This window comes from Paenibacillus campinasensis (genome assembly GCF_002272015.1).
GTDB lineage: Bacteria > Bacillota > Bacilli > Paenibacillales > Paenibacillaceae > Paenibacillus_AQ > Paenibacillus_AQ campinasensis.
Genome location: NZ_NPBY01000030.1, coordinates 115,344 through 230,686 on the forward strand (window position 1 = coordinate 115,344; position 115,343 = coordinate 230,686).

Genomic DNA, 115,343 nt, shown 5'->3' on the forward strand with positions numbered 1-115,343 from the left:
GAAACAGCTTCAGCATATTCTCATCTCCCTCGCTCCATATCCTGCGCTTCGGTTGGCCGCAACGTTCTGCTTCGGTATGTGGAAGCCTTGTTCAGCAGTTCTGTCAGCTTCCTGCTGTCCTCTTCCCCCAGATAATCAACCAAACCGTTCATATAGCGGGTAACATTGTCCTGAACTTCCTCAACGACCCGCTTGCCTTCCGCAGTCAGACAGACGCGAACCGCCCGGCGGTCCTTCTCGTCAATGACCCGCTCTACGAGTCCCTTCTTCTCCAGCCCCTTCACGAATTGCGTGATGGTCGGCGATGTCACTCTCATCCGGTTGCTGATCTCGGACACCTTCAACCCGGGAAGCTCCGGACTCTCACTCCGGTCCAGGAGGCTCATCAGCACCCGGACTTCCCCAGGGGTATGCTCCATATTCATATGGATTTCCCATTCCTGCCTGTGAAACCGATATATGCTTCTCACCAGGTTCCGGGCAACACTGTTCTCAAAGCCCGCCTTTCCATCCCAGCCCCGGCTCGAGGATGCTTCATCTTCCGATGGTTGATGGTCGTTTTCCAATATTACCAATCCCTCTCTTTTCTGTTTTGCATAGGCATCTAAATTATTAGGTAACCTAAATATAATGCGCCCCCCATCATATGTCAACTTTGTTCTATGAATGCTTGGAACTAGACGGAATCCCCCCGTCCTTCCGTTCGCCTTATAACGTTGCGAGCGTTATTATGAAGACGCGCCAAAAGGCTGCCATCACTGGCAGCCTTGCATGTATACGAAACCTGCGCATATCGGGGAAGGAGCCGGTTCACGCTCGGGAGCCGTACTGCTGATCAGCGGCGGTTCGCTGCTGCGGAAACCGGGTATATCAAGGGGCCTACCGTCTTGTGTAGTGTCTCCATTCCTCCGGCAGAAGCTGGCTGTAAGGACGGCTCAGAAAGCGGTCATCCACCAGCACCAGCGTCCCGCTGTCCTCCTCGGAGCGGATCAGTCTGCCCCCGGCCTGCATCACTTTGTTCATACCTGGAAAAACATACGCATAATCATAGCCGGGCTTGCCGGTCTGTTCGAAGTAATCCTTAATGATCTCGTTCTCAAACGACAGCTGGGGCAGCCCCACACCCACAACGACTACACTCGACAGCCGCTCGCCGCGAAGATCAATTCCTTCAGAGAAGATGCCGCCCATCACCGCGAATCCAACCAAAGCTTCCTCTGATTCAGCCTGAAAGGCGCTAAGAAACTGCTCGCGTTCTTCCTCGCGCATGCCCTGCCCCTGAAGCTGTGTCCGAACTTCGGGTATCGCCCGGATGAAGTCTGCATGGATCTCCTGCATATACGGATAGGAAGGGAGGAATACCAGCGTATTGACCGGCTTCTCCTTCACCAATTGGCACAGCATCTGAACAATCGCTTCCTTATTCTTCTCCCGGTCCTTGAAGCGTGTCGAGACAGGCAGCAAACGCACATCCAGCTGCTCCCGGGAGAAGGGGGATGGAATGGACAAGCTGTAGTCCTCCTCGTCCGCGCCCAGCATGTCGCGGTAATAGGATAACGGGAGCAGCGTCGCCGAGAAAAGCACCGCCGAGCGGTAATTTTTGCCGGCCTGCTGCAGCAGATACGAAGGGTCCAGACAGAACAGCTTCAACAGCACCTCGCTGGCCCCGATATCGGCATAGGTGACAAACCGTTCATCATACAGCCTCGAGATGCGCAGATACGCTTGTGCCGCGAAGTAGGTCTCCAGCAGAGCCTCCGTTTCTTCCCCGTTTCTGCCGGACATTAGCTCCGCCTCGGCCTGCATCACAAACTCCTCCAGCAGTTCGGACATCAACTCGGGCTGCTGTGAGCCGACGAAACGCTCTTGTCCGCCGCTGACCTTGCGAAGCAAAATAAAGCGGCTGTTCACCTTCTGCGCAGCCAAGTACAAGGCGGGATTAATCTCCTTGTACATCCGCTGCAGCGACAGAAATGCCGACTTATGCAGCTCTGCCGAGAACATGCTCCGAGCCCGGTCCACCAGATTATGCGCCTCGTCCACCAACAGCACGCTGCGCTTCTTAACCTCCTCCGGAAGCCGCTTGAATGACACGCGTGGATCAAATACATAGTTATAATCACATATGACAGCGTCGGCCGCATACGCGGCGTCCAGGGAAAACTCAAACGGGCATACCTGGTGCTTGCGGGCATACGTTTCAATTACCGGCCGGGTTATGAGCGTTTCATGGGTGAGCAGATCCAGAATCGCCTTATTGATCCGATCATAATAGCCTTCGGAAAAAACACAGGCCTCCTGGCCGCAGCCCTCTTCCTCGCGAAAGCAAATTTTGTCCTTGGCCGTCAGGGTCACGGTATGCATATGCAGCCCGCCCCGTTCCATCCGGGCCATCGCTTCCTCAGCCGCCGTGCGGGTGATGGTCTTGGCTGTAAGATAGAAGATCCGATCCAGCAGCCCTTCCCCAATCGCTTTCACCGACGGGAAGATGGTGGAGATCGTTTTCCCGATGCCTGTCGGGGCTTTCGCAAACAGCTTTTTGCCCTCGGCAATGCTTTTATAGACTGCCCCGGCCAGCTTCCGCTGCCCCTCCCGGTAAGAAGGGAACGGAAAGGCGAGCTCCCGGATGCTATGATCCCTGCGCGTTCTATGCTCGTGGAGCAGCTTGGCATAGGGCGCAAAGGCCGCCACGACATCCAGCGCAAATGTCTCAAGCTCCGCATCGCTCCATTCCTGCTCATATTGCTTGCGCTCTCCGCTCGGTATGTGCACATAGGTCAAACGGACGGTGATGGTGCGCGTATCATGCTGCTTGGCATACATGTAGGCATACATCTTGGCCTGTGCCCAGTGGACCGGATAGCTGTCCTCCTCAATATCCTCCAGTCGGCCGGAGGTGGACTTGATCTCGTCGATCCATATTCGCTCTCCCTGAAAGAGCAGGCCATCACAGCGGCCTTCAATCTGAAATACCATATCCTCATATGGAATGGCTGTTTCGAGCTGCACTTCTTTCCGGTCATGTTCACCGTATTCTTTCTGCACCGTCTGGTGTGCTCTCGTGCCCTCGACCAGCGTCGAAGCAGACCGGAATCCGGATGAAATGCTGCCGCTTCGAAACACATATTCGACAAGCGGCCTTACGGATATTGGAACGATCACAGGCATTGGCGGGTCTCCTTTGACATCAGCTTCACGATACACCTTGTTCGATATGCGAATACGCCGATTTCATCTTGTTATAGAGCGTATTATACCAAACATCCGTTCCTGAATGCACCGTCTGGCTGACGAAGCGCCCGGCCGTTTCCGACCTGAGCACACAGCAAAAAAGCGCACAGGCACCGCCCGCTAATAGCGATACGGTCCTATGCGCCTGGTCTTGAGTTCCCGACTGGTTCCAGAAGGGACGCACGCTCTTTCATCCTCAGACTCAGCATGCGTTGTTTTACCGCAGGATGGCGGCCCACCGTTCCCAGGACAGGACCACCACCTGCGCGGCCTGTCCGGCAATTAAGGCGCCTTCTTCTGCATATCGTCCAGGGACTTGAATTCGTAGCCCCGGCGGCGAGCCTCGTCAATGATACGGCCTAGCGCCTCGGCATTATCCTTGGAAATGGAATGCAGGAGCATCACCGCTCCCGGATGCAATTGCGCCGTGACTTTATCGTATGCGTACCCTGCCCCGCGCTGAGCTTTCACATCCCAATCCATATAAGCCAGTGACCAGAACACGTTCGTGTAGCCCAGCTCCTTGCTGACCGCCAGCGATCGCTCATCGAAGATCCCCCGGGGGGTTCGCAAATACTTCATCTCCTGCTGGCCGGTGATGCGGGCCACCTCCGCCTTGACCCGCTCCAGCTCCTGCTGGAGCTGCTGCGGGGAAATGGTGGTCACATCCGGATGGTTCCAGGAATGGTTCCCGATAATATGGCCTTCGGCTGCCATCCGTTTCAGCAGCTCCTCCTGGGTCTTCACATAATGGCCCGTCACAAAAAACGTAGCCGGCACCTTCTTCTCCTTCAGGGTATCCAGGATCCGCGCCGTATACCCGTTCTCGTAACCGTTGTCAAAGGTGAGGTACAGCTCTTTCTTCTCGGGGTCGCCCATGAATATGGCGCCGTATTTCTGAAGCAGCTCCTTGAAGCCCTCCTGATCAATGGAAGGAAGCTTACCGTCAACGCTTTTCTTAAAGCCGAAATGAAATGGTCCGCTGCCCGCTGCAAGCGCAGTGCCAGGGGCAGCAGAGACAAGCACCAGCACCAGGAGCAGCAGGAACGCAGGTTGCAGGCCCCAGCCTTTCTTCATCATATCCGTTCTCTCCTATCATTCGTGTCGATTCGATGGGAACAGAAAGCGCTCCCCCATGCTGTGAAAGCATACCATCCTAATATTCCTCATCCGGAGAAAACTATGTGTCTGACCGCAGCCTCGGCTCTACAACATCTGCTACCGATCGTCGTCAGGTAATCGTGACCGTTCTTCCTTCCTTCGCGCTCTCGTAAGCCGCTTCAATGATCCGGATGACGTCCCGTGCATCCTCGGCACTGACCGGCAGCGGGCCCCCTTCCAGGATCGCTTCGGCCAGTCCCTGGTAGAAAGCCTGATATCTTCCCGGCAGCGTTTCAATCTCGCCTTGCACAGCCAGACCGCTAAACTCTGTCGCGAGCTGGCCGTATTGCTCCGGCTGATCCTCTCCCCAGCCGGTATCGCCTGGGCGCATGCCCTCCTTGAGCTGATCCTCCTGGGGATCGCCCCCGTATTTCAGGAAGCTCCCGAGGTCGCCATGCAGCTCGAATTTCGGCCCTGTCTGGCGCACCAGCGAGCCGGCATGGAGAATGACCCGAAACGATTCGTAGATCAGTACAAGGTGGAAATAATCCGTCACCTGCGACCCGCGTCGTTCCGCCTGCAGATCAGCCCACAAGCGAGCCGGCATTCCGAACAGGAACAGCGCCTGGTCGATCAGATGAGAGCCCAGATCGTACAGTGTCCCCGAACCGGGAAGCCCCTGCTCCCGCCATTTATCCTCCTTGACCTCCGGCCGATAGCGATTGAAGTGTGCCTGGTATAGCGACAGCTTCCCGAGCGCTCTCATATCCAGCAGATTGCGGACCGTCAGAAAATCATTGTCCCAGCGGCGATTATGATATACCGTCAGCAGCACGCCATGCTGCCTGGCCAATTCAATCAGCTCGTCCGCTTCAGCTGAGGTGACGGTGAACGGCTTTTCCACAACGACATGCTTGCCGGCCGCAATCGCTTGTTTGGCATACGGATAGTGCGTCGTATTCGGACTCGTGATGATGACGACCCGAAGCTCGGGGTCAGCCAGCAATTCATCGACCGTGCTCACCACCTTCGCTCCGGGGAGATCGCGGTGCACCTTGTCCGGTTTCGAAGATACGACGGTCGTAATGACAAAATCAGGAACACTCGTGATTACCGGTACGTGAAACACGGACCCGGACAGTCCGTAACCGATGATTCCTGCCTGGATGGTCATAGCTCGGGACCTCCTTTTCAAGCATTTTGGAATTCGCGTGCTGAGCCTTGCCCATCATTACCCTGTTTCCTTTGTTCATTTATCGTAACATGCCCCAAATTTCCCGGCAAAAAACAAAGCGGAAGCCCGCGCGGCCCGTACGCCAACAAGCCGCATCGTCCCCCTGCCCTCCATGTGCCGGGCGAGCCATTCCTGATTATGATCGGGACGTTCCCGTTTGGAAATGTATAATATCACATATTGGGCCATTCCCTTCCAGCCAGATCAGGTTCTTGTACGATCCCCCTGTTCGTCAACCCGGATTTCGCCCGGCTCGTCTGTCTCCCCAAGCAATTTGCGCGTAAAGGCAATCCACTCCCTCGCCGCAAAGGACATATAGCGATCCTTCCGCCAGATCATCCCGAGCTGCCACGGAATCGTCGGATTGTCGAGCGGCAGAATCGCCACCCTGGAAGAATCAATCTCCTTGCAGATCGTCTCCGGCAGCAGGGCAATCCCCAAATTCGCCGCCACCATGCCGCTGATCAAATCCCATTGCGAGCTTTCATAGACGACCCTGGGCTCGAACCCTGCTTGTATGCACTCCCGGATGATCCGGTCATGAAGGGTGAAATCCTCGCGAAAGAGCACAAAGGGTTCATCCGCCAATTCCGCCAGATCCACCCACTCCCGCCCTGCAAGCCGGTGTGAAGGATGTACCAGCAGGTTCAGCTTCTCCCTGACAAAAGAGTAGGAGTGAAACACCTGCTCATCCACAGGCAGCACTGCTACGCCGATATCGAGCTGTCCGCTTTCCACATCGGCCTCCACTTTTTTCGCCCCGTCTTCAAACAGTTGGATCGTAATCTTAGGATATTCGCGATGGAACAAGCCGATGACCTCCGGAAAAAAACTGGAGCCGACCATCGGCGGCAGACCGATGCGCAAATGCCCGCGTCTTAGGTTCATCAGGTCCTCCAGCTCGTCGGACACCTGCTGAAAGGACTCAACCATCTGCTGTGCCTGCTGATACATGATCCGCCCGGCATCAGTCAGCTCGATCTTCTTTCCCTGGCGATAAAACAGCGTTACGCCCCATTCATCCTCCATGTTGCGGATCGTCTTGCTGATGGTGGGCTGGGTGATGTACAGCCGCTCCGCCGCTTTGGTAAAGCTCCCCGCGCGGGCAACCTCCAAAAAATACTGCAAATGACGTATGTCCATCTGATCGCATCCCTTCTGACTGTTTTACTAGTATAGATAAATGGAATGGATATCATTCGATATATGCATTTTACCTATGAAAGCAGTCGTTGTAAAATTTCATTAAAGAATGAAAAGGAGGGACAGATCATGAAAAACGTCATAATAGGAAGTTTGCAGGTGGCTGGCTTTATGCTCTTGTCCCTGCTGCTGGATCGACTGGTGGAGTGGCTGAATATTGGCATTCCCGGCAGCATTCTGGGAATTGTCATTGTGTTTATTTTGCTCGAAACAGGCATTTTACAACTTGAATGGATTGAGCTTGGCGCAAACTGGCTGCTGGCGGAGCTGCTGTTGTTCTTCATCCCTGCGGCAGTTGGCATTATGAAATTTTTTCCGATGCTGGAGAGCGACGGACTTCAAATATTGGCGGTTGTCTTGATCGGCACCATTACCGTGATGGTCACATCCGGCCTTACGGCCACCCTGATCTCATCCAGAAAGGAGCGAAAGCGCATATGAGTTTGTTACTGCTCGGATTATACGGCTTGCCGCTGACGATCGGCATCTACTGGGGCGCCAAGATGCTGTACCAGCGTCTGCCGAAGGTCTATCTGTCCCCGCTTCTGATCACGCCGCTCCTCATCGTGGTCCTGCTGACCCAAGCGGGCGGCTCCTATGAGGCATACCATGAAGGAGCGCAGTGGATCAGCAAGCTGCTGCAACCCGCGACGATCGCCTTTGCGGTACCGTTATATAAGAACTTTCAAACTTTGAAAAAGCATGCCGCCGAAATTATCGTCAGCGTGCTGACCGGCTCCATGTTTGCCATCATCTCGTCTGCGCTGCTCGCCAAATGGCTTCACCTGAGCAGTGATCTGGCCACCAGTCTGATCCCGCGCTCGATTACGACCCCCATTGCGATGGATGTGTCGGCAGTGATCGGCGGCGTGCCTAACATGACGGCGGTGTTTGTTATCCTCACCGGCATTCTCGGCGCCATGATCGGGCCTCCCATCATGCGCATATTCCATATCAAAGGCGACATCGCCCGGGGTGTGCTGTTCGGGACGAGCGCCCACGGAACGGGCACTTCCAAAGCATTTGAGTTCAACTCCCTGTCGGGAACGATATCCAGCATTTCGATGATCGTGGCCGCCTTGTTTACGCTTGGGGTTGCCCCACTGATGGTCTCCTTCCTGCAATAACCCAAATAAAGGCAAAAACGAAGGGTATCGCCGTTTTTCTTGTGCGGACCCCGGTTTTGCCTTATTTTCCATTTCCTCGGCTGTGACTTCCCGCTTTGACAACCCGATGTGAAGAGGGCATAATAAATTCTGTTCATCAGTTTTGTAAAATCAGGATAAGAATATCGAAACATTTAAATCCAAAATTACGTTTTATTCCTAAGAGTGACGAAATGAGGACCGAAGACGGAATGGAAAGGAAGGCGATCGCAGTGTTCTCCACTTCACGGTTTCGGTTAACACTCACGAAACCTTTTATGTTTTTTTCGATCATCTTGCTGCTCAAGAGCTATCTCGCCTGGATGGTCATCTTTGACGATGTCCTACCCTGGAGACCGCTTATTACAGAGATTCCATTCATCTGGCTCTTGTTCAGTCTGATTGAATGGTTCGCTTCCAAACGGAAGATGGCGATCTACATGGCCGTCAACCTGCTGCTGACGGGCATTTTCTTCGCAGCTATCATGTATTATAAATATTACGGTGTCATCGTAACCTATCATGCGCTGGAGCAGGTGAATCAGGTTACGGCTGTCAGCAATAGCGTATTCTCTCTCATGGATCCTTACTACTTGCTGATCTTTACCGATATTATCGTCTTGTTCATTCTGCTTCGGCGCAGCGACCGGGTTAAGAAATGGAAAGCCCGGCACGCCCATAGGGAAAAGCGGATGCTCACCTCCGTTGTATTCGTTCTTTCCCTTATGATCTGTCTGTTTCAGATCATGCCGAATCGCGCCAGCATGAATGAGATCATCAAGGCTCAGGAGATGGGCATTCTCAACTATGAGGCTTATACGATTTTCCAGCAGGAAAATACGGAGCTGGTGGATGCTAAGACTATCAATCAGGAAGCCATCCATGCGTTAAAGGGCATTTCCGATCCCGAAGAGCCTCAGCTTGCAGGCGTCGCGAAGGGCAAGAATCTGATCATTATCCAGATGGAGTCGTTCCAGGAATTCCTGATCGGCCTTGAGCTTGACGGACAGGAAATCACGCCGAACATGAACAAGCTGGCCCGGGAGAGTCTGTACTTCCCGAACTTCTATCAGAATGTCGGCCAGGGCAACACCTCGGATGCTGAATTCGTAGTCAACACATCGTTTTATATCCCGCCTCGGGGGGCTGCCACGCAGCATTACGCGGACAAGGCGCTGCCAAGTCTGCCGAAGCTGCTCAAGGCGGAAGGCTATGATACGGCGACTTTCCATACGAATGTCGTAGAGTTCTGGAACCGGGGCGAGCTGTACAAGGCGCTTGGTTTTGACCGCTATTATGACAAGTCCTTCTTCGGAGAAGAGGACAAACTCTTCTTCGGGGCCTCCGATGATGTGCTGTATGAGAAAACAGCGCCGGAGCTGAAAAGCATGGCTCATTCCGGAAATCCGTTCTACGCCCAGGTCATTTCGATGTCTGCTCATCATCCGTATACGATTCCTGAATACAAGCACCGGATGCTGCTGCCGGAGCGCTATGAGGGCACCTTCGTCGGCGAGTATATTCGGGCACAGAACTATGCCGATGACGCGCTGGGACAATTCATAGAGCAGCTCAAGGCAGACGGCATCTGGGACAATAGCCTGATCGTCGTTTATGGCGATCATCTCGGGCTGCCGATTTACTCGCTGAACAACAAGGATAAAGAGCTGATGCACGAAATTTTCGGCCGCGACTATGATTCGGCCGATATGATTAACATCCCGCTCATGATTCACAGCAGCGGCATTGAGCCGGATGTACTGGAGCAGGTTGGCGGACAGATCGATTTGCTCCCGACGATCGCGAATCTGATGGGCGTCTCGATGGAGGGCCATCTGTACTTTGGTCAAGATCTGCTGAACCATGGCGAAGAGAACCTGCTGCCGGAGCGCTATTATCTTCCTTCCGGCACCTTCATCAACAGCTCGACGCTGTACATTCCGGGCATCGGCTTTGAGGACGGGGAAGCGAAGCCTCTCCCACATTCCGATGCATCCGCCGTCAAGGCAACAGAGAATGAGTTCGAGCGTGCGCTGGAGCTGCTTCATCTGTCCGACAGCTATGTCAAACAGCTGCCCAGCCACAATCAATAATAATCCATGAATCAGAGCCTCCCTTGCATCAGGCAAGGGAGGCTCTTTTGGCGTAAGGGCGTTGGGCAACACCCTTCCTGGCTCAGGCCCGCTTGCTTGGCGATTGACTTCGGCATAGCCGCTTGCTGAAGAGCGATACATCCGCGTCGTACCAGGGTTTCTGGATTGGTATTTGACAGGGTGGCTTGCTATTTCTTATGATTAGTAACATATACGTTTTGTTTTATTTTTATCGATAGTGGTGAAGATTACCTTACAACGACCATATAATGAATACCACTGGTCAGGTACGCTCGGTTACCTGCTGCGGCAAAGAACCGATGATATGAACTTAGGAGTGACGATTTCACTTGGACCCCATACGAAGGATAAACGGTATCTTAAGTATAATACTCGGCATGACGCTAATCATGATTACATTGGTTTCCGTCGCTGCCGCGGAGCCTTCCGAATCGAAAGAGAATCCGCCTGAAGCTGTGGAGAGCGTGCGCCCTGCGCCGCCTATGCTCCCTAAGAGCCCCGAGCCTGGACGGATGATGCCGGAAGTGTTCTCCCGGGTGTTCATAACGCTCTTGCCCAAGAGCATTGATGAGCCTGTACAATCGGATACGTTCCTAATCCTAAAGCACATGCTGCTCGAGCCTTTGAAGTTCCGATCGAATTATGTAGATATCCATGCATAGTACGCCATGGTTATCAAAAAACTAATTCAGATCAGAAGAGAAAAGGATGTGTTTTTGCGTGGATGGCAATATAGGCCTTAATCTATTCCTAGTGTTTGTATTAATCGCGGCAACCGCGTTTTTCGTAGCAACAGAGTTCGCTATCATCCGGCTTCGGCCTAGTCGTGTGGATCAATTGGTGATGGAAGGACGCAAGGGCGCCCTCGCCGTTAAGAAGGTCACCTCCAACCTGGACGGATATTTATCCGCCTGTCAGCTAGGTATTACCATTACCGCACTCGGGCTTGGATGGCTCGGGGAGCCGACGGTCGAGAAGATACTGCATCCGGTCTTTGAAAGTCTGGAGCTGCCAAGTGCGGTAGCTTCCATGATATCGTTCTTACTGGCATTTATTATTATGACTTATATCCACGTCGTGATCGGGGAACTTGCCCCGAAGACACTTGCTATAAATAAAGCGGAGACGATTTCGTTCCTCTGCGCCCAGCCCATTATCTGGTTTAACCGCATCATGTATCCGTTCATCTGGCTCCTGAACGGGTCTGCCAACAAGCTCGTTCGCCTGTTCGGCATGAAGCCTGCCAGCGAGCACGAGGAGGCTCACTCCGAGGAAGAGCTTCGCATGATTCTGAGCGACAGTTATGAGAGCGGAAAGATCAACCAGAGCGAGTATGGCTACGTCAGCCGTATCTTTGCTTTTGACGATATGCTGGCCAAGGAAATTATGGTCCCTCGTACCGATATGATCTGTCTGTATGCAGACAAACCGCTGGCCACAAACTTACAAATTATCAAGCGGGAGCAGTACACCCGTTTCCCCGTTGTCAGAGGTGACAAGGACCAGATTGTCGGCATGATCAATACGAAACAGTTCTTCCTGGAATTCGATGATAATTCCAACATGGATCTGTCGAAGCTGATTCATCCTGCGATGACCGTATCCGAAGCGATTCCGATCAAGAAACTGCTTCGCAAAATGCAGCAGGAAGGTACCCATATGGCCATTCTGATTGACGAATATGGCGGCACATCGGGTATGATCACAATTGAGGACATCCTGGAAGAGATCGTCGGTGAAATCCGCGATGAGTTCGATGATGATGAAGAACACGAACTGACCCAACCGGAGCCCAACCGCATCATTGCGGACGGCAAGGTGTCGATCAGCCGGATTAACGATCTGCTCCCGGCCAATCTGGATACGGATGACCTGGATACGATCGGGGGCTGGCTGTACGGCCACAACTCCGAGCTTGGGAAAGGCGATTCCTGGACCTATGAAGATCTGGTGTTCACGGTATTGGAGAAGAAAACCCACCGTTACACCAAGCTTCAGATCGTGAAGCAATTGCCGGAAGAAGCGCAGGAGGACGAACCCGTCCCGGTCGCTGAAGATTCTCACTCTCATTCATAACCATGATTACCGTCTGCGGCGCTCCTCCTTCGGGAAGGGGGCCGCAGATTTTTTTCTGGATAATTTAACACTTTAACAAGTTATAACTCTGCTGTAATATAGTCTTTAGTTTATTTCTACATACAGGAGGCTTCAGCCTATGAATCGTCAAATCGCCATTCTCGGAAGCAGCGGCGGAAATCTGTACAACCTCGGGGGCAGAGACCCGCTCAAGCTTCTCGATGAAATTTTAGTGCAGCTAAAAAGCGCCGGCCTGTCCTGTGGGGCTCTGCAGTTCATTGCTGCCGAAGGCTCTATGGATACGGCAACAGACCGTACTCCTGCCAAATTGTACGGCTGGAGTGTGACGCAGCAACAGCCGATTGTTGTGGCTGAAGGAACGTTGCAGGAGGTCAATCAAGCCGCCGAGCGGCTCGATCTTGAAATCGCCGAGCAGATTGAGCTTGCCGAAATTGATGGCCTGATTGTGATGAGCGCCGATCCGGAAGGATGCAATCGAAATGCCATTGCCGCGGCCGTGAAGGAGAAAATTCCGTTAACCGGCACAGGCGGTTCTTCAATGGCGGTCATCCAGTCCAAAGGGGCCAACGTGATTGCCGCCTCCGGCACGACAGGCACGACGAACCGGACCCGTGCCGTTGCGTTTGCAACCTCCCTCAGCAAGCACTGGAAGCTGAGCTATCGCCCGGTGATCGGACAGGCTGCCGCTTCGACAGGTGCTGGCGATCAAGCCGTCTCCGCCTCCCCGTGGCGCCGCATCAGCATTCGGGGCATTATGATGGCGTCGCTGCCCGGATTCATCGGCATGGCCCTTATTCTGGCAGCCAGTAAAATTCCGGGGTTGTCGGCCTTGTCCGAAGTGTTCGACCTGATGATCAAGGCGCTGCCGGTCATTCTATCCGTCATCGCAGCCAAGCAAATTTCCGAGCTGGACGAGGTATCGATTGTCGCCGGCATTGTCGCTGGTGTGCTGTCCGTTGAGGGAGGCATTATCGGCGGGATGATCGGCGGGATTGGCGCAGGTCTGATCGTCCATTATGTATTCCGCAAATGTGTGGAATGGCGCTTCCCCGCGACAACCGTCAATATCGTGGCAGGCGGGATCTCGGGCCTTATATCCGGACTTATCGTTTATTTCCTTATCGCGCCGGTGGCGCTGGCAGCCGGGGAAGGAATCCGGGCTCTGATCGAGACCTTGGTGTCCTGGAACCCTGCCATCGCTGGATTAGTAGCGGGTCTGCTCATATGGCCGGCCATTATCGGCGGCGTATATCATGCCGCCATTCTGCCCATCGTCCTGCTGGAGATGGAGACGACCAGCAACAGCTTCTTGGGGGCCGTGGATATGGTTGGCCTGGTTATGGTGTCGGCTGGCATTACGCTCGCCAATATCATCTCCCCGCGCAATAAAGGAGAAGCCGCGGTAGCCGCACCGGGTTTTGCGATCAATATGGGGTTTGGCACCTTCGTGGAGGCTGCATATCCGTTCATGTTCTCGAACAAGCTTGTCTTCGCCGGAGCTATCGCTTCAGCCGGGCTTGGCGGTATGCTTGTCGGTTTATTCGGCGTAAGGGGCACCGCCTATGTGCCATCCTTTGTCGGCCCGATTACGTCCAACAACACCACCGGCTTCTTAATCTCGATGGCTGCCAGCCTGTTATGCTCCTTCCTGATCACCGTACTGGCCAACAGAGTGGCGCGGTATAAAAGCAGCAGCAACACGTTGGGTATGTAGCAAAGGGTGTTCGGTAGGCGAATCGGAGCTAGAGTATTCCAATTCCAGTGAAGTCCCCATAATAAAAAGTTGGGCGGAGAAACGTTATGTTTCCCGTCCAACTTTTTTTATATCAAGCCTAATTCCCAACGTGATCGGCTCCTCGATTCTGAGCCCTTGCCCCTTGCATGATTATCCCTTTCGTTCAGGGAGCAAAAAAACGGGAGTTCAGGCTGGGAGCTAGCATAGGCTATAGGCTCATTAAAAGATCGAATAAAAGGGCGTGGAGAAATAATCGCCAGCCTTACCCACCTACACCTTCCTCCTGCAGCGCGACTTGGAGCAGCGCTTGTTTATGCCGATGTACCTATCCCCTTCTCGGCAGTTCTCCGTTTCTTTCGCTACCTGATTAAAAGGGATTATCGTGAAAGCATCCGTGAAAGGGGAAGTGACGCTAATGGTTATGCTTGCTGACCTACTGAACGGTCTCCGCCAACCCTACGCCTTCGGGTGAATCATCTCTTCCGGACGAACGATGCGGTCAAACTCCTCGCCGCTTAGCAGGCCGCTTTTGATCGCTGCCTCGCGCAGGGTCGTTCCTTCTTGATGTGCCAGCTTCGCAATGGTCGCCGCGTTCTCGTAGCCGATATGCGGATTCAGGGCGGTGACCAGCATGAGCGAGCGCTCCATATTGGCCCGAATCACCTCGATATTCGCCTGGATGCCCACCGCACAGTTGCGGTTGAAGGAATCCATCGCATCCGCAAGGAGACGAGCCGACTGCAGATAATTGTAGATGATGACAGGCTTGAACACGTTTAGCTCAAAATTGCCCTGGCTTGCCGCAAAGCCGATGGCAGCGTCATTGCCCATCACCTGGCATACGACCATCGTAAGCGCCTCGCTCTGGGTCGGGTTCACCTTGCCCGGCATAATCGAGCTGCCCGGCTCGTTAGCCGGAATCGTCAGCTCGCCGATGCCGGAGCGCGGACCGCTGGCCAGCCAGCGCACATCGTTGGCGATCTTCATCAGATCAGCCGCCAGCGCCTTCAGCGCACCATGAGCAAATACAAGCTCATCATGGCTCGTCAGCGCATGGAACTTGTTGCTTGCCGAGGTAAAGCTGTAGCCGGTCTGGGTGCTGATCTCGGCAGCGGTCATATCGCCGAAATCCGGATGAGCGTTGATGCCTGTACCAACCGCCGTACCGCCAATGGCAAGCTCGCGCAGCGGCTCGACAGCAGCCACAATCATCTGCTCGGACTTCTCCAGCATCCGGTGCCAGCCGCTGATCTCCTGTCCGAGGGTGAGCGGCGTTGCATCCTGCAGGTGGGTGCGTCCGATTTTTATAAGATCCTTATATTCATCACGCTTGTCCGCAAGCGTCTGCTTCAGCCGCCGCAGTGCCGGCAGCACCTGATCCTCCACCGCCACGACAGCCGCCATATGCATCGCGGTAGGGAACGTATCATTTGAGCTTTGGGACTTGTTAACATCGTCATTCGGGTGGATCGCAGTGTCCGCCCCTTTATCCTTCAACAGCTGGTTCCCGCGGCGGGCAATCACTTCATTCACGTTCATGTTGGACTGCGTGCCGCTTCCGGTCTGCCATACCACCAGCGGGAAATGCTCATCCCACTGCCCCGCGATGATCTCGTCAGCCGCTGTCACAATCGCTTCTACCTTGCCCGGCTCCAGCTTGCCCAGCTTGCCATTCACAATGGCGGCGCTTTTCTTCAACACGGCAAAGGACCGGATGATATCCATCGGCATCGTTTCCGTGCCTATGCGGAAATTTTCCAAGCTTCGCTGGGTCTGGGCAGCCCACAGCTTATCCGCAGGCACCTTGATTTCACCAAGCGTATCCTTCTCAATACGGTAGTCCATCTCTTCTTCCTCCTCGTGTCTATTTTGCTAGCCGTTACCCATCATGTAAAAACGCTTTAAATTCCAATCCTATTATGACACAGATGGCAGCGGAATGAAAAATGCTTCCCCTTCATGCTTACAACGATCCATGGCTCCCTATGCAGGCTGTGCCGGTTGATCATCTTCCTCACGTTTACGACGCACAAAAGCCCGGGCCCTCGAAGAACACATCCTTCGAAGACTCGGGCTGTATGTTGTTGTGTCACCCCGAGGGAGTTCACATGACGCCTGGCCGGTCGAGCTGATACAAGCGTCTGTAACGAGAGGAGCGCTGGAGCAGCTCGGCATGCGTCCCTCTCATCGTAATCTCCCCTTCATCCATAAACACAATTTCATCCATCTGTTCGATCCCTACGAGATGATGCGTAACCCAGATTAACGTGCGGCCATGCAGACTGCTGAAAATGGTGGACAACAGATCCCGCTCAGTCTTCGGATCAAGGCCGACCGTCGGCTCATCCAGAATGACAACCGGCGTATTCTGCAGCAGAATGCGGGCGAGGGCCACGCGCTGCCGCTCTCCGCCGGAGAAACGCTGGCCCGCCTCCTGCATCCGTGTCTTGAGGCCTGCCGGAAGCGACTGCACCAGCGGCCCCAGCCGGGCAAGCCTTACCGCCTCGTCCACTTCCTCTGCTGTAGCGTCATGACGCCCGAGCCGGATATTGTTTTCCAGTGTCGTGTCAAACAGGTGCGGGCTCTGATTCAGTACCGATATAAACGAAGCCATGCCATCTCCATAATGGTCCGCCGGACTCCCGTCCAACGTGACACTGCCCGCCGATGGAGAGATAACGCCTTGAAGCAGCTTGAGCAGCGTCGACTTGCCTGCACCGGATCGGCCAATGACCGCTACTTTCGAGCCAGGAGGGATGTCCATCGACAGACCACGAACCGCATACCGGGTCTCTCGCTCAAGGCCCTCCTCTTCTGCTGTCGCAAGAGCTGAGAGGGATTCCTTCTCATAACGGTATGAGACATCCCTCACAAGAATATGAACCCCCGCGCCCGCGTCGGACAAGAACCGGGCATTCTTCGCCAGGTCCAGCTTGGCGGCATGCTGCATTCCGGACCGGTTTCGATTCTCCACACTCTCTCTATCATATGCAGCACCGGCCAGCCCTCCCCTTGCGTTTCCTGCCTCAATCGCCCGCAGACGGGCCAGTGATTCCTCATAATGCGGTATCTTCTCCACTGCATCAGACAGGGGAAGAAAAGCATCCATCAACGGGAAAACGGCGAGGACAAAAGCGGCAATCAGCGTCACATCCAGCATGCCTTCCCCGTGCCGCTGCCCTGTCCAGTACAATACCGAGATGACCGTCAGCGCCACCACCCCTTGCGCGATCAGGCCGCGCCACCGTGCCCAGCGCTTCAGCTGTCGATCCGTCCGGTCTACCTCCGCTTCATCCTCTTCATATCCGCGCAGGAACTGTTCTTGACGACCGCTCACGAACCACTCGTTCAGACCGAGCACAGCATCGGTAAGCTTGCGGTATAATGCACTGCGCTGCTGCTTAATCGCTCTGTTCTTCCGCTTGGTCAGCAGCAGCGAAATGAGCGGCAGAACAAACACAAGCAGACAGACATACAACCCGATCAAGACGGCAAATCCGGGATCAAAAGCCCCGAGCGCCGCCACGATCCCCCCGTACATCACAAGTGCGGTCACAGCCGGAAAGACGGTTCGGATATAAACGTCCTGAAGACGTTCAATATCTTCTGCGAGGACGCCCAGCAGATCGCCTGTGCGGTACCGGGAAGACAGCCGGAGCGCCTGCGGCTCCAGCAGGTTGTACAGGCGCAGGCGCATTTGTGACAGGATGCGCAAGATGGTGTCGTGCCCGACCAGCCTCTCCACATAATGGATGACCGCACGGCCGATGCCGAATGTGCGCACGCCAACTACCGGAACATACACCATCAGAATATTTTCGGGTCGCAGTGCCGATTTGGAGATCAGATACCCGGAGGTGAACATCAACGCCCCCGCAAACAGAACAGTCAGAATGCCGAGCACCGCGATCAGCACAAACCGCCAAATATGCGCGGTAGCATACGGCATAAGCCACGATTCCTGCTTCAAAGCACTCCCTCCATTTGCGATGTGATCAGTTGATAGTAAACCCCGCGCCTGGCCATCAGCTCTCCGTGTGTCCCGGTTTCGGCCACTCGTCCGGCGTCCAGGACAATAATGTAATCCATGTGCGGCATCCAGTGGAGGCGGTGGGTTGCCAGGAACACCCATTTATCCCGAAACAGGGGAAGCATCGTCTCCTTCAGCTCATACTCGGTCTCGATATCCAAATGCGCCGTAGGCTCATCCAGCAGCAGCACCGGCCGATTGCCGAGCAGCGCCCTCGCCAGCGCCACGCGCTGTGCCTGTCCGCCGCTAAGCGCCCGTCCGCCTCCGCCAATGTGCTCATCCAGCCCTTGCGGCAATGACGCCACCAGCTTCGACAGTCCGGCCGTCTCTACCGCCTGAACAACCTCTGCCCTTGAGGCATCCGGTGCATAGAACTTCACATTATCCTCAAGAGAGCAGCTGAACAGATACGGATGCTGGGGCATGTAAGTGATCTGTTCACGCCATGCGCGCCTATCTGCATCAGACATCGGCACGCCATCCAGCGAGATCGTTCCCTCCGATGCCTGGACGAAGCCGCCAAGCAGATCAATCAGTGTTGACTTGCCTGCACCGCTCTCGCCCACGATGCCAACCTTTCGCCGCCCCCGGATCTGAAGGTCAATTCCCTCCAAAGACGCGCGCCCGCCATCTTCATACCGCTTGCCGATCCCGGTCAGCCGCAGCAGGCTGTCCGTCTCCCAGGCAAAGGACTTCCCGATCGGGGGTGCGGCCGGGCCCTTCCCGGCTTTACGCGGAAGGCCTGATGAACCGCCATTCGCATTCCCTATCGCGTATCGCTGCGGACCTTGAGCTTGAGGCGGCCTCTTCTGCTCGCCTGCTGCTGGCTGCTTCGTGTCCGGGAGCGGCGTAGCGCCAGACTCGGCTTCAGCCTCCCGGATCATCGATTGCATGGCCAGCCCCGCCTGCCTGCCGTCCAGCGTCGCGTGGAAGTCAGCCCCGAGCATGCGCACAGGCAGGAAATATTCTGGTGCAAGCACCAGCACCGTCAGTGCAGGCAGCAGCTCCAGACTGCCATTGATCAGGCGCAGGCCCAGGTTAACCGCCACAGTGGCTACGGACAGCATTGTGAAAAAGTCCAGTGAGAAAGAGGACAGAAAGGCTACGCGCAGCGTCCGCATCGTTGCCTTCCGATACCCTTCGCTAACCTGCTTGATGCTGCGGCTGTGGCCAGCGCTTTGACCGAGATACTTCAAGGTCTCCAGCCCGCGCAGCGAATCGACAAAGTGATTGGACAGCACCCGGTAGGAACCTAGCTGCTTCTCGGTTTGTTTTCTCGCAGCCAGTCCTACCAGAATGAGAAATGCGATCAGTATCGGCATCGTCACGAGCAGAATCAGGCCCGATATACGGTCGGTCGCAAATACATACAGCCATACCAAAATTGGTGTAATTCCTACCCCGAGCATGCGCGGGATGACCAGCTCGGCGTATTTGCGAAACTTGCCGATCCCGTCCAGCACCAGCGTGACCACATTCCCGGTCCCTTCGGTACGAACAGCCGCCGGGCCGCGCTGGAACAGCGCTGCCAGCAGCCTCTGTCTCAGATCGGAGCCGGTCTCCTCGGCAAACCGCTGGGCCAGGCGCTGCTGCAGCATGGAGATGACGTGCCGGGCCAGAAACGCCAGCAGAAACCAGCCGATCTCTCCGGCCTGCTGGTACGGACTTGAGCCCGAGAACAGCGCCGAGATGACTTCTGCCAGCCATTTCGCTTGCAGAATGATGGCCAGGCTTTGCGCTACCGTACATAATGCCACAAGAAGAAATACCGGCTTCGCCCCTTTATACCCCAGCAGCTCCTTGCCCATCAGTATTCCAGATGCTCCTTCTCATTCACGCGCTTGTGGAACACAAAGTAGCTCCAGATCTGATAGCCCAGCACAAATGGCAGCAGGGTGACAGCGACGATGGTCATAATCTTCAGCGAGTACGGGCCGGAGGCCGCATTGTAAATCGTCAGGTCAAATGCCGAATTGATGGAGCTGATCATGACGCGTGGGAATAACCCGGCGAACACCGACGTCACCAGCAGCACGATGACCGCGCCGGTCATCCCGAACGCCCAGCCGTCGCGCTTGACGCTCATGAAATAGCCGCCGATGAGAAAGGCTACCATCGCGAGGATGAGCAGCAGCGATACGAGCATGCCCTTCTTCTCGATAATGTCCGTCACCATGTAAGTCATCACGCCGAAGACCATGAACAGCCCTGCAACCGGCAGAAGCAAACGCCGGGCCAGGCGGCGCGCCCGCTCCTGGAGCTGACCTGTCGTGCGCAGCGTAGTGAACATCAAGCCGTGCAGCAGACAGAGCATTACCATCGTCAAGCCGCCGACCACTGTATAAAGGTTCACGACATCGAAGAAGCCGGCATGCAGCTGCATCTGCGCATCAATCGGAAGCCCCTGAATAAGACAGGCGAACACAACGCCAAGCAGAAACGGAGGCAGCACGCTGCCGAGAAAAATTGCCGCATCCCATACTTTTTTCCAGCGGGTGTTATCGACCTTTCCCCGGAATTCAAAGGCGACCCCGCGCCCGATGAGCGCCAGCAGCAAAAACACAAGCGGAATATAGAAACCGCTGAACAGCGTGGCGTACCAGTTCGGGAATGCGGCAAACATCGCACCTCCGGCGGTCAGCAGCCACACCTCGTTCGCATCCCAGAACGGACCGATCGAGTTGATAAGAATACGACGCTCTGTGTCGTTCTTCGCGAGAAACCGGGTCGACATGCCCACTCCGAAATCGAAGCCCTCCAGAAAAAAGAAACCGATAAACAACACAGCAACGAGAATAAACCACAGTTCATTAAGAGACAGCATTGTAGTCCTCCTCCTTCGCGAACGGGTCGCTCACATGTTGATCGCCCGTCTCTTCCGCATATGGCCCTTTCTTGATGACCTTCACGAACAGATAGGCCATTACGACAGCCAGAACGGCATAGATCGCAGTAAACGTAATAAGTGAGAACAGAATGGAGCCTGCGCTGACGTTAGGCGATATGCTGTTCTCTGTTGTTATCAGTCCGAATACCGTCCATGGCTGACGCCCGATCTCCGTCATAATCCATCCGGTTGTATTGGCTATGAACGGCAGCGAAATGCTGTACAGCATCAGGCCCATGAACCATTTGCCGGCCTGCTCCAGCTTCCTGCGCAGTGCCAGCCACGTGCCATACAAGCCAAGCAGAATCATGATTGTGCCAGACGCCACCATAATCCGGAAGCTCCAGAAGGTCGTTCTCACCGGCGGAATATAGTCACCAGGCCCATACTCCTGCTCGTATTGGGCTTGAAGCTCCTTCATCCCGACCACTTCCCCGGAAAACTTGCTGTAAGACAAGAAGCTCAGCAAATACGGAACCTTCACTTCCATGGCGTTCTGCTGCTTCTCAGGATCAATAGCCGCAATGACCGTCCATGGCGCCGGATCATCACTTGTCTCCCACAAGCCTTCCGCCGCCGCCATCTTCATCGGCTGGGTTTGCACCAGGTACTGCGCCTGCTGATGACCGAATACGGCTACGAGTATAGAGGATATCAGCCCTACAACAACCGCAATGTGGAAGGACTTTTTGAAGAAGGTCACGTCTTGCTTCCGCATCAGCTTATAGGCACTGACCCCGGTGACCAGAAATGCCCCTGTGGCGAGCGCGCCGAATATCGTATGCGGGAACTCTACCAGCAGCTGTCCATTCGTAATGAGCGCGAAGAAATCGTTCATCTCTGCCCGTCCGTTGTTGATGACATAGCCGACCGGACGCTGCATGAAAGAGTTGGCCGCCAATATCCAGAACGCCGACATGACCGTCCCCAGGGAAACCAGCCAGATCGAGAGCAGGTGGACCTTCTTGGACAGGCGGTCCCAGCCGAAGATCCACAAGCCGATGAAGGTCGACTCCAGGAAGAAGGCCAGCAGCGCTTCAATCGCCAGCGGCGCACCGAATACGTCCCCGACAAAGCGGGAGTAATCCGACCAGTTCATCCCGAACTGGAACTCCTGCAGAATGCCTGTTACGACCCCGACCGCAAAATTGATCAGGAACAGCTTGCCCCAGAACTTGGCCATCTTCTTGTACACTTCCTGGCCTTTCACCACATACATCGTCTCCATGATGGCAATCAGAAACGCCAGACCGATGGATAGCGGCACAAAAATAAAATGAAAAATGGTTGTCGATGCGAATTGAATTCGCGCCAGCATGACCGGATCCATAAAATACCCCTTTCTTTCCTTTCGATTGAGCATGCCTTGTGAAGTTCGGTTCGGCTGCTCACGGTTCTGTTTGTATTTTCGCAGAGGGATAATTTGAATATTGTGATAAAAATCACATAAATCAGCAGCGCATGCGGGAAAAAGTTATAAATTCGTGACAAAAATCACTAATTAATCATAATGAAAAAAGAAAAGCCCGCGCAGATCAGCGCCGGCTTACGTCCTCTCATATTAGCTTTTACATAAGAATTCATCCAGATTATACCGGCTGATGACACTTTCGAGCGTATTGCGATCCGATAAATACTCTACAGTATAAGTGCCGGAAACCGTTACCTTTCGGCCATCCTCCAGGTAGTCCAGATGAAGCACACCATACTCATCAAATTCCCATTCATGAGCCACCCAATATATTGGAGAGGCCAAGCCTATGAACTGAATAACGACGATCGATCCATATACAAACTCTTCAGGCTCCTCGTATTCCTCGTATTCCTCATATTCCTCGTACAAGTCGTCTCCGGCGTCATATGCATTATATTGATGACGATCGATCCGGGATCGAATGATTTTGATTACGATAGCAGCCGCTGCAGCGACCGCCAAAAGGATAATAAAAGCCACACTGTTAGACCACGACACGTCCTATTCCCCTTCCAGCATCACCTGTTATGTACCTTGTTTCCTGATGATACAACGATGCATACTTGTTGCTTTTATCATATATCGGGAATCCAATTTCACAAGACGTCTCCTCAAAAAATGGGCCAAAACTAAAAAAAATAATTTTTTTCTTAAAACAGCATGCCGGAGCGCGATGCCTCACGATCGTTATTGGTAACAGCCCTTCCGGATCAGGCGGAACAAATATGCTGATACACCGGGAATGAAACCGGATTCTAGCTAGCTTGCATTCTCCACAATCACATGAATGAAAAGCTTAAAATGCAAGTGCTTCCATCGATCCGTATGAAACCGCAATCACACTGCGTCAGATTATCTGCCGCGTTGACGACTTGACAAAGCTTATGTTACGGTTTTTTTAACGACAACGGCGAATTCAATTATGGGAACCGCCGGATATCCAACTCGTTTTGTTATATTAACTAACACTTTATTAACATGAGGGAGTGGTTAAATTGATCAAAGGTTTCATTTTTGATTTTGACGGAACGATCATCGATACCGAGACTGCCTGGTACTATGCTTTTCGCGAAGCCTACCAGGAGTATGGAGTAGAGCTGACACTCGCACACTATTCCACTTGTATCGGCACCAGCTTGAATTCTTTTAATCCTTACGAATATCTGATGACCGACCTGAACCTGCCCATTGATAAAGAGGAATTCCGCATCGCGGTTCAGCAGCGGCACAGTGAACTGATGGAGAAAGAGGCAATCCGCCCGGGCATTCTGGAGTTTCTGAACTCGGCGAAAGAGGCAAATCTAAAGCTGGGGCTAGCATCAAGCTCTTCCAAGGCCTGGGTTGAAAAGCATTTGGAGCTGCTTGATATTCAAGATTACTTTGAATGTATCCGCACTTCTGACGATGTGGCCCGGGTTAAACCTGATCCTGAGCTGTATGTGCAAACTCTGGAGTTTCTGGACCTCGCGCCTTCGGATGCCGTGGCCATCGAGGATTCCCCAAACGGCTCGAAAGCAGCCGCAGCTGCAGGCATGCATTGCGTAGTTATCCCCAATGAACTGACCCGTTATCTGGAGTTTGATGTTCCGCATCACAAGACCGATTCGTTAAGTTCCCTCGATTTCGAACATGTAGTCACACGCAAAATTTTTAGCTAACAGCTAAGTAATCCTCTATACTCCATTCACACCGATCATAATCAAAGGCCTGTCCGACAAGGATGTTCAGCAAGTTGTAGGAACAGGACGGAGATAATGATGAAGCGAAATATCAAGTCCCCTACCTGTCCTGTTCCTTCTTCATTTCAGTCTTCAAGACCAAAAAGGAGGAATACACGATGAAAGCTGTCCACTTCGGGGCCGGGAACATCGGCAGAGGTTTTATCGGCCCGATACTGTCCAAATCCGGTTACCATGTATGTTTTGTCGCCCGCAACAAGAAGCAAATCAGCGAACTTCAGACCCGGCGGGAATACCCTCTTGTGCTGGCCAATGAGGATCGCAAATCCGAGATCGTTGGCAACGTAACGGCGCTAAGTCTGGGGGAGTCTGGCAAAGTGACCGCGCAGATTGCCGCAGCGGATATCGTCACTACGGCTGTTGGCATCAGCGCACTGAAGGACATTGCCGAATCGATTGCCCGCGGGATTCGCCAGCGGATAAAGCAGGGCAATGCAACCCCTCTGCATATTATGGCCTGCGAGAACGGGATCGGAGCAAGCCAGTTGTTGAAGAAATGGGTCTCCCCTTACCTGGAAAACTGGGGAATTCAAGATGCCGACCGCTTCGTGTCTTATCCGAATACGGTGGTGGACCGGATCGTCCCCGTGCAAAAGCATAAAGATCCGCTGCAAGTGATGGTCGAACCTTTCTCCGAATGGGTGATTGACCGCAACGAGATCAAGGGCGAGCTTCCCCCTCTGCAGGGCGTCCGTTACTCCGATTCGCTCGACGCTTATTTGGAACGAAAGCTGTTCACCGTGAATACCGGACACTGCTGCGCCGCGTATTTCGGATATTTGGAAGGCTATTCTACAATTCAGGACGCGATGTCCGATCCCGGCATCCGTTCCAAAGTTACCGGGGTGCTAATGGAGACCGGAGCGCTGCTCCGCGAGCGTTACGGTTTCGACGAGAAGAAGCATCGGCTGTATATCGAGAAAATATTGGGACGATTCGCAAACCCGCATTTTCACGATCCGATCACTCGTGTCGCCCGTTCCCCGATCCGCAAGCTCTCATCCAGTGAACGCCTGGTGTATCCCGCCATGCAGGCTGAGCGACTCGGATTGAATACATCCGGTCTGGTTACGGCCATTGCCGCCGCCCTTCTGTTTGATCACGCCGACGATCCCGAAGCGCTGAAGCTGCAAGAACAAATCCGCAAGCAAGGGATTCGTGAAGTGGTCTCGCACGTGCTCGGCATCCCATTCAGCCATCCGCTTCACGGCCGTATTACCGCCGCCTACCGGAAGCTGTGCTTGAACTATCCTCATCTGGCCAGCACGGGCTTTGAGACGATCTTCAGTCCTACCGCCCATCGCCCGGCGTCCACGGAATAAGCAAGCGGGCCGGGATACGCGGGGATGCTTAAGCGCAGAACCCTTCGCTTATGACACCGGTCCAATCTCCGTTTCAATCAGCTTGAACTCGGTCACATCCGCAAGCCCACGATTCGTAATGCGGATTTCCGGAATGACCGGCAGCGCGATCAGGGAGAAGGTCATGAAGGGTGCATGGATCGGGCAGCCCAGTTCACGCCAGGCATCCTCCAGCGCTGCGACTTCCTCCGCAACCGTCTCAACCGGCCGGTCAGCAAGCAGTCCGGCAATCGGCATTGCGACCTTTGCCAGCACCTTGCCGTCCCGCACGGCAATCATGCCGCCGCCGCAAGCAGCAAGCTCGTTGGCTGCCAGCGCCATATCCTCGGTATTCGCGCCCATGACCAGCAAGTTGTGGCTGTCATGCGCTACGGTGGAGGCCACCGCACCGTGTTTCAGTTGGAAGCCGGTTGCGAAGCCAAGCGAGATTTGCCCGGTGCCTTGATGACGCTCAATGCAGGCTAGCTGGATGACGTCCTGGCTGACATCCGGCTGAATCACGCCTTCCTTCACCGGCAAAACAGCCGTATGCTTGGCTGTGCGGGCGCTGTTCTCAATGACCCGGACCACGTTCACCTTCGTTTGATGCGTCTCGTATTGGCTAAGGAGACGGAAGTCCGCTGCCGTTAACGCCCGCTGGAGACGAACGGAGCTGAAGGCCTTCTCTGGGTACTCGTAAACCGGGAACGGCTTGATGAGCTGCCCGGCCTCCGCTACCACCTCGCCATCAGTGATCACGATGGACGGAACCATGCTGTTCAGATCGTCGATCAGAAGCATGTCCGCGATTTTACCTGGTGAAATACTGCCCAGATCTCCATCCAGCCCAAAGTAGCGGGCCACGTTGACCGTCGCCATCTGAATGGCGGTGACAGGCTCTACGCCCTCCTCGATGGCCCGGCGCACCACATGGTTCATGTGACCAAGCCGGAGCAGCGTCTGCGGGTAAACGTCGTCTGTGACAAGGGAGATGTTGTCCGTCCGCACCTTGTCCTCCGTCACCACCTTGATCACTTCCTTCACGTCCTGCCAGGCCGAGCCCTCGCGAATCATCAGATGCAGACCGAGCCGAACCTTCGCGAGCGCCTGTTCTCTCGTAACCGTCTCATGATCCGAGCTCACCCCTGCGGCGAGATAGGCTTGGAGCATCCGGTCATCCTCTGCCGGAAAATGCCCGGTCACGGCCTTGCCTGCACGGATCGTCGCTTCAATCTCACCCTTCATCGTCGGGTCGCCATAGACAACCCCCGGGAAATTCATGACCTCTCCGAGGCCGGCCACACCCGGCCAGGTGAGGCCCTCTTCAATGTCGGACACGCCCAGCTGGGCCCCGGCATCCTCCAGATCGAACGTGGCCGGAACACAAGACGGAATGGTCGTAAACACTTTCAGCGGCAACTCGCGGCCTTCTTCATGCATCCAGCGCACCCCTTCCATGCCGAACACATTCGCGATCTCATGCGGGTCCATGAACACGCCCGTTGTGCCGGTCACGAGGGCAGCCTTCGCGAATTCCGTTACGGTCAGCATCGTGCTTTCGACATGCATATGCCCGTCGAGCAGTCCAGGTGTGATATACCGTCCGCGGGCTTCGATCACCTTCGTACCGTCTCCGATCGTATGATCCGCTTGTCCGATATAAGCAATTCGCCCGGCAGCAATAGCGATGTCTATCCCCTCTTGAAGCTCCCCTGTAAACACATTGACCAGCGTGCCGTTCTTGATCACCAGCTCGGCAGGCTCCTGGCCAAGCGCAATGCGCCCCAGGCGATCGCTAACTTCATATCGAGGCTGTCTTTGAATTGTTGTCATTTCGATCTCCACTCCCTTATATTTCAAGCTTTCCTAACCCGAGCCCAATTCATTCCCTGTCATGCGGCGGCGAGGTAATAAAAAAACAACCCGGGCTACAATTTCGCCCGGGTTGCCCATGATATCACATTTATAGATGACACAAGCCCCTTCTCGTCACTCGATTACCATATGCCGCGATTGTCCCCGCAAGGACTAACCCGGCGGCTCCCGCTTAACGAAAGGGGCCTTCCGCGATAGACAGCAGGCCGGCTGCTTCTTCGATCCGCTGCGTCCCCTGCATATTCGCTGTGTCATCCTCATGTAGTCAAGTCATTTACGGTAACCTGGTAGAAACGCCAGAGCCTTATTCTCCGGCATATACATCAAGAATGTATCTTATAAAGCCCTATCTGTATATTTCATTGTTTGCATTGTTGTTAGAATTATAATCTTCCTGCCTGAGAAGTCAAGACAGCCGCGATTTCCTTTTCTTGTCTCTTTCGCTTTCTTAGCCCTTATCCTCCCTATTCATCCCCTTCGGGAAGGAAGGCCTTGCTCGGCATCCTGCCCCCTAAGGCATACGCAGCGCTTCGATCATCGGATGCTCAGCTCCGCCTCACGCCTGTCGCCGCCGCTTCATCCGCACCATCCCAAGCCCTATCGCCCATCTCCGGCAGCAGGACCGTAATTGCCGTCCCTCTTCCCGGCTCCGACCAAACCTCCACCTGACCCTGATGCGCTTCCACAATCGCCTTGGCGATGCTCATTCCAAGCCCGGAGCCCTCCATGCTCTCCTCCGTATTCGTCCCGCGATAATACCGCTCGAACAGATTGGCCATCGTCTCCTCATCCATGCCAACCCCCTGATCAGCCACGGTGATCGCCACCCATCCCGGGCGTTTCTCCACCCGTACCTCGATCTCGATGCCATCCGGATTATGCTTGACAGCATTCGTAATCAGATTATCCATCAGACGCTGCAGCCAATTGACATTCCCGTTAACCGGAAGCTCTCCCTCTCCGCCGCTGAACGTATAGGACGCCTTGCTCCATGTAGCATCGTTCACATATTTCAGCACGCAGCGCCGCACCAGCTCGTTCACATCGACCGGGGACATTTCCTGCGGCGCGATCCGGCTCTTGAGACGGAATACCAGCGAGAAATCGTTGATCAGATCCAGCATATAGTCGCCTTTTTCCCGGATGACCGTGCCCATCTCCCTCAGCTCTTCCTTGCTCCATTCCTCCGGCGCGTTCTCAAGCATATAGCCATAACCCTGAATCGAGGCCAGCGGGGTTCGCAGATCATGCGATATGCCTGACATCCATTCCTCGCGGTTCCGGTCCAGTCGCTCCCGCTCCTCTTTGGCCTCCGCCAGTCGATTCGCCATCAGATAGAAAGCATGGATCACTTCCTTGTACAGCTTGTATCTCATGCGGAGCTTGCCATTCCTGCGGAATACCCTTTTTCGGTCCTTCGGTGTCAGCACTTCCTCATACTCCCCGCGTCCCATCCGTTCGAACCAGCCTGTGAAAAGCAGCAGCGGCCGGCTATACCGATAGCCGTTCCAGAACGAGATGGCCAGCGATATGATCAGCATGCAGATCATGAGCCATACGGTGGCCCAGATCACCTCCTGCATGACGGAGACTTTATTCGCGACATTCTCCCGCGGCGTATGATATAACCACGTATGTCCCGTGCGCTGATCACGATAGACGGTAATGGATGTAGAATACGTTCCAGGCTGTTCCTGCATCGCAATAATTTCTAGCGGATGATAACTGTCTTTCTCTGCGGATCGATCACCAATCGCCTGGACGATCTCCCCTTCGCCATTGATCACATGTAAAAAACCACCCAGACGAGCCATCTCCTCACCCAGCCTGACACTCCCTTCCGGACCGACAACCCCATTCTCCTGGAATCGGGCGAACCAGGACTGCAGCCAATCCGCCTTCTCATCCACTCGTCCTAACAAATACAGCAAGGGCTCTTCATAGGCCAGATCCATCTCCCAATTGACGGTATAGCCGCCTAATCGCCCGCTCTCCTGGATCTCGAGCAACTGGCTCACTGAATATTGCTCCGGAATATCTGAATTCGTATTGGATGCATGAATGACCTGCCCCCGGGTGTCTACAACCTGTAGCCACATGTCACTCTCTTTCAGCAATACATTCCAATACTCCGCCAACCGAACGACGCCATCCTCCGTTATCGTCTCAGCCACGATGCCTTCCAGCACACCTGCCGGGAAATTGCGCTTCATCTCCTCGTTGTTGATATGCTTGAGCAGGAAGAACAACAGCACCAGCAGCACGCAAAGCATCAGAACCGACAGGGCAATCATCTGATATGTAAAATGAAAAGCGAGCCTTCTCCGCAGTTTCATTAGGCGTTCTCCTTCACCAGCTTGTATCCCAAGCCCCTGACCGTGACCAGCAGCTTCGGATGGCTCGGGTCCTCCTCGATCCGTTCACGAATGCGGCGGATATGCACCATAACCGTATTGTCCTCGCCGATCCCGTCGATCCCCCATACCGCCTCGTACAGCTGAGACTTGGAAAAGACGATGCCAGGATGCTTGCAGAAATAGAGCAGCAGCGAAAACACCAGCGCCGGACACTGTACTGGCCGTCCCAGTACGCGGAGCTCTCCGGCAGTCTCATCGAGCACAAAACGCCCGTAATCCCACACCCGCCCGGCAACGACCGGCTCCGTCTCGACCGGGACTCCTCCCAGCCCCGTCCGGCGCAGTCTCGCCTTGATTCGGGCTGCAATCTCAAGCGGATTGAACGGCTTGGTCACATAATCGTCCCCGCCCATCGCAAAGCCGGTGAGCACGTCCAAATCGGACGCTTTGGCTGTCAGAAACAGAATATGCGGGCTTCCGTAAGCCCGGATTTTCGGGCACAGATCAAAGCCGCTTCCGTCTGGCAGCATAACATCCAGCAGCACGATATCCGCGCCGTGGGCCGAAATCGCCTCCAGCGCCTCCTTGCAATTCCCCGCCGTATATACTTGGTTAAATCCTTCCTTGCGCAGCACCATCTGCAGCATTTTCACAATGGAAGGTTCGTCATCGACAATTAGTATTTTTGCGTTCTCCATATCTCCCCACCCTCTAGCTAAATGCTAGCACAACTACCTTAACAGGAGCTAAACAATTACCGCAAATTTAAGGAAAAGTTAGGCTGGTCTTATCCGGGACGTTAACTCCGCTCGCTATACTGTTCAGCAAGAGGTGATGATCGGTGGTCAAAATACCACAACGCGCAGCGGCCGTTGATGCCATACGCGGATTAAGTCTGCTGGGCATTTTGCTGGCCAATATGCTTATTTTTCAATATGGGATGTATGGCAAGGACGAACTTCATCTGTTCCATCCGACCACAACGGATACTCTCGGTCACAGGCTGGTTCAGGTTCTCGTAGAGGGCAGCTTTATGCCGATCTTTACGTTCCTGTTCGGATACAGCATGATCAAGATGCGGGACGCGTTAACGGCGAGAGGCCGAACGTCGAGATGGAGCTTCATTCGCAGATCGCTGGCGCTAATCGGGCTTGGGATTGGGCACGGCTATTATTTGTGGGAAGGCGATATTCTGATCTTCTACGGGGCAATAACGCTGCTGCTTCTGTTCTTTCTGAAACGAAAGCCTCGAACGCTGATCCTATGGGGCGCTCTGTTTCTGACACTTACCGGTATCGTGAGCCTTGGAGCAGCGGAGAAGAACCTGGAGGAAACACAGCGACTGGAGAGCTACGTGACAGAAACGACCCATGTGTACCAGTCGGGAAGCTACAGTGAGATCATGGACTATCGCCTGAACTCGGAACCGCCGCTGGATCTGCCGGAATGGGTAATGCTCATCGTCATTCTGATTGTGCCGTTTATGAACGCGCCGATGTTTCTGTTCGGCATGGCGGCTGCCAAGAAGGGCCGCTTCCTTCAACCCTCGGCGGAAGCCACAACCTATCTGCGCTGGTCGCTTCTGGTTCCGCTCGGTCTGGTGCTGAAAACCGCCGCTGTCCTTCTCGGAAGCACCCACGCCTTGAGCGGGGTATGCATCGTGCTTGGCGGGCAGCTCCTGGCGCTCGGTTACATTCATCTATTCGCGCTGCTGTATGCGAAAGCTCCGAGCTCTTCCCTCGCATTTCGCGGGTTCGAAGCTGTCGGCAGAATGTCGCTGACGAACTATTTGCTGCAAACGGTCATTTCCACATCGATTTTCTACGGTTATGGACTCGGGCAGTTCGGCCGGCTTGGCGTATGGCCAGGCATCCTGCTGGCGCTTGCCATATATATGGCCCAGGCAGCAGCGAGCTTGCTCTGGCTCGAAAAGTTCCGCTCTGGCCCGGTTGAGCGGCTGATGCGGAGCCTGACCTACTGGACTTGGAGCGGACGAATAAAGCCGAAGCTGGCGAAGTTACGCCGAGCGGCGGAGGAATCCCGGCAAGCCGGTCGTGATGCTCCATCTCCAACGGGCTGAATGCGGGGAAGACAGCTTTTATGCCTACAGATTCATACATTCCCGGGATTACGGTTATATTAATCGGTGAATACACCGCCGTGATCACGGATGGTTACGTTGAAGGAGGTCCGGTATGGACAGCAGCACGCATGAGTTTGTGGAAAAGATGAATGAGAACGCCGAGAAGGCCCGCCGCAACCAAGAGCAGCACGGCCATGGAACGCCGAGCAGCAAGCTGCCGAACAAGCAGCATGGGACTCGCAAATAATTGAATCATTTGTATCTCTCGAAAGCGATCCGTTCATGGGTCGCTTTTTGGTGTGACCTTACGCCCCTATCCCTGAACTGGAGTCCGCCACCGAAGGGTAGGAATGCCCCGACGGAAAAAGCCGGACGCATCAGCTGGCAAATAGGTTAGGCTCCTTCAAGCAAGTCTCCAAGCGCTACCGACATCGAGTGGCTTGACATGGTCCCATCTGTTGTCTACAATTTAAACAAACGTTTATTTTAAACAAACATTTAAATTGGGAGGGAATCAAGTGGGTGGAGTGGTTAAGGATTTTTTCAAACAGAAAACAACGATCATCGGAATCGCTACGGCGGCGTTGTTCCAGCTTATTTTCAGTGTGGTATGGATGACGGGGTACAGCGGGGTTAATGAACGAACGAGCCAACTGCAGATTGCCGTTGTGAATGAGGATGCCGGCTTCGGGGCTGTGCTCGCGGCGTCGCTGCATGAACAGCTGCCATTCACCGTTATCAAGCCGGGGAGTTTGACAGAGGCTCGCGATCAGCTGGAGCAGCGGGAGGTCCAGATGGTGGTTCACATCCCCGCCGATTTCAGCGAAGCGGTATCGTCAACGGAATCCAAGGGGATGATTACGTATGCCATGAACGAATCCAATGTCGTCACGATAAAAAATGCTATGGCCAGTGTCGCCCAGCAAATCACTGCGACGGCCAATCAGCTTGCCGCACAGCACGGGGTCCAGCAGACCCTAGCCTCCATGCAGATCGCTGAGCCGCAAGCGGAAGCGCTCGCTGCAGGATTGACCTCCCGCATTGAGGGAAGCTACGAAATCAGCAATCCGGTGCCCGATATGGCTGACCAAATGGTGCCGATGATGATGGTGCTTGCCTCTTACGTCGGCTCGATGCTGCTCGGCATGAATCTGGAGCAGTCATCCGCAGCCTTGACAAGCCGGCACTCCAAGTGGCAGCGATTCACAGCGCGTCAGCTCATCAATGTCGGAACAGCCGTCATTGTCGGATTGTTCGGCGTGACGCTGGTCACGCTGCTGGGCAGCTCAACCGAACACAGCTTTCTGTCCTTGTGGGGCTTCCAGACACTGTTCCTGTTTGCCTTCATGACATTGGCGCAGGTCTTCCTGCTGCTGTTCGGCACAGGCGGCATGGTGTTCAACATTATGCTGCTGTCGGCACAGCTCGTATCGTCAGGCGCCATGGTGCCGCGCGAAATGCTGTCCGGATTCTATCAGGGACTGGGCGATGCGCTGCCTGCCACCTATGCCGTTGAAGGCCTGATGAACTTGCTGTTCGGCGGGCCGAGCACTACAGCACCAGCGCTCGCGTTAGCGGCAAGCGCTTTGGTATACTTAGGAATAGGTATCGCCGTAACGGCCGTGAGACGCGGCCGTGCACTGCCCGAGAGGAGTGCATTCGCGGCGAATTAAAAGAGGGGGCGCTGCGACATGACGGAACCGGACATCCGAACCAGAATTCTTCTCGCGGCGAAGACGCTGTTCGCGAAGCATGGGTTCGACGGAACGACGGTTCGCCAGGTTTGCGAGGAGGCAGGAGCCAACGTAGCATTGGTTTCGTACCATTTCGGCGGGAAGGAAAATTTGTTCTCCGCGTTGTTTGATGAGTTTTTCCCCAATGTGGACGATGCCTTGGAGCAGTACCGGGACATTCTCGCTCAGCCGGAGACCGGCCTGGCATTATTTATAGAACAGGTCATGCTGTTTAAGTTAAACGACCCGGACATGGGCAATATTCTGGAACAGGAAATTCTAATGCACTCTCCGCGGCTGCAAGCGATCCAAGACCGAACGTTTCCAATCTGGTCGAAGCTGCGCGACTTGATGCTGGACGGGCGCAGTCAAGGCAAGTTCCACTTCCAGTCCATCGATACGACGCTGTTGCTCGTACTGGGCAGCCTGCTGTTCCATAAGCGAAACTATTACTTCCGTCCGCTGCTCCTCGAGGAGCCGCAGCCGCCGGAAGCCGCCATCGCGGCCACGGTAGAATATGTATACGGAGCGCTCGGCGCTGCTCATCTCGTACCTGAGCGGTATCGGCAACGGGACGCGAGGTGACTGTCAACACAACGCTGAATCCATCGAATGATGAACGATGCATCCATAAATCATCGGGCGCTTGTTCGAGCCGCGTGAAGAGGTTTCTTTACGCCAATTCTATATTTATATTACGGCGAATCGGTCTTGAGCACTATGAGGACCGATTCGCTCTTTTTATATAGAAACAGGCGCTGCTCCGGGTGTTTCAGCTTCTGGAACAGACCGGAAAACCAGCAGATCATTGGCCGAATTTTGCAAGGGTAGCTGTTTTATCCTGGTCCCTCTAGAATATGTACATCTTTATGTATTGATCTTTCCTACCCGAGAAGGAAATTTCCTTTTATTAGATGTTCTTACTCAAATTCAAAAGTCTGGCCGTCGATATAAGCCGTGGAGCCAATCCCCATGAATATGTGAAAGGAGCGTTAGAGAAAGACCTCTTGGGGAAGGACGCGGCTTATATCATGATGGATAGGAGAGAACATATGTACAGACAACCAACGAGGAGAAAACATCCCCTCATCATACTCGCGAACGTTGTGATCGCGTTCCTATTATGGATAGGCAGTTTGCCGCTTGCAGCTCCGGCTGTTCATGCAGCGGATCGCGATCCTATACTGTCGCTTCACAGACCTGTTTACGCCTCTTCCAGCCTTGGCGGAAATACGCCGGATCTGGCCGTGGACGGAAACCCGAATACCCGCTGGGAAAGTGTATGGCAGAAGGACCCGCAATGGATTTACGTCGATCTCGGCGCCAGTGCGAACATCTCCAAGGTGACCGTAAACTGGGAGAATGCTTATTCCAGTGCATACACCATTCAAGTGTCGGACGATGAGATCGAATGGACCGATGTGACGGATGTCATTCAAGGAAGAGCCGGTGAGGTCGAGAGCGAAGTATCCGCAGCCGGCCGCTACGTCCGCGTCTATAGCACCGAGCGCGCGCAGCAGGCTTACGGCATTTCGATATGGGAGCTGGCCGTTTACGGTACTGGCGGTGCGAACAAGCCGCCGAAGCCGGAAGCCGTCAATCTGGCGCTGAACAAGCCGGTTACGGTCTCCTCCCTCGAAATTGATGAGCCGACTCGCTCGGCCGAGGACAAAGCCCGGATGGAGGAGCGCAACTACGCCGCCCGCAATGCGACCGATGGCGATCCGGGAACACGATGGTCATCCGTATACACGGATACGGAGTGGATCTATGTCGATCTGGGCGAAGTCAGCGAAATCGGCAGCGTCGCCTTCCATTGGGAAGCTGCTTACGGGCGTGCCTACCACATTCAGGTATCCAACGATGCCCGTGAGTGGACGACCGTGTACCGGGAGCTGAACGGCTCCGGCGGCAAGGATGTCATTCCGCTGTACACCCATGCCCGCTATGTCAAAATGGCCGGCATCGCGCGCGGCAGCGCAAACGGTTATTCACTGTTCGAATTTGAAGTGCGCGCTTACCGCGAAGGGGACCCGCAGCCTGTTTATGATATTCCGGAAGTAAAGGCTCCCTCCGCTGTGCCAGTAGGAGCCGGAAGCTATGAGATCAACGATATCACACAGCTGGAGCCGAAAAATCCGAAATACCGGACGCCGAATATCCAGGCACCGATCCCGTCCAATGGCTGGTGGCAGTCGATCCTGATCGCCAACCTGGGCGATGGCAACGGCCTGATCACTCTGCCGCTCAAGAACTGGTACACGAAGCAAGGACTCGCGGTATTGAACCCGGGTGCCGGTTATGTGTCGGCAAGCGGCGATAACATCGACGCAGACGGCGACCCGGATCTGTACCTGTTCGTCAACAACATCCATCCAGCCGAAATGGAGACGAAAATTTCCGGCTATGGCGATTATTCCGCCAGCGTCATCCTGAGTGATGACGATACGGCTAAGATGAGCACCACCTTTGTGAAGGGTTCGCCTTTCCTGTACAACACGTTTGAGAACCCGGATGCTGTCATTATTCATTCGCCGGTGCTTTCCCGACTGTTCGATGATAACAACAACCCGGTATTGGTGAATGACGGAGACGTGCTCGTAAGCGACCATATCGGCTTCGAAGTGGTGAACCAGGACCGAGCTCCAGCGCCGCAAACGTTCGTCCGCAGCTATGGCATCTATGCGCCGCCGGGAACGACGTTCATGAAGCTTGGGAATACGGTCAAAATCAAGCTTGGACAAGGCGACTACCTGTCCATCGCAGCCCTGCCTTCGGCAACCGAGCTGGAGCGATACTACCAGCACGCCTATGCGTTTGTGACCGATACACGCGTCGATTATCGCTATGACGAGGACACCTCCCTTGTCACAACGAACTTCACCTCGGAGACCGAGCCGAAAAGACCTGGCTTTTCCGAGGAAACGATCATGACACTGCTGCCGCACCAGTGGAAAATCACGACAACTCCGCTGACCGAGCTTAGCTACCCGTCCATCCGCGGTACGCTTAAAGTGCGGGAAGGCAGCACATTTACGACGGAAGACCGTTTTTACGGCATGATTCCGCAATTTGTAGAACCGAGCAACCCGGATTATTCGCGGGCCCAGCTCGTGGCTTACCTCGATCAGCTCGATGCCGATCTTGCGAACGGGCTGATGATCGCGGATCCTTACTGGCAAGGGAAAAAGCTGCATCCGCTCGCGGTAGCGGTGCTGATCAGCGACCAGCTTGGAGACACCGAGCGAAGAGACCGCTATTTGGCGGATCTGCGCACCATTCTGACGGACTGGTATACGTATTCCCCTGATGAGCCGCGTCATTCCCATTATTTTCACTACTCGACGTATTGGGGGTCCGTATTCCCTTACGCCAGCGGATTCGGGCTGAACACGGGACTGACGGACCATCACTTCACGTATGGCTATTACGTCTTCGCGTCCGCGGTGCTAGCGACCTACGACAAGGAGTTCTTGCGTGATTATGGCGATATGACAGAGGTGCTGATTCGCGACTATGCGAACCCGTCCCGGACAGACAACCTGTTCCCTTGGTTCCGCAACTTCGACCCTTATGAAGGCCACTCCTGGGCCGGAGGTTATGCCGACAACCGCAGCGGGAACAACCAGGAAGCGGCCGGCGAAGCATTATTTGGCTGGGTTGGCGAATACATGTGGGGGCTTGTCACCGGCAATGATGCCTACCGCGATGCGGGCATCTGGGGCTTCACAACCGAAGAGAAGGCGGCCGAGCAATACTGGTTCAACTATGACGGAGACAATTGGCCGGAGGCGTACAAGCATAAGGTCGTCGGGCATGTGTACGGCAGCGCCTACCTGTACGGAACGTTCTTCTCCGGAGATCATGAGATGGTCTATGGCATTCACTGGCTCCCGTCAGCCGAATGGATGACCTACTATGGTCGTCAGCCTGAGAAAGCCGCTGCCCTGTATCAGGGACTGATCGATGAGCTGGGAGGCCAGCCTGAAAACACCTGGTTCCATATCATCTGGCCATTCCAGTCCCTTAGCGATCCGGAGGCTGTGCTGGCCAAATGGGACACAACCCATATGCAGCAGAATGAAGCATTCAATACGTACTGGTTCGTTAACAGTATGGCCACGTTGGGGCACCGCTCCACCGCGATCTGGGCCGACTATCCGGCAGCTACTGTATATGAAAAAGACGGCGTGTACACAGCACAAATCTGGAATCCTTCAGAGAGCCCGAGAACCATTCACTTCTATAACGAAAACGGTGTTGTCGGCTCTGCCACCGTATATCCGAACGCGTTAGTTGCCGTTGATCCAACCCGGCATACAACAGTCGAAGGCCCCGACCCGTCTCAAGGCGTGTCCTACCTGGACCGGACATCCTGGGCGATCACGGCCTCCGCAAGTTCCGAGCCGGTATCCAACCTGACGGATAATGACCTGTCCACCCGCTGGTCCTCAGGACAAACGCAGCGGGCAGGTGAATGGCTGCAGGTCGATCTCGGATCAGAGCAGTCCTTTGATACCCTGTTCATGAATTCTGGCACAAGCTGGGGCGATTATGCGCGCGGTTACGAAGTATATGTCTCCAACGATGGCGAGAATTGGGGAGAAGCCGTGTTCACAGGGGCTGGCGCATCGCCGAGCCTGGCAGTCTCTCTGGGGGCTCAGCGCGCCCGATTCCTCAAAATCATGCTGACTGCCCCGTCGGACAGCTGGTGGTCGATTGCCGAGATCAAGCTTGCACGTTTTGGAGAGCCTGGGTCCCAGCCTCCGGTACAAGAACCGGGCACGGACAAACCGGAGGATCTGCCTGGCTGGACAGTGACTGCCTCCTCGTCTGCTGACGAGGAAAGTCCGTTCCATATGCTGGATGGCGATATCCGCACCCGCTGGACCAGCGGACAGCCTCAAGCAGGTGGAGAATGGCTGGAAATCGATCTGGGTACAGCCCACACCTTCGATACCGTCATCCTGGATCCTGGCGGCTCCACAGACGATTACCCGCGCAGCTATAAGGTGTATGTGTCTGAGGACGGTCAAAGCTGGGGAGACGCGGTCGCCAGTGGAGCAGGCGAGCCCGGGATGCTTGAGATGACCCTCCCTCCGCAGACGGCCCGCTATATTAGAATTGTTCAGACCGGGGAATCCGACAAATGGTGGTCGGTTGCCGAGCTGTCCGTGGTGTATTACGGCATCGGCAAGCAGCGGCAGCTGACTCCGGCAGACTGGGTAATCAGCGCATCGGCCAACTTTGACCTCTCGCAGACCGGGGCGATGCTGGATGGCGATATGTTCACCCGCTGGACCTCCGGTGCCGAGCAGAAGGGCGGCGAATGGATTATGCTGGACCTTGGCGAAGCGACACCGCTAGACAAAATCGTGATGGACAGCGGCAGCAGCCGAGACGATTACGCACGCGGTTACGAAGTCTACCTGTCCAGCGACGCGGAGAACTGGAGCGGCCCGGTCGCTTCAGGCGAAGGCAAAGGTCCGATCATCACCGCGGTCTTCCCGCTGCAAACAGCCCGCTACGTCAAGATCGTGCAAACCGGGGAAGACCTGCATTGGTGGTCGATCAGTGAGCTGGGGCTGTTCACCGCTGACAACGACGACCACGGATCGCCTGATCGTTGATCAGACGATGATCCGAGCAAGAAGGTCAAACACTTCACACGCTATGAGTAAATGAGAATATGAAGAAGCAAGCACATGAAACGGCATCTCCTGTCTACTTCGTTGCATGTTGCATGGTTATCCCTTTCGTTCAGGACGCTACCTGATCCAGTGGGATCATCGTGCTAAACATCAGGAGTGTCATTGCGTGCTGGGCTGGCCTCCGGAAGTCTGTTGATCTGACTTCCGGGACAGCCTTTTTTTTACCCCAAAATGCAGTGCCAGCCCTGCAATCATCAATCACGATCCTACGATCGGCTCACCCGGCTCCGCTCCCGGTACGCCCTGTTCTTGGCGCGGTTACCGCAGGCGCTCATGAGGCACCACTTTCCTGTTCCCGGACGGGATCGGTCTATAAATACCCACTGGCAATCCGGGGCCGAGCAGACCCGAATTCGCCGCCAAAGCCCTTTTCTTCTCATCTCATATACCAATGCCAATACATGCCCGAGCCCTTGCTTGCCTCCTTGATGAAGCGGCTCCAGCTTGTCCCCGTTGTCTTCAAGCCTAATCGCGTACTTGAATTCCCTGGCAACCTTCTCGAGTGGTTCCACGTCAACATCAGGCCCCGGATCATGCGGGTTAAGCTCAATAGCGCTTCTTAACGCGGCTCGCAGCTTCCTCGCCAGCGCCAGATCAGACTCGGACACAGGCTCCTCGCCGGCAATATAATGAATGTTCTGCAACCAGTGCTTCAAATCCTCAGGGACCACCCAGCACTCTGTGCCCGGGTCCCCCTCATATCGCATTCGCCGATCATAGGTATTGATGAAATCCGCTATAATTTCCAGCCCCTGATAGTCTTGCTCCATCACAGCCCAACCTCCTGTTGCTATTGATCCTGCAAACCATTAAAATAAAATAACAGGTTAGCTAACCTTTAAATATGTTTTATAAGTCACGTTTCTCATGATTTACTCCATTTTATCACATATTCACATAACGCCCCCAACCGGGTTCTGTCAACTTTGTACAGCCAGCTATGGCAGACCACCGCCTCATCCATAAAGCGAATAAGATCGTAGCGTACCACATGCAAACACCACCCCTATTTCAATGAAACGAGAGGAGTGCCTGATATGAAAATAGACATTCAGCCTTTCCGCTTCCGGGTAGCGCCGGAGGATATCGAAGACCTGAATCGCCGTCTGGACATGACCCGCTGGCCGGATGAAATCCAGCATGCACAGGGGGACTATGGAATTCCGCTAGCCTTCATGCAGGAAATGATTCGATACTGGAGGCACGAGTTCGATTGGAGCCGCATGGAGCGCAACATCAATGCATATCCGAATTATATCGCCGACATTGACGGACATCGCATTCACTTTATTCACATCAAGAGCAGCGGCGCGAGCCCCATCCCCTTGCTCCTTGCCCATGGTTGGCCCAGCACCTTCTATGAGATGCTAGAGCTGGTCCCCTACCTAACTGAGACGGATACATACGGGGATGGCTCCGGGCTTTCTTTTGATATTGTTATTCCATCCATCCCTGGCCACGGCTTCTCCATCGGGACGAGGGAGCCGGGGTTTGAGGACCGGCAGGCCGGGCAACTTCTCGGCCAATTGATGGCCGGCCTAGGGTACGATCGGTTCGGCGCCCACGGGTATGATATCGGCGCCAGCATCCTCGGGCTGCTCTGTCTGGATCAACCGGAGAGCATAATCGGCTACCACACCACGTCGCCAGCCAATCCAAGCCCGTACACGGATGAAACGACCATTCTCACCCCGGAGGAAACCGAGTACCTTGACCTTCAGCGGCAGTGGTATGCATCGGAAGGCGGATATGCGCATCTGCTCGGCACCAAGCCTCAGACGGCGGCTTATGGCCTTGAGGACTCGCCAGCTGGACTTGCCGCTTTTATATTGGAAAAATGGCATGACTGGACTTACCCCAAGGATGGCGACCTGCTGCAGCACTTCAGCCGGGATTTCCTCATTAGCAACGTAGCAATCTATTGGCTGACTCGGACCATCAATTCGTCTAACCGCTATTATTACGAAGGCAGGCATACCCGCTGGCCCGGCCCGGGAGAGTCCTCTCCTGTTCCGCACGGCATTGCTCTAACGTCCGAGCCGAATACTCGCCCGCCACGGGCATACGTGGAGCGTATATTTCCTAATCTCATTCGCTGGAAGGATCTAAATATCGGAGGGCATTTTATTGCCGCCGAGCAGCCGAAGCTTCTGGCTGAGCAGATTCGGGGTTTCTTTCACATGCTGCAAGGCTAAGCTAAACTAGGCACAATGATTCAAACAAAAATATCACGGTCGGAGAAACCGGGCACCAGATAGAGATCGACGCACAAAAAGAGGACATATGAGCACGCGAATCGAATCCTTATTTTCCAACCTCTATTCTCTGACCGGGAGGCTCATGACTTGATATGGAAAAGAAAATTCCGCGCAAAATTCATATTATCGGCTCTGTAGGCAGCGGCAAAACAACACTCGCCCGATCCCTGTCCGCCCGGATGGATGCTCCTTTCTATGAACTGGACAATGTCGTATGGATCCGAGCGGACGCTGGGGATATCCGGCGTGATGACGAAGCCATCGTTGCCCTGCTCCAACAGATAGTTCAGAGCGAAAGCTGGGTAAGCGAAGGCGCACACTATCATCACTGGGTTCGGCCTGCTCTTGAGGAAGCCGATCTGATCCTATTTCTGAGCCCGTCCTATCTCACTCGCTGTCGCCAGATCGTCAAGCGATTCATCAAACAGAAGCTTGGGATCGAACAAGCGAATTACAAGCCGACCTTTGACATGCTGATCAAGATGTTCAAGTGGAATCACAGCTACGAGCGGGAAGGCAAGCGGAAGATCGCTGCAATGCTCACGCCCTATACCGATAAAGTGATCGTCGTGCAGAGCGGCAAACAGGCTCTGGCTCAATTCAGAAATCAGAGCTGACTTCCAGTGAAGCGCGGGGCTCAGGGGAATGAGGGCTTTCATCACTGCCCGAACAACACCCATGAATATACCAAAGAACCGGACGGCAAGATCCCTCTCTTGCTTCGTCCGGTTCTTCGTTTGGTTATACGATACGGGCAACCACCCACGTCTTACACTGCAACTTCCCTGCTGTACAGCCAAGCTGCCGCAGCGCAGTCTTATCATTATGGTCCAAAAATATCCATGCTCAAGTAACGCTCACCTGTATCCGGAGCCATACATACCACCCGTTTCCCTGCTCCCAGCCGCTCCGCTACGCGGATCGCGGCAAATACCGAGGCCCCGGAGGACGGCCCGACCAGAATCCCTTCCTGACGAGCCAGGCTGCGGACCATCCCGATCGCTTCTTCATCAGCAATCTGAATGATCTCATGATAGATCTCCGTATTTAAAATATCCGGCACAAATCCCGGGCTTGTGCCCACCAGCTTGTGCGGCCCCGGCTGTCCGCCAGACAGCACCGGCGAGCCCTGCGGCTCAACAACCGCAATATGCAGTTCCGGCAGATGCTTGCGCAATTCCTCCCCGGTGCCGGTAATCGTCCCGCCCGTTCCGGCGGTCGCCACAAAGGCATCCAGCCGCCCTTCCATCTGCTCCAGAATCTCCGGCGCCGTCGTGACTCTGTGAATGTCCGGGTTCGCCTGATTCTGGAACTGCTGCGGAATGAAGCTGCCAGGAATCTGTGCTCGCAGTTCCATCGCCTTGGCTATCGAGCCTGGCATGCGCTCGCTGCTCGGCGTCAGCACCACCTCTGCGCCATAGGCCTTCAGAATGTTGATCCGCTCCTTGGACATATTGTCCGGCATGACCAGAATAGCCCGATAGCCTTTCGCCGCCGCGATCATCGCCAGGCCGATGCCCGTATTGCCACTGGTCGGCTCAATGATGGTTCCTCCGGGAGCAAGCAAGCCCTGTTCCTCTGCGGTGCGGATCAAATTATACGCCGCCCGGTCCTTCACGCTGCCCGACGGATTGAATCTTTCCAGCTTGACATACACGTCGGCCGCACCCTGGGGCACCACGCGCTGGAGCCTTACCATCGGCGTCTGGCCGATCATCTCCACTACATTGTTATAAACGTCCATGCTCTTCTCCTTCTATACGGTCCTGGCAAAATTGATCCCGCTGCATCCTATCTTCGCCAAAATTTTGTCAAAGTGGTTCTACCTGTCTATCTACCATTGATGTTCTGCCCATTCCTATAAATACAATAACTTAACAAGGATTTTCTTTCATCTTAGAAAAGATGCCGCTTGCTTGTCAAACGAAAGGCGCAAGCAAATCTTTCATGCCACCCCGGGCATTGTGGTATTCTGTTCATATCAATTCCATTCATTTCAGCAGAACATGCTCCGGCTTTACATATAGAGGAGGCTTACCCGTTGAACAATTTGAACATGAATATCCCCTTCCGCTTACCCGAACACCAGCCGATACTTATACTGGACCGAACCGCTGATCTATCCTCGATGGATGTCCTTCACCATTTTGCCATGGACGAGCTGCTCTGCAGCCAAACCGGGAATGGCGGGCCAGCCATCTGCCATCTATGGCGGCATCCCCGCGCCTTTGTCATGGGCGTGCGGGACAGCCGCCTCCCCCATGCGCCGGAAGGCGATGCCTGGCTGCGTTCCCAGGGCTATAACACCGCGGTCCGCCACTCCGGCGGCGCAGCCGTTCCCCTGGACGCAGGCGTCGTGAATCTGTCCCTGATCCTGCCGTTCGATTCTACGGGCAAGGCTCCGGACTTCCACGACGACTTCGAGGTGATGGTGCAGCTGATCCGGGACGCGCTGCATTCTACCGAGGCGCAGGTGGACACCGGCGAGATCGCCGGCGCCTTCTGCCCCGGAACGTATGATCTCAGCATCGGTGGGCTTAAATTTTGCGGCATCGCCCAGCGCCGCCAGCGGCATGCCTTCATCATCCAGGCATTCATCATCGCCAGCGGCTCCGGCAGCGAGCGCGCCAGGCTCGTGCGCTCCTTCTACGACATCGCCGCCTCCGGCGCGGCTCCCGGCAGCTATCCGCTCGTGGAAGAGAGCAGTACCGCCAGTCTGGAAGAGCTCATCCCCGGGCAGGACGACGCCGTGAACAGCTTCACGCATGCAGTCAAGGACGTGGTCCGCCGGTGGCAATCTGGCTATGACCTGACCCAGGCGGCCGCCCGGTTCAAGCTGCCCTCTGCAGACGATGTCCGGGAGATGGCGGACAAGCTGCGGCAGCGGTATGCAGATAAGTTAAGTTAAAAAAACGGACTGGGGCTCGCAGGATTCTATCTTTATAAACGGAGAAATTCCAACACATAATGCAACCCTAACAAACAAGCTGGCCTCTACTTGGCCAGCTTGTTTGTTAGGAAGGATTCACCGAAAGACCCTCCAGGGGAGCATATCCTAATAGCTCTCAGATTCATGATATAAGTAAGTCATCTGTATAGTGAGCCAACCCCTTGCGGTGCCTCAGCGGCACCTCATTGCCAGTTCAGCTCCTTCAGCACTAGCCGAGCGCCTTCAGCGTCTTCACAATGTCTGCTCCGATGCCGAGCTTGTAGCCCTCAGACATGTACCGGACTTGACGGCTCACATCCAGAACCAGCACGACCGGCCATTCCCGGCCCTGGAGATCAGGCACGGTTGCCTTCACCTCTTCCAGCAGTCCGCGGGCACCGTCCTCCTCTACCCGCAGCGTGGCCTGATCCGGCAGCCCATCCATATCCTGTGATGCCGGCGCTGCCTCGCTAAACAGCTTGATCGGCCCGCCCCAGTCTTCCAGCCGGTCAGACAGCTCTCTCAGTTCACGCAGTACATGCTTGGACGGCTCGCGCTCGGACTCCAGCCAGACCAGGACGATGCCAGTGTGCTCGGCGGCCACACTGCCGCTGCCGGCACAATCTGTCCATACGCGGTCACTGACTTTGCCCCATACGGGCGCTTCAATCTCCTCTTCCCGGAATATCAGCGGTGCCTTCACTTCTTCACCCGGCGCAACGCTAAAGAAAGAGAGGCGCACCCGAACCGAACCGTCACCAAGCCGGGTTCCTGTCGTCAGCCGGTAATCTCCGCTCAGCACCTCGTAAGGCTTGTCGTATACATCCGTTTCCCCGAACGGAATCGACAGCGTACGATACCTGCCCTCCTCCAACCGGGCCAGCGTGAAATTGTAATGATACGTGGCCACGTCGGATGAAGCGTCCGCTGCCGGCTGATTCGGCGGCTGTACAAAACATACCTTCCCTTTCGCAGCCAGTTCAGCCGCCCCTGCCTCTGCAGCCTCCTGCCGGAGCCCCGCCGGGTCCAGCACCGCATCCTGCCAGCTTCCTGCCTGCCAGAACTGCGGCGTGCCGTTCAGCGGCTCCAGTCTGGCCGGGATGCCCAGGCTGCGCGCCGCCGCCACAAACGCGATATGCCGGCTCAGCCGATCCGCCACCTTCAGCCGGAAGGCACCAACGGGCGTTGCCATTCCTGAATAACGGTCCACATCGCTGGCTACCTGAATCAAGCTGCCAATGTGCTCGGCGAGCAGCTGCGGGCTCGCAGCATAGCGCGACTTCTCTTCCTCGGTAAAGGACTGCTGGAAGAACGCCCTGTACGGCGCAATCATTTCAAAGTGTACCCGCGGACATAGCACGTAAGCATCAAACAGCTCCGAATCCGGAACGCGATCCACAAACGGCAGGGCGCCGTTCAGATGATCATGCAGCGACTCCCGGAACGTATCCGTCAGATCCTTCACCCGCAGGCTTTCCAGAAGCCGAAGTCCCAGCAGCCGGTGTTCAGGCTTGATCTCCTGCAGGAACAGAGCCAGCTCCTCCCCGTTCCCTTTCGACTGCTGCAGCACCGGCAGCAGCCGCTCCAGCGGCAGCGCCAGCTCCCCAGCCAGCTTGGCCGCATACGCCTCGGAGCAGAACGTGGCCTCATATGCCGAGCGAATGGCCGTTCCTTCCTTCATCCGCTCCTCGTGGCGCCGGCGCATCTCTTCGCTGACGACCCGTTCTTCCCCTCCGGACACCGGCGGGGGTACCATATCCAGCTCCAGCACCTGACCGTAGTCCGGCTGCGAGTGAATGGTCAGCTCGAATTCCCCGGCCTCGGACACGCGGATATGCCGGAAGCCCCAGCCCTGCTCTCCACGGGCATGAACGAGCAGATCGCCAAGTCCTGTCATCAGGGTGACACGCCCTTTAGCATCGGCCTTCTTGGTGACAATCGTGCTGAATTCAGCGAAGTTATACAGCTGGAAATTCACCTCTGCATTGATCGCCGGTCTCCCATCCTCATCCACAACATACACCGAGATCTCTTTCACTGGCGCATAATGGTCCAGCATATTGATCTCCGCATACCACGGATGATCCGAGCAAATTTCCTCCGGACCATCATAATCAGCCGCTACCCGGGTGTTCACCAGCATCGCGCGCGTGGATGGTGAGCGGAACCAGCCTTCGTCCAGCACCGGCTCCGGCTCACAGGCGCCGATGAAATGCCAGGCGCCGTCCGCCCAGGCCTCCACCCAGGCATGGTTGGAGTCGCAGTGGGCCCAGCGCGGCGTATATACCTGACGCGCCGGAATGCCGATGCTGCGCAGCGCGGTCACCGCCAGCGTGGATTGCTCCCCGCAGCGTCCGAGTGCGGTCCGCATCAGCGTCAGCGGCGAAACCGTCCGGGCATCGTTGCCCGTATAAGTCGCGCGCTCATGACACCAGTAGTTGGTCTCCAGCACCGCCTCCGACATCGACAGGCCTTGTACCCTCGGGGCCAGCTCATGGTGGATCACCATGCGGCTTTCGTCGATGTTCTCATTGTTGACGCGGTAAGGCAGCACGAAATGAACGAACAGCTCCTCCGGCACCGACCGCCCCCATGGCATCTGCTCCCGAACCTCAAGCGCATGCCGAACGTGACGAAGAAAGAACGCCCCGTCATAATCGGCCAGGTCATGCAGCGGCATATACGCATACAGAAATTTCAGCAGCAGCCGCTCTTCCTCCGTCAGCGGCTCACGAAAGACGCCGAACAGCTCCCGCTCCCGAAACTTCGCCCACTGCCTTTTGGCTGCAAATTTCTCTTCCATCACCTGCACATCAAATCCGTAGGTTGTATTCATTCTCTCGCTCCCTCCTGCTCCGTCCATAACTTGCCGTCCTCCCGAATGCATACCCGGCTGCGCCCATCGCTTGATCGGGCCGAGACCTGAAACAAGCTCGACGTGGTTTCAAGCTTCAGATCAAGCAGGCCGTCGTCCCAGCCCTTCTCCGCCTCGCCCAGCAATATGTCAAGCCGGTCACTAAAGACCCCATGCTCGGCGTAATAGTTCCGCTGCCGGTAGTACACCTTCCTCAGCAGACGCTTGATCCCTTCATCCGGCGGAAGCGCGAATTCCGCCTGCTCATGATCGGCGAACATCACATATCCCCACAGCTCCGGATAGTGCATATTGATAATCCCCATCGGGCTCCATACCCAGTTCTCCTCCGGCAGCGGTTTGCCGGTAGCCGGATCCAGCCTTTTCACATATTGACCGTCCTTGATTTCCACATGCCACTCCACCCGGGAGAAGTTCACCCGCCAGCATTCACCAGCCCTTGGCCCGCGCCCCTCCGGCGCACACTCCTTCAGGCTGCTCCATGGCATCGCTACCTCCAGGCTCCATTTCCGGTTGTCGGCAGACGGGTTGTTGATTTCGCCCTCGATATAAACAGCGGTCTCCAGCCCATGAATATCCCATCCATTGATCGCCGGACCTCCGTCCCGATATGGCTTCGGCAGCAGCAAATCCCATACCGTATTCCATGCGTTGATCTCGAATTCGTAATAATTATGGGTATCGCCATCCGGATCAATAAAGATTTCAAAATCATTGTCATGGAAAATGACCGAATCCCGCTCAGTCAGCGTCGCCCATATTTCGTCTTCTTCCAGCTCGGCCCCCACATAGAAATAATCATCGTCCCATAGCATTTTGACTCGGGTCCGCTTAGGCGGTCTCGGCTTCAGCTCCCCCTCAATATCGACGAAATCCTCCGTCCATTCCGCCTTCTCCCAGAATGGCTTATCCAGGCGTCCATCCAGCTTCAGCTTCCCCGAAGCCCTTCGGCAAATGTAATGTTTTGGCTGCACCTCGATGCCCGGTTCAGGCACACCGCTGTAATTCATCACGATTCCCTCCCTCATCCTCCTCATCAATTTCTGCGAAAGTTGAATGCGGAGCATTGATTTATATCCCTAGTTCTCTTACTATTTTTAAATAAGAAGCTAACAGGAGGTACCTACATGAAGATGAAGTGGAATCACTTTAAATCCAAGCTACTCCTGAAATACACGCTATCCTACATCTCCATTTTCCTTATACCTCTTGTTATATTGACGTTTATTATCTACCAGAATGCGACTGACACCCTCCGCTCCGAAATCGAACACACTAATGTAAATCAGCTTACGCAAGCGATGACCGTCATCGACGAGCGCATGAAGGAACTGCACGAAATTGCCTCCCGGATTGCCTACGATGGCCAGCTCACACCCTATCTCGTGCATCATCCCTACTACAGCCGCGATGCGATCAGTACGCTGGAGAAGTACAAGGCTACCAGTTCCATCATCAACGAGCTGTTTCTTTATTTCCGTGGGGAAGACCTTATTTATTCGGCGAAGGGCCTGGAGGATTTGTCGGTGTTTCTTGGCCGCTACAAATTCCACAGCTGGAAAAAAGAAGACTTCATCAACGATCTGAACAACGTGCGTTTCCCGACCATGCGGCCATCAGAGCTCGTAGACCGCAACGGGCAGCTGCAGCAATCGCTCATGGCGTATCTCGTGCCCATTACACCGAACAAGCCTTATCCTCATGGCACGGTCATGTATCTCATTCCCGAGTCCAGCTTGACCGGACTGATCGACTCCATTCTGACCGACTACCAGGGGATGACCTACATCTTTGATGACAACGGCCATGTGCTTGCTGCCAACCGCCACGGCGAGCCGGTTACCCCGGATGAGGTGAATGCCCTCTACCAGCTCACTTCCGGCATTCACAGCATTACGCTGAATCAGGAGCAGCACTCGGTCGTTTCCGTCAAGTCCGAAGACAACGGCTGGACCTACGTGACTGCGATGCCAAGCAAGCAGTTCCAGGAGCGCATTCTCCATATCCGCACCTTCATTCTGCTCGTATTCTCGGTGGTTGTGGTGATGGGGACACTGATCGCGATCCTGCTCGCAAGACGGCAGTATCACCCGATATCAGATCTAATGGAGATCGTGAAATTGAAAACCCTTACCGAGCGATCTTCCGAGCCTCCGGCCAGCAACGAGCTGGATTGGATCAAAAAAACACTGCACAATTACATCAAGCGCATCGATATTCAGGAGCCTTATGCCCGGAACCAGTACTTGCTGATGCTGCTCAAATACGGCCATTCCCGGGATTATACGGCCGAGGTGCAGAGCATGCTCGGCATCCGGTTCCCGCACTCGCATTATTTTGTCATACATATTAGCTGGGACCAGACAGCCAAGGCCGAACCGCATGATGCCGAACTGCAAGAGGAGCCTGTACCGTCTATCGTGCCGCTCTTTACCGATATCAGCATTCCTGAGCATGCCGCTTCTGCCTATGGCGTCGAGCTTCCGCAGCCAGAGCAGCTCGCCTTGATCATCGGCTTTGACGCCGATAACGAAGACCCGAGCGTATTGTACGAGCGCAGAGTTCAAATCGTGGAAGCCGTGCGGTCGAGAATACGAAGCAACTCGCCGGTCCCTCTCGCGATCGGGGTAGGGACAGCCTACACCAGTCCCGAGCAATTGCATCAATCCTATATCGAAGCCTCATCGGCACTTGATTTCTGCATGCTGAACAACCAGGAAAGCACCGGCTTCTTCGATAAATTATCCGAGGTGCAGGACCCTGCCTTCTGGATACCGAAGGATCTGCTGCTGAAGCTCAACCAGAGCCTGAAGCAGGGCAGCTACAAGGTTGCCGCGCAGACGATTCACACGGCGATCGCCAGCCTCAAGACCGAGAAGATCCCGGTGGCGCTGCTGCGGTGCATCTGCTTTGACATTATGAATACGATGCTGAAGATGGCCTCGGAGCTTGGCATTCATCATGTGGTGAAGCAGCTCCCTCAGCTGACCTCCTTCGATTCTCTCGAGGAGCTGGAGAAGAAGCTGAATGTGCTTGCCGCTGAAATCTGTGATCATGTCGAGCGAAAAAGCGTATACGAGGAGAACACCCTGCTCAACAAAATCATCGCTTACATCGACGAGAACTTCACTGATTATACGCTGAGCCTGGGCACCATCTCAGCCAAATTCTCCATCTCGGCATCCTATTTCAGCCGTTCCTTCAAAGAGAAGGTAGGCACCAATTTCTCGCAATATATATGGCAGAAGCGAATGGACGAAGTGATCCGCCAGCTGATTCAGACCAGCGATCCGCTCAAGGACATCATCACCCGGGTCGGTTATCTGGATACACCGAACTTCATCCGCAAGTTCAAGAAAGAGATGGGCTGTACGCCGGGACAGTACCGCAAGCAGTACGGGAACAGCGGCGCGGCCGAGCTTGCCGATGATGAAGAGGACTAGTCCTTATCCGAGCTGCTCACTGCTCATATCGGAATATCGATATATAGGAAGCAACTCCCCGGTTCAAGGGGGAGTTGCTTTTTTAGATCACCCATTTTAGTTTATTGGTTTTGGTTCCAGCGATCGTAGGCAGCCTGATAAATTTCCTCGATGCGCTCCCCGCCCATCTTCTTGATCTGCTCGACGTAGGCATCCCAGTTCGTCAGCGGCTCTTGGCCAATTACGAATTTAGCCTCCATCTGTTTAACATAGGTGTCAAGATCGGAACGAAGCTTGCTGATCTCCTCCGTCTCCTCTGCAGTCAGATATACAAGCGGATAAGGAACTTTCGCATAAGGCAGCAGTTTCTCTTCATTTTCTTTGATCAGGAACTCGTCATAGTCGGTCTTCAGACCCTTCTGTACATCATTGTTCACGATGCCCGGTGTCACGATGCCATAGTTCGGCGTTAGCGTCGCGCGGAATTCCTCGCGGTCTCCTTCCACTGGGACGGTTTCTTTCACGCGGTTGTCCTTGTCGGTGTATTTCCACAGCATGCCTTCAGGTCCCAGATCGAACAGCACGGCGCCTTCATAGCTGTACAGATAGTCGATCCAGCGCATAGTCGCTTCTGGTGCCTTGTTGGAATTTGTAATGGCAAATGCGCCTCTGGACAGTCCAGGATGCTTGCCATATACCGGTGAATCTGCGATTTCACTCTTCAGTGGCTTCATCATTTCATCTTCAGGGTTTGGATCCCCGCCAAGCGTAAAGTACGGATGGAAGTCTGAGAAGATGGCCAGCTGATTGTTTTTCCCTTTGGATTTCTTCTGATCGTCCGTTTGGGAGAACGTTTCCTTATCCATCAACCCGTCGTTCCAGAGCCGGTTCAGGAATGTCAGATAGCCTTTATAGCCTTCCTGCATCGGCGTGTAATTCACTTTGTGGTTTTTGTCTGCGTAAATGACCTCGCCGTAAATGCCCCACCAGCCCAGCATAAACATTCGCACATCATCCAGTTTGACGGAAGAGAACGGAATTTCGTCTGCCTGACCGTTGCCGTTCGGATCTTCTTCCTTCACGCGTTTCAGATACGTGTAGAGCTCTTCGGTCGTTTCCGGAATTTTGTCCATGTTCAGAGCTTTCAGGAATTCGCCGTTATACCACATCGGACCGCGATACCATACGGCGGACAAGTCGATGCGAGGCAGGGAATAAATATGCCCGTCCGGGGTTGTGATCGACTTGCGGATCTCCGGATTTTCATCGAGTATCTTTTTAATATTCGGTGCGTATTCGTCAATCAGGTCTTCCAGAGGAACCAGCACCCCTTGGCCTCCATACCGGACTTCCTCGTCTTGAGTAAGCTCTGCGGCGTAGAAGACATCCGGGTAGTCGCCACTTGCAAATACGAGGTTTTTCTTCGTATCAAAGCTGTCGAGCGGTGCGTTCCGGAAATCAAACTTGATTCCGGTCAGCTTCTCCATCTCTTGAATGACCGGCATTTCATTCCAGTTCTTCATCCCGGCATCCTTCGCCATCATCGTTAAGGTGATGGGCTCATTCACAATCGGGAACCCTTCCTTGTTCACATTGCTGCCCGTTGCACTGCCTGCTTCAGGCTGTTCGGATGTAGAAGGGGAAGAAGAAGCACAAGCTGCCAAGACCGAGAAGAGCATCGAAAACGTAAGAATAATTGCCCATTTTCTTTTTAAACCTCGCATAATAAGAGCCTCCCTTTTGTGATGTTCATTTATTTCATCGCGGTCTGACCGAGGTGAAGAATGGCCAGCGCGATGTTAACCTTTAACCGAACCGATCATCACGCCCTGTACAAAATAACGCTGCAGGAACGGATATACCGCAATGACCGGCAGGGTGGATACGATGATGACCGCATATTTGACCAGCGCAGCGACATCGGCCTTGTTCGCCAGCGCCTGTGCCACCTCTCCGCTGACCGGTCCGGTCATCTCCGAGCCCATCTCCTGCAGAACCAGGATTTGTCGCAGAATCATCTGAAGCGGATATTTCGCTTCCTCATTGAGATAGATCATGGCACTGAAGTAGCTGTTCCAGTGACCGACGCCATAGAATAGAGCCATCACCGCGATGATGGGAAGCGAGAGCGGAAGCACGATTTTCATAAACAGTCTGAGGTTCGTACATCCGTCAATATGAGCCGCTTCCTGCAGCTCTCTAGGAATCGTCGACTGGAAGAACGTACGGGCCACGATGATGTTCCAGATCGAAGCAGCACCGGGAAGAATAAGCGCCCACATGCTGTTGACCATGCCCAGATCCTTCACCAGCAGGTAGCTTGGAACAAGCCCCCCGCCGAAGAACATCGTCACCAGGAACATGCCCATGAAGAATCCCCGACCGACAAAGTCCTTCCGGCTTAGCGCATAGGCCGCCGGCATCGTCACCAGCAGGTTCACGGCCGTCCCGACCAGCGCATAGATAATGGTGTTCTTGTATCCCGTCCAGATCTTCGAATTCTCGAATACGCGGGCATAGCCTTCAAACGTAATGCCTTTGGGCAAAAGCCACATTTCACCTGAGCTGACATACCTCGGATCACTGATTGAGGCGCTGATGATATACACCAGCGGATACAGAACAATGACCAGTGCAAATAGGAGATACATGTAGTTAAACAGCAGGAACCAGCGATCTCCTCTGCTTTCTTTCACTGCAGATGGCATATTGATTTCTCCCTCCTTCTCCTTCTACCACAGACTGTTTTCGCTTGTCCGGCGGGCTATTTGGTTGACAACGATGAGCAGAATCGCATTCACCACCGAGTTGAACAATCCGACAGCGGTAGAGAAGCTGTACTGCGCATCCAGCAATCCCGATCGGTAGACGAAGGTGGAGATCACATCGGAAGCCTCCATATTCAGCGGGTTCTGCAACAGCAGGATCTTCTCGAATCCTACACCGAGAATGCTGCCCATGTTCAGAATCAGCAAAATGGTAATGGTCGGTACAATCGCCGGAATGTTAATATGCATAATGCGTCTCCAGCGGCTGGCGCCATCCACAATGGCAGCTTCGTGAAGCTGCGGATCGACCGCCGATAATGCGGCCAGGTAGATAATCGTCCCCCATCCCGTGCTCTGCCACACGCCGGACAGTACATACACCGTCTTGAACCAGGCCGGATCGGTCAGAAACTGGGGAGCGTCAAAGCCGAGAAACTGAATCATATGCACAATAATGCCTGAAGATGGCGACAAAAAGGTAATGATCATACCGGACATGACAACGACCGAGATAAAGTGCGGCGCGTAAGTGACGGTCTGCACGGTACGCTTGAAGAAGGAATCCTTCACCTCATTGAAGGCAAGCGCCAGAATAATGGGCAGCGGGAATCCGACGGCAAGCTCATACAAGCTGATGCTAAGAGTGTTCCAGAGCAAATCCCAGAAATAATAGGAGTCGAAAAAACGCACAAAGTGTTCGAATCCAACCCAGGGACTTCCGGTGATGCCCATCGTAGGGATGAAGTTTTTAAAAGCGATCTGGATCCCGTACATCGGGCCGTAATGAAAGATCAGAAAGTAGAAAAATGCTGGCGCGATGAACAGATACAGCTCCCAGTTCCGGGTGATTCTACGCCACAACGTCCTCTTCTTCTGAACCGGAACCGACGGATCCGGCATGCTGTTTGGCAAGGCGGCTTGAACATCTTGCTGCATCACTTCCCCTCCTTTTGCAGTGATATCGTCTAGGCTGATTTTCTAAAATGATAGCGCTTTTATAACGAATTGGGTATAAGCCGTTTGTCCGCTTCCAGCCAGGGCAGTGAAATCTGTTTCTCTTCTGGTGCATGGGTTGACATATGCTGGAACTGGACTTACTCTTGGAAAAATGCATTTCACTTCGATTTGATGAAAGGGGTAATGATCATGACCAAGGTTACAAAAATTCTGGCCGGATATGTAGGCAGAAATGCACTGCCGGAGGTTACGGCCGACGATGCGAAGCGCCTCACCCATGTGAACGTTGCGTTTGGTCACGTCCAGGACGCAGCCATTACGTATCCTTATCCTGAAACGGCAAGCGAACTGCTTCGTCTGAAGTCGATCAACGCCGAGTTGACCATTCTGCTGTCCGTAGGCGGCTGGGGTGCCGGCGGTTTCTCTGAAGCGGCCATGACGGCCGAAGGCAGAAGACGCTTCTGCGAGTCCGCGATCGAGATCCTGAGAAGTTATCCGTTTGATGGCATAGATCTCGATTGGGAGTACCCGACTTATGCGGTGGCCAACATTGCCGCCTCCCCGAAGGACAAGGAGAATTTCACGCTGCTCCTGCAAGAACTGCGGGACACTCTGGACCAGTACGGCAGAGGCCATCGGCATTACTTGCTGACCATCGCAGCCGGCGCCGATCAATATTACCTTGATGGTACCGAAATGGATCGCGTGGCCCCTTATCTCGATTTCGTCCAGCTCATGACCTACGATATGCGCGGCGGCTTTCAGACACTGACAGGGCATCATACGAATCTGTACACCTCCACCGGCGACTTGTTCCGGATTAGTAGCGATCAGTCCGTACGCTTGTTCACCCAGGCGGGTGTGCCCCTGAACAAAATTGTCATCGGTGCCGCATTCTACTCCCGGATGTGGAAGGATGTCCCTGATCGCAATCACGGTCTCCTGCAGATGACACCTGGCCCGGGCGGATATGGGCCCACCTATACGCAGCTTGCTGCCGAGTACTTCAACAATCCGGAGTACACCAGGTACTGGGACGATGAAGCCAAAGCTCCTTATTTATTTAATGGAAGCAGCTTCATTACGTATGATGATGCCGAATCTCTTGCCCACAAGTGCAAGTACATCCAGGATCAGGGCCTTGCAGGGATCATGTTCTGGGAGTACAGCTGTGATCAGACGCGCACGCTGCTGAAAGCCATGCATGATGCGCTTCACAGCTAAACGGCTATAAAGAACAATCGGAGCGGCATTGTCTCCCCCTTTCCTTCAAGTTCTCCCTTGATTATGCCTGTTGTCTCTTGTCTCCGTTCTCTTTAAGGGAATCAGCTTCATCGTTGGAACACATCATATTATGTCATGTAATTTATCATTTACATATCATCAATGCGTCCAGCGCGGCTGTTGGGTTTATTCTAGAAGCTGACGGGCATATCCGTAAATATGTTGTTTTTAAGATCGTATTTTACGCTGATTTTACACTTTTAACATGGTTCATTTTAGTTGAATATGTTGAATTTGACTAGTATTAATCGGCACTTACGGAAATGACAATGCGAAGAAAATGCCGAAAGGCCGCTTCCTTTCAAGGAAACGGCCTTTCTTCATGTAAACTTTCTGTAATCCATGCAATTTTCATTTTGTTACATTTGGAGTTAGATATATTGACTTATCTGGCGGCAGATCTGTCATCATTACTTACATATCCGAAGAGCCGAATACAATACAATGCGGACAAACCGACCAAGGTATAAATCACACGGGAGGCTCCTGAAGTTTGTCCGCCAAATATGCCTGCAACAAGGTCATATTGAAACAACCCTACAAGCAGCCAGTTGATGCCCCCGATAATGAGCAGCAGCAGCGCAATCGTATTCCATGTTTTCATCGTCTGATCCTCCTTCTATTCTAAATTTTTGCAGATTCAGTTAAGCAACAGTACTATTTTTAACGACTCCCGCGCATTGTAATCATCGAAGAGACAGAAATATTGTTTAAGGTGTGTTGTTATTAAAGGTCTTGGGTGCTTATAGTCTGTTTCGGCTTTTTTTCGGACAAAATGGAACTGTTAGGAGGCGCTGCATGATGAATCAAAATCATACGATGATGCAATTTTTTGAGTGGCATCTGCCTGCGGACGGTTCACATTGGAACCGGCTCCGCGAACTGGCTCCGGAACTGAGCAAACTCGGCATCGACGCTGTCTGGCTCCCGCCGGTGACCAAAGCCCTCTCTGCAGAAGATAACGGCTATGGCGTATATGATCTATATGATCTGGGGGAATTCGACCAGAAAGGCTCAGTCCGAACGAAATACGGGACAAAGCAGGAGCTTGTAGACGCCATTGCCGCTTGTCAGCAACACGGCGTTGCCTGCTATGTTGACCTCGTCATGAATCATAAGGCAGGCGCGGATGAAACCGAGCGGTTTCAGGTTGTCCAGGTGGATGCGATGGACCGCAACAAGGTCATATCCGAGCCCTTTGAGATTGAAGGATGGACCAAGTTCACATTTCCCGGTCGAGGGGATCAATATTCAAGCTTCAAATGGAACTTTCAGCATTTTAACGGCACCGACTATGACGCATCTCGGCAGCAGAGCGGGATATATAGAATGGTTGGGGAGCATAAGGGCTGGGATGACAAGGTGGATCATGAGTTTGGCAACTATGATTATCTCATGTTCGCCAATCTGGATTACGAGCATCCCGATGTGCGCAAGGAGATGATTGAATGGGGCAAGTGGCTGGTCGATACAATTCAGTGCAGCGGTTACCGGCTGGATGCAATCAAGCATATCAACCATGATTTCATTAAACAATTTGCCGTGGAGATGCAGAAAAAGCGCGGGGAGGACTTCTATATCTTCGGAGAGTTCTGGAATCCGGACCTTGCGGACTGTCGGGACTTCCTCGATACGGTAGATTACAAAATCGATCTGTTCGATGTATCGCTGCATTACAAGCTGCAAGCTGCCTCCCAGGGCGGAAGGGCATTCGATCTTCGCACGATATTGGATGACACGCTGGTGCAGTCCCATCCGCTGCATGCCGTCACGTTCGTGGACAACCATGACTCCCAGCCCCAGGAGTCGCTGGAGTCCTGGGTTCAAGACGGGTTCAAGCCCAGCGCTTATGCTTTAATTCTGCTGCGGAAGGATGGTTATCCGGTTGTTTTCTACGGCGATTACTACGGGATTGGCGGGGAGCATCCTATTCCCGGCAAAAAGGAGGTGCTCGATCCGCTCCTGTACGCCCGCCGGTCCAAAGCATACGGGGAGCAGATCGATTACTTTGACCACCCGAACACCATCGGCTGGGTGCGCAAGGGGTTTCCGGACATGGACGGCTCCGGATGCGCAGTCGTCATCTCGAACGGAGATGCGGGCGAGAAGCGAATGCATGTCGGCGAGCACCGCGCCGGCGAGGTGTGGGTGGATCTGACGCAAGCGCGAAGCGACCGGATCACAATTGGACCGGACGGATATGCTGTATTTCCGGTAAATGGAGGCAGCGTATCCGTCTGGGCACAGCCTGAATGAACGTTCCGGGCAGGGCGAAACCGCCATCAGCCCTTCAGTTGAAAGTGACGGCGCAGCCCCTCGCCGAACAGGTTGAACGCGATGATAGCCAGCATCATGGCACCGGCGGGATAGATGACAAACTCCATTTTGCCAAGGTAGATGTCCATGCGGTTACTGGACAGCAAGGTAGCCCAGTTCACCCCGGTCTCCACAAACTGCATCGTGTACTCTTCAACTTCTTTCCACTCGTGGGAGATGAAGATCCCTATGATCGCCAGCTGACCCAGAAGCAGCATCGCTTTGCCCATATCCATACAGAAGTTGACGATCAGCTGCGGAACCAGCGCTGGCAAATAATAATTCCTCATCAGCTTGCGGGAAGTGAGACCCAGCGCAATGCCCGCTTCCATAAATGGTTCCCGGGACAGCTGATTAGCCTGCTCCTGCACCGTTGTTGCCACCCTGCCTGCCTCAACAGCTGCAAGGATCACAATGGCCCAGGCAATCCGGTTCTCCGTAAACAGGAAGAACGGAATAGCCAGCAGCAGTGCTGCGGCAAATATCGGCGGCATGAATGAGAATATCTGCTCCATAAAGGAGACCAGGCTGTGGAAGAAACCTCTCTTCTTCCTCGCCAGCAATCCGAGCGGCACGCCAATCAAATAGCGAACGACCGCAATGGCGGTTACCATGAACAGAGTGCTTTTCGCCGCCACCACAAGCTTGCTTAGATTGTCCACACCGTTCTTGTCCGTGCCAAGCCAGTTCTTCGCCGATGGTTTGAATGCGGGCAGGGCCAGCTTGTCCTCCGTAACCCAGCGCGACCGCTCCTGATTCAGCTCCATGTCAATCATGGGCAGATAAGGTCCGATAAACGCTACAAATAAAAGAAATGCGATTAAGAATCCGCCTAGCCACAATGGAACATTCTTCAACGATACTTCCTCCCTTATTGCGGTCCCAAAAAACGACGAGCCATATGGCTGATCCACTGCACCAGCAGAAACAGCACCATAAAGCTAAAACAGATATAGATAATAATCCCTGGTTCATAACCTGGCCCCGTCCCTGTATACGCATTAAAGTCGAGGGCCTGGACCAAGCGCCAGGACGCGCCGGGATAGTTGCGGTAAAGCTCGACGATGAACAGGTTCGACAATATGTATACGAGCAGCCCGGGCAGGTGGGTCAATATAAGGCCGATGCCGTTTAACAGCATATGCTTGAAGACAATCACCCTGTCTCTCAGCCCCTTCGCCTTGGCCAGCATAATGTACAGCTTCCCCTCCTGGGCCGCGAGCGAGCTGGAAGTAATTCTTGCTATGTAAACGACGGGATAGATTGACACCAGCAGCGCCGGAATGACAAAAGCCTCCCATCCCTCAACCGCAAAGTAACGAATGAACGGGACATGCTTGACGAGATACCACTGGATCACCAGCATCAGGAAGAAATCCGGCATCGACTGGAAGAGCCAGGTTGTCCAATTCCCGAACACGCTGAATTTGGTCTTGGACAGCTTATAATCGGCAACCCCTTTCAGAACGCCAAACACCAGCCCCAAGAACAGAGCAGAAACAATAACCAGCAGGCTCATCCCCACGGCTTCGAAAGCGGCCGCCTCCGCAGATTGTCCTTGGTATCGGGACGGTCCGAGGCTGCCACTGGCAATCGCGTTGCTAAAAAACTGATAGACATTCTCCGTAAATTGACTCCACTTGAAGGCCGGGTCGGCTACAACGATATAGCCTTCAATTCTCATATTCAAGTCCCGTGGAATCAGGACAATCAGTACAACCAGCATAAAGGCAAAAACGCTGATCAGCGTTGACTTGAGCATTTGGCTTTTCAGACTCATGACGTCCCCCTAATTCCTCATACTTCAGTCAGGATTTTACAAAATCCTCAATTAACTATTATCACAAGCCGGCCGTTTCGTCCATGTTTTGATGTAATTTTTTCCTGGTGAAATTATGTCGGACATCTCATCCGGCTTGTTGTTATGCGCTGCGATCCCCATTTGCAATCCGTTGGGAAAGCGGATAACCTAAAGCTAACAAGCCGGGATTCGAAGCAGAGATGAAACAGAGAGAAGTCTGAAACAGGCGCGTACAACATCACCTCAGGAAGGTGAAAGGAGGCAATGATAGGGATGAGTTTATTCGACATTGAAGTCACAACGATCCGGGGAGAGCAGCAAACGCTGGCGCCCTACAAAGGACAGGTGCTGCTGATCGTCAATACCGCCACGAAATGCGGTTTCGCCCCTCAGTTTACAGGTCTGGAGAAGCTGTATCAGACGTACCGGGATCAAGGCTTTGCCGTGCTCGGCTTTCCGAGCAATCAGTTCATGAATCAGGAGCTGGAGGATAACTCGGCGATTGAGGAAGCCTGCAAGTTGAATTTTGGCGTTTCCTTTCCGCTGTTTGCAAGAATCGATGTGCTTGGAGCAGATGCTCACCCCCTGTTCAAGCATCTGACCGAGGAGGCTCCAGGCGCGCTCGGGATCAAGGCGATTAAATGGAATTTCACCAAATTTCTGATTGACCGCAGCGGCAAGGTCGTCCAGCGCTTTGCGCCGACGGATACGCCGGAGAAGATTGAAGCCTCCGTTCGGAAGCTTCTGGAACCGTAGAAGATGCTATGCAGCGGCGGCGCAGTCATCGAGTTACGGCAGCATATGCGCTTGACCACACGTGATGGGCCAGGCCATGATGCTGCGGATCAGGTTCGCATTAGGGAACGAATGAGCACACAAGCTTGTGGGATGACCTGAAAGATAGGAGAAGGGCGATTGCTGGTCTATTGTGCTCGTGCTCGAACCGGACGGCAAAACAGCGGGGCTTCGTAACCGATAGGATACGAAGTCCCGCTGTTCGTTGTGCAGGAATGATGGAGCCTAGAGATTATAATGATGAATCAGGTCAGGTCAGGGCGGGAGCTTCACGAATCCAGACGGCCATTTCATTCTCGCCGCGATTGCCCCACAGATAATAAGGGATGGCCTTAATCGTAACCGGACGCAGCTTCTTCGCAGAGGCCCGGTATAGATCATCCTTCCAATCATCGCTTTCCTCGAGCCAACCTTCACCTTCAATGACGGTCGCACCGCCCAGAAGATCCGGATGGAACTGTGCCTTCAGATTCGGCTCGGATGCCAGCAATATCGAGGAAACCGGCGCGCCATGATCGACGCTCTCCAGGCAATAAACAATCGGCCCCCGCTGGATTGCAACTTTTCCCGCATTGGCCCGCAGATGAGGATGCGAGCGCAGCACCTGAACCGCCGTGGACAGCTCCAGACTCAGTGTATCGCCATCTGCCCACACCCGGCGAAGGTAAGCATATCCGTCCTTCACCACCGCATTCAGATCCATCTCTTCTCCGTTCACCCGCAGGACCGCTTGGCCGCGCGACCAGCCCGGGATACGGACAGCGATTGTCCATTCGGTCTCCTGTTCAGGCTGAACGGTCATGCTGACGCTGCTGCCCCACGGCAAGTCGCTGTTCTGCACAACCTTCACCGGGACGTCCCCGAAATTCACGTTGGCTTCGCCGCCGATATACAGGTGAGTGAATAGCGTATCCGAGCTTGAGGTGTACACATACTCGCCGAGCGAAGACATCAATCGGGCTACATTAGGCGGGCAGCATGCGCAGGCGAACCAGCCTGGCCGAACCGGCTTAATATGGTGCTTGCCAGGGTTCTTCCGGGACGCATCCGGCCATACCTCGAGCGGATTGACGTAGAAGAAATGTCTGCCGTCCTTGGCCATGCTTCCGATCACTGTGTTGTACAGCGCCCGCTCCATCACATCGGCATATTCGGAATTCGGGAACAGCTGCAGCATGCGGCGCGCGAAGAAGATCAGCCCGATGGAGGCGCATGTTTCTGAATAGACGGTATCGTTAGGCAGATCATAGTCGAAGGTGAACGCCTCGCCGTGATGGGTGGAACCGATCCCGCCTGTAACATACATCTGCTTATGGACAATGTTGCGCCATAGCGCCTGACAAGCCTCAAGCAGCTGCGCATCGTTCGTGCGGGCCGCCAGATCAGCCATCGCCGTATACATATACACCGCTCGAACCGAGTGGCCGACAGCCTCCCGCTGCTCTCTGACCGGAATATGGCTTTGGTAATAGTCCAGGTGAGGCGGGGCTGACGTTCGCGAGAAGAAGGATGTCCGGCCGCGCCGTTCCCATTCCTCAAGGAAGAAGTGCGGCTCGGTGCCTCGCTGATCGATAAAATACTGACTCAATTTCAAATATCTTTCTTCCCCGGTCACTTCATATAGCTTCACCAGCGCCAGCTCAATTTCCTGATGCCCGTCAAAGCCGTGAATCTTGCCTTCCTCCGGGCCGAACACAGCGTCGATATAGTCTGCGAACCGGCAGACAATATCCAGCAGCTTGCGCTTCCCGGTTGCCTGATAATAAGCTACAGCGGCCTCCATCAGGTGCCCTGCACAGTACAGCTCATGGCAATCGGTCAGATTGGTCCAGCGCTTCTGTGGCTCTTTAATCGTGAAATACGTATTAAAATAGCCGTCCGGCTGCTGGGCCTCCTCAATCATATCTATAATTTCGTCCACCTTGTTCTCCAGATCAGCATCCGGATGTACGGCGATGGAATAGGCGGCCGCCTCCATCCATTTGGCCAGATCGCTGTCCTGGAATACGAACCCGCCGAATTCCCCCTGCGCTCTTCCGGCTGCGATCCGAAGATTCGCAATTGCGTGGCTCGGCTCAACCCCCGGTATCCGGTCGTGCAGCGCCTCGTATTGGTATGGAATGACAACTTCTCTCACCAGCTTCACATATTGGGACCAGAACGGATCATCAAGCTTCACTTGCTGAAGCGGAACAGATTTGGAAGGTGCCGTGATCGTGAGCATGATTAAACACTCCTTTGAACGATATATAATAGCCCTTGCTCCTCCCATTTTACGTTTTGTGATAAGATGAAAGCGATAACAGATATGAGCTTGTTTTTTATACAATTTCACACAGGGTCAGGTGATGGCAAATGGCTGATCATTCCCTTCTGACATTCTCCCCGCTCCCGCTGCCCTTCTATATAGAATCCGGCAGATCCTTCTATGCCCCCGGGGACAGTCACCCGAGCCGGCGCAACTTGGGGGTATACGATCTCATCATGGTGGACAAGGGATGTCTCTATCTCGGAGAGGAAGGCCAGCAGTGGGCGCTGGGGCCTGGCGATATGGTCATTCTGCTCCCGGATGCCTATCATTATTCGGTGCAGGGATGCCTGGAGGAGTCCTCTTTTTACTGGCTGCACTTTCAGTGTCACGAGCCGGATGCAAGCCGTGAAGACAGCCCGATGGCACACAGCATCCAGCTGCCGAAGCAAGGGCGGATGCCCGACCCGGAGCAGGCATTCCGTCTCTTGGAAGCGTTGCAGCTCTTGACGGTGGAGCCGCGTTCGACTGCATTTTGGCGGGAGCAGACGCTGTTCATCGAGCTGATGCAGCTGCTGGACCGATCCCGCATCGACCAGGAGCAGACCCGGGTTCACAAGGTAGCTGAGCAGATTGAAGCGTATATCAAACGGCATTACAGAGAGCCGATCAGCAATGCCCGATTATCCGAGGCGCTTCATTATCACTATAACTATTTGACACGCTGCATGAAGACAGCCTATGGCATCACTCCCGCCGAATTTCTGCTCCAGTATCGGCTGGATCAAGCCAAGCGGCTGCTGCTGACCACTCCGTGGTCCATATCGCGTATCGCCGAGCATGTCGGATTTCAATATCCGCCCTATTTCACCAGGCGTTTCTCGGCCCGCTTCGGAATATCACCGCTGAAGTTTCGCAAGCAATATACGGAGTAGAGGGGATGCCCATTCAGGCACAGGGGCGGGGGAATCCAGAAGGAAGGAGCGGGCTTATACAAGGCAGGATATTGGCAGACCGTCCTGAATGCAGGATCGGCCTGAATGAATTGGAATATAGAAGCTAGCGGCACAGCAGCACTACAGGACGGCATGAGCAAGTTGACCGACCGCCTGCCATGTGCACGCCTATACGCATCCAAGCCGGGCAAGAAGCTCACCCAGCTCCTTATAGCTCGCCGCCACATGATGCGGCTCATGATCCGATTCGGGCTTCACACCGCGGTGATTGAACCAGATGACATGCCATCCTGCGGCCAGCGCGCCAACCACATCGTTGCGCCAGGAGTCGCCAATGTAATAACTGTGTTCCGGCCGCGTTCCTGTCGCCTCGTTCACATGCCGGAAGATTCGGGCGTCCGGCTTGTCCCATCCCACCGCGCCTGATACAAACAGCCGCTCCGGCGGGATAAGATCGCCCAGGTTCATCGCCCTGATCTTGTTCATCTGATGCGCCTCAGGCCCGTTCGTAATCAGCCCGATGATATGACCGGCTTCAACCAGCGTCCGCAGCAGCTCCCGAGCGCCATCAAACATCTCGATGCGGAATTGGCGCTCATGATAAACACGCTGAACCGCTTCCGCTTGCTTCTCATCCAGTGCAATGCCGAACTCCGCCAGCGCCAGCTGGAAACGGCGCACGCGCATCTCTCGTACCGCCTCCCCGTAGGCCGCCGCCCCCGCGCCGCCAAGCTCCTCGGACAAGCGGTCGCTATAATACCGCATCCGGTGATATGCCGCTTCATACGGAAATGAATCTGCAGGCTGGGCCACCTCCTGCACAGCCCCCCGAAACGGAGTCAAATGGTCGTATAACGTATCATCCACATCAAAAAATATCCCTTTATGCATCGTTGCTGTCATTGTAATTCCCTCTTCCTGTTCCTGTTCTTATCTGAGCCTGCGGCCCGGGCCGGTTTGCCGGATGTCCGGATGGCCGGTTGTTCGGTTGCCCGGCCTCTGTCGATCTGTGCGCTTCTCAGCATCAGGCTATGCGTGCCGGTCATCCTGCGCTAAGGACTCCGCCGTCATTTACCCTCTGCCGCCAGCCGTACGTCTTCGACTTATGTTGATTCTATTGTACATGCCCGCGCCTTATGTATACTACCCATAACCGTTTAGACCGCCCTTTATTCGCGAATATCTCCAGCCCAATGACTGGCATCGCTCAGGCATGATATGATCGTTATAACCGCATCAGGAGCTCGCTCAATAAATAGTCGTATAAGCCGCAAATGATCCACGATGCCGATGACACATCGGCAGCCCGTGTGAATGCATGCGCGAGTCGAATCAGAGACAAAAGGAGATGACCTTGCAATGACAGAGGAAACAAGCAAAGTTCCATCCGCCACAACCGTGCCCGAAGGCAATCGCCTGAGCAACGTGCAGCGTTTCAACGGGTTCCAGGACACGTATGACCAGCATCGCCCCGAGGCTCCGCAGGAAGTCGTTACCCTATTGACCCAATATCTCGGGCACAGGCCTTCTCTCGTTGTTGATATCGGCAGCGGTACCGGCTTGTCCAGCTTCGTGTGGAGAGATACCGCAGCACGAATTATCGGGGTCGAGCCGAACGACGATATGCGGAGCAAAGCGGTAGACAAGCTGATGTCGCTGGCAGGTGCGCCCACAGACGATCAGGTTCAAGCGGCCGAGATGTCCTTTGTTCCCGGCTATTCCAATCAGCTGGAACTGCCGGACGGCGCGGCCGAGATTGTCACCTGCTCCCAGTCGTTCCACTGGATGGAGCCGGTGTCCACCTTGAAAGAAATTGCCCGCGTCCTGCGTGAGGGAGGCATCTTCGCCGCCTACGATTGCGACTGGCCGCCAAGTCTGGACTGGCAGGTGGAACTGGCCTACCATGAACTGATCGAGCTCTCCGAGCAATTGATCGACCGCCATGTCGATACCGCGGAGCAGGCTTATAAAGGCAATAAGGACGAGCATCTGAAGCATATCCGGGAGAGCGGACATTTTCGATTCACCAAGGAAATTGTGTTCCATCACACTGAGCCTTTTACAGCCGAGCGTTATATTGGCCTTGCTGTCAGCCAAGGCGGAATTCAGACCGTCTTCAAGCTGAACCTGCCGGAAATCCATGCGAAGCTGGATCAATTTCAGGCGCTGGTCACGGACTATTTCCAAGGCCGGACGCTTCCGCTCATGTTTAGCTACCGCATGCGGATCGGCATTAAATAATCTCCTTGATCTCAAATACAACAGACCTAATAGCGGCAGCTCGCAGCAGCCCTTCGTGACCGAAGGCATTGCTGCAGGCTGCCGCTTCGTATTCTATCGCTGGAGCCTGACCTGTTCTCCGCCCGCTCGTGAACCCCGCTTGATTAGCGGCACTATCCCCGCCTCAAGCCTTCTTTCGGTCAACGGAACCGACATGGGCGATCGTCTGCATCACCTCAAACTGTCCCTTCGAGCTGACTCGCCCCGCCAGCAGCGATCCGATGATACCGCCGGCAAATCCGCTCGGAATCGAGACAATGCCGGGATGCTTGAGCGGAAATATCGCCTCGGCCCGGATCCATCCGGATTCCGGGTCCATGACGTTCGGGCCGAGCGCAATGAAGGCCAGCGATGTTACGAGGCCGCAGGCGATGCTCAGCATGGCGCCAGCCGTATTAAAACGGGGCCAAAACAGCGTGAACAACAGCACCGGCAGATTGGCGGAGGCGGCAACTGCAAAGGCAAACGAGACCAGGAACGCCACGTTGAGCTTTTGCGCACCCAGCGCAAGCACGATGGAGGCCAGCCCGACCGCTATGGCAGACAGTTTGGCAACCCGCATCTGCTGCTTCTCGCTCGCCTGGCCGCCGCGGAATATGCTGCTGTACACATCGTGAGCGAACGCGGATGAGGCGGTTAACACCAGGCCCGAAATGACGGCCAAAATTGTGGCAAAAGCCACCGCCGACACAAACGCCATCAGAAACTCGCCGCCCAGGGCGCTTGCAAGCAGCGGTATCGCCAGCTCCACCCGTTCCGACAATGCCGACCAATCCACAAAGGCGGCTGCCCCGAACCCGAGGAATATGGTCATCGCATAGAAAATGCCGATGGTCAGCGTAGCTGTCTTCACCGACAGCCTGACCGCCAGCGGGTCCCGCACCGTATAGAAACGGGCGATGATATGCGGAAGCCCTGCCGTTCCCAGCACCAGCGCCATATTAAACGACAGCATATCGAGCGGATGATCGAACATGTTCCCGGACTGGAGAAACCGCTCCTTCAGCGGCGTTGCCTCTTGCATGGCTGTGAACAGTCCCGGCAAGTCCCACCGGAACCGGGCCAGTACGATCAGACTAATAATAAAGGTGCTGCTGACGAGTAGAATCGATTTCACAATCTGTACCCAGGATGTGGCCAGCATGCCGCCAAAGGTGACATACACCGTCATCAGAATCCCCACCAGCACAATCGCCCACGAGGTCTCAAGTCCGAACAAGAGATGCACGAGCCAGCCTGCACCGACGAGCTGGGCAATCATATAAAAGACGGTGATCATCAGATTGTTCAGTGCGATCAGCCCGCGCAGCCGCCGCTCCCGGAACCGGACCGCCACCGCATCAGCCATCGTGTACCGGCCCAAATTATGAAGCGGTTCGGCGATCCAATACTGAACGATCACATAGGAGGCCAGAAATCCGATCGAATAAAAGAAGCCGTCAAAGCCATACACCGCAATCGAACCGGCAATGCCGAGAAAGGAGGCTGCACTCATATAGTCGCCAGAGATCGCCAGCCCGTTCTGAAGGCCGTTCAGGCGATTGCCTGCCGCATAGAAATCGTGGGTACTGGTGGTCCTGCCAGCCGCGTAATACGTCATCATCAGCGTGCCGACCACGATCGCCAGAAAAAATACGATGCCGGAAATGTTCACTACAGGCCTCCTTCCTTCGCTTTAATCATGCATCATCGCCTACTATTTTACCGTAAAATGACAAAAAAGGGGGATTCAACTGCTGCTAGGCAGCAGGAATCCCCCTTCCGGGGCTGTTCACTATATCGTGGATGCATCCAGTTCGAGATGCAAATAGCTCTGTGACAGATCATAAATCAGCATAAAGTAATCGCCATTGGTTAGCGATTGCGGATCACTAATCTGACTCAGCGTCTCTTCCGCAATCCAGCCCCTGTCTATCAATTCCGCAAGCGACGTATCCGGTGTCACCTGGTCCCTTCCGAATATGGACGAAGCCAGAATATACGTAGCTGTAGACAGATCGAGCGCCTGCTGTCTTGGATCATCCAGATGGCTCAGCACGCTTGAAGACAAATTCGGGAACAGGTCCGGATACGCGTTCGACAGCTGGGCAACCGCATTGAAGAAGCGCTGCACGTTGGCAGGCGAATCGAGCGCCCAGCCGTCATTCGTATAGTTGCCGGAGGTCAGGTACAAGCTGGCCGCTGCCAGAAGGCCTTTGTAGTTTTTGTGCGTCAAATAGGCCGGTTCCTGCACATGATGCGGGGTGAGATCCATCCCCTGCTTCTCCAGCATCGTGCGCAGCTGACCGATCAACTCCTTGGAATGTGACATTTCCCTGAAGCTGATCTGCTGCTTGGAGGCAAATGCCGCTGCCGCCCCGGCCGCTTCGCCGGTCGCCATGCCGAGCGGAATGACCCGCGCGCTGCCATGCGGGATGGAATCAAAGCTGGCGGAGCGCCCGACGACGAGCAGCCCGTCCACACCTACAGGAACAAGGGTCCGAAATGGCACGCCATAGCGTTCCGGCTTCATCATGATGGTGCCGGTCCTGCCGTCACTCGTGCTTTGAATATCGATCGGATAGGAGCCGTAGGCAATATCGTCCCAGTGCACGCGATTCTCCATAACGTCCGCCAGTTTCAGTCTGTATTCGCCGATAAGATGACGGGATTCCCGGATGTAAAGCTCGGATGCTGTTCCGGCATAAGACAGGCCCGAGAACTCTTCAAACGTAGTCGTCAGGTATTCGGCAATCCGCGGCGCCTCTTCCTGACCGACCCGCAAGCCTTCCGCAACCGATCGCGGATCCAGCGGGTCCACCTGGAACAGCTGCATGCTGTTGATCAGAATGGTTCCGTCGTTCTGACGGCCAATATTCAGCCCCCGCATCTTGACACGATCCGGGCGGGTCGATTCATAATGCCGCGCTTCCGTGTACCCCCAGATGCTCATCCGGTCACCGGAAGTGTCCGGGCCGTGCGTCAGCATCTTGTTCCATGCTTCCTGGGTAACACCGCTCAGCTTGATCACCAGCGTTGAAGCCATGAACTGCGTGCCGCCGGATTCGGTATCATTGCGCCCCACCGTGAATCGCGCGCCGGCAGCGGCCGCAATATCCGCATTCTGGGTTGCATCAATGACCGCACCGGCATGGACGGTATGTTCCTGTCCGTCCGGAAGTGTGAGCACAACGCCGGTCACGACTGCCTGATCTCCTGAGCGTTCCACGACAGGCGCCATCGCCTGCACCCCCATCAGCAGGTCAAGGTTCGGCTCCGCAGCAACCATCTGATAGAAGCGGTTGGCCGCTTGTGTCGTATCGAAGGATGACGTATTAAAGTGGGAATACCATTCCTCAAAAATTCCTTTGTTCAATAGCTTGACCGGACGGAGCGTAGCCAGAAAGGAAGGCTGCTCCGGCGAGTAGTTAAAATCAATCGTATTCAGCCCGCCTTCGGTCATCAGACCTCCAAGCATCGTTCGCTGATAGCCATCGACCAGCAGCACACGCTGCCCGTTTCGGCTTGCGGACAACGCCGCAGCAATGCCTTCCGGGTCGGTTCCGACCACAATCGTGTCATAATCGCTGTCAATTTCGGCTGTGGATTGCACCGGAATGAGCGGTTCGGATTTGGCATAATTAATGAACCGGGTCTGGTATTTGTAATACCAGTAGGATCCGAAGGCTGCACATGCCAGGAACAGGATAGCTGCTAATAGCAGCAGGACTTGCTTCTGTCTGCTCATCGTACGCTTGCTAGTTTTCATAATTTTGATGAAGTTCTCCTCTGGTAAGTATGTATGGAAATGGACCAACTGCATGTTGTACAGACGCTCCGTTCCTGATTATAGGATATGACAAATTCCGTCATAAATAAATATGGAATATTCACTACCCTCTTCCTATGTTCGTTGATTTCTGCTTGCAATGACAAAAAAAGGGCGACTTCACTGCTGCAACAGCAGCAGGAGTCCCCCTTTCTATGTCCTTCATCCGCTTTAAGCCATCTAACGTCGGCATCAGGCACAGACACCTGTTTCAGACTCCGGGCTTCAGACTTCGTGCCTGATGCCCTCTTCTGTCCCCGGTTATGCTCCCGTGTTAGCCTTCACCAGCACCTCGGCGTATTTCGCCTCATCCTTGGAGGAGGAGAAGTACGTTCCGAGATATGCCGCCAGGAAGCCGAGCGGAATCGAGACGATGCCCGGATTGGTCATCGGGAAGATCGGAGTTCCTGTCAGAATGGCCTGACCATTCGGGTCCCAGATGTTCGGGCTGAGCGCAACCAGAACAACGGTGCTGATCAGACCTGTCAGCATGCCTGTAACCGCACCGGTGGTATTGAATCTTTTCCAGAAGACGGTATACAGAATAACTGGCAGGTTCGCGCTGGCCGCCACGGCAAAAGCAAGCGACACGAGGAAGGCAACGTTCATATTTTGCGCGAACAGCGCCAGCAGAATCGAAAGAATGGATACGCCGATGGAGGCGTAACGCGCCATCTTCAGCTGCTCCTTCTCGGAGGAGGTTCCTTTGCGCACGATCTGACCGTAGAAATCATGGGCAAAGGCCGAGGCTGCCGACAGCACAAGTCCGGTAACAACTGCCAGTATGGTTGCGAAGGCGACTGCCGAGATGAGGGCAAAGAGGAAGTCGCCTCCAAGCGCCTTGGCCAGCAGCGGCGCCGCCATATTGCCTGCGGTATCGACCTGGGTAATGTCAGCCGTCCCGACAAAGGCCGCAGCCCCGAAGCCAAGGAAGATCGTCATCACATAGAACAGGCCGATAATCCAGGTGGCGTAGACGACCGAGCTGCGCGCCGTCTTCGCATCCTTCACCGTAAAGAAGCGGATCAGAATATGAGGCAGACCGGCAGTCCCGAGCACGAGCGCCAGGTTCAGCGACAGCGTCTCCAGCGGTACGTTGTACTTGTTCCCCGGGTGGAGGAAGGCCTCCTGCAGCGGCGTCGCCGTCTTCATATGCTCGAACATGTTCGTCAGGCTAAAGTCAAACTTGGCGAATACGATGATGGAAATAATGAACGTACCAATCATCAGCAGAACCGCCTTCGAGATTTGCACCCAGCTGGTGGCATGCATGCCGCCAAATACGACGTAGATCGTCATGAGCACTCCGACAATCAGAACGGACAGCGTGTAATCCAGCCCCAGCAGCAGCTTAATGAGCGCGCCCGCGCCGACAAGCTGTGCGATCATGTAGAAGATGGAGATTGAAATCGTATTGAGCGCAGCTACACCGCGAACTTTCTTATCCGAGAAGCGGGCGGCAATCATGTCCGCCACCGTATATTTCCCGAGATTTCGCAGCGGCTCCGCGACAAGATACAGCACAACCAGATAAGCTACTAGGAAGCCGATGCTGTAGAAGAAGCCATCGAAGCCCACCAGCGCGATGGACCCTGCAATCCCCAGAAAGGACGCTGCCGACATATAATCGCCGGCAATCGCGGTTCCATTCTGCCAGCCTTTCAGGCCGCCGCCTGCCGTATAGAAATCGCTCGTATTCGTTGTCTTCTTGGCGGCATAATACGTGATGATCAGCGTGAGCAGTACGATACCGCAAAATAACGCAATCGCCATACGCTTAAGCCTCCATCTCCTGTTTGATGTCATCCGCAATCCGGTCGAATTGCGAAGCCTTGCGGGTGTACAGAATGCACAGCACCCAAGTCATAATGAACTGGGCGAAGGCAAAGACCCAGGCCCAGGTAATCGGGCCGACTGCCGGATGATTCAAGATGTCCGTGTACGAGGTAAGAATCGGCAGTGCAAAATAAAACAGCATAAAAAATACAGTCATCGGAACTATGAAACGTTTCTTGTGTGTGAGCAGTTTTTTGAATTTGTCGGAATGCCATACTTCCATATAGCTTTTTCCTTTGGTCTCCATTCCATTTCCCCTCCATCCACAGCAGAGTGCGTTTCAATCCAATCAAATTGTAAGCGCTTCAAATTGATTATATACGCGACCTGCTTCGCATACTACCGCCTTTGCGCGAAGCGTCGCCATCTCTGCGCGAAATGCCGTGTACCGCGTGTGGACCGCATCGAGCGGCGACGGATGGTGCGAAACAGCACCGGATCACAGGTGATCTCCGCCTGGGAAGGTAGCCCTTCGGTCATCATGCTTCGGGTAGCCAGGACCGCGCCTCCCTAATCACTAGCTCTCACGCAGCAGCCTGAACAAATCCTTGGCTGCTTCTCTGGACAACGGGATGACCGTCCCATCCCCGTCCTTCAACACGAGGTTATAGGCGCCATTCTGCCACGGCAACAGCTCTGCAATCCGGTCTACGTTCACCAGATAGCTGCGATGCGGGCGAAAGAAGGAATAACCCGCAAGCCGCTCCTCCAGCTCCTGAAGCGTATGCTTGCTCTTGATCTTGCGCCCTTCCGCGGTATGAATGACGATGCTTCGCTCCTCCCGCACCGCGTATACAATCGCTTCCGGGTCAACCAGGACATGCTTGCCTCCGTCATCAAGCAGCAGCTTGCCTCGCATGGCGCGGCCCCGGTTCTCCGCAGGGGAAGGCTCCTTTAACCCGGCCTTGCTTCCTGGATCGGACGGCTCTGTTGGCGAAGGAAGCTCTGTAAACAGGCGGGCGCGTACGCGCTCTAATGACTCCCGAAACCTCAGGTGGCTGTACGGCTTCATTAAATAATCAATGGCGTTCAGGCCGAACGCCTCCACTGCATATTCGTCATAGGCTGTCGTGAACACGATCAGCGGCGATGCAGCTGACGCCTTAAGCATCCGGGCAGCCTGAAGGCCTTCAAGCTCCGGCATATGGACATCGAGGAATACGACATCCGGCTTCCACTGCGAAGCCAGCTCCAGCAGCTCCCGGCCGCTCTCGGCATGCGGAAGCAGCTCGATATCCGGTTCCTGCTGCAGCAGGTAGACCAGCTCCTCTCTGGCCAGCCGTTCATCCTCGGCAATCATCGCTCTAATTCGCTTCAAGGTACTGCCCCCCTTCCGATATGCGGATAGGGATGCGGAACGATATCCCGCAGCCGCCTTCCGCCAGATTTTCGATCATGAGCCGGGTCTCCCGGCCGAACAAACTCATCAGCCGCTGATTGATATTGTAAATGCCGATACCGCTCCCCCCGGCCTCGTGAAGCGGCCGTTCCCCGAGTCGCTCCAGCACGGCCGGCGCGATGCCGCAGCCGTTATCCTCCAGCCGGATGACGGCCATGTCGCCGTCACGATATACCGAGAGCCTGATAATGCCGCCTCTGGCCGTGTGGCGGAATCCATGCTTGATGCTGTTCTCCACCAGCATCTGAAGCGTCGCTGGCGGAATATGAAGGTCCATCAGATCCGGTTCAAGCTCGCTATGGAATGCGAATCGGTGCTCAAAGCGGATCTGGATAATATCCAGGTAGGCGCCCAGAAGCTCCATCTCCTCGCGGATGGTTGTTCTGCGGGATGCCATAACCTTCCCATTCAGCCGCATGAAGGCGCCCAGCTGCATCGTCGCGTGTCTGGCGAGCTGCGGGTCTGTTCGGATCAGCGAATGAATCGCATTGAGGGTGTTGTACAGAAAATGCGGATGAATCTGCGCCTGCAGAAGCTTCAGCTCGGCCTCTTTCATGAGCTTGGCCATGTTCTCGTGGGAAGTCGCGCCCAGCTGATAGGAGATCAGCTGCCCGAGCCCCCTGGCCATGGCCAGCTCGACGCGTCCGATGTCCTGCGGCCGCTTGAAATACAGCTGGATCACGCCGACGATTCTCGCACCTTCCATCATCGGCACGAGAATGGCCGCCCCGAGCGAGGGATGACGGGGCTGAATATCCTCTTCATGCTCCACCACCTGCAGCACGCCGGTGGAGATGACCTGCCGGGCCGGCAGGGACGCTATCGGCTCCCCCGGATCAATCGTCCGGCTCGCCGCTCCGGCATGGGCCAGGAACCGCTCCGTATCGGTGACAGCGACCGCCGTCGTCTTCAGCTCCCGCAGCAGCAGATCGGCGACCGCCTGAGCCGTCCGGTAGGTCAGCCCCTGCTTCAGATGGGGGAGCGCAGCTTCGGCAATATGCAGCGCCTTCTCCGTCTCGTAGGCTGCTGCCCGCTCTTCCTCCGCCAGCGCCACCCGCAGCATCGTCGTGAAGATCGCGATCGCGATGCTGCCTGTCAGCACCATCGGCAGACCGATCAGATCGACCAGTTCAATCGCCTGGGCGGCATCATCCGCGCATATCAGAATGACCCCCATGTACAGCACCTCCGCAAACATGCCAACGAACAGTGCCTTGGCCGGGGAGACAACCCGCTCCTGCGAGAAGAACCGGGCGACGCCACCGGCCAGGATGCCCGTCAGCGGCGCTGCGATCAAGCCTGCGAGCCCGGTGTAGCCGCCCATGTAGAACAGATGCGCTCCGGCCAGTAGGCCGCCGCCAAAGCCGACGCGCGGGCCGCCAATCAATCCCCCGATCACCACGCCGACCAGCGCGGCATGCGCCAGCGCCTGATCCGGCTGAAGCGGGAGCAGCCAGAAGGAGGAGCTGATCTCCTTCCCCTCCACTACGACCCCGGCATAGGTGCCAAGGATGCCAAACAGCCCGAACAGAAAAGCGTTCAACAGCGTCTGCAATCCGGAGATTTCCCGCCGGTCCAGCAGCTGACGAAACAGCGGGATTCTCGTCAATATAAAGGTCAGGATGAGCAGCATGCCCATCCGCTCGAACAGATGCAGCGCCAGCTCCTGCATGGATCATCCCTCTTCCTGATCTGGAGTGGAATACAGCCATCGCCTGAATGATGTCGCTTTGCATAGTTACAGCTTTTTTATATACTCCGAAGCTTGTTGAATGCGGTTACACAACACTTTAAATTACAGATCATTCAGTGCAAGTAGATTATAAGGCACAGCTCCTGATTCAGACAATAAAAAGGAATAATATGAATTCACTGGCAATTATAATGACACCTGACAGGGCATGGGTGGAAGCGTGGATGCGCTATCCCTTTTTCTCATAACTACAGACCTCTTTCCTGTGATAGGGAAATGTAAGTCGAAGCTTGCAAGCCCCGTCCAACGCGAAAAAACCGCATCCCGGCCGTGCAGCCGACATACGGTAAGCTGATGATATCCTATGGACCGAGCTTCCATTCCCGGATTCTCCTCAACGGGTCACCAGCTTCCTCAGAACCTGATTGATCACTTCCGAGAGCAGCAGCCCGAGCGCGATTGCGCCGGAGATCATGAACGCCTGCAGGCCGAGCTGCACCGCCTGGTCGAACTGGTTCTCCGCCACGTTGCGAAGCGCATTGTAGGCCAGCCCCCCCGGCACCAGCGGAATGATGCCCGATACGCTGAACACGATGATGGGGGTCTTATATTTTTTCGCAAAAAAGTGACTGATCATCGTCACGCAGAAGGCCGCCACAACAGTCGCAGGAATCGGATTGACCATCATCTCCTGCAGCCAAATGTATAGAATCCAGCCCACCATGCCTGCAAAGCCGCATTGCAGCAGCGCTTTTCTCGGGGCGTTAAAGATCATCCCGAAGGCCGCGGAAGCGATAAAACTCGTCACGAGGTGCTCCACATACATCATTGCCGCTCTTGCTCCCTTCCTCATTCAATAAAATGACAGCGTAAAGGCGATGCCTGCCCCGATGGCAAAGGAAGTGACAAACGCCTCCGCTCCCTTGGACAAGCCGGATATAAGATGCCCCGCCATTAAATCCCGAATCGCGTTGGTAATGAGCAGACCCGGCACCAGCGGCATGACCGAGCTGATAATGATCGTATCCAGCTGCTGCCCGAATCCGTATTTGACCATCGACACAGATGCGATGCCAATGACAAGCGCCCCGGAAAACTCGGCAAAAAACCGAACCGGGATCACGCGATGCATATATACAAAGCAGGTGAAGCCGAGTCCTCCGGCAATCGCCGAGGGGATAAAGTCCGGCCACACCCCGCGGAACATGAGCAAAAAGCAGCCGCTTGCCAGAGCCGCGACAAGAATGAGAAGCCAGGAGGGATATAGCGCCTCCTCCCGTTCAATCTGCTGCAGCTTCCGGTAAGCCTCCTCGATGGTCAGCTCCCCCATGCTGATGCTTCGGGATACGGTGTTCACCTGCTCGATTTTATACAGGTTGGTTGTCCGGTCCGAGATCCGGATCAGCCGGGTGATATGCTGAGGCTCCTCCACCGAGAAAATAATGCCCGTTGGCGTCATATAGCTGTGGCTGTTCTCCACGCCAAAAGACGCGGCGATCCGCATCATCGTGTCTTCGACCCGATACGTTTCCGCCCCGCTCTGCAGCATGATTTTGCCTGCCAGCAGACATATCTTGATAATCTCATGCTCCCGCTTTAATGAATCGATCAACGCCAGTCCTCCTGATGCATGAATGCTGTTTTCAAACCTCTTTCATTATAGTACAGTATGACCGTTTCCTGAAAGGAATAGCTTCCGCGCTGTCGCGGTCTTGGCCGAGTGGGCTGGCGCTGCCCGGAAGGTTGCGATCTGATCATGAAAAAAGGCGCCCTGCCACTTGAATATATCCCGCCGTTTGCGGTATACTGTACAACAATATCAACATCAGACCGATGAAGAGCATCCAACTCAGAGGTGTTTTCGCCAAGGGGAGTAGATCTGCGTGATGTGATCTGCACGAAGTAAGCCGAGCTATGATCCCCCTAAGTTAACCGGGTCCGCCCGTTACCGCGGATTCAAAGTGGATTGAACAAGGCCCGTCAGCAGATTGACCGGGAGAGCGTTCAATCAATTTGGGTGGCACCGCGAGCGCAACAAGCGTCCCTCGTCCCATACGGACAAGGACGCTTTTTTATTTTCATGAATAAGGAGTGGATCGTCGATGTTGGATATGAAATCGATTCGGGAAAGTGAGCAATATCAGAGACGGGTTCAGCTGGCCGCTGACCACAAAGGCATCAAATTATCGGTCGCGGAGCTGCTGGATCTGGACAACGACAGACGCAGGCGGCTCCAGGAGGTCGAACAGCTGCGCCAGCGGCGAAACGCAGGATCGCAGGAGATCAGTCTGCTCATGCAGCAGGGAGCGAAGGATCAGGCTGAGCTGAAGAAGCAGGAAATCAAACACATCAACCTTGTGCTCGGCGAACAGGAGCAGAAGCTCCGGGAGGTGGAGGCCCGCTTCAACGAAAGGCTGGCCCTCGTTCCGAATATCGTCTCGCCGGATACCCCTGTTGGGGCGTCGGATCAGGATAACGTGGAGGTGCGCCGCATCGGCGAGCCCGCCGTGTATCCATTCCCCATGAGGGACCATGTCGAGCTCGGTGAGCTTCACGGGATGATGGACATCGGGCGCGGCGTCAAAACCGCAGGGTCGCGCGGGTATTATCTGAAGGGAGCCGGCGTGCTCCTGCACCGGGCGGTTCAGCAGCTGGCGCTGGATAGGCTGATGCACAAAGGCTTCATGCTGCTCGATGTGCCGTTGATGGTGCGAACAGCCGCCATGGAGAACACGGCCTTCTTCCCGCTGGGACAGGATCAGGCGTTTGCCATCGCAGACGAAGACCGCTGGCTTGTCGGCACATCGGAGGTGCCGCTGGTCAATTTCTACAGCGGGGAGATTGTTGATGTGAGCGAGCCGCTCCGCCTGACAGCCGCTTCGCTATGCTTCCGGAGCGAGGTTGGCTCGGCGGGAAGAGATGTAAGCGGGCTGTACCGCGTGCATCAGTTTGCCAAGGTGGAGCAGGTGATCCTGTGCGAAGCGGACGAAGAGGTTTCGGAGCGGCTGCTGCAGGAGATTACCGCCAATGCCGAAGAGCTGCTGCAGCTGCTTGAGCTGCCTTACCGCGTCGTGGCGGTCTGCACAGGCGATATGTCGCAGAAAACCTACAAGCAGTACGACATCGAAACGTGGATGCCAAGCCGCCAGGCCTATGGCGAGACCCATTCGTCCTCGAATCTGCTCGACTTCCAGGCTCGCCGCTCGAACATTCGCTACCTCGATAGCGATGGCCAGCTGCGCTATTGCCATACGCTGAACAATACGGCGGTTGCCTCGCCGCGCATTCTGATCCCGCTGCTGGAGAATCATCAGCGGGAAGACGGGTCGATTTATATCCCGCAAGCGCTGCGTCCCTATATGAACGGAATAAAGGAGCTGACAATACAGCATCATAACGACTGACATTTAGGTATCACAGAGTATACTGTCAACCCGATATCACGATCCATCGGCCTTCTGGGTGCTGCTATCCCCTGTTTTCTAAGTCAGGTTCCTGAATAAGGGCTGTTCTTTCATTTGTTCCTGTGAAAAAGTAAGGATATAATAGCGATACAGTGGGCTCTGCGCTTTCTGCTTCTACTGGAGCCAATACGCTGCATGGCCCTCCTGTTTCGCCAATCGCGGCCAAACCGCGGCGTTGGCGACGCTGTATGTTTCTATAGCTTGGTCTGCTCGAGCAACAACTGGCCACCCATGCCAGTCAGATGAGCGCCAGGCTGCTATAGCACTTGAACAGTCCGCTTTCATTCCACTGCAGGACGGTGAATGACGGAACGGTATGGATACATTGATGTCCGCCCACTTTATGATTAAGGAGGCATATCCTAATGTCAGAACCCGAACAACAGCAGCACACCGCTCGTCCCAAACAGCTTGGCGACGTTCCGATCTCCATCCTGGACCTTGCATCCATCACAACGGGAAGCACCGCAGCGGTCTCGCTAAGACATACACTCGACCTGGCCCAGCATGCGGAGAAATGGGGCTACCACCGCTACTGGCTGGCCGAGCATCACAATATGCCAGGCGTAGCCAGCTCCGCCACATCGGTGGTCATCGGCTATGTGGCCGGCGGAACCAGCACCATCCGCGTCGGATCAGGCGGCATCATGCTGCCTAACCATGCTCCGCTGGTTATTGCCGAGCAGTTCGGCACACTCGAATCTCTATATCCGGGCCGCATCGACCTCGGTCTTGGCCGCGCGCCGGGATCAGATCAGTTGACCGCCCGTGCGCTGCGCCGCGGTCCTGGCAGCGACGGACAGGACTTCCCCGATCGCCTGGGCGAGCTGCGCACCTACTTCAACCCGATATCCGGCTCTTCCATGCGGGTAAGAGCGATTCCGGGTGAAGGACTCCACATTCCGATCTGGCTGCTTGGCTCCAGCGGCTTCAGCGCCCAGCTCGCTGCACAGCTGGGTCTGCCGTTTGCGTTTGCCAGCCACTTTGCACCGGATTTCCTGCTGCAGGCTTTGGATTTGTACCGCAGCTATTTCCGCCCATCCGAGGAGCTGGCGAATCCGCATGCCATGATCGGCGTTAACGTCATCTGTGCTGATACGGATGAGGAAGCTGAGCGTCTGGCAACCTCAGCTTACCAACAGTTCCTGAATATTATTCGCGGGCGCACCGGTCAGCTGCAGCCTCCGGTCGACAATATGGAGGAACTGTGGTCGATACAGGAGCGGGCCATTGTGAAAGGGCAGCTCAGCTTCTCTGCCATCGGCAGTCCGAAGACCGTGCGCGCCCAGCTCGAGCAGTTCCAGCAAATGACGAATGCCGATGAGATTATCGTGGCCTCGGCAATCTATGATCACGATGCCCGCCTGCGCTCCTATGAGCTGCTTGCTGACATTACGGGGATTAAACCCCAGGCATAAACGTAAACCCAAGCGATAGCCCCGGTCCAGCACACCGCATATGGCGGATTCAGCTGCTGTCTTGCAGATAGCCGGGGCGTCCACCGTTCCAACAGCCAAAAAGAGCGATCTGTCCTGCGGCATCTAGCCGCCACAACAGATCGCTCTTTTCGTACTTCACAGCTGCCAATAAGCTCGTCCTATACAGGAGTGATGACAGGGCGAGAAGAATCTATAGCCTCGCAGTTAAACGGCCTCCAGTTCGGCCTGCGTCAGCTCGCGCAGCTTCTCCACCGTCATCCGCTCCACAAAACGGGAATACTTCTCCTTCTTCTTGCCGGCTTCCTGATATACCGAGATCAGCCGCCGAATGACAGGAACCAGCTGCCGGGAGGATAGCCCGGAATGCAGCTGCTTGGCAATACCGGCCTTGAGCCCACGCGGTTCACCGCCGACATAGATGTCATAACCCTCCCGAATCTTCACGACGGCAATATCCTTAAGCAAAGGTTCGCTTGTCCCGAGCCCGCATCCGGCGTACCCAATCTTGAGCGGATTCGGTACGGGATGATCTGCGATGGCCTCATCCAGCATCAGGGCAACATCCAGTCCGGAATCCTCAGCCCCTCGGCAAAAGTTGCAGGTGATCAGACTTTTGGATACAAAGCCTGCCGGATGAATTTGCAGCCCCGTCTCCTTAAGCTGCACCTCCACCTCCTCGATCCGTTCTTCGTCCATCTCCACGTACAGCTGCTTAAATGTGGTCAGCTCGATGCGGGCGTTCTCTCCCACAATGGAGCCCAGCACGGCCAGCTGCTCCGGCTTGAACAGCGTTCCGCCGACCTCAAATCCCGGCGTTACCGCAAATTTTCGCATAGCCACTTCTTCTCACTCCCATTTCAACGTTCAAGCTTGCCCCATTCTGTATTCCGGCCAAATGATTATCCCCCGGACCACTTGCCTTAACCGTCAGCGCCTTCGGCTTCTCATGACTCTCCTACCATCCGCTTTCAGGCCACCCCGCTTGTTCCGGGCGGTGCGATACGTTCATACGAAGGTGTGCATTATACCTTCATTCGCTGCAGGCGGAGCGCATTCAGCACCACCGATACGGAGCTTAGTGCCATCGCCGCCCCGGCAACCCAGGGTGCAAGAAGCCCGATGGCGGCAATCGGGATGCCGAGCGAGTTGTAGGCCAGCGCCCAGAACAGGTTCTGCCGGATATTGCCCATCGTCCGGCGGCTCATATAGATGGCATCCGGAATGCTGCCCAGATCGCCCTTCATCAAGGTGACGTCTGCCGCCTCCATGGCGACATCCGTGCCTGTGCCAATCGCCATGCCGATATCGGCCACTGCAAGCGCCGGAGCATCGTTGATGCCGTCGCCGACCATCGCCACCTTCCGGCCTTGCTGCTGCAGCTTTTTCACCTCATCCGCCTTGCCTTCGGGAAGAACCTCTGCCCGCACCTGATCGATTCCGGCCTGTGCAGCAATCGCCTGAGCGGTGCGTTCATTGTCGCCGGTAATCATAATGACCTCGATCCCCATCTGCTTCAAGCGCGCCACCGCCGCCTGCGATGTCTCCTTGATCGTATCGGCCACTGCAACCAGTCCGGCATATTTGCCATCGACAGCCACCAGCATGGCCGTTTTGCCCGCTGACTCCAGCTCGGACATGCGGCCCAGCGCGGGTTCCACGGAGACATGCTTCGCGGCCATCAGCCTTCTTGTTCCGGCCAGCACCTCTCTCCCGTCGACGACCGCACGGATGCCGTGACCCGGAATCGCTTCAAATTGCTCTGCTTGCGGCAGCTGCACCCCCGCGGCCTCAACTCCGGCCACGATCGCCTCGGCAAGCGGATGCTCCGAGCCTTTCTCCGCAGCCCCTGTCAAACGGAGGAATGCCAACTCCTCCATGCCGTATGGCTCCACGTCGGTCAGCTCCGGAGTTCCTTTCGTCACCGTTCCCGTTTTGTCCAGAATGACGGTATCGATCTTATGCGTCGCCTCCAGATGCTCGCCGCCCTTGAACAACACACCGAATTCGGCGGCCCGGCCGGAGCCGGCCATGATCGAGGTCGGTGTGGCCAGGCCCAGCGCACAAGGGCACGCAATCACGAGAATGGCAATCGCGATCTCCAGCGCGTGGGCAAAGTCGCCCGGCGCAGCCCAGAAATACCATACGATAAAGGCAAGCACGGCAATGCCGACAACAATCGGTACGAAGATGCCCGAGATCACGTCCGCGATCCGCTGAATCGGCGCTTTAGAGCCTTGGGCCTCCTCCACCACCTTGATAATTTGAGCCAGGGCGGTCTCTTTGCCAATCTTGGTGGCCGTAAACGTCAGTCGCCCATTCTTGTTCATGGTCGCCCCGATCACCGTGTCCCCGGCTTTCTTCTCCACCGGTATGCTTTCACCTGTCAGCATGGACTCATCCACAGCCGACATGCCGTCCACGACCCGGCCGTCCACCGGAATTTTCTCGCCGGGCTTCACGATGACCGTATCGCCAACCAGCACCTGTTCCACCGGAATCGTCATTTCCTGGCCGTCCCGGACGACCAGCGCCGTCTTCGCTTGAAGCCCCATCAACGCTTTAATCGCTTCCGAGGTCCGTCCCTTCGCCAGCGATTCAAACAGCTTGCCCAGAATGACCAGCGTGATCAGGATGGCACTTGTCTCGTAGTACATCGCCGGCCCATGATGGGCTGAAGCGCCCGCCATTGCCCAATCCAGCGTCAAATACAGGCTATAGAAATACGCCGCCGATGTCCCGAGCGCGATCAGCACATCCATATTGGCGCTAAGGTTCCGAAGCGCCTTGTAGGCGCCGACGTAAAACTGCTTGCCGATATAGAACTGGACCGGAGTGGCCAGCGCCAGCTGGAACCATGGGTTCATGAACAAGTCCGGCATCCAGATCCAGGAGGTGAAGGAGAAATGCGCAACCATCGCCCATAGCAGCGGCAGCGACAACACGGCAGACAGAATGAACTTCCGCTTCTGCATAGTCATCGCCTGCTCCCGGTGATCCTGCCGCCCTTCAGCCTCCTGCTTCGGCACGGCCTGATAGCCGAGTTTCTCCACACGCTGCTGGATATCCTGGAGTGACACCTCCGCCGGATTATATTCCACCCGAGCCGTCTCCATGGCATAATTGACGGTGGCCTCCTGCACGCCCGGCATCCGGTTGACCACCTTCTCGATCTTCACGGCGCAGGCTGCGCAGTACATGCCTGCCAGCTGCAGATCCGCCGTTTCCTTGGCAGTGCCGTACCCGAGCTTCTCGATCTTCTCTTCCATCTGCTGTACCGTCACAACCCCCGGATCATATACGACCGCTGCTTTCTCCAAGGCAAAATTAACGCTGGCCTCCTGCACCCCTTCCATACGGGAGAGCCCCTTCTCAATCCGGTTCGCACAAGCGGCACATGTCATGCCGGTAAGCTGCAGCGATGTCTTCTTATAATCCTTGTCGGCTGCATCTGTTCCCATGCCGATTCACCCCATTTCTTCGCTGTTGTCGTTAACGCACGGTATAGCCTTGCTCCTCGATAACGTTCTTGATCGTATCCAGATTGATCTTATCCGGGTCATATTGTATGGAGACCGTCCCTGTCGCCAAATCAACCGTGCCTTGTACATGGTTTGCCTTCAACGCGCCCTCAACCGAGCTCACACAATGGCTGCACGACATGCCCTCTACCCTGATTGTTGCCTGTTCCACCGTCAATCCCTCCTCTTTTTCTAATTTTGTTGTTGAATTTAGAATACCCCCCTACCCTATATTTCGTCAATGAATTTTTCATACTTGGGCTGAAAACAACGATGCCCGCTGCTACAGACCAAGAAATAACCTCCAATCACCACCGTACGCTGCCGGGACGTTTCTAGCCCAATCTCAAGTCCGCCCATATGCGGACTTGAAGGAATCCATCCTGCGCTGCCGGTTCTGTGTTCCTTCCCATGCGCTGAACGAAGGCTGCCCACAGAACCGGCTTCAGCCCGCGCGGCAGGCTGGAAGCCAGCCTTTGTTTATTTCATCAATTTGTTCATCGTCGTTAACAGTTCCGTGATGACTTCCTCGTCACCCTCCTGCAGCCGCTCTACCACACAGCTTTTCATATGGTGCTCCAGCAGCAGCTTGCTGACCCCGTTCAAGGCCGACTGTATGGAGGAAATCTGGTTCAGAACATCGTCACAATACGTATCCTTCTCGATCAGGCCCTTCACACCGCGAATCTGGCCTTCAATCCGGTTCAATCTGCTGATCAGATTGTTCTTCGTCTTCTCGGAATGGTGACTCTTCCGCTCACTTGTTACCGCGCACTCATGTGTATGGCTCTCTGTTGACATTCCCTTTCCCCCTTGGTCCTTGGCTTGGCATCGGCCTCGATTATCAATTCAGCAGCACAACAACCGATGATGCCGTCCCGTTCTTGTTATCTCTAGTATATCATATAGCCCCCCACCCTATAAGAGTGGATCGCCATCATTTTTTGTCATTTGTTCCGTTGTCATTGGTTCCCTTTCTCAATGGTCAGGTTCATTCGATATGCTTCAGATCACGCAGTATTCATTCCCTCCTCGGAATGTAAAACGCTTTAAAATTTTTGTTCCATACTACCATACAAGTATGGTAGTATGGAACAAAATAGGAGGTGATGTCATGGTTGAATCCTGGCGGTCACAACCGGGCTCAGCGGGGAACAACGTCTATTCCCGTCTCAAGCAGCAAATTGTCAGCTTGGAGCTGCCTCCCGGAACCGCTTTATCCGAGAAGGAGGTTTCGCTTGCCTTCGAAGTTAGCCGCACGCCGGTTCGGGAGAGCTTCGTTCGGCTCGCCCAGGAAGATCTCGTCGTCGTCCTTCCGCAGCGGGGCACGCGAGTGTCGCTCATTGACCCGGACCTGGTAGAGGAAGCCCGGTTCATGCGCGAGCAGCTCGAGAAGGCCGTCGTCCGGCTCGCCTGCGCCGAGTTCCCGGCGGAGCGATTGGCCGAGCTGGATGCCAATCTGTCCGCTCAGAAGCATAGCATCGAGAAGCATGACGGCCGTGAAATGTTCGAGCTTGATGAGGCTTTTCACCGGATTCTATTCGAGGGCTGCCGCAAGCAGGGAACGTGGAGCGTGCTGCAGCAGATGAATGCCCATCTGAACCGGAGCCGGATGCTGTGGTTGTCCACCGATCCGCACTGGGGTCAGCTGTATGAACAGCACCGTGAAATTACGGAGGCTATCCGGCGGCAGGATGCCGATACGGCCGAACAGGTGATGCAGCATCATCTCAGCCTCATGATCTCTAATCTGACCGTGCTTCGAGAGAAGCATCCCGATTATTTTAAATGACGTATTTTGAATTGCCTTCCGGAAACAAGGAAGATATATAATCTTTACTTAACTTCAGGCTGTATACATCTTTATCCTGTTAAAGGCGGTGGACAATTTTGCGTATGGTATTCAGATGGTTCGGCGAGGGCAACGATACTGTCACGCTGGATCAGATCAGACAAATCCCCGGGGTAGAAGGCATTGTATGGGCGCTTCATGACATACCGGCCGGGGATGAATGGCCGCTGGCACGCATCGAGGAGGTTCGGGATCAAGCCAAGCGCTACGGACTTCATATCGAGGTTGTGGAAAGCGTCAATGTGCATGAGGACATCAAGCTCGGGCTTCCGTCACGGGACCAGTACATCGAGAATTACATCCGTACGATCGAGAAGCTGGCCAAGGTCGGCGTCAAGGTCATCTGCTACAATTTCATGCCTGTATTTGACTGGGCGCGCACCGAGCTGTTCAAGGAAATGGAGGATGGATCAACCTCCCTCTTCTTCGAAAAATCCAGAATCGACGGCATTGACCCGATGGACCTCGTCCGAAACATCAGCGAGAACAGCGCGCTGACGATGCCGGGCTGGGAGCCCGAGCGGCTGATGCATCTTACCTCCCTGTTCGAGGCCTATCGCGGCGTAACCGCCGACGATCTGTGGCGCAATCTGGACTATTTTCTACAGGCCGTCATTCCGGTTGCGGAGCAAAACGGCATCCGCATGGCGATTCATCCGGATGATCCGCCTTGGTCGATCTTCGGGCTGCCCCGCATCATTACGGGACAAGAGAATCTCCGCAGATTTCTGAGCCTGTACGATAGCCCGGCCAACAGCATCACCCTGTGCAGCGGCTCCCTCGGAGCCAATCCGGACAATGACATCATCTCCATGATTCATGAATTCCATGACCGCATCCCGTTCACGCATATCCGGAATGTGCGCGTGTATGAGAACGGCGACTTCATTGAAACCTCTCATCGGACACAGGACGGAACCGTCGATATTTCCGGCATCGTCAGGGCGTATCATGAGAACGGCTTTTCCGGCTATTGCAGACCGGATCACGGACGCCATCTGTGGGGCGAAAAGTGCAGACCAGGCTACGGCCTGTATGACCGTGCCCTCGGCATCATGTACTTGTGGGGCCTGTGGGACGCCTACCGCAGGAATGAATCCGCTGTGAAATAAGGAGGAATCACAATGAGTTTGCATGAACAAACATCAGGTCCGGCCCATCACGCAGATGACGGGCGCGAACCTTCCGCAGGAGCGCACCATGTCAGCCCAGATCAGGGAGGCGCAGGCAGCCATGCCGGCCTTGCTGAGCAGGAGGCTCCCGCTCTCCCGCTGCACCCGTCGCTAGCCGGCAAAACCGCCGTCATTACCGGCGGCTCCGGCGTCTTATGCCGTGCGATGGCGCTTGAACTGGGGCGGCAGGGTGTGAGCGTCGCGGTGCTGAATCGCACCGTAGAGAAAGGCCAGCAGGTCGCCGATGAGATCAAGACCGCTGGCGGCAAAGCGATTGCGGTCGCTTGTGATGTCACCGATGTGAACAGCGTCCGGCAGGCGCAGGCCGCGGTTCTCGAGGCCTTCGGCCCCTGCGACATTCTGATCAACGGAGCTGGCGGCAACCGCAAGGATGCCAACACCACCCATGAGATTTTCCGGCCGGAGGATATGGGGCAGCCGGATGTCACCACCTTTTTCGGACTGAGCATTTCCGGGTTCCGCGACGTGTTCGACCTGAATTTTATCGGCACGATGATCCCGACCCAGATATTTGCCGAAAGCATGGTGGACCGCCCGGGAGCAGTCGTCCTGAACATCTCCTCCATGAGCGCGCCAAGCCCGATGACCAAGGTTCCGGCCTACAGCGCAGCCAAAGCAGCGATCAACAACTTCACACAGTGGCTCGCTGTTCATCTGGCGGAATCCGGCATTCGCGTCAATGCGATCGCACCGGGATTTTTCCTGACCGAGCAGAACCGCGACCTGCTTCTTCAGCCGGACGGATCACTGACAGACCGCTCCCGCAAAATCATCACCCACACCCCGATGAGACGGTTCGGTGTTCCCACCGATCTGCTCGGCACGCTGCTGTGGCTGGTCGATAACGATACGTCCGGCTTTGTGACCGGCACGGTCATTCCGGTTGATGGCGGTTTCATGGCCTATTCGGGGGTATAGCGCTAGAGCTGCTTTTGGCCGCTACTGCTTCCGTAAGTAGACGTAGATCGTTAGCGGAGCAAAAATACCGAGCAGCAGCAGGCCGACCCCGAGGCCTGCCGCCTTATCGGCAGCACTCGCCGTGCCGTGAAGCAGTCCCCGCGTCAAGCTCACGGCCACGCTGATCGGATTCCAGTCAATCGCCATCATAAGACCGCTCGGCATCGTCGAGGTGTCAACAAGCACATTGCTGGCGAACAGGAGCGGATAGACCACCATCATGCTTGTGCCCGATACCGTCTCCGGCCGTCTGACCGTATTGCCGACAAACGCGAATACCCAGCTCGTGCAATAAGCGAAAAGGAGGACGTAGATCAGTGCAGCTACCGCACCCGGGATGCCGACTTCCGGACGAAATCCGAGTGCGAGTATAGATGACCGACAAATCGTCAACCGAGAAGTGCTGCCTCGTCAGATAAAATCCATCCATCAGCTCAAATCCTCCGTCTGCGCCGGTGAATGATGCAACCGGAATACCGGCCTGATTAATCAACTCCACGTCACGGTAGACCGTGCGTACCGATACTTCAAATTTGGCAGCCAATGTCGCTGCGGTCACCCGCTTCTTGGCCAGCAGTTCCAGCGTAATTCCAAGCAAACGATCCAGTCTCACGGGCATCCCTCCTTCGGTTGGTGAAGTGTGGGTCATCTGCTATCGATCCTAAACGAATAATCCTGACAACAAGGCTGTCAGGATTATAATCGGTCATAATTCATTTTTTCTTCGCTGTTCGTAAACTACGCTTGATAAAAGGCCGGCAAATATTTCTTGTTCGCCTCCAGCATCTCATCCAGCAGCTTCTTGGCCACGGTGACCGACGGCACTAACGGATGGTGCACCAGCGCCTGCAGCGCTATGCCCCGGTCTCCTGTAATCGCCGCCTCGATGGTCAGCTGCTCGTAAACCTTAACCGCATGCATCAATCCTTTGACATGCTCCGGAACATGCTGTGGCGCAAGCGGAATTGGCCCTTGTCCGGTCACCACACAGTTGATCTCGATGCTGGCATCCGCAGGCAGAAAGTCATACATCGAGCCGTTGGATACGTTCAGCGTCTGAATGTCATGCCGGTCGTTATAGATGGAGTTCATCAGATTGACAGCCGCTTCGGAATAGTAGGCACCGCCCCGCTGCTCAAGCTGCTTTGGCTTCTCCGCCAAATTCTCGTCCTTATACAGCTCGAACAATTCCTGCTCAACCCGGCTGACGACATCCGCCCGGGTGCCATCCTTCGCAAGCGATGCCTTCATATCAGCCAGCATCTTGTCAGTCATATAGAAGTACTTCAAATAGTAGGTCGGGATCGCACCAAGCGATTGCAGAAACTCAGCATCCCAGCCGAGGGTCGGCACATTACGGGCCGTATAGGTCTTGCCCCCGTCCAGGAGCTCCGGCAGCTTCTCCTCCCCATTTACGATAGCCGAGGTAACCCAGTGCAGATGGTTGATGCCGACAAATTCAGCGAGCACGTCCTTCTCCGGCACGCCGTATTCCGCCGCCAAGAACTTCTGGAAATTGATCGGGGAGTTGCACAGCCCGACCGACTTCACCCGGCTGTGCTTGGCAACCGCCTCCGTCACAATACCCGCCGGATTCGTAAAATTGAGCATCCATGCGTTCGGCGCCAGCTCCTCGATATCCCGGCAAATGTCGAGGATGACCGGCACGGTGCGCAGCGCCTTCATCATGCCGCCAGGTCCGGTCGTTTCCTGCCCGATCACATCATGCATGATCGGAATATGCTCATCCAGCTTCCGGGCGGCCAGCAGACCGACCCGCATCTGTGTCGTAACGAAATCCGCCCCTTCAATCGCCCGTCTCCGGTCCAGCGTCAGATGGACCTCGATCGGCAGCCCGGACTCCTTCACCATCCGCTTCGCCAGATTGCCGACGATATCCAGCTTATGCTTGCCCTCTTCAATGTCCACGAACCACAGCTCGCGAACCGGCATTTGATCATAATGACGGATAAAGCCCTCCACAATTTCCGGCGTGTAGGAGGAGCCTCCTCCGATCACCGCTATTTTCAAGCCCGACGAATGCTTCACGTCAAATCGCCTCCCATGATTGTTCCGTTCCCTAATATGGCCTCAGATTCCCTCATACGCTCTCTTCATCAAACACAAACGCTTTAAGCCTGACTTCCGTCTCCGGTTTAATCGTCCGCCCGTCCGCTTCCATCGCACACATCAACGCCCCTACAACCGGGTCAGATGTCAATCGGACACAGCGGGCGCCCGGGGCCCGTTCTGCCACCACCCGCTCGATGGCGCTGGTCAGTATCGAGCTGTTCGGACGATTCAGCACGCTGCCGATATACACGATGTCAAAGATCTCCTGCGTCATGTCCAGACGCCGAACAAGTGTACATACGGCGTTGGCCAGCTCTTCTCCTTCGCTGACCAGAATTCGCGTGGCCACCTCGTCGCCGGCCTCGGCCGCTTCGAATACGATTTTCACCAGACTCGGAGGAATCGAAATGTTGCCGTACAAGACATCCTCATACATCGGCTCCACCTCGTCATAGCCGAGATGCCGGAGCACCAGCGGCGTGAGCAGCGTCTTAGGCCCCCGCCCATCCCAGGCGCGAATGACCGAGCGAAATGCCAGCTGGGCAAAACCGGCCCCTCCGGCATAGCCGTCTCCGTAGACAAAGCCGAATCCTCCGTATTGAAACTCCTCGCCCGCCCGGTTTCGGGCCGCACTGTTAAATCCCGTACCGCAGATGATTGCCGCGCCGTATGGCCGGCTGGTGCCTGCCCGCATGCCGATGATCGTGTCGCAGGCGATCGCATGCCGCGCATAGCCAAGACGCGCTATCATCGGACGCAGAATGGCAAAGTCCGCTTCACGATCCGCGCCGGCGAGCCCAAAATACGCATAGCTGATCTCTTCCTGAGCCGCCCCGGCCGACCGCAGCGCTGCCTCACAGGCCGATTGAATGTTGCGCTCCGCCTCGCGAGTCGTCTGATGATTGCCGTTACCGGACATTCCCTTACCTACAATATTCCCATTCTCATCGCAGATGACCGCGTGCGTCTTGCTCCCCCCGGCATCCACTCCCAGATACAAACTCATCGTCTCACTCCTACCGCCGCCCTTGGGCTGCGTCATGTGGTGGTATACGTTTACCATACCGCTTGCAGGGCGGTTCCTTCTACCGCTATACCACCGGGGAGTGATACAATCTTACTGTTTATCAGGTGGAGACAATTGGGGACCGGGATAACCCCCTGCCCCCGTATAAGCGCGTTCACGAACCTCGCTCGGCGAAGCCCCGATATGCAGCTTGAACAGCCGGTTGAAATTGGACAGATTGCGAAAACCGCAGCTTTCAGCGATCTCGATAATTTTATGATCCGTTGTCTCCAGCAGATGAACGGCATGAGTCAGCCGAAGCTGGATCAAATAATGATGCGGCGACGTTCCGACTACCTGCTGGAACAGCGCGCTGAAGCGGGATGGGCTAAGATGCGTCAGATCGGCCAGCTCGCGCAGCGTCCACCCGTAGGCAAAATGTAGCTCCATCGTCCGCAGCACCTCCTTGAGCGCATGCATTCCGCGAACAGGAACCGGAACTCGCTGCTTCTCCTGAGCCGGTGCCGTGAGATGGCGATTCGCCAGGCTCAAGAAGCGGATCAGATCCGAACGAATCAGGCTCATAAAGGACGTCCCCTTGATGCGGTTCTCCTCCATCATCCGGCTGAACAGCAGCACCAGCTCGTCATATATCGGCGAGTCGGCATTCACGACATGCGGGAAACGCGTTCCCAAAGCACGAAACGGCAGCAGCAGATCCGGATCATATTTCAAATCGATAGCCAGCAGCGAAGGCTCGAACATCATCACGTCCATCACCAGGTTGTCCGTTTCGTAGGCCCGGTGAAGATCATTGCTGTTGATCAGAATAAGGTCGCCCTGTTTGAACGACAGCCTCATCCCATTGATCACAATATAGCCCGTGCCGCTGCGGATATAATTGAGCTCCAGCGCATGATGCCAGTGAAGGCGCTGAGCCCCGATGAAGATCCCTCTCGTGGTGGAGGCTGTGAACGGAAATGCAGCATGGGTAAATGCAATCTGGTCAGGCAAAATGCTTTGCGGGCGGTCCATTGCCGGCACCTCCTGGATTATGAATATTCACGAAACCATTCAATTACCCCCATCCTACCACGCGACTTCAAGAACCGCCACGGATAATAAATGCAATTTACCAGGCGCGATAGCACCTCTGCCGGGAAGCAGGCCTGCAACAAAAAGCAGGCCATGCCCCGCCGCATGACCTGCCTCTGAACAGCCTTGAGAATTTGACTTAACCTAAGATTCGGCGAGCGTCCCCCGCCATTAACCAATTCGCATGGACGCAGCGCTCTGCAGCGCTGCGACCTGCTCCGGAATATGGGCTACCTCACCGACTACGATCAGCGCCGGATTGCCCAGCTTCACCTGCGCAGCCACTTCCTGCATATCCTCCACGGTACACAGGAAGCTCCGCTGCAGGTGGGTCGTTCCCTGCTCAATGAAGGCAACCGGGGTCGCACCAGGCTTGCCATGAAGCAGCAGCTGCTCCCGGATGAACGGTATCTGCTTGACGCCCATATAGATCACAAGCGTATCCACACTGTGCGCCAGCAGATCCCACCGGACCGGCGTACCATCACCGTGACAGCGGCTGCCTGTCACACAGGCGAAGGATGCCGCCACACCGCGGTGGGTTAGCGGAATGCCCGCCGAAGCCGCCGAGCCGATGGCGGATGTAATTCCGGGGATGACCTCATGCGGAATGCCGTAGGCGGCAAGCGCCAGCACCTCTTCCCCGCCACGACCGAACACGAAGGGATCGCCGCCCTTGAGCCGGACCACCCGCTTGCCCTGCAGCCCATAACGGATGAGCAGCTTGTTGATCCCCTCCTGGGGCACCGCATGCTCCCCCGGGGCTTTGCCGCAGTATATGCGGATCGCCTCTGGCGGCGCATAGGACAGCAGCTCTTCATTGACCAGCCGGTCGTACAAGATCACGTCGGCCTCCTGTATACGTTTCAGCGCCTTCACGGTGATGAATTCCGGATCCCCCGGTCCCGCTCCAACGATACTGACCCTGCCTGTTGTCCGCATATGGCGCACCCCCTGTAATTGTCATTCATGAAGCTCCAGACCGTTCTGTTAAGCGCACGCGCGCGGCACCTGCATCCGGTCTAGAGGACGATATAGACCGAACCGCTTGTGCCGTCAATTTCCGTCCGGGAGGTCGTAATGCATCCGTCATCCGGCTCGTACACGCGCCCGCTGGCCAGGTCGATCTTCCAATCGTGCAGCGGGCAGTGCACCGCCGTTCCGCATACCATGCCCTCAGACAGCTTGCCGCCTTTATGCGGGCACCGGTTCTCCACCGCTTTTACGCTGCCGTCACTGAGCTTGAATAACGCAATTTCCGTATCCTCGATACGAAGCGTGCGCGCGCCTTTGGGATCGATATCCTCCAGATTCGCAACAAATATTTTGCTCATGACCTTCTACCTCCCAAGGTTTCACCGGCACCTGCTCCGGCTTCAGCCAGCGGCATGAAGTTCTTGCGCAGTTCCGGATTCTCGATGATTTCTTTCCACGGATCGGTTGTCCGGCTCAGCGTCTCCTCGATCCGGGATACGAGCGCCTGACGGTCTTCCTGCTTCTCGAGAGCCGCCTTGATGGCATCAAGCCCCACCCGTTCAAGCCAGACCGAAGTCCGCTCATTCCAGTTGGCCGTCTCGCGGTAGTACTGCAGGTAGGCTCCGGTCCATTCCATCACTTCTTCCTCGGTCTTCACCGTGCAGAGCAAGTCCGCTGCCCGGACCTTGACCCCGCCATTGCCGCCGACGTAGATTTCCCAGCCGCCGTCAATCGCAACCACACCGAGATCTTTAATCGTGGCTTCCGCACAGTTGCGCGGACAGCCCGATACCGCCAGCTTCACCTTCGCAGGGGTGTTGAGACGCTCGAATGCTTTCTCCAGCTCAATGCCCATCCCGATGGAGTCCTGCGTGCCGAATCGGCAGAAGGTCGAGCCCACGCAGGTCTTCACGGTCCGAAGGGTCTTGCCATAGGCGTGGCCTGACGGCATGTCGAGCTCCTCCCAAATCTTCGGCAGGTCCTCCTTCTTCACCCCGAGCAGGTCCAGCCGCTGTCCGCCTGTGAACTTCACCATCGGCACATTGTATTTCTCCGCTACCGCCGCGATCTTCTTCAGATCAGCCGGTGAGGTTACGCCCCCGTACACCCGCGGCACAACCGAATACGTCCCATCCTTCTGAATATTGGCGTGGTACCGTTCGTTCGTGAACCGCGACTCCTTCTCGTCAGCGTACTCTGCTGGCCACAGCATGCCCAAATAGTAGTTGAGCGCAGGGCGGCATTTCGAGCAGCCTTCGGGCTCGCTCCAGCCCAGAACGTTCATCGTCTCCTTGACACTGAGCAGGCGAAGCTCCTTGATGCTGGATACAATCTCATCCCGGCTCAGTGACGTGCAGCCGCAGATGCCCTCCTTGACCGGCTCACCGGCCATATCCCCGCCGTAGAGCTGAAGCAGCCCTTCCACCTCCGGTCTGCAGCCGCCGCAGGAGGCCGACGCCTTAGTGCAGCCCTTGATCTTTCCTACCGTGTGATTGCCGTCGGCAATCGCCTCGACGATGCGCCCTTTCGTCACACCGTTGCAGCCGCATATAATCTCATCCTCCGAGCAGGACTCAAGCCGGGCGAGCGGCGACAGCGAGGACTGTCCGGTCTGGTAGCCGAGCAGCAGCTCCTTCTCCCGTCCCGCAACAGATTCGCCGCTCTTGATCAGGGAGAATAAGGATGCACCGTCTGACGTATCCCCGAACAAGACGGCGCCGATCAGCCTGTCGTCCTTGAGCACGATCTTTTTATATACACCGTCAATGTCATCCTGATACCGCAGCGAGCGGGTGCCCTCCGCATCATTGAACATCCCGGCAGAGAACACATCCACACCCGATACCTTGAGCTTGGTCGAAGTGACCGAGCCCGCGTATCCGTCTGTGTCCACGCCGGCCAGGCGTTTGGCCAGCACAGCCCCTTGCTCATACAGCGGCGCGACTAGCCCGTAGGCAATCCCCCGATGCTCTGCACACTCCCCGACCGCATACACGCCCGGAGCGCTTGTCTGCAGGTAATCATCCACGATAATGCCGCGGTTGACCTGAAGCCCGGCCGATTTAGCCAATTCCACATTCGGCAGAATGCCAACGGCCATCACCACCAGATCGGCCTCCAGCCTGCTCCCGTCCGCGAACTCCAGCCCCTCAGCCCGGCGCCTGCCGATAATCGCAGCCGTCTGCTTCTCCATCAGGAAGTTCATGCCTTGTTCTTCCAGCTCGCGGCGCAGCATTTCGGAAGCCGGGGCATCCAGCTGGCGATCCATCAAGTGCTTGCCAAGATGGACCACCGTGACGTCCATGCCCAAGTTCAGCAGGCCCCGCGCCGCCTCCAGTCCGAGCAATCCGCCGCCGATGACCGCCGCCTTCTTGTATGACTTTGCCGCCTCGATCATTTTGTTGCAGTCATGGATGTCCCGAAAACCAATCACGCCTTCCTTCCGGGCGCCCGGGATGGGAAGGATGAACGGATTCGAGCCCGTTGCGATAATGAGCGCATCATACGAGGCCTCGACACCGGATTCAGAGATGACCTTGCGGTTGTCCGTATCAATCCGGACAGCGGCATCTCCTTTATATAACTGAATGCCGTTCGATTCGTACCAATCCAGATCATTGATTATGATCTCCTTCATATCCGTGCCGCCCGCCAGAACCTTGGAGAGCATAATCCGGTTATAATTCGGATAAGGTTCCGCGCCAAATACCGTCATCTCATACGCTCCGGGCGACAGCTTCAGCACATGCTCAATCGTTCTTACGCCCGCCATCCCGTTGCCAACCAGCACTAACTTCTTAGGTTCGTTCATCGCAGGTTCTCTCCTTTTCGGCTATGTTCAGGGGTGAAAAACAACAGAAAAAGCCCGCATTCGCCAAGAAAAAAGATCCATCATCTCTCTTCTGATCTGGCGAAGGCAGGCTTCGTTGCCGCTTCTACCCGGACACACCGTTGTATCCGTGAACAATGTTTTTATGGTTTTATTGCTCTTAACTATATAAGACGCCGGTTTTCATGTCAATATACATTACATAATTTTCGAGATAAAAAAATTTTTTCTATCCTTGCGTAATCTTTTATTACCTATCACCCGGGATTGGAAATTCGCTACAGCCGCAGCGTTTTTCCTAATCGACCGAACTGCAAACTGCGATGGAACCATCGTTTTTCTTGATGCTGCAGGGAAATTACCCTCTTTATGAAAAAATGAAAATAAGTTATCATCTGGAGTACACTGGGATTGAAACTTAAACGTCCCGTGAAACAAGCCTTGATTTATATGTTATATTAATTGACATGTACGATTGCAACTGATGATAATCAGCTTCTCAATGAGGGGGGATTTCTTTCGATGCGCTGCTTACTCCTTATTCATGAACAGGGCTCCGCTGCCGCCGGGCAGGAACAGACCTCGATCGAATCCACTGCGGTGGCCGAGGAGAGCCTGAACGAGTGTGGATACCAAGTATATACCGCCTGTTCCGCAGCGGATGTCCCCCGCTGTATTCACGACATCGATGCCGCGGTCGTCCATCTGCCTATGGCTAGGCTTAACACCTGGCACAGGACATTGAATGAGTGGAAGTCCATGCCGCTGCTGTGGTGGTGCAGCCCGTACGCCGCAACGGCATCAGCAGCCGCATGCGAGGACGATGTTCCAATCGATGGCATTATGACGCCTACCATGAGCCCCGCCGAGCTTCACTGGGCGCTGCATATTGGAGCGAAGCAGTTCTTCGACCGGCAGCAGTGGGATGCGGAAAGACGGCAGCTGCGAGCCCAGCTTGAAGAGCGAAAATGGATTGACATGGCCAAAGGCATTCTATGCGACATTAACCGGATATCCGAGGCGGAGGCCTATGATCTGCTGCGGCGTAGAGCCATGAATGAGCGCAAGCGGATTGTCGATGTGGCGACTTCCATTGTTAAGGCTCATCAGCACCTGATGGCGTGACGTCCTATGTGACAAGACTCCCTGCCCAGCGAGGCCAACAGGCCAAGAGATCCACCGATCGGCCGCTTCCTCGTCGTAGCGGGAGAGAACGTGATTGACGAAACGGAGGTCCTGATGATGACGATGATCGATATATTGAAAGAGGTCGGCAGAGGCAAGCGGGGCGCCCGTGATCTGAATTACAGCGAAGCTCTTGCCGCAGCCGAGTCGATAATAGATGGAACAGCAACTCCCGCCCAGATCGGAGCGTTCTTCGTTGCGGAACGCATGAAGATGGAGAGTGCCGAGGAATTGGAGGCGTTCGTGCACGTGCTGCGGGAGCGGACATACCGCTCATCGGCTCATGCGGGCCTGGACTGCGCGGGTCCGTATGACGGGCGAAAATCATCTTTTTACGCCACCTTCCCCACCGCGTTTCTGCTTGCCGCGGCCGGTGTACCTGTAACGCTGCACGGGATGGCCTCTCTGCCTCCTAAATGGGGCGTAACCCTGATGGATCTGCTACGACAGAAGGGCATCGACTCGGCAAGCGTCCTGCCCGACCATGCCCTGATGGCAGCCAAACAGAGCGGCGTGCTGCTGGTCGATGCCGAGCAGTGGTGTCCGCCGCTGCAAGCGCTCCGGCCTCTCCGGGAGGAGCTTGGCATGCGAACGATTCTGAATACCGCAGAGAAGCTGCTGGATTACAGTCACGCTGATTATATCGTGTATGGCGTATTTCACAGCACCGTGTTCGACCGGATGGGCCAGCTGATGGAGACGCTCAAATACCGTAAAGCGCTCATCGTGCAGGGTACAGAGGGATCAGAGGATCTGTTCATCCACCGGCCGACCCGCGTCCATCTGATCCAGGACGGGGAATCGCACATGCATATGATTGATCCGGAGACCTTCGGCCTGGAGGCCACTCCCCCCGACAAGGACTGGACCGCAGCCGAGCAGCTGAAGACCGCCGAGGAAGTGCTGCAAGGCCAGGCGCACATCGCCTTCACCAATCAGGTGCTGCTGAATGCGGCGGTTCGGCTCCACCTGTGCGGCAGCGCCGATTCAATCGAGGAAGGGATCTATACATGCAAGTCCCTGCTCGAGCGCGGCGCCGCCTGGAACAGATATGAATGCTGGCACCAGGCCTTGCGCGCCAGCGCGAGCTCAAGCTCTAGTTCCGGCTCCAGTCAGTCGCCGGGCTCTATCCCCTCTGCACGCTGATCGTAAGAGCATAACAACAAGGACCTTGTCCGCTCACGGGAATCCATCTCCCATAAGCGGCAAGGTCCTTTTTCTTTTCCCCGCTTGGTTACAACGGCCCGGGGCACCGGATCACCTCGCTTGACCGCGAGCAGACGCAGTGCGATCCTCACAGCCGCCGCGCGCCGGATGATTAACGGGATAGCTCCACCGTCCAGCCGAACGGATCTTCCATCGTTCCGCGCTGAATGCCCGTAATCGTATCATACACCCGCTTGGACAGCTCGCCGGTTGTTCCCCCGTGAATGACCATCTTATTCCCCTGCCATTCCAAAGCGCCAATCGGTGAGATTACAGCTGCCGTGCCGGTGCCAAACGCTTCAATCAGCTGGCCGCTGCGATGGGCTTCCGCAATTTCGTCGATGGACAGCGCCCGCTCCTCGACCGGAATGTTCCAGTGGCGCAGCAGCTCCAGCACCGAATTCCGCGTCACCCCGTTCAGGATACTTCCGTTCAGCGCCGGGGTCACAACGGTATCCCCCAGCTTGAAGAAGACGTTCATGCTCCCGACCTCTTCGATATATTTGCGATGAACCCCGTCCAGCCACAGCACCTGCGAATACCCTTTCTCATGGGCTTCCTCCTGTGCCTTCAAGCCGGCCGCGTAGTTTCCTGCCGTCTTGGCATGCCCCACGCCGCCGGTTACGGCCCGGACATAATTCGGCTCCACATAGATGCTGACCGGGTTAATGCCCTCTTGATAATAGGAGCCAACGACGGACAGAATGATCATGAACTTATACTGACGCGATGGGGCAACCCCCAGCAGCGGTTCGGTTGCAAACACGAACGGACGAATATACAGCGACGTTCCCGGCTCGGAAGGAATCCAGTCGCGGTCAATCAGCACGAGCTCCGAAATCGCCTGCATAACCAGCTCTTCATCCAGCGCCGGGATGCTTAGACGATGATTGGACAGGTTCAAACGCTCGATATTTTTGTTGGGACGAAACAGAAGCGTTCGCTGATCCTCCGTCAGGTAGGCCTTCAGCCCTTCAAATACGGTCTGGCCATAATGGAAAACCTTGGCCGCCGGATCCAGCTCAATCGGCTGATACGGCACGATGCGCGGGTCATGCCAGCCCTTGCCCTCATCATAATCAAGCATGAACATATGATCGGTAAATACCGTCCCGAACTCCAGGCGCTCGCCCGAAGGCTTCGGCTTCTTGTTGGTTGTCGGCTCGATTGCAATTGTATGAACCATTGTTATCCATCTCCTCTTAGAACAGTGCTATCGGCTTATATGCCTTCATGTTCTAGTTATTTATTGAATCATGCCAAACGATACTCGTTCCTAATAAGTATCTGGCCTATAACCCTCCAGCTGCACCAAAAAACTCCGCCCCACAAGGGACGGAGTTCAATCCGCGGTACCACCCAACTTCGCACCGTTCCCGGCGCGCGCCTCAACACCGCATGAAGCCTGCATCATTCGCAAGACTCCTAAGCGGATGCTTCCCGATACATAACGGCGGGATTCCGGATGCGCCTACACAGCTTATGTAACCTTCAGCGCACCTGCTCCGAGGCGACGGCCATCTCTATCGCCGCTGACTGCTTCGCACCTGCCAGCAGTTCTCTGAACCAGCTCCAACGATATCGGCTTCCTCATCAGTGCATTTCAAATTTTTATTAGTCTATCCCAACTATCGGCTTCCGTCAAGAGGCGCCAGACCGTCTTATACGCAGTCCCCGCCTGATTCCGTGTCACCGGGGCGTTTATCTGTTGCTGCTGAACCGGAAGACCAGCATGTCTCCTTTTTTCGGGTGAACGCCTTTGCCCTCGGTGTATTTCCCGCCGGTATACGTATCCAGCGTTCTCCGCCAGAAAATCTGGCTTGTCATATTCCGCTCGCTCGAATTCGTCTGAAGCTCCCAGCCGCCTTGAAGCTGGTTGAATAATTGCACCGCTGCCTTCTGAGCGACACCCTGCCGCCGATAAGCGCGCAGCACAAAGTAATCGTTCAGATGATACTTTGTGTTCGGGGAGGATGCCTCCGACTCATCAGTCACAAGCGCAAATCCTGCTGCGCTGCCGTCCACTGTGATCAGGTATGGAAAGAGATCGGATGGCTGCTCCCACCAGTTCTCATGCCGTTCGCTCAACTCACTCAGCGTTCTTACGCCGGCATCTTCATCAAAGATACCGTACGGATTAGGTCGGGTTCCCCATATCTCAGACATGTCATGCAAGTACAGCGGATACAAGTTATGAATGATAAATGACTGTTCCTTCGGGCATAAACGCACTTCAATATTCACGGATTATCCCCTCCCTAATTGGAATATGAATGCGCACACATTGATCCGGGCGCACAGCTAAGTATGTCTAGGATAACATAATTCCGGCCTCAAGAGGTTTACAGTGATGTAAATTTGTTGACGCTTGCTGTAAAATATTTACGACAATTTGGATATTCGGCAGATAGGTCTGCACATCCGCCAGCGCTCTCTCCAGCCGATCGTCTCATAAATAAACGTGCCCGCAGATCGAACTTGAAATCCGCCGCTGATGTTCTTACTATACTTTACATATCCGGCCTTGACTATGACAGTTGCAACATTCCTCCAGCCGAACGTTCGGTATAATTGCCCGATATTCATTATATGCCATGACGGCTTATCCTAAGTAATGACGCTAAGGCGGCGGAGAATGCGATATAATAGACGTTCAAAGCTGTTTCCATATCACTTATTAAAGGGGCTGATCATGGGATGATTTATCGTTCGAAAGTAGACCGGTTTTATAAAAGATTTCTTATGATCATCATACTGATCCTGGCGCTCGCAACCTTCTGGCCGCTATTTCTTGAGGGGGGCAATATACTGGAGGTCATTGTCGTTCTGAGCTGCATATTCGGGGCGATAACAGCCTTTCTGTTGTGGTGCACCTTGTCCATTAAATATGTATTTCGTCAAGAGGATTTACTTGTGAGCGGAGGTCCGTTTCGAAGCCGAATTCCTTATCAGAGCATCACTAAGACTGCGCCGACAACAGCCATCTATACCGGTTATCGGGTGATGTCCGCGCGCGAGGGGCTTGAGATCTTCTATACGACAGCGGCGTTTGGGAGTGTGAAGATTTCGCCGGAGGAGCCGGAGAGGTTTATCGATGAATTGAAGAAAAGATGTCCGCATATGCAGGTCGAGGCGTAGGCCATCCCTACGCCCTGATCTGTTCAGGTCCCCGGGTCCAGCGTCCCTTGCAGAAAGACATGCATCGCTTGGCGATACAGCTCGAGTGTATCTTTCACCTGGGTGCGCCGGGACATCTCGCCAAGGCCCATCATCAGGGCACCAAGAATGACGGCGAGCATCCGCTCATCATGCTGCTGGATCTGCCCGTCTGCCATGGCCGCCTGCAAAATTTCCTGATAGAAGGTAATCTGCGCCGTATAGAACTCCGTCACCTTGTCTTGTACTTCACTGTTGTCCCACTCGCTACTGAGAAACTCGTCCATTGCTTTGGTCAGCGGATGGTTCAGGTCATTCTTCACAATATGTTCAGCCAGACCCTGGAGCTTCTCGGTAATGGTGAACCAGGTGGATTCCCTCTCTCTCCATTGCTCCAGCCAATCCCGGTCCCATTCATCCAGCAGATATTGAAATAGTCCTTCCTTGCTGCCGAAGTGATAGTAGATGTTGCCTTTGCTCTTGCCCGTGGCCGCTGCGATGTCCTCGATGGAGGTTCCCTTGTAGCCCTTCTGGGCAAATAAATGTTTGGCTGCTTCAGCTACCTGTTTCTTCGTTTGTTCCCCTTGCTCCTTTTTTCGATTCACGAATTTGCTCCCTTCATTATCTCTCCTTCGTGCTTTTCGCTGGATTAACCGCCCGGGGCGCATGCGCGCCCCGACATCAACAAGCCCGCTTATCTTGCCGTATCGGCTGGCCGCTCCACCGGTTTGTGAATCCAGCGCAGGCTGAACATCCAGCCCACCAGGGCGATGAGACTGCCGAGCAGGAACGGAGAGTTGATCTCGATATCGAACAGGGCTCCTGCCAGAATCGGGCCGCCGATATTCCCCAGACTGGTATAGGACGCATTCAGCCCGGCGACAAGCCCTTGCTCATTCCCCGCTATCCTGGAAAAATACGTGCTGATGGCCGGACGTACGAAGTCGACCGCCAGGAAAACGATCGTCACGGATACGAGCATCATCCAATATTGCGCGGAGAAAATCGTGGTTACCATGAATATGGCCATCAATAACAGGCAATATACCGTCAGCCTCTTCTCCCCGATCCAATGGATCAATCGCCCAAACAGGGTGAGCTGCATCACCGCGCCAACGATAGCGCCAACCGCGATCAGCCACGCAATTTGGCCAGGGGTATACCCGTATTTATGATCTACGAAAAGTCCCAGCACCGTCTCAAACTGTGATAGTCCGAGCGAAATGATCAGGATGATCAACAGCCCGGTAAAATAAGGCGTACGATAAGACCCCATCAGCTGCACGAGCTGGGACTCCTTCTGTTCCTCCCGGTTCTGTGCGGCAAGTCGCGTGCTCTTGTCCAGCGATTCCGGCAGAATCAGCATAGACACGAGACCGGACAAGGCTGCAGCTCCCGCCGCTGCAAAGAAAGGCACCCGCAGACCATACTCGGCAAGAAAGCCGCCGATGGCCGGCCCGATGATAAAACCGGTCGAGATCGCCGCATTGATCCAGCCCATGCCCATGCCGCGATCCTCCTCTGTCGTAATATCGACTACATAAGCCATGACAGCAGGCATGATAAAGGCGACGGATACGCCGCCGAGCATTCTTGCGATAAAGAGCAGCAGCGCATTCGTTGCCAGACCGAAGAGCAGTTCGGATAACGCAAATATGAACAGGCCGGCAACGATGATCCATTTACGCCCATAACGATCTGACCAGCTTCCCGCATACGGGGCCACCAGAAATTGAGTTAACGAAAATACAGCCACGAGAAAACCGACCATCGTTCCGGAAATACCCAGCACATTCATATAGGTTGGCATGATCGGAATGACCAGACCGACACCTACAAATCCTATAAATATATTAAACATGAGCAATAAAATCGCTCCGTTGTTTCTGGTTGCCAATGCTTTCATCTCTCGTTCCCCCAGGTTCATCTCTTGTGTATTCATTCATTTATACCGAACGTTCAGTATATATTATCGCCGGGCTTGCTCGATTGTCAATGTGATTTTTCGAGCGCCTTGCTTCGAAGAACGGGGGGATGAATATGGAACTGGATGAGGTATGCCTTTTTCGCAGTTTTTTTGTTATAATGGCTCGAACGAACATGACATCATCTCACAGATTTGTAAATAGAGAGAACGGAGGGGAGACGATGAGAAAAGAGCGCATTGAGGAAGTGACCTTGCTGCGGGCAATGGCTTTCATGGCGATCACAATGCAGCATTGCATTGCGGAATATATATATAGACCGGACATCGCGCAGCCGGATGCGGTCATGCTGGGCATGCTGTTTCACTTCACCCGGTTTGGCACACCGACCTTCGTGTTTCTGTCCGGGCTGATCCTGTTCTATAACTACGCGGAGAAGCTGAATTATCTAACGTACGTGCGGAAGCGGGCAACCGATATTCTGGTGCCGTTCCTGACGTGGACCGTCATTTATTGGGTGTCCGTCAGCATCATATCCGGCCATTCGTTCACCGCAGCCGGCACGTGGACCACGCTTGTCCGTCAGCTGGTAGAGCCAAGCTATGGCTATCATCTGTGGTTCATCCTGATGATCTTCCAGTTTTACCTGCTGCTGCCACTGCTGCTGAGACTGGCCAAGCCTGTGCACAGCTTCATTCAGCGGAAGCCTGAGCAGGCATTCCGGCGCACCCTTATGCTGGTAGCAGGTGCGGCTATCGTATACGGGGCACTGACCTGGTTTTCCTATTACCGGGCCGGCGCCAGCGCTGCCGCCATCGGGGGTTTCTGGGAATGGCTAATGGTCCATCGGTCCAAATGGTTTGTGTTCTATTTCTTCTATTTTCTGCTCGGAGCGGTGTGCGCGTACGGACTGGACCGGTTTCGCCGGGTTGCCGTCAGCAGTCTGCTGGCAAGCGGACTGGCGTTCATTCTCCTGTACATCTGGGCGGGATATGAGCTGCTGGGGATATCGACAACGAGCATGATGCTGGGGGCCTCCACTTACCTGCGGCCGACCATCTTCCTGCTCATTGTCGCCCAGTTGATGGCTGTCTATGGCCTGGCCGTCATCATCGACCGGCATGGCGGGATGATGAAGCGGTTCATGCTGTTCGTCGGCCGCCATTCATTCGGCGGATTCCTCGCCCATGCGTTTGTGCTGATGCTGGTCTCCGGGGTCACCCGGCCGATGCAGCTGGAGGGCTCGCATCTGATCGCGACCCTCATCACCTTCCTGATCGTTGCCGCAGGCTCGATTGGCATCGCCAAATTGGCCAGCCTGCTGCCGTTCGGTTCACTGCTGATCGGCGCGCAGGGAAGGAAGAAGAAGAGCCCCGGCAGCAATGGCAAGCCGCCTTATCGCCAGGAGCAGACCGGAGCCCCATTATAGTAAGGATTCGCCCGAAACATTAAACAATGTCGCGGTCAGCATTGCGCTGACCGCGACATTGTTGTATATATCCCAAATCCGCTGTTGGCTAACCTGATCGGGATGGTGCACAGCTTCTTCCCCGTATCCTTATATCATGCCGGCGCATGCGGATGCACATGCATCGTTACTTATGCAAGGCTTGCTTCAATGCTGTCTTGTATTCATTCACAGCACGCTGACTGATCTCGGCGCCGGGAACATACTCCTCGAAGCCATGAAAACACCCCGGGTAGAGATGGAATTCCGTAGGCACTCCTGCCTCGGCCAACCTGGTCACATACTCGATCGTTTCGTCGCGAAACGGGTCCAGATCGCCAACGCAGATATACGTTGGAGGAAGACCGGACAAGTCGGTTGCGCGAGCCGGGGCCGCATAGGGAGAGATCGCTCCGTCTTCGCGTTCCCCTAAATACAACGACCAGGCCAGTTCTGTCTTGGCCTTGCTCCATACCCGGTCGTCCGTGATCGTCTGGCTGGACGGGGTAACCATCCGATCATCGATCATCGGATATAGAGGCATCTGGAACATGATCGCAGGCCCCTGCCGATCTCTGGCCAGGAGGGAGAGCGCAGCGGTCAATCCGCCGCCGGCGCTCGGGCCCATCACAGCAATTCGGGAGTTGTCACCTCCCAGTTGTTCGGCATGGTCCGCGAACCACTTCAGCGCGGCATAGCAATCCTCCAGCGGTGCCGGATACGGATGCTCAGGCGCTAGCCGATAATCTACTGACACGATGATGCATTCGAGCTCGGATACCATCTGCTTCATAGCGGGATCCATCATATCAGCGGATCCGAGGATATATCCGCCGCCATGAATATAGAGAAGGCCCGGAAGCGCGCCCTTCTTCTCTCGCGGCTCGTAAATTTTGATCCGGACGTCCGGACCGTCCGCCACGCATGGAATATACCGTTCCGAGGTCAGAACCCCCTCATGCACAGGCAGCGTCGCCGCCATGGCCGCAGCAAATTGCTGCATCTCCATTCTTTTCTCCTCCAGGTTCTCCCTCGTGTAGATAACTTCCGGCAAACCAGCAAACATCGACTTCAGTTCAGGATGCAGTCTATCTTCCATGTTCCAAGCCACCTTTGTCACAGAGAGTTGCACATCATTGTTCAACATCAGGCCGGCTGTTGCGCCAAGCCGTTTGTCCCAGCAAATCACGCATCGTCGCCATATACTCTTCTTCCGAGCGGGTCCACCTCAGTCTCGCCGTTTCCTCCGCATCCGGCCCTGCAAGGTAGCGCAGCCGAATGGACGGATCACAGGCAGCGGCATACACCTGATCCGCAACCTGGTTCTCGTCCGCATTATCAAACGGATAGTTCATCATCGTATTCATCATATAATCATAATAAGGCTTATACGCGGGCGGGACCGACACACCTTCGGTCGCAGCCATCGTATTCGCAGCAAAGTTTGTCGTGCGCATCGCGCCCGGCTCCACAAGCTTAATCTTGATATTTTGCGATTCCAGTTCGTAGGACAGAGATTCAGTCAGCCCTTCAACCGCATGCTTGGTAGACACATAAATCGACAACAGCGGATTGGATGTGAAGCCGACATTCGAGGTGACGTTAACGATCGTTCCACCCCCTTGTTCACGAAAATAGGGCGTAATCGCCTGGATGACATTCATGACGCCGAAGACATTCGTATCGTAAACGCTGCGCACCACCTCCATCGGTGTTGCTTCGAATATCGACAGGACACTGACACCGGCGTTATTCACGACCGCATCAATCCGGCCGAACCTCTCCACACCTGCCTGGATCGCAGCTTTAATCGTCGCCGGCTTCGTCACATCCAGCTCGTAGACGGCAATCCGCTCCGGGTAGATCTCCGCCAGCCTTTGATCCGGCTTGCGCATGGTCGCAATGACATTCCATCCTTCTCGGGCAAATTTCTGTGCTGCCGTATAACCAAGCCCGGTGGAGCTGCCTGTAATCAATACTGTTTTGGTCACGGGTAAACCCTCCTCTTCCTCAGTTCAGATTTCTCTCTAAGCTTACCGGGTTACAGTTGCTCGAAGTCAAATGCATACCCTGATGCCTGTAACGGCGGGAGGAGATTGGACGGAAAGCAAGCGCGGACTGTACAATAAGATTAGAGTACCTCTAAGCACACAAAGGCGGTGACGATAGCTTATGGCTTTTACGATGAAGGAAGTTGTGGAAAGAACCGGCATTTCCCCGTATACACTCCGTTTCTATGAGAAAGAAGGCGTACTGCCCGCTGTTGACCGGGACGCTAACGGCGTTCGCAAATTCAGCGACCACTACGTCGATTGTGTTGAGATGGTTCAAGCCCTTCGTTCGACAGGACTGCCTCTGGCCGAGATCAAAGAGTATGCCGAGCTGTACAAAAGCGGAAATCGGACACTGCCTCTAAGAAAAATGATGCTCCTCAGCCAGAAGAACAAAGTGGAGGATCAAATCAGCAGGCTCATGAAAGCGCTGGAGAAGCTGAATTACAAATTAGCGTTAATTGATGCCCAAGAGAATAGATTCGAGAGACTGCCTTGAGGATGGGATGCGGTTCATTCACACTGGCTGTATAATCCCATACGTTGCTCTATACTAAACAACGCCCCGATCACTCCTGCTCAGGCAGAAAGGATTGGGGCGTTGTTCGTCACTGGACGACGGTGTACAATTTATCGGACGATATCCCTCTAATGCGTCGATCGGGCTCGGGAGCTATTCCCTCTCTCGCTGATTCAGACGATCCAGCTTCCTTGAAATTTCTTGTTGAACCTTCAGTATATTATGCAGAGCAATCAGAATGACGCCCAGCATAACAAACGTGACAATCTCCCCCGTGAACACCGCGATGCCGCCTAGGATAACGACATACAGTATATATACAATGTCCTTCATATTCCCTCCAATTGCGATATCGGCTTGAAATTCAAGCCACCCTCACTACGATTTGAATCCGTCGATCACACCGGCAATAAAACCCAAGACCGGAACAAGCACATTTAAACTAACGATGAAAATGCCCGTGTACTTCTCCAGCCTCTTGTTTCCTCGGTTTCCATACATGATTAGCCCTACTCCTAACAGCATCGACAGGATATAGACTAAAAAATAATGCACGTCGTCGTCCCCTCACTTATTGCTGAATACACTCGGCCATCGTTCGCCTTCAGTAGCATCTCTATGTAATGATTCAGTTATATTTTACCTCAAAACCCACTTCATAGGTTGTTCAATTGTTATTCTCAACAAAAAAATCCGCTATTTCTAGCGGATTTTCTCGTAATTCCGATGATTTCCCCGATCACTGCGCCTTCTTGATCTGCTTGCTGCGCAGCTGCCCGCAGGCGGCATCAATATCGGTACCGTGCTCCAGACGCACGCTGCAGCTGATCCCCTGCTTCTTGAGCGTATCGTAGAAAGCGGTGATGGTCTCCTTGGAGCTGCGCTGATACTGGCTGTGCTCATCGACCGGATTGTACGGGATGAGGTTGACGTTAGCCAGATGCCGCCGCTCACCTACAAGCTCGGCCAGTTCTAGCGCATGCTCCGGCTGATCGTTGACATCCTTGAGCAGGATGTACTCCAGCGTGATGCGCCGATTCGTTTTATCCAGATAGTAATCAATGGCGGTCATCAGCTTCTCGATCGGAATGGCTTTATTAATCTTCATAATGCGAGTACGCAGTTCATTGTTCGGAGCGTGCAGCGAAATCGCCAGATTCACGTTCAGATCGCTGTCGGCAAACTCCACGATTTTATCCGCCAGGCCGCTGGTCGAGACTGTGATGTGGCGCGGGCCGATCGCCAGCCCCTTATGATCTTTAATGACGCGAATGAAATTCGCCATGTGCACATAATTGTCAAACGGCTCGCCGATGCCCATCACAACGATGTGGCTGACCTTCTCGCCCTTGCCGACTTGATCCAGATGATGCTGAACCTGCATCACCTGCTCCACAATCTCACCCGAGGTCAGGTCCCTGCTCTTCTTCAACAGGCCGCTGGCGCAGAAGCTGCACCCGATGTTGCAGCCTACCTGGGTCGTCACACAGACGGACAAGCCGAATTTATGCCGCATCAGCACGGTCTCAATCAGATTTCCGTCCACCAATTGGAACAGAAACTTGACGGTTCCGTCGAGCGCCTCCTGCTTCGTATGCTCCTTCAAGGTCATAATCTCATAATGATCCTCAAGCAGCTTCACGCAGTCCTCCCGCACCTCGGTCATATCGGAAAAAGCCGACACCCGTTTGCGATAGAGCTGCTCCCATACCTGCCCTGCCCGGAACTTCCGATGTCCCCGTTCACCGAGCCAGTCCGTTAACTGTTCAAAAGTTAATCCATAAATGGATGGTTTGTTCATTGATCTTCCTCTTTCTATTCATGAAGCACGATGCATGATGGCGCGTGCCTTGGTTTTTAACATCCGCTCTTTATTGTCCCAAAATTTCCGCATAAACACAAGGGGAGTTCCTGGCATGCGCCAATGCCGCTAGGATGTCTGCTCTCTGGCGAGTAACGGCCGCGGCACGGTGGATGCTCGAAGAACATCCCTGCCGTATCGGACGCAGATGCACGGACGCAGCGACCCGTTCCGCAGTCCTTACATCGGTATGCAACCGCGGGCAACACGCCCCCGACCGGCCTTATGCATATCGATATGTTTCATAAATTATGCGTGGAAAAGAAAATAAAGGAATAAACACTCCAACCTGTGGTAAAAATACACCTGATATCTACCATGCCAGAATCGGGGTGATCAGGTTGCTGTCTACCGTAATGTTCTATATTCCGAAATGGAGTGTTTTTGTACAATCTACCCTCGTTATCCTCATCCCCATCTTGTTTGTATGGGTCTCGAGAAGATTGCGAGACTCCATTCGGTCCGTGTTCTCCCTTCATTTAGACAAGAGCAAGAATGTTAAGCGGGAATCAAGTCTATCCGAAATTTCGGGAACAGGGCAATACGACCAAGATCTGCAAATGCTTCAAGAAAGCATGGCGCATAATGCAGATGTCCATTTTCGCGAATTCACCATCAGAGGAACCTCCTGCCGGGCCGTCGTTGTCTATGTGGAAGGATTAGCGAACAGCAACCTGATTGACAGCCATCTGATCGCTCCATTAATGAGAGAAGGAGTCCCCGAGGCAGACCGGGAGGATTTCGAGCAGTCCAGCGAGTCAATCCAAGCTTATTTAGAAAGCCACCTCCTCACCGTCAGTCATCTTCGATGGGGTGAGAAGCTACAACCGTTCGTGCAGGGAGTACTGAACGGAAGCTCAGGCTTGCTGATTGAGGGTATGAAGGGATTCTTCCTCGTCGGAATGGCCAAAGGAAAAAGTCGAAACGTGGAGGACCCTATTTCAGAAGCGCTCCTTCGCGGCCCACGCATCGGATTCACGGAAAGAATTGGCGAGAACATGGGGCTGCTCCGTATGCATGGCAAGGATGAAGGAATGGTAATGAAGAAGTACGAGGTGGGCACCCGCGTTAAGAAGGAGCTTGTTCTCATCTATATGAAGGATATTGCCAACCAGGAGCTGATCAACGAGATTGATTCGCGGATACGCAGAATGGCCATCGATGACCCTATGGATTCAGGGTATATCGAACAGCTGATAGAGGACAGCACGCTAAGCCCGTTTCAGCAACTGCAAAATACGGAGAGACCGGACAGAGTTATCGGGGCTATTCTCGAAGGCAGAGCCGCTATTTTGCTGGACGGGACGCCGTTTGCCTTAATCATGCCCGTTACGTTCAGCATGCTATTGCAATCCCCGGAGGATTATTATGAACGATGGATCTCAGGCTCCTTCGTTCGACTCTTGAGGTTTTCTGCCGCATTCCTGGCCTTATGGGCCCCGTCGCTGTACATTTCGTTCATATCGTATCACTCCGGTATGATACCAACCAGCCTTGCGCTGTCCATCGTCGAGTCTAGACAAGGGCTGCCTTTCCCGTCCATTATCGAGGCCTTCATTATGGAGCTGTCGATAGAGATTCTTCGTGAGGCCGGGATCCGCCTGCCTAAGCCGATCGGCCCCGCCATGGGTATCGTCGGGGGTCTTATCATTGGCGATGCGGCTGTCAATGCCGGGATCGTAAGTCCGTTTCTGATCATTGTCGTAGCGGTAACGGCGATATCCTCTTTCACCATCCCTGTATACAGTGCGGGTATCACGCTTCGCATTCTCCGTTTTACCGCTATGATCTTTGCAGGCATATTCGGGTTGTATGGTGTGATCATGTTTTTCCTCCTGATCTGCTCTCACTTGGTGAAACTGAGGAGCTTTGGCATCCCATATCTAAGTCCATTGGTGCCGTATCGTTTTCGGGACTGGAAGGATTATGTTATCCGCTCCCCTTTGAAAATCTTAAAACAGCGCCCAGCCATGCTTAATCCCCGTGATAAGGATCGCAGGACGAACTGAGTAGAAAGAGGTTTGCTTCTATGGTCAGCACAACGAACAAACATACAGATCAAATCACCACTGCACAGGCAGCTGTTCTAGTGATTAACTATACCCTCGGCGCTAGTATTATGACGATTTCGAGGAACCTGCTTGAAGCCGCCCGGACTCCGGATATATGGATATCCGTCATCCTTAGCGGCCTCATCTGCTTCTTGGCGGGCTTGTTCATCCTCTGGTTATGCCAGCGATTCAGGGGAAAGACGCTCTATGAGTTCATGCCGGAAATTACAGGGAAATCGGTAGCCTATGTGATTATCATTATTATGATCGTCTATTTCATCACCATGTCTGCCTATGAGCTCAGAATGATGACCGAAGTCACCAGCGATTTTCTGCTTGAAGACACGCCAAGATGGTCCATTATTATGGCTTTTATGTGGATTGCCCTCTACCTGAACGTTGGCGGCATCAACAGCATGGCCAGGCTTAATGAAATCGTGTTGCCGATTACCCTTATTTTTTTCATGGTGTGCATTCTGTCCAGCCTAAACCTATTCGATATCAAGCAGTTGCGGCCCGTGCTGGGGGCAGGCATCACACCTGTTCTTCACGGGATCATGCCTGCTCTTTCGGCCCTTACCGGCTACGAGATTCTATTCATTCTCATAGCTTTTATGAAAACACCGAAACAAGGAATACGCGCCCTGCACGCCGGTGTATGGATACCCACAATGATCATTTTGATTACAGTGATTCTATCCATAGGCGTCCTAGGCCTATATGCAACCGCAAACAAAACCTATCCAACCCTTACTCTTGTTCGGAGCTACGAATACCAAGGACTCATCTTTGAACGCTTCGAATCGCTGATGCTGGTTATTTGGATTATGCAGATGTTCACCTCCTTCTCAATTATGCACTACGCTGCTTCTCTTGGATGTTCGACGATGTTTAATAAAAAACCAAATTCACTCCTGTTTGTGACGCTGCCATTGATCTTTATTGTATCCATGGTCCCGAAAACTCTTATGGAGACCGTCAAGCTGGGGGAAATGCTAGGTGTAGCATCGATCATCTTGTTCGGCGGCTTTCCGCCTATACTTCTCCTTGTCAGCGTCATCCGAAAGAAAGGAATGAGGCGGAAATGAGCAGAACCATGCGAATTGGGCTGATGCTGACCTTCATTGTGCTGCAGGTGATTACAACCGGTTGCTGGGGGCACAGAGAAATAGAGGATCAGAGCGTATACATTGGGCTTGGACTCGATGTAGGTAGTCCTTCAAAATTTGAACAGGAAGCCAACGAACAGGGTGGCCACTACCCCAAAATGAACACAGTGACAGTCACGGTACAAATTGCCCCGGCCGGAAGTTCTCAGAAGCAAGGCGGTCAAGGCAGCCCCTCATCCGGTTCACAAGGGGGGTCCTATCAAAATCAACAGCTGACCGGAGATTCGATCCTACAGGTGTTCCGCCAATTCGCATTACGGAATGAACCGCCGTTGGTCGGACTTCACCTGAAGGTCGTTGTAGTGTCCAGCGAACTGGCCAAGCAGTACGGCATGGGACAGATCTTTGACTTCATATTCAGGGATAATGACATTCGAGAGAGCTGTCTGGTTATGATCAGTCACGGCAAAGCTTCTGAGGTGTTAAATTCCCAACACCCCGGAGAAATTCCGGCCTTCAGGCTAAGAGATGCCCACCGCAACCGTTACCGCAATCAGAAAATTCTACCTCCAGTCACCTTGGTCATGCTTGAAAACAACGTTAGATCCAAATCCAGCTTCATGCTCCAAAATATCGTGTCCGCTGAAGGAGAACAGTACCTATCAGGTGCAGCCATTATCAAAGGGGAGACCAACAAGTGGGTCGGTGAATTAAGCGAGGCGGAAGTCGAAGGTTTGTCCTGGATTACGGAAAAAAAACTTGGTGGTGTTGTTAAAACCTACACGATAGATGGACGTGCCATTACCTACGAAATCAAGAATGCTTCCGCCAAGGTCGTCCCCATCGTATCTGGAGACGACATCTCCTTTCAGATTAAAATTAGCTCGGAGGGCAGACTGATTGAGGATTGGAGCCAGCCCGACATCACACCTCAACAGACAACTGTTTTACAGAAGCTCGAGGAAAAATTCGAGGAACAAGCCCGCAAACAGCTCGGACAGGCTCTGTACAAGCTGCAGAATGTCTATCATACCGATGCTGCGGGCTTCGGAGAGCAGATTCGCATCTCGCACCCCAAGGTCTGGAAGAAGGTGAAGGACAACTGGGATGATATTTTCAGTCACGTCCCCATCTCTTACGACATAAAGATGACTATTATTGACTATGGCTCCTCTAAAGAATAAATACAAGGTTATATCAATAGCATAGCCACAACCGTAGTAACAGCCAAGCCAAGCATGACCGGCTTCAGATTCCGTCTGGCCAGCTCAAACGGACTGACTCCACAGATCGCCGCAGCAGGTATAAGCGCCCAGGGGATCAGCGTGCCGCCGCCAACCCAAATGGCTGCTACTTGGCCCAGCGCTGTCAATGTCGCCGCGCCTGAACCAATCGCCGTGGCAAAGAGCTGGGCGATGGAGCCCGCCAGCGATATGCCCGAGAATCCGGACCCGTCCAGTCCGGTAATGGCCCCGGTTATGGTCAGCGTCACTGCGCCAACCGCGCCATTGAGCGGAACGGTATTGGCCAGCGCCAGCCCCAGATCATTGACAATGCCGTGTGAGGCCTCAGGGAGGGCATCACCGCTGAACATTTCAGTGAAAGCAGCATCGCCAAGATAGAAGAAAGCCGCAATGGGAACGACAGGCCCGAACACTCTGAATCCGAACATAAATCCTTCAATAAGGTAGGAGGTCATCTGCTCCAGCCCCCGATTCCGATGGGCCATCAGCGTAATTACCATCAGAATCAGCACCGCTGTACCGCCCACTAAGGCCGTGGCGTCACCGCCCTGCAAATTCAGCAGAAACATCGTGGCCACATCCAGCGCAAACAACAGCAGGATGGCGATGGCAAGCCCTTTTTTCATACCTGGAGAAATCGGCTGTATCCCTTCCCCTTCGTCTTTAGGCTCCGTGAGCGGATGTTTCGTGTTGTTGGCGGCGATCAGCCCGTCTCTGAAAGTGCCCAACTGCTGTTCTCTTCGCATGATCCAGAATGCTGTGAACGTCGTTACCGCGCCCATGACGATGACCAGCGGCACGCTTGCCGCCATCACGCTCGTCACCGGAAGACCTGCAGCATCGGCCGTTAATTTAGGTGCTCCCTGGATAATGTAATCACCCGATAGCGCAATTCCATGTCCGAACAGATTCATGGCCATGGCCGCTCCAATCGCAGGCAGCCCGACCCGAATCGCTACCGGCAGCAGCACAGCGCCGATGAGCGCTACAGCCGGGGATGGCCAGAAGAAGAACGATGTCACCATCATAATTAGCCCGATTCCCCAATAGGCCATCGCAGGTGTTCTCAGAAACCGGGTTAACGGGGCGACCATCGTCTCATTAATACCGGTGCGAATCAGCACCCTGCTCATCGCCACAATGATGGATATGATCATGATGGTGCCCATCAATTCTTTCGTTGCGTAGATGAAAGACTCGAAGACGCCGGACACGGAGCCGCTAAGCGACCCGACCGCCAGCAGCCCGAGCGCAAAAATACCTGTGATGCACACCATCGTCGTATCGCGACGCCTGATCAGCAGTGTGATGATCAGCACGATAAAAGCCAAGTATACCCAGTGTATTGCCGTCAAGTGAATCCCCATACGATGTTCACGCCCTTTCCAGGCAGCAAGTTTGGTACCTACATCGTATGCGCAAGCCTGGGCGAAGGTTCATGCTCTGGAATTATTGTACGTTGACAAACGAATGCTTCCGCAGGATCAAAAACATCATGAACGTGAGCACCGCCGACATCAGAAACAGCAACGGAATCGGCAGGTACTCGGCCCATATTCCTGAAATAAACAGGCCCAGGGGCAGAGCCAGCTTCATCAGCATGGAGGAGGTTCCTGCCACCCGGCCAAGCAGATGATTAGGCGTGAACTCCTGCCGAATTGTGAAATAGACGACATTGGACATCGTAATGGCAAATGTTCGAATAAAGAGGCCAAAGCCTATGACCCACCAAGCATAGGCAAATACGAGCAGCAGAAAACCCAACACCTCTGTCAGCACACAGCCGACATACAGCCTGCCGCGACCGTACCGTTTCCGCAGCCACGGAATACACACGGAACCCACCATTCCGCCGGCAGCACCCATACCAATCATAAGGCCGACCTGCTGATCGGTGGCATGCAGTACATCCACCGCAAAAAACATCAGCACCCCCGAGGTCAGACTGGCTGAGAAGTTGTTAAAGAGAACCGCCAGCGTAGGCGTCAGCAGCACTTTATTGTCAAGGAGAGCATCTATGCCCTCCTTCATCTCCTTCCAAACCGAGAATTTGGCGCCTGTTGCCCTGCTCGCCGTCTCCGGAATCCGAGTCAGACTAACGCAAATCCACAGCAGTACAATGCAGGCAAGAAAGATGCCAAAGCTGACCTCATAGGAAAAAGCCGCGATCAGGACCCCAGCAACGCCGGGGCCAACCATCATGATCAGGGTATCTACGAAGGTGAGCTGAGCATTGGCTGCCGTCAGCTGCTTCTTATCCAACAGCAAGGGCAGCACCGAGTGATGCGAGTTGCCAAATGTATAACCCGCCGCTGACAAAACAAATCCCAGCACGTACAAATGCCACAGCTCAAGTCGATTGGCATACAGCAAGAACATGATTCCCGCTAATGTAAACAGTCTCAACAGCACGCTGATCGACATGACCCGCTTCCGGGAGAAGCGGTCCACAATGACACCCGCAACCATCCC

At 54.7% G+C, this 115,343-nt stretch carries 92 protein-coding genes, 1 pseudogene and 1 riboswitch (2 of these 94 cut by a window edge); of the genes and pseudogenes, 35 read left to right on the forward strand and 58 right to left on the reverse strand.

Annotated features, from left to right (window positions below; translation table 11 throughout):
• From CHH67_RS09860 to cidR, 6 genes are all read right to left on the reverse strand, one after another.
• On the reverse strand, window positions 1-16 hold the beginning of the coding sequence (locus tag CHH67_RS09860; protein ID WP_095265001.1) for an ABC transporter ATP-binding protein. 1,712 nt of this gene lie to the left of the window's left edge; only the first 16 of its 1,728 coding nucleotides appear in the window; it begins with the start codon at window positions 14-16; its stop codon lies off the left edge, out of view.
• A gap of 4 nt (window positions 17-20) precedes the next feature.
• On the reverse strand, window positions 21-566 hold the full coding sequence (locus CHH67_RS09865; protein WP_230875767.1) for a MarR family winged helix-turn-helix transcriptional regulator: 546 nt from the start codon (window positions 564-566) through the stop codon (window positions 21-23).
• A 313-nt stretch (window positions 567-879) separates the two neighbouring features.
• Entirely contained in the window at window positions 880-3,168 is a 2,289-nt protein-coding gene (locus CHH67_RS09870) for an ATP-dependent DNA helicase (RefSeq protein ID WP_095265002.1), read from the reverse strand.
• A 345-nt stretch (window positions 3,169-3,513) separates the two neighbouring features.
• Window positions 3,514-4,308, reverse strand: a complete 795-nt coding sequence (gene pdaA, locus CHH67_RS09875; protein WP_095265113.1) for a delta-lactam-biosynthetic de-N-acetylase — start codon at window positions 4,306-4,308, stop codon at window positions 3,514-3,516.
• 154 nt (window positions 4,309-4,462) lie between these two features.
• A complete protein-coding gene (locus tag CHH67_RS09880; protein ID WP_095265003.1) occupies window positions 4,463-5,506 on the reverse strand; it encodes an oxidoreductase in 1,044 nt (347 codons plus the stop codon).
• Window positions 5,507-5,770: 264 nt separating this feature from the next.
• Entirely contained in the window at window positions 5,771-6,709 is a 939-nt protein-coding gene (cidR, locus tag CHH67_RS09885; protein WP_095265004.1) for a cidABC operon transcriptional activator CidR, read from the reverse strand.
• 129 nt (window positions 6,710-6,838) lie between these two features.
• Between cidR and CHH67_RS09890 the strand changes: the two genes are divergently transcribed.
• From CHH67_RS09890 to CHH67_RS09915, 6 genes are all read left to right on the forward strand, one after another.
• A complete protein-coding gene (locus CHH67_RS09890) occupies window positions 6,839-7,210 on the forward strand; it encodes a CidA/LrgA family protein (protein WP_095265005.1) in 372 nt (123 codons plus the stop codon).
• Complete coding sequence (locus tag CHH67_RS09895) at window positions 7,207-7,896, forward strand: CidB/LrgB family autolysis modulator (protein ID WP_095265006.1); 690 nt, start codon at window positions 7,207-7,209, stop codon at window positions 7,894-7,896. The genes CHH67_RS09890 and CHH67_RS09895 overlap by 4 nt, the downstream gene beginning before the upstream one ends.
• 230 nt (window positions 7,897-8,126) lie before the next feature.
• Complete coding sequence (locus CHH67_RS09900) at window positions 8,127-10,007, forward strand: LTA synthase family protein (RefSeq protein ID WP_244908140.1); 1,881 nt, start codon at window positions 8,127-8,129, stop codon at window positions 10,005-10,007.
• 410 nt (window positions 10,008-10,417) lie between these two features.
• Complete coding sequence (locus CHH67_RS09905) at window positions 10,418-10,690, forward strand: hypothetical protein (RefSeq protein ID WP_144029252.1); 273 nt, start codon at window positions 10,418-10,420, stop codon at window positions 10,688-10,690.
• 58 nt (window positions 10,691-10,748) lie between these two features.
• The gene (locus tag CHH67_RS09910; protein WP_095265008.1) at window positions 10,749-12,104 is read left to right on the forward strand and encodes a hemolysin family protein; all 1,356 of its coding nucleotides are present in this window, start codon (window positions 10,749-10,751) and stop codon (window positions 12,102-12,104) included.
• 139 nt (window positions 12,105-12,243) lie between these two features.
• Window positions 12,244-13,839 carry a PTS sugar transporter gene (locus tag CHH67_RS09915; protein ID WP_095265009.1) on the forward strand — a complete coding sequence of 532 codons (1,596 nt, stop codon included), beginning with the start codon at window positions 12,244-12,246 and terminating at the stop codon, window positions 13,837-13,839.
• A gap of 477 nt (window positions 13,840-14,316) precedes the next feature.
• Here the strand turns inward: CHH67_RS09915 and fumC are convergent, their stop codons facing one another.
• From fumC to CHH67_RS09945, 6 genes are all read right to left on the reverse strand, one after another.
• Entirely contained in the window at window positions 14,317-15,705 is a 1,389-nt protein-coding gene (gene fumC, locus CHH67_RS09920) for a class II fumarate hydratase (RefSeq protein WP_095265010.1), read from the reverse strand.
• Between the two features lie 259 nt (window positions 15,706-15,964).
• Window positions 15,965-17,830: a thiol reductant ABC exporter subunit CydC gene (gene cydC / locus CHH67_RS09925; RefSeq protein WP_095265011.1), complete on the reverse strand. Its 1,866-nt coding sequence runs from the start codon at window positions 17,828-17,830 to the stop codon at window positions 15,965-15,967.
• Window positions 17,827-19,698: a thiol reductant ABC exporter subunit CydD gene (cydD, locus tag CHH67_RS09930; protein WP_095265012.1), complete on the reverse strand. Its 1,872-nt coding sequence runs from the start codon at window positions 19,696-19,698 to the stop codon at window positions 17,827-17,829. Before cydD ends, cydC begins: the two co-directional genes overlap by 4 nt.
• Window positions 19,698-20,714 (reverse strand): cytochrome d ubiquinol oxidase subunit II, encoded by a 1,017-nt coding sequence (gene cydB, locus CHH67_RS09935; RefSeq protein WP_095265013.1) that lies wholly within the window; start codon window positions 20,712-20,714, stop codon window positions 19,698-19,700. The genes cydD and cydB overlap by 1 nt, the downstream gene beginning before the upstream one ends.
• Entirely contained in the window at window positions 20,701-22,107 is a 1,407-nt protein-coding gene (locus tag CHH67_RS09940) for a cytochrome ubiquinol oxidase subunit I (protein ID WP_095265014.1), read from the reverse strand. The genes cydB and CHH67_RS09940 overlap by 14 nt, the downstream gene beginning before the upstream one ends.
• A gap of 231 nt (window positions 22,108-22,338) precedes the next feature.
• Window positions 22,339-22,731: a hypothetical protein gene (locus CHH67_RS09945; RefSeq protein WP_218832014.1), complete on the reverse strand. Its 393-nt coding sequence runs from the start codon at window positions 22,729-22,731 to the stop codon at window positions 22,339-22,341.
• A 515-nt stretch (window positions 22,732-23,246) separates the two neighbouring features.
• On the opposite strand from CHH67_RS09945, the gene CHH67_RS09950 reads away from it, so the two are divergent.
• Window positions 23,247-23,909 carry an HAD family hydrolase gene (locus tag CHH67_RS09950; protein ID WP_095265016.1) on the forward strand — a complete coding sequence of 221 codons (663 nt, stop codon included), beginning with the start codon at window positions 23,247-23,249 and terminating at the stop codon, window positions 23,907-23,909.
• A 179-nt stretch (window positions 23,910-24,088) separates the two neighbouring features.
• Window positions 24,089-25,312: a mannitol-1-phosphate 5-dehydrogenase gene (locus CHH67_RS09955; protein ID WP_095265017.1), complete on the forward strand. Its 1,224-nt coding sequence runs from the start codon at window positions 24,089-24,091 to the stop codon at window positions 25,310-25,312.
• A gap of 48 nt (window positions 25,313-25,360) precedes the next feature.
• Here CHH67_RS09955 and ade read toward each other — a convergent pair whose 3' ends face one another.
• From ade to CHH67_RS09970, 3 genes are all read right to left on the reverse strand, one after another.
• Complete coding sequence (gene ade / locus CHH67_RS09960) at window positions 25,361-27,163, reverse strand: adenine deaminase (protein ID WP_095265018.1); 1,803 nt, start codon at window positions 27,161-27,163, stop codon at window positions 25,361-25,363.
• A 284-nt stretch (window positions 27,164-27,447) separates the two neighbouring features.
• Window positions 27,448-27,549: riboswitch (purine riboswitch) on the reverse strand.
• Window positions 27,550-27,750: 201 nt separating this feature from the next.
• Window positions 27,751-29,541, reverse strand: a complete 1,791-nt coding sequence (locus CHH67_RS09965; protein WP_095265019.1) for a sensor histidine kinase — start codon at window positions 29,539-29,541, stop codon at window positions 27,751-27,753.
• Window positions 29,541-30,260, reverse strand: a complete 720-nt coding sequence (locus CHH67_RS09970) for a response regulator transcription factor (protein ID WP_095265020.1) — start codon at window positions 30,258-30,260, stop codon at window positions 29,541-29,543. Before CHH67_RS09970 ends, CHH67_RS09965 begins: the two co-directional genes overlap by 1 nt.
• Window positions 30,261-30,403: 143 nt before the next feature.
• Here CHH67_RS09970 and CHH67_RS09975 point away from each other — a divergent pair, with 143 nt between their 5' ends.
• The 5 genes from CHH67_RS09975 to CHH67_RS09995 all read left to right on the forward strand — a co-directional run bounded on the left by CHH67_RS09975 (window position 30,404) and on the right by CHH67_RS09995 (window position 39,008).
• Window positions 30,404-31,642, forward strand: a complete 1,239-nt coding sequence (locus CHH67_RS09975) for a DUF418 domain-containing protein (protein ID WP_244908141.1) — start codon at window positions 30,404-30,406, stop codon at window positions 31,640-31,642.
• A 115-nt stretch (window positions 31,643-31,757) separates the two neighbouring features.
• Window positions 31,758-31,892, forward strand: coding sequence for a DUF4023 domain-containing protein (locus CHH67_RS09980; RefSeq protein ID WP_095265021.1), 135 nt, complete (start codon window positions 31,758-31,760; stop codon window positions 31,890-31,892).
• A 271-nt stretch (window positions 31,893-32,163) separates the two neighbouring features.
• Entirely contained in the window at window positions 32,164-33,318 is a 1,155-nt protein-coding gene (locus tag CHH67_RS09985) for a YhgE/Pip domain-containing protein (RefSeq protein WP_095265022.1), read from the forward strand.
• A gap of 18 nt (window positions 33,319-33,336) precedes the next feature.
• Complete coding sequence (locus tag CHH67_RS09990) at window positions 33,337-33,963, forward strand: TetR/AcrR family transcriptional regulator (RefSeq protein ID WP_095265023.1); 627 nt, start codon at window positions 33,337-33,339, stop codon at window positions 33,961-33,963.
• A gap of 467 nt (window positions 33,964-34,430) precedes the next feature.
• A complete protein-coding gene (locus tag CHH67_RS09995; protein ID WP_095265024.1) occupies window positions 34,431-39,008 on the forward strand; it encodes a discoidin domain-containing protein in 4,578 nt (1,525 codons plus the stop codon).
• Between the two features lie 287 nt (window positions 39,009-39,295).
• Here CHH67_RS09995 and CHH67_RS10000 read toward each other — a convergent pair whose 3' ends face one another.
• Window positions 39,296-39,859 carry a CGNR zinc finger domain-containing protein gene (locus tag CHH67_RS10000; RefSeq protein ID WP_095265025.1) on the reverse strand — a complete coding sequence of 188 codons (564 nt, stop codon included), beginning with the start codon at window positions 39,857-39,859 and terminating at the stop codon, window positions 39,296-39,298.
• 267 nt (window positions 39,860-40,126) lie between these two features.
• Here CHH67_RS10000 and CHH67_RS10005 point away from each other — a divergent pair, with 267 nt between their 5' ends.
• Window positions 40,127-41,284 carry an epoxide hydrolase family protein gene (locus tag CHH67_RS10005; RefSeq protein WP_244908142.1) on the forward strand — a complete coding sequence of 386 codons (1,158 nt, stop codon included), beginning with the start codon at window positions 40,127-40,129 and terminating at the stop codon, window positions 41,282-41,284.
• Window positions 41,285-41,439: 155 nt separating this feature from the next.
• Window positions 41,440-41,964 (forward strand): P-loop NTPase family protein, encoded by a 525-nt coding sequence (locus CHH67_RS10010; RefSeq protein WP_095265026.1) that lies wholly within the window; start codon window positions 41,440-41,442, stop codon window positions 41,962-41,964.
• A gap of 206 nt (window positions 41,965-42,170) precedes the next feature.
• Here the strand turns inward: CHH67_RS10010 and cysK are convergent, their stop codons facing one another.
• The gene (gene cysK / locus CHH67_RS10015; protein ID WP_095265027.1) at window positions 42,171-43,091 is read right to left on the reverse strand and encodes a cysteine synthase A; all 921 of its coding nucleotides are present in this window, start codon (window positions 43,089-43,091) and stop codon (window positions 42,171-42,173) included.
• Between the two features lie 312 nt (window positions 43,092-43,403).
• Here cysK and CHH67_RS10020 point away from each other — a divergent pair, with 312 nt between their 5' ends.
• Window positions 43,404-44,255 (forward strand): lipoate--protein ligase family protein, encoded by an 852-nt coding sequence (locus tag CHH67_RS10020; protein ID WP_095265117.1) that lies wholly within the window; start codon window positions 43,404-43,406, stop codon window positions 44,253-44,255.
• 250 nt (window positions 44,256-44,505) lie between these two features.
• Here the strand turns inward: CHH67_RS10020 and CHH67_RS10025 are convergent, their stop codons facing one another.
• Entirely contained in the window at window positions 44,506-47,112 is a 2,607-nt protein-coding gene (locus CHH67_RS10025) for a transglutaminase-like domain-containing protein (RefSeq protein ID WP_244908143.1), read from the reverse strand.
• A complete protein-coding gene (locus CHH67_RS10030; protein WP_095265029.1) occupies window positions 47,109-48,161 on the reverse strand; it encodes a carbohydrate-binding family 9-like protein in 1,053 nt (350 codons plus the stop codon). Before CHH67_RS10030 ends, CHH67_RS10025 begins: the two co-directional genes overlap by 4 nt.
• 123 nt (window positions 48,162-48,284) lie before the next feature.
• Here CHH67_RS10030 and CHH67_RS10035 point away from each other — a divergent pair, with 123 nt between their 5' ends.
• The gene (locus CHH67_RS10035) at window positions 48,285-50,594 is read left to right on the forward strand and encodes a helix-turn-helix domain-containing protein (RefSeq protein WP_095265118.1); all 2,310 of its coding nucleotides are present in this window, start codon (window positions 48,285-48,287) and stop codon (window positions 50,592-50,594) included.
• A 101-nt stretch (window positions 50,595-50,695) separates the two neighbouring features.
• Here the strand turns inward: CHH67_RS10035 and CHH67_RS10040 are convergent, their stop codons facing one another.
• The 3 genes from CHH67_RS10040 to CHH67_RS10050 all read right to left on the reverse strand — a co-directional run bounded on the left by CHH67_RS10040 (window position 50,696) and on the right by CHH67_RS10050 (window position 54,277).
• Window positions 50,696-52,297, reverse strand: coding sequence for an extracellular solute-binding protein (locus CHH67_RS10040; RefSeq protein WP_095265030.1), 1,602 nt, complete (start codon window positions 52,295-52,297; stop codon window positions 50,696-50,698).
• Window positions 52,298-52,372: 75 nt separating this feature from the next.
• The gene (locus tag CHH67_RS10045) at window positions 52,373-53,281 is read right to left on the reverse strand and encodes a carbohydrate ABC transporter permease (RefSeq protein WP_095265031.1); all 909 of its coding nucleotides are present in this window, start codon (window positions 53,279-53,281) and stop codon (window positions 52,373-52,375) included.
• A gap of 24 nt (window positions 53,282-53,305) precedes the next feature.
• Window positions 53,306-54,277 carry an ABC transporter permease gene (locus CHH67_RS10050; RefSeq protein ID WP_095265032.1) on the reverse strand — a complete coding sequence of 324 codons (972 nt, stop codon included), beginning with the start codon at window positions 54,275-54,277 and terminating at the stop codon, window positions 53,306-53,308.
• A gap of 210 nt (window positions 54,278-54,487) precedes the next feature.
• Between CHH67_RS10050 and CHH67_RS10055 the strand changes: the two genes are divergently transcribed.
• The gene (locus CHH67_RS10055) at window positions 54,488-55,522 is read left to right on the forward strand and encodes a glycoside hydrolase family 18 protein (protein WP_095265033.1); all 1,035 of its coding nucleotides are present in this window, start codon (window positions 54,488-54,490) and stop codon (window positions 55,520-55,522) included.
• A 445-nt stretch (window positions 55,523-55,967) separates the two neighbouring features.
• Here CHH67_RS10055 and CHH67_RS10060 read toward each other — a convergent pair whose 3' ends face one another.
• Entirely contained in the window at window positions 55,968-56,186 is a 219-nt protein-coding gene (locus tag CHH67_RS10060; RefSeq protein WP_095265034.1) for a DUF378 domain-containing protein, read from the reverse strand.
• Window positions 56,187-56,383: 197 nt separating this feature from the next.
• Here CHH67_RS10060 and CHH67_RS10065 point away from each other — a divergent pair, with 197 nt between their 5' ends.
• A complete protein-coding gene (locus CHH67_RS10065; RefSeq protein ID WP_095265119.1) occupies window positions 56,384-57,838 on the forward strand; it encodes an alpha-amylase in 1,455 nt (484 codons plus the stop codon).
• A gap of 26 nt (window positions 57,839-57,864) precedes the next feature.
• Here CHH67_RS10065 and CHH67_RS10070 read toward each other — a convergent pair whose 3' ends face one another.
• The gene (locus CHH67_RS10070) at window positions 57,865-58,755 is read right to left on the reverse strand and encodes an ABC transporter permease (RefSeq protein ID WP_095265035.1); all 891 of its coding nucleotides are present in this window, start codon (window positions 58,753-58,755) and stop codon (window positions 57,865-57,867) included.
• Window positions 58,756-58,769: 14 nt separating this feature from the next.
• Window positions 58,770-59,678 (reverse strand): ABC transporter permease subunit, encoded by a 909-nt coding sequence (locus CHH67_RS10075; protein WP_095265036.1) that lies wholly within the window; start codon window positions 59,676-59,678, stop codon window positions 58,770-58,772.
• Between the two features lie 294 nt (window positions 59,679-59,972).
• Between CHH67_RS10075 and CHH67_RS10080 the strand changes: the two genes are divergently transcribed.
• Window positions 59,973-60,455 carry a glutathione peroxidase gene (locus CHH67_RS10080; RefSeq protein WP_095265037.1) on the forward strand — a complete coding sequence of 161 codons (483 nt, stop codon included), beginning with the start codon at window positions 59,973-59,975 and terminating at the stop codon, window positions 60,453-60,455.
• A 289-nt stretch (window positions 60,456-60,744) separates the two neighbouring features.
• Here CHH67_RS10080 and CHH67_RS10085 read toward each other — a convergent pair whose 3' ends face one another.
• On the reverse strand, window positions 60,745-62,718 hold the full coding sequence (locus CHH67_RS10085) for a glycoside hydrolase family 127 protein (protein ID WP_095265038.1): 1,974 nt from the start codon (window positions 62,716-62,718) through the stop codon (window positions 60,745-60,747).
• Window positions 62,719-62,849: 131 nt separating this feature from the next.
• On the opposite strand from CHH67_RS10085, the gene CHH67_RS10090 reads away from it, so the two are divergent.
• A complete protein-coding gene (locus CHH67_RS10090) occupies window positions 62,850-63,677 on the forward strand; it encodes a helix-turn-helix transcriptional regulator (protein ID WP_095265039.1) in 828 nt (275 codons plus the stop codon).
• A gap of 189 nt (window positions 63,678-63,866) precedes the next feature.
• Here CHH67_RS10090 and CHH67_RS10095 read toward each other — a convergent pair whose 3' ends face one another.
• Window positions 63,867-64,601: an HAD family hydrolase gene (locus tag CHH67_RS10095; protein ID WP_095265040.1), complete on the reverse strand. Its 735-nt coding sequence runs from the start codon at window positions 64,599-64,601 to the stop codon at window positions 63,867-63,869.
• A gap of 456 nt (window positions 64,602-65,057) precedes the next feature.
• Between CHH67_RS10095 and CHH67_RS10100 the strand changes: the two genes are divergently transcribed.
• Window positions 65,058-65,939, forward strand: a complete 882-nt coding sequence (locus tag CHH67_RS10100) for a class I SAM-dependent methyltransferase (RefSeq protein ID WP_095265041.1) — start codon at window positions 65,058-65,060, stop codon at window positions 65,937-65,939.
• Window positions 65,940-66,102: 163 nt separating this feature from the next.
• On the opposite strand, the gene CHH67_RS10105 is transcribed toward CHH67_RS10100, so the two are convergent.
• The 8 genes from CHH67_RS10105 to CHH67_RS10140 form a co-directional block, all read right to left on the reverse strand.
• Window positions 66,103-67,632 carry a solute symporter family protein gene (locus CHH67_RS10105; RefSeq protein WP_095265042.1) on the reverse strand — a complete coding sequence of 510 codons (1,530 nt, stop codon included), beginning with the start codon at window positions 67,630-67,632 and terminating at the stop codon, window positions 66,103-66,105.
• A gap of 120 nt (window positions 67,633-67,752) precedes the next feature.
• Complete coding sequence (locus CHH67_RS10110) at window positions 67,753-69,705, reverse strand: FAD-dependent oxidoreductase (protein ID WP_244908144.1); 1,953 nt, start codon at window positions 69,703-69,705, stop codon at window positions 67,753-67,755.
• 342 nt (window positions 69,706-70,047) lie between these two features.
• On the reverse strand, window positions 70,048-71,559 hold the full coding sequence (locus CHH67_RS10115; protein ID WP_413773637.1) for a solute symporter family protein: 1,512 nt from the start codon (window positions 71,557-71,559) through the stop codon (window positions 70,048-70,050).
• Between the two features lie 4 nt (window positions 71,560-71,563).
• Entirely contained in the window at window positions 71,564-71,869 is a 306-nt protein-coding gene (locus tag CHH67_RS10120; RefSeq protein WP_095265045.1) for a DUF485 domain-containing protein, read from the reverse strand.
• 270 nt (window positions 71,870-72,139) lie between these two features.
• The gene (locus CHH67_RS10125; protein ID WP_095265046.1) at window positions 72,140-72,940 is read right to left on the reverse strand and encodes a LytR/AlgR family response regulator transcription factor; all 801 of its coding nucleotides are present in this window, start codon (window positions 72,938-72,940) and stop codon (window positions 72,140-72,142) included.
• The gene (locus tag CHH67_RS10130; RefSeq protein WP_095265047.1) at window positions 72,927-74,693 is read right to left on the reverse strand and encodes a LytS/YhcK type 5TM receptor domain-containing protein; all 1,767 of its coding nucleotides are present in this window, start codon (window positions 74,691-74,693) and stop codon (window positions 72,927-72,929) included. The genes CHH67_RS10125 and CHH67_RS10130 overlap by 14 nt, the downstream gene beginning before the upstream one ends.
• Before the next feature lie 415 nt (window positions 74,694-75,108).
• A complete protein-coding gene (locus CHH67_RS10135) occupies window positions 75,109-75,543 on the reverse strand; it encodes a threonine/serine exporter family protein (RefSeq protein ID WP_095265048.1) in 435 nt (144 codons plus the stop codon).
• A gap of 24 nt (window positions 75,544-75,567) precedes the next feature.
• Window positions 75,568-76,326 carry a threonine/serine exporter family protein gene (locus CHH67_RS10140; protein ID WP_095265049.1) on the reverse strand — a complete coding sequence of 253 codons (759 nt, stop codon included), beginning with the start codon at window positions 76,324-76,326 and terminating at the stop codon, window positions 75,568-75,570.
• A 490-nt stretch (window positions 76,327-76,816) separates the two neighbouring features.
• Between CHH67_RS10140 and serS the strand changes: the two genes are divergently transcribed.
• Window positions 76,817-78,118 carry a serine--tRNA ligase gene (serS, locus tag CHH67_RS10145; protein WP_095265050.1) on the forward strand — a complete coding sequence of 434 codons (1,302 nt, stop codon included), beginning with the start codon at window positions 76,817-76,819 and terminating at the stop codon, window positions 78,116-78,118.
• Between the two features lie 425 nt (window positions 78,119-78,543).
• On the forward strand, window positions 78,544-79,596 hold the full coding sequence (locus CHH67_RS10150) for an LLM class flavin-dependent oxidoreductase (protein WP_095265051.1): 1,053 nt from the start codon (window positions 78,544-78,546) through the stop codon (window positions 79,594-79,596).
• Between the two features lie 225 nt (window positions 79,597-79,821).
• On the opposite strand, the gene CHH67_RS10155 is transcribed toward CHH67_RS10150, so the two are convergent.
• The 4 genes from CHH67_RS10155 to CHH67_RS10170 all read right to left on the reverse strand — a co-directional run bounded on the left by CHH67_RS10155 (window position 79,822) and on the right by CHH67_RS10170 (window position 83,936).
• Window positions 79,822-80,457: a nitrite reductase gene (locus tag CHH67_RS10155; protein ID WP_095265052.1), complete on the reverse strand. Its 636-nt coding sequence runs from the start codon at window positions 80,455-80,457 to the stop codon at window positions 79,822-79,824.
• Between the two features lie 182 nt (window positions 80,458-80,639).
• The gene (locus CHH67_RS10160) at window positions 80,640-83,075 is read right to left on the reverse strand and encodes a heavy metal translocating P-type ATPase (RefSeq protein ID WP_095265053.1); all 2,436 of its coding nucleotides are present in this window, start codon (window positions 83,073-83,075) and stop codon (window positions 80,640-80,642) included.
• A gap of 31 nt (window positions 83,076-83,106) precedes the next feature.
• Window positions 83,107-83,307, reverse strand: a complete 201-nt coding sequence (locus CHH67_RS10165) for a cation transporter (RefSeq protein ID WP_095265054.1) — start codon at window positions 83,305-83,307, stop codon at window positions 83,107-83,109.
• A 308-nt stretch (window positions 83,308-83,615) separates the two neighbouring features.
• Window positions 83,616-83,936 carry a metal-sensitive transcriptional regulator gene (locus CHH67_RS10170; RefSeq protein WP_095265055.1) on the reverse strand — a complete coding sequence of 107 codons (321 nt, stop codon included), beginning with the start codon at window positions 83,934-83,936 and terminating at the stop codon, window positions 83,616-83,618.
• A 313-nt stretch (window positions 83,937-84,249) separates the two neighbouring features.
• Between CHH67_RS10170 and CHH67_RS10175 the strand changes: the two genes are divergently transcribed.
• The 3 genes from CHH67_RS10175 to CHH67_RS10185 all read left to right on the forward strand — a co-directional run bounded on the left by CHH67_RS10175 (window position 84,250) and on the right by CHH67_RS10185 (window position 87,098).
• Window positions 84,250-84,927 (forward strand): GntR family transcriptional regulator, encoded by a 678-nt coding sequence (locus CHH67_RS10175; RefSeq protein ID WP_095265056.1) that lies wholly within the window; start codon window positions 84,250-84,252, stop codon window positions 84,925-84,927.
• Window positions 84,928-85,025: 98 nt separating this feature from the next.
• Entirely contained in the window at window positions 85,026-86,099 is a 1,074-nt protein-coding gene (gene uxuA / locus CHH67_RS10180) for a mannonate dehydratase (protein ID WP_095265057.1), read from the forward strand.
• 12 nt (window positions 86,100-86,111) lie between these two features.
• The gene (locus CHH67_RS10185; protein ID WP_095265058.1) at window positions 86,112-87,098 is read left to right on the forward strand and encodes an SDR family oxidoreductase; all 987 of its coding nucleotides are present in this window, start codon (window positions 86,112-86,114) and stop codon (window positions 87,096-87,098) included.
• 21 nt (window positions 87,099-87,119) lie between these two features.
• Here the strand turns inward: CHH67_RS10185 and CHH67_RS10190 are convergent, their stop codons facing one another.
• The 8 genes and pseudogenes from CHH67_RS10190 to nirB all read right to left on the reverse strand — a co-directional run bounded on the left by CHH67_RS10190 (window position 87,120) and on the right by nirB (window position 95,098).
• On the reverse strand, window positions 87,120-87,530 hold the full coding sequence (locus CHH67_RS10190) for an ABC transporter permease (protein WP_095265059.1): 411 nt from the start codon (window positions 87,528-87,530) through the stop codon (window positions 87,120-87,122).
• Window positions 87,481-87,750: pseudogene (locus tag CHH67_RS10195) on the reverse strand (helix-turn-helix transcriptional regulator); the annotation flags it as partial. The gene CHH67_RS10190 and the pseudogene CHH67_RS10195, both read right to left, overlap by 50 nt.
• A gap of 125 nt (window positions 87,751-87,875) precedes the next feature.
• The gene (locus tag CHH67_RS10200; protein WP_095265060.1) at window positions 87,876-89,186 is read right to left on the reverse strand and encodes a 6-phospho-beta-glucosidase; all 1,311 of its coding nucleotides are present in this window, start codon (window positions 89,184-89,186) and stop codon (window positions 87,876-87,878) included.
• A 52-nt stretch (window positions 89,187-89,238) separates the two neighbouring features.
• The gene (locus CHH67_RS10205) at window positions 89,239-90,216 is read right to left on the reverse strand and encodes an N-acetylglucosamine kinase (protein ID WP_095265061.1); all 978 of its coding nucleotides are present in this window, start codon (window positions 90,214-90,216) and stop codon (window positions 89,239-89,241) included.
• A gap of 111 nt (window positions 90,217-90,327) precedes the next feature.
• Window positions 90,328-91,251 (reverse strand): AraC family transcriptional regulator, encoded by a 924-nt coding sequence (locus tag CHH67_RS10210; RefSeq protein WP_095265062.1) that lies wholly within the window; start codon window positions 91,249-91,251, stop codon window positions 90,328-90,330.
• 231 nt (window positions 91,252-91,482) lie between these two features.
• Window positions 91,483-92,253, reverse strand: coding sequence for a uroporphyrinogen-III C-methyltransferase (gene cobA, locus CHH67_RS10215; RefSeq protein ID WP_095265063.1), 771 nt, complete (start codon window positions 92,251-92,253; stop codon window positions 91,483-91,485).
• 80 nt (window positions 92,254-92,333) lie between these two features.
• Complete coding sequence (nirD, locus tag CHH67_RS10220; protein WP_095265064.1) at window positions 92,334-92,645, reverse strand: nitrite reductase small subunit NirD; 312 nt, start codon at window positions 92,643-92,645, stop codon at window positions 92,334-92,336.
• A complete protein-coding gene (nirB, locus tag CHH67_RS10225) occupies window positions 92,642-95,098 on the reverse strand; it encodes a nitrite reductase large subunit NirB (RefSeq protein ID WP_095265065.1) in 2,457 nt (818 codons plus the stop codon). The genes nirD and nirB overlap by 4 nt, the downstream gene beginning before the upstream one ends.
• Window positions 95,099-95,638: 540 nt before the next feature.
• On the opposite strand from nirB, the gene CHH67_RS10230 reads away from it, so the two are divergent.
• Both CHH67_RS10230 and CHH67_RS10235 read left to right on the forward strand, forming a co-directional pair.
• On the forward strand, window positions 95,639-96,241 hold the full coding sequence (locus tag CHH67_RS10230; protein WP_095265066.1) for an ANTAR domain-containing response regulator: 603 nt from the start codon (window positions 95,639-95,641) through the stop codon (window positions 96,239-96,241).
• A 117-nt stretch (window positions 96,242-96,358) separates the two neighbouring features.
• The gene (locus CHH67_RS10235) at window positions 96,359-97,447 is read left to right on the forward strand and encodes an anthranilate phosphoribosyltransferase (RefSeq protein WP_095265120.1); all 1,089 of its coding nucleotides are present in this window, start codon (window positions 96,359-96,361) and stop codon (window positions 97,445-97,447) included.
• Window positions 97,448-97,619: 172 nt separating this feature from the next.
• On the opposite strand, the gene CHH67_RS10240 is transcribed toward CHH67_RS10235, so the two are convergent.
• Window positions 97,620-98,693: a branched-chain amino acid aminotransferase gene (locus CHH67_RS10240; protein WP_095265067.1), complete on the reverse strand. Its 1,074-nt coding sequence runs from the start codon at window positions 98,691-98,693 to the stop codon at window positions 97,620-97,622.
• 515 nt (window positions 98,694-99,208) lie between these two features.
• Entirely contained in the window at window positions 99,209-99,751 is a 543-nt protein-coding gene (locus CHH67_RS10245) for a GNAT family N-acetyltransferase (protein ID WP_095265068.1), read from the reverse strand.
• 453 nt (window positions 99,752-100,204) lie between these two features.
• Between CHH67_RS10245 and CHH67_RS10250 the strand changes: the two genes are divergently transcribed.
• Window positions 100,205-100,645, forward strand: a complete 441-nt coding sequence (locus CHH67_RS10250) for a PH domain-containing protein (protein WP_095265069.1) — start codon at window positions 100,205-100,207, stop codon at window positions 100,643-100,645.
• A gap of 23 nt (window positions 100,646-100,668) precedes the next feature.
• Here CHH67_RS10250 and CHH67_RS10255 read toward each other — a convergent pair whose 3' ends face one another.
• Together CHH67_RS10255 and CHH67_RS10260 are read right to left on the reverse strand one after the other, a co-directional pair.
• Window positions 100,669-101,268, reverse strand: coding sequence for a TetR/AcrR family transcriptional regulator (locus tag CHH67_RS10255; protein ID WP_095265070.1), 600 nt, complete (start codon window positions 101,266-101,268; stop codon window positions 100,669-100,671).
• An 89-nt stretch (window positions 101,269-101,357) separates the two neighbouring features.
• A complete protein-coding gene (locus CHH67_RS10260; protein ID WP_095265071.1) occupies window positions 101,358-102,569 on the reverse strand; it encodes an MFS transporter in 1,212 nt (403 codons plus the stop codon).
• A gap of 242 nt (window positions 102,570-102,811) precedes the next feature.
• On the opposite strand from CHH67_RS10260, the gene CHH67_RS10265 reads away from it, so the two are divergent.
• On the forward strand, window positions 102,812-104,017 hold the full coding sequence (locus CHH67_RS10265) for an acyltransferase (protein ID WP_179292089.1): 1,206 nt from the start codon (window positions 102,812-102,814) through the stop codon (window positions 104,015-104,017).
• 166 nt (window positions 104,018-104,183) lie between these two features.
• On the opposite strand, the gene CHH67_RS10270 is transcribed toward CHH67_RS10265, so the two are convergent.
• Together CHH67_RS10270 and CHH67_RS10275 are read right to left on the reverse strand one after the other, a co-directional pair.
• The gene (locus tag CHH67_RS10270) at window positions 104,184-105,134 is read right to left on the reverse strand and encodes an alpha/beta hydrolase (protein ID WP_095265073.1); all 951 of its coding nucleotides are present in this window, start codon (window positions 105,132-105,134) and stop codon (window positions 104,184-104,186) included.
• A gap of 34 nt (window positions 105,135-105,168) precedes the next feature.
• Window positions 105,169-106,026, reverse strand: a complete 858-nt coding sequence (locus CHH67_RS10275) for an SDR family oxidoreductase (protein ID WP_095265074.1) — start codon at window positions 106,024-106,026, stop codon at window positions 105,169-105,171.
• 181 nt (window positions 106,027-106,207) lie between these two features.
• Between CHH67_RS10275 and CHH67_RS10280 the strand changes: the two genes are divergently transcribed.
• Entirely contained in the window at window positions 106,208-106,585 is a 378-nt protein-coding gene (locus CHH67_RS10280; RefSeq protein WP_095265075.1) for a MerR family transcriptional regulator, read from the forward strand.
• Window positions 106,586-106,759: 174 nt separating this feature from the next.
• Here CHH67_RS10280 and CHH67_RS10285 read toward each other — a convergent pair whose 3' ends face one another.
• From CHH67_RS10285 to rlmN, 3 genes are all read right to left on the reverse strand, one after another.
• Window positions 106,760-106,939: a hypothetical protein gene (locus CHH67_RS10285; protein ID WP_095265076.1), complete on the reverse strand. Its 180-nt coding sequence runs from the start codon at window positions 106,937-106,939 to the stop codon at window positions 106,760-106,762.
• A gap of 45 nt (window positions 106,940-106,984) precedes the next feature.
• The gene (locus CHH67_RS27030) at window positions 106,985-107,107 is read right to left on the reverse strand and encodes a hypothetical protein (protein ID WP_255223066.1); all 123 of its coding nucleotides are present in this window, start codon (window positions 107,105-107,107) and stop codon (window positions 106,985-106,987) included.
• Between the two features lie 238 nt (window positions 107,108-107,345).
• Window positions 107,346-108,407 carry a dual-specificity RNA methyltransferase RlmN gene (gene rlmN / locus CHH67_RS10290; protein WP_095265077.1) on the reverse strand — a complete coding sequence of 354 codons (1,062 nt, stop codon included), beginning with the start codon at window positions 108,405-108,407 and terminating at the stop codon, window positions 107,346-107,348.
• 401 nt (window positions 108,408-108,808) lie between these two features.
• Between rlmN and CHH67_RS10295 the strand changes: the two genes are divergently transcribed.
• Genes CHH67_RS10295 through CHH67_RS10305 form a run of 3 tightly spaced genes read left to right on the forward strand, consistent with a single transcriptional unit; the run spans window position 108,809 to window position 112,811 of the window.
• Entirely contained in the window at window positions 108,809-110,476 is a 1,668-nt protein-coding gene (locus CHH67_RS10295; RefSeq protein ID WP_425320438.1) for a spore germination protein, read from the forward strand.
• Window positions 110,477-110,496: 20 nt separating this feature from the next.
• Window positions 110,497-111,606 (forward strand): GerAB/ArcD/ProY family transporter, encoded by a 1,110-nt coding sequence (locus CHH67_RS10300; RefSeq protein WP_095265079.1) that lies wholly within the window; start codon window positions 110,497-110,499, stop codon window positions 111,604-111,606.
• A complete protein-coding gene (locus CHH67_RS10305; RefSeq protein WP_095265080.1) occupies window positions 111,603-112,811 on the forward strand; it encodes a Ger(x)C family spore germination protein in 1,209 nt (402 codons plus the stop codon). Before CHH67_RS10300 ends, CHH67_RS10305 begins: the two co-directional genes overlap by 4 nt.
• Window positions 112,812-112,819: 8 nt before the next feature.
• Here CHH67_RS10305 and CHH67_RS10310 read toward each other — a convergent pair whose 3' ends face one another.
• Together CHH67_RS10310 and CHH67_RS10315 are read right to left on the reverse strand one after the other, a co-directional pair.
• On the reverse strand, window positions 112,820-114,238 hold the full coding sequence (locus CHH67_RS10310; protein ID WP_095265081.1) for a hypothetical protein: 1,419 nt from the start codon (window positions 114,236-114,238) through the stop codon (window positions 112,820-112,822).
• Between the two features lie 82 nt (window positions 114,239-114,320).
• On the reverse strand, window positions 114,321-115,343 hold the 3' portion of the coding sequence (locus CHH67_RS10315; RefSeq protein WP_095265082.1) for an MFS transporter. The gene runs 234 nt beyond the window's last position; 1,023 of the gene's 1,257 nt are visible here — the last part of the coding sequence; its start codon lies beyond the right edge, outside the window; its stop codon occupies window positions 114,321-114,323.

What these genes read in the sequence shown, in the direction of transcription:
- CHH67_RS09905 (WP_144029252.1), top strand. Translation starts at nt 10,418, where the DNA reads ATGATTACATTGGTTTCCGTCGCTGCCGCGGAGCCTTCCGAATCGAAA.
- CHH67_RS10050 (WP_095265032.1), bottom strand. Translation starts at nt 54,277, where the DNA reads ATGCAGCAAGATGTTCAAGCCGCCTTGCCAAACAGCATGCCGGATCCG.
- CHH67_RS10160 (WP_095265053.1), bottom strand. Translation starts at nt 83,075, where the DNA reads ATGGGAACAGATGCAGCCGACAAGGATTATAAGAAGACATCGCTGCAG.
- CHH67_RS09900 (WP_244908140.1), top strand. Translation starts at nt 8,127, where the DNA reads ATGGAAAGGAAGGCGATCGCAGTGTTCTCCACTTCACGGTTTCGGTTA.
- CHH67_RS10285 (WP_095265076.1), bottom strand. Translation starts at nt 106,939, where the DNA reads ATGAAGGACATTGTATATATACTGTATGTCGTTATCCTAGGCGGCATC.
- CHH67_RS09995 (WP_095265024.1), top strand. Translation starts at nt 34,431, where the DNA reads ATGTACAGACAACCAACGAGGAGAAAACATCCCCTCATCATACTCGCG.
- CHH67_RS09880 (WP_095265003.1), bottom strand. Translation starts at nt 5,506, where the DNA reads ATGACCATCCAGGCAGGAATCATCGGTTACGGACTGTCCGGGTCCGTG.
- CHH67_RS10175 (WP_095265056.1), top strand. Translation starts at nt 84,250, where the DNA reads ATGGTTGAATCCTGGCGGTCACAACCGGGCTCAGCGGGGAACAACGTC.
- serS (WP_095265050.1), top strand. Translation starts at nt 76,817, where the DNA reads ATGTTGGATATGAAATCGATTCGGGAAAGTGAGCAATATCAGAGACGG.
- CHH67_RS10085 (WP_095265038.1), bottom strand. Translation starts at nt 62,718, where the DNA reads ATGCTCACGATCACGGCACCTTCCAAATCTGTTCCGCTTCAGCAAGTG.
- CHH67_RS09965 (WP_095265019.1), bottom strand. Translation starts at nt 29,541, where the DNA reads ATGAAACTGCGGAGAAGGCTCGCTTTTCATTTTACATATCAGATGATT.
- CHH67_RS10065 (WP_095265119.1), top strand. Translation starts at nt 56,384, where the DNA reads ATGAATCAAAATCATACGATGATGCAATTTTTTGAGTGGCATCTGCCT.
- CHH67_RS10025 (WP_244908143.1), bottom strand. Translation starts at nt 47,112, where the DNA reads ATGAATACAACCTACGGATTTGATGTGCAGGTGATGGAAGAGAAATTT.
- CHH67_RS10170 (WP_095265055.1), bottom strand. Translation starts at nt 83,936, where the DNA reads ATGTCAACAGAGAGCCATACACATGAGTGCGCGGTAACAAGTGAGCGG.
- CHH67_RS10310 (WP_095265081.1), bottom strand. Translation starts at nt 114,238, where the DNA reads ATGGGGATTCACTTGACGGCAATACACTGGGTATACTTGGCTTTTATC.
- CHH67_RS09980 (WP_095265021.1), top strand. Translation starts at nt 31,758, where the DNA reads ATGGACAGCAGCACGCATGAGTTTGTGGAAAAGATGAATGAGAACGCC.
- CHH67_RS10240 (WP_095265067.1), bottom strand. Translation starts at nt 98,693, where the DNA reads ATGGTTCATACAATTGCAATCGAGCCGACAACCAACAAGAAGCCGAAG.
- CHH67_RS10135 (WP_095265048.1), bottom strand. Translation starts at nt 75,543, where the DNA reads ATGATGTATGTGGAGCACCTCGTGACGAGTTTTATCGCTTCCGCGGCC.
- CHH67_RS10055 (WP_095265033.1), top strand. Translation starts at nt 54,488, where the DNA reads ATGACCAAGGTTACAAAAATTCTGGCCGGATATGTAGGCAGAAATGCA.
- CHH67_RS10260 (WP_095265071.1), bottom strand. Translation starts at nt 102,569, where the DNA reads ATGAAAGCATTGGCAACCAGAAACAACGGAGCGATTTTATTGCTCATG.
- nirB (WP_095265065.1), bottom strand. Translation starts at nt 95,098, where the DNA reads ATGAACGAACCTAAGAAGTTAGTGCTGGTTGGCAACGGGATGGCGGGC.
- CHH67_RS09940 (WP_095265014.1), bottom strand. Translation starts at nt 22,107, where the DNA reads ATGGATCCGGTCATGCTGGCGCGAATTCAATTCGCATCGACAACCATT.
- CHH67_RS10100 (WP_095265041.1), top strand. Translation starts at nt 65,058, where the DNA reads ATGACAGAGGAAACAAGCAAAGTTCCATCCGCCACAACCGTGCCCGAA.
- pdaA (WP_095265113.1), bottom strand. Translation starts at nt 4,308, where the DNA reads ATGAAGAAAGGCTGGGGCCTGCAACCTGCGTTCCTGCTGCTCCTGGTG.
- cobA (WP_095265063.1), bottom strand. Translation starts at nt 92,253, where the DNA reads ATGCGGACAACAGGCAGGGTCAGTATCGTTGGAGCGGGACCGGGGGAT.
- fumC (WP_095265010.1), bottom strand. Translation starts at nt 15,705, where the DNA reads ATGGACTACCGTATTGAGAAGGATACGCTTGGTGAAATCAAGGTGCCT.
- CHH67_RS10305 (WP_095265080.1), top strand. Translation starts at nt 111,603, where the DNA reads ATGAGCAGAACCATGCGAATTGGGCTGATGCTGACCTTCATTGTGCTG.
- CHH67_RS10185 (WP_095265058.1), top strand. Translation starts at nt 86,112, where the DNA reads ATGAGTTTGCATGAACAAACATCAGGTCCGGCCCATCACGCAGATGAC.
- CHH67_RS09870 (WP_095265002.1), bottom strand. Translation starts at nt 3,168, where the DNA reads ATGCCTGTGATCGTTCCAATATCCGTAAGGCCGCTTGTCGAATATGTG.
- CHH67_RS10205 (WP_095265061.1), bottom strand. Translation starts at nt 90,216, where the DNA reads ATGAGTTTGTATCTGGGAGTGGATGCCGGGGGGAGCAAGACGCACGCG.
- CHH67_RS10270 (WP_095265073.1), bottom strand. Translation starts at nt 105,134, where the DNA reads ATGGAAGATAGACTGCATCCTGAACTGAAGTCGATGTTTGCTGGTTTG.
- cysK (WP_095265027.1), bottom strand. Translation starts at nt 43,091, where the DNA reads ATGGACGTTTATAACAATGTAGTGGAGATGATCGGCCAGACGCCGATG.
- CHH67_RS10045 (WP_095265031.1), bottom strand. Translation starts at nt 53,281, where the DNA reads ATGCCATCTGCAGTGAAAGAAAGCAGAGGAGATCGCTGGTTCCTGCTG.
- CHH67_RS10080 (WP_095265037.1), top strand. Translation starts at nt 59,973, where the DNA reads ATGAGTTTATTCGACATTGAAGTCACAACGATCCGGGGAGAGCAGCAA.
- CHH67_RS10250 (WP_095265069.1), top strand. Translation starts at nt 100,205, where the DNA reads ATGATTTATCGTTCGAAAGTAGACCGGTTTTATAAAAGATTTCTTATG.
- rlmN (WP_095265077.1), bottom strand. Translation starts at nt 108,407, where the DNA reads ATGAACAAACCATCCATTTATGGATTAACTTTTGAACAGTTAACGGAC.
- CHH67_RS10075 (WP_095265036.1), bottom strand. Translation starts at nt 59,678, where the DNA reads ATGAGTCTGAAAAGCCAAATGCTCAAGTCAACGCTGATCAGCGTTTTT.
- nirD (WP_095265064.1), bottom strand. Translation starts at nt 92,645, where the DNA reads ATGAGCAAAATATTTGTTGCGAATCTGGAGGATATCGATCCCAAAGGC.
- CHH67_RS10040 (WP_095265030.1), bottom strand. Translation starts at nt 52,297, where the DNA reads ATGCGAGGTTTAAAAAGAAAATGGGCAATTATTCTTACGTTTTCGATG.
- CHH67_RS10280 (WP_095265075.1), top strand. Translation starts at nt 106,208, where the DNA reads ATGGCTTTTACGATGAAGGAAGTTGTGGAAAGAACCGGCATTTCCCCG.
- CHH67_RS10210 (WP_095265062.1), bottom strand. Translation starts at nt 91,251, where the DNA reads ATGGACCGCCCGCAAAGCATTTTGCCTGACCAGATTGCATTTACCCAT.
- CHH67_RS10150 (WP_095265051.1), top strand. Translation starts at nt 78,544, where the DNA reads ATGTCAGAACCCGAACAACAGCAGCACACCGCTCGTCCCAAACAGCTT.
- CHH67_RS09955 (WP_095265017.1), top strand. Translation starts at nt 24,089, where the DNA reads ATGAAAGCTGTCCACTTCGGGGCCGGGAACATCGGCAGAGGTTTTATC.
- CHH67_RS10090 (WP_095265039.1), top strand. Translation starts at nt 62,850, where the DNA reads ATGGCTGATCATTCCCTTCTGACATTCTCCCCGCTCCCGCTGCCCTTC.
- CHH67_RS10010 (WP_095265026.1), top strand. Translation starts at nt 41,440, where the DNA reads ATGGAAAAGAAAATTCCGCGCAAAATTCATATTATCGGCTCTGTAGGC.
- CHH67_RS10300 (WP_095265079.1), top strand. Translation starts at nt 110,497, where the DNA reads ATGGTCAGCACAACGAACAAACATACAGATCAAATCACCACTGCACAG.
- CHH67_RS10235 (WP_095265120.1), top strand. Translation starts at nt 96,359, where the DNA reads ATGACGATGATCGATATATTGAAAGAGGTCGGCAGAGGCAAGCGGGGC.
- CHH67_RS09890 (WP_095265005.1), top strand. Translation starts at nt 6,839, where the DNA reads ATGAAAAACGTCATAATAGGAAGTTTGCAGGTGGCTGGCTTTATGCTC.
- ade (WP_095265018.1), bottom strand. Translation starts at nt 27,163, where the DNA reads ATGACAACAATTCAAAGACAGCCTCGATATGAAGTTAGCGATCGCCTG.
- cydB (WP_095265013.1), bottom strand. Translation starts at nt 20,714, where the DNA reads ATGCTGTCTCTTAATGAACTGTGGTTTATTCTCGTTGCTGTGTTGTTT.
- CHH67_RS10230 (WP_095265066.1), top strand. Translation starts at nt 95,639, where the DNA reads ATGCGCTGCTTACTCCTTATTCATGAACAGGGCTCCGCTGCCGCCGGG.
- CHH67_RS10130 (WP_095265047.1), bottom strand. Translation starts at nt 74,693, where the DNA reads ATGCAGGAGCTGGCGCTGCATCTGTTCGAGCGGATGGGCATGCTGCTC.
- CHH67_RS10035 (WP_095265118.1), top strand. Translation starts at nt 48,285, where the DNA reads ATGAAGTGGAATCACTTTAAATCCAAGCTACTCCTGAAATACACGCTA.
- CHH67_RS09915 (WP_095265009.1), top strand. Translation starts at nt 12,244, where the DNA reads ATGAATCGTCAAATCGCCATTCTCGGAAGCAGCGGCGGAAATCTGTAC.
- CHH67_RS10060 (WP_095265034.1), bottom strand. Translation starts at nt 56,186, where the DNA reads ATGAAAACATGGAATACGATTGCGCTGCTGCTGCTCATTATCGGGGGC.
- cidR (WP_095265004.1), bottom strand. Translation starts at nt 6,709, where the DNA reads ATGGACATACGTCATTTGCAGTATTTTTTGGAGGTTGCCCGCGCGGGG.
- CHH67_RS10110 (WP_244908144.1), bottom strand. Translation starts at nt 69,705, where the DNA reads ATGAGCAGACAGAAGCAAGTCCTGCTGCTATTAGCAGCTATCCTGTTC.
- CHH67_RS10115 (WP_413773637.1), bottom strand. Translation starts at nt 71,559, where the DNA reads ATGGCGATTGCGTTATTTTGCGGTATCGTACTGCTCACGCTGATCATC.
- CHH67_RS09970 (WP_095265020.1), bottom strand. Translation starts at nt 30,260, where the DNA reads ATGGAGAACGCAAAAATACTAATTGTCGATGACGAACCTTCCATTGTG.
- CHH67_RS09990 (WP_095265023.1), top strand. Translation starts at nt 33,337, where the DNA reads ATGACGGAACCGGACATCCGAACCAGAATTCTTCTCGCGGCGAAGACG.
- CHH67_RS09895 (WP_095265006.1), top strand. Translation starts at nt 7,207, where the DNA reads ATGAGTTTGTTACTGCTCGGATTATACGGCTTGCCGCTGACGATCGGC.
- CHH67_RS10095 (WP_095265040.1), bottom strand. Translation starts at nt 64,601, where the DNA reads ATGACAGCAACGATGCATAAAGGGATATTTTTTGATGTGGATGATACG.
- CHH67_RS27030 (WP_255223066.1), bottom strand. Translation starts at nt 107,107, where the DNA reads ATGTATGGAAACCGAGGAAACAAGAGGCTGGAGAAGTACACGGGCATT.
- CHH67_RS10030 (WP_095265029.1), bottom strand. Translation starts at nt 48,161, where the DNA reads ATGAATTACAGCGGTGTGCCTGAACCGGGCATCGAGGTGCAGCCAAAA.
- CHH67_RS10120 (WP_095265045.1), bottom strand. Translation starts at nt 71,869, where the DNA reads ATGGAGACCAAAGGAAAAAGCTATATGGAAGTATGGCATTCCGACAAA.
- CHH67_RS10005 (WP_244908142.1), top strand. Translation starts at nt 40,127, where the DNA reads ATGAAAATAGACATTCAGCCTTTCCGCTTCCGGGTAGCGCCGGAGGAT.
- CHH67_RS10265 (WP_179292089.1), top strand. Translation starts at nt 102,812, where the DNA reads ATGAGAAAAGAGCGCATTGAGGAAGTGACCTTGCTGCGGGCAATGGCT.
- CHH67_RS10020 (WP_095265117.1), top strand. Translation starts at nt 43,404, where the DNA reads ATGAATATCCCCTTCCGCTTACCCGAACACCAGCCGATACTTATACTG.
- CHH67_RS10000 (WP_095265025.1), bottom strand. Translation starts at nt 39,859, where the DNA reads ATGGAGCAAGACTATCAGGGGCTGGAAATTATAGCGGATTTCATCAAT.
- cydD (WP_095265012.1), bottom strand. Translation starts at nt 19,698, where the DNA reads ATGGGCAAGGAGCTGCTGGGGTATAAAGGGGCGAAGCCGGTATTTCTT.